104 protein-coding genes and 1 pseudogene (2 of these 105 only partly in view) are annotated in these 110,405 nt (G+C 72.8%); 54 read left to right on the forward strand and 51 right to left on the reverse strand.

From position 1 onward, the window contains the following. Together ACGH7X_RS04410 and ACGH7X_RS04415 are read right to left on the reverse strand one after the other, a co-directional pair. Nucleotides 1-307: the 5' portion of a carbohydrate ABC transporter permease gene (locus ACGH7X_RS04410; RefSeq protein ID WP_399881818.1), read on the reverse strand. It extends 650 nt beyond the left edge of the window; only the first 307 of its 957 coding nucleotides appear in the window; its start codon is at nucleotides 305-307; the stop codon falls past the left edge of the window. Between the two features lie 10 nt (nucleotides 308-317). Further along, the gene (locus ACGH7X_RS04415; RefSeq protein ID WP_399881820.1) at nucleotides 318-1,622 is read right to left on the reverse strand and encodes an ABC transporter substrate-binding protein; all 1,305 of its coding nucleotides are present in this window, start codon (nucleotides 1,620-1,622) and stop codon (nucleotides 318-320) included. Between the two features lie 138 nt (nucleotides 1,623-1,760). Here ACGH7X_RS04415 and ACGH7X_RS04420 point away from each other — a divergent pair, with 138 nt between their 5' ends. Further along, nucleotides 1,761-2,783, forward strand: coding sequence for a LacI family DNA-binding transcriptional regulator (locus ACGH7X_RS04420; RefSeq protein ID WP_399881822.1), 1,023 nt, complete (start codon nucleotides 1,761-1,763; stop codon nucleotides 2,781-2,783). A gap of 8 nt (nucleotides 2,784-2,791) precedes the next feature. Here the strand turns inward: ACGH7X_RS04420 and ACGH7X_RS04425 are convergent, their stop codons facing one another. Then, nucleotides 2,792-3,223, reverse strand: a complete 432-nt coding sequence (locus tag ACGH7X_RS04425; RefSeq protein ID WP_399881824.1) for a tautomerase family protein — start codon at nucleotides 3,221-3,223, stop codon at nucleotides 2,792-2,794. A 71-nt stretch (nucleotides 3,224-3,294) separates the two neighbouring features. On the opposite strand from ACGH7X_RS04425, the gene ACGH7X_RS04430 reads away from it, so the two are divergent. Then, nucleotides 3,295-4,212, forward strand: a complete 918-nt coding sequence (locus ACGH7X_RS04430) for a LysR family transcriptional regulator (protein WP_399881826.1) — start codon at nucleotides 3,295-3,297, stop codon at nucleotides 4,210-4,212. Nucleotides 4,213-4,218: 6 nt separating this feature from the next. On the opposite strand, the gene ACGH7X_RS04435 is transcribed toward ACGH7X_RS04430, so the two are convergent. Beyond that, nucleotides 4,219-4,590 carry a VOC family protein gene (locus ACGH7X_RS04435; RefSeq protein WP_399881828.1) on the reverse strand — a complete coding sequence of 124 codons (372 nt, stop codon included), beginning with the start codon at nucleotides 4,588-4,590 and terminating at the stop codon, nucleotides 4,219-4,221. Nucleotides 4,591-4,669: 79 nt separating this feature from the next. Between ACGH7X_RS04435 and ACGH7X_RS04440 the strand changes: the two genes are divergently transcribed. Both ACGH7X_RS04440 and ACGH7X_RS04445 read left to right on the forward strand, forming a co-directional pair. Beyond that, on the forward strand, nucleotides 4,670-5,131 hold the full coding sequence (locus tag ACGH7X_RS04440; RefSeq protein ID WP_399881830.1) for a MarR family winged helix-turn-helix transcriptional regulator: 462 nt from the start codon (nucleotides 4,670-4,672) through the stop codon (nucleotides 5,129-5,131). Nucleotides 5,132-5,202: 71 nt separating this feature from the next. Then, nucleotides 5,203-5,793 (forward strand): TetR/AcrR family transcriptional regulator, encoded by a 591-nt coding sequence (locus tag ACGH7X_RS04445; protein ID WP_399881832.1) that lies wholly within the window; start codon nucleotides 5,203-5,205, stop codon nucleotides 5,791-5,793. A 16-nt stretch (nucleotides 5,794-5,809) separates the two neighbouring features. Here ACGH7X_RS04445 and ACGH7X_RS04450 read toward each other — a convergent pair whose 3' ends face one another. Next, the gene (locus ACGH7X_RS04450) at nucleotides 5,810-6,832 is read right to left on the reverse strand and encodes an SMP-30/gluconolactonase/LRE family protein (protein WP_399881834.1); all 1,023 of its coding nucleotides are present in this window, start codon (nucleotides 6,830-6,832) and stop codon (nucleotides 5,810-5,812) included. A 173-nt stretch (nucleotides 6,833-7,005) separates the two neighbouring features. On the opposite strand from ACGH7X_RS04450, the gene ACGH7X_RS04455 reads away from it, so the two are divergent. Then, complete coding sequence (locus tag ACGH7X_RS04455; protein WP_399881836.1) at nucleotides 7,006-8,814, forward strand: flavin-containing monooxygenase; 1,809 nt, start codon at nucleotides 7,006-7,008, stop codon at nucleotides 8,812-8,814. A 53-nt stretch (nucleotides 8,815-8,867) separates the two neighbouring features. Here the strand turns inward: ACGH7X_RS04455 and ACGH7X_RS04460 are convergent, their stop codons facing one another. Genes ACGH7X_RS04460 through ACGH7X_RS04470 form a run of 3 tightly spaced genes read right to left on the reverse strand, consistent with a single transcriptional unit; the run spans nucleotide 8,868 to nucleotide 10,673 of the window. Beyond that, a complete protein-coding gene (locus ACGH7X_RS04460) occupies nucleotides 8,868-9,626 on the reverse strand; it encodes a GAF and ANTAR domain-containing protein (protein WP_399881838.1) in 759 nt (252 codons plus the stop codon). A gap of 5 nt (nucleotides 9,627-9,631) precedes the next feature. Continuing rightward, on the reverse strand, nucleotides 9,632-10,357 hold the full coding sequence (locus ACGH7X_RS04465) for a GAF and ANTAR domain-containing protein (protein WP_399881840.1): 726 nt from the start codon (nucleotides 10,355-10,357) through the stop codon (nucleotides 9,632-9,634). Beyond that, nucleotides 10,347-10,673, reverse strand: coding sequence for an STAS domain-containing protein (locus tag ACGH7X_RS04470; RefSeq protein WP_399896774.1), 327 nt, complete (start codon nucleotides 10,671-10,673; stop codon nucleotides 10,347-10,349). Before ACGH7X_RS04470 ends, ACGH7X_RS04465 begins: the two co-directional genes overlap by 11 nt. 487 nt (nucleotides 10,674-11,160) lie before the next feature. Here ACGH7X_RS04470 and ACGH7X_RS04475 point away from each other — a divergent pair, with 487 nt between their 5' ends. The 8 genes from ACGH7X_RS04475 to ACGH7X_RS04510 all read left to right on the forward strand — a co-directional run bounded on the left by ACGH7X_RS04475 (nucleotide 11,161) and on the right by ACGH7X_RS04510 (nucleotide 22,646). Next, nucleotides 11,161-12,855 (forward strand): RICIN domain-containing protein, encoded by a 1,695-nt coding sequence (locus tag ACGH7X_RS04475; RefSeq protein WP_399881842.1) that lies wholly within the window; start codon nucleotides 11,161-11,163, stop codon nucleotides 12,853-12,855. Nucleotides 12,856-13,306: 451 nt separating this feature from the next. Further along, nucleotides 13,307-14,878, forward strand: a complete 1,572-nt coding sequence (locus ACGH7X_RS04480; RefSeq protein ID WP_399881844.1) for an SDR family oxidoreductase — start codon at nucleotides 13,307-13,309, stop codon at nucleotides 14,876-14,878. Nucleotides 14,879-14,932: 54 nt separating this feature from the next. After that, nucleotides 14,933-16,306, forward strand: a complete 1,374-nt coding sequence (locus tag ACGH7X_RS04485; protein WP_399881846.1) for a cryptochrome/photolyase family protein — start codon at nucleotides 14,933-14,935, stop codon at nucleotides 16,304-16,306. Nucleotides 16,307-16,316: 10 nt separating this feature from the next. Then, nucleotides 16,317-17,816: a cryptochrome/photolyase family protein gene (locus ACGH7X_RS04490; protein WP_399881848.1), complete on the forward strand. Its 1,500-nt coding sequence runs from the start codon at nucleotides 16,317-16,319 to the stop codon at nucleotides 17,814-17,816. 136 nt (nucleotides 17,817-17,952) lie between these two features. Next, nucleotides 17,953-19,095 carry a polyprenyl synthetase family protein gene (locus tag ACGH7X_RS04495; RefSeq protein WP_399881850.1) on the forward strand — a complete coding sequence of 381 codons (1,143 nt, stop codon included), beginning with the start codon at nucleotides 17,953-17,955 and terminating at the stop codon, nucleotides 19,093-19,095. Then, nucleotides 19,092-20,660, forward strand: a complete 1,569-nt coding sequence (locus ACGH7X_RS04500) for a phytoene desaturase (protein ID WP_399881852.1) — start codon at nucleotides 19,092-19,094, stop codon at nucleotides 20,658-20,660. Before ACGH7X_RS04495 ends, ACGH7X_RS04500 begins: the two co-directional genes overlap by 4 nt. Next, nucleotides 20,647-21,642, forward strand: coding sequence for a phytoene/squalene synthase family protein (locus ACGH7X_RS04505; RefSeq protein WP_399881854.1), 996 nt, complete (start codon nucleotides 20,647-20,649; stop codon nucleotides 21,640-21,642). The genes ACGH7X_RS04500 and ACGH7X_RS04505 overlap by 14 nt, the downstream gene beginning before the upstream one ends. After that, nucleotides 21,639-22,646 carry a DUF5914 domain-containing protein gene (locus ACGH7X_RS04510; RefSeq protein WP_399881856.1) on the forward strand — a complete coding sequence of 336 codons (1,008 nt, stop codon included), beginning with the start codon at nucleotides 21,639-21,641 and terminating at the stop codon, nucleotides 22,644-22,646. The genes ACGH7X_RS04505 and ACGH7X_RS04510 overlap by 4 nt, the downstream gene beginning before the upstream one ends. Before the next feature lie 83 nt (nucleotides 22,647-22,729). Here the strand turns inward: ACGH7X_RS04510 and ACGH7X_RS04515 are convergent, their stop codons facing one another. From ACGH7X_RS04515 to ACGH7X_RS04540, 6 genes and pseudogenes are all read right to left on the reverse strand, one after another. Further along, on the reverse strand, nucleotides 22,730-24,226 hold the full coding sequence (locus ACGH7X_RS04515; RefSeq protein WP_399896777.1) for an FAD-dependent oxidoreductase: 1,497 nt from the start codon (nucleotides 24,224-24,226) through the stop codon (nucleotides 22,730-22,732). 95 nt (nucleotides 24,227-24,321) lie between these two features. Continuing rightward, a pseudogene (locus ACGH7X_RS04520) lies at nucleotides 24,322-24,723 on the reverse strand (class I SAM-dependent methyltransferase); the annotation flags it as partial. Continuing rightward, a complete protein-coding gene (locus ACGH7X_RS04525) occupies nucleotides 24,720-25,925 on the reverse strand; it encodes an FAD-dependent oxidoreductase (RefSeq protein WP_399896780.1) in 1,206 nt (401 codons plus the stop codon). The gene ACGH7X_RS04525 and the pseudogene ACGH7X_RS04520, both read right to left, overlap by 4 nt. 26 nt (nucleotides 25,926-25,951) lie before the next feature. Beyond that, nucleotides 25,952-26,662, reverse strand: coding sequence for an SDR family NAD(P)-dependent oxidoreductase (locus ACGH7X_RS04530; protein WP_399881858.1), 711 nt, complete (start codon nucleotides 26,660-26,662; stop codon nucleotides 25,952-25,954). A gap of 119 nt (nucleotides 26,663-26,781) precedes the next feature. Further along, nucleotides 26,782-28,029: an NAD(P)/FAD-dependent oxidoreductase gene (locus tag ACGH7X_RS04535; protein ID WP_399881860.1), complete on the reverse strand. Its 1,248-nt coding sequence runs from the start codon at nucleotides 28,027-28,029 to the stop codon at nucleotides 26,782-26,784. A gap of 178 nt (nucleotides 28,030-28,207) precedes the next feature. Then, entirely contained in the window at nucleotides 28,208-29,227 is a 1,020-nt protein-coding gene (locus tag ACGH7X_RS04540) for a MerR family transcriptional regulator (protein WP_399881862.1), read from the reverse strand. A 116-nt stretch (nucleotides 29,228-29,343) separates the two neighbouring features. On the opposite strand from ACGH7X_RS04540, the gene ACGH7X_RS04545 reads away from it, so the two are divergent. From ACGH7X_RS04545 to ACGH7X_RS04555, 3 genes are all read left to right on the forward strand, one after another. Then, complete coding sequence (locus ACGH7X_RS04545; RefSeq protein ID WP_399881864.1) at nucleotides 29,344-30,018, forward strand: RNA polymerase sigma factor; 675 nt, start codon at nucleotides 29,344-29,346, stop codon at nucleotides 30,016-30,018. 229 nt (nucleotides 30,019-30,247) lie between these two features. Continuing rightward, nucleotides 30,248-30,769 carry an SRPBCC family protein gene (locus tag ACGH7X_RS04550; RefSeq protein ID WP_399881866.1) on the forward strand — a complete coding sequence of 174 codons (522 nt, stop codon included), beginning with the start codon at nucleotides 30,248-30,250 and terminating at the stop codon, nucleotides 30,767-30,769. A gap of 137 nt (nucleotides 30,770-30,906) precedes the next feature. Beyond that, a complete protein-coding gene (locus ACGH7X_RS04555; protein WP_399881868.1) occupies nucleotides 30,907-32,298 on the forward strand; it encodes an MFS transporter in 1,392 nt (463 codons plus the stop codon). Between the two features lie 42 nt (nucleotides 32,299-32,340). Here the strand turns inward: ACGH7X_RS04555 and ACGH7X_RS04560 are convergent, their stop codons facing one another. The 4 genes from ACGH7X_RS04560 to lnt form a co-directional block, all read right to left on the reverse strand. Further along, entirely contained in the window at nucleotides 32,341-34,245 is a 1,905-nt protein-coding gene (locus ACGH7X_RS04560; protein WP_399881870.1) for a helix-turn-helix domain-containing protein, read from the reverse strand. Nucleotides 34,246-34,301: 56 nt separating this feature from the next. Next, a complete protein-coding gene (locus ACGH7X_RS04565) occupies nucleotides 34,302-35,102 on the reverse strand; it encodes a 3-hydroxybutyrate dehydrogenase (protein WP_399881872.1) in 801 nt (266 codons plus the stop codon). Between the two features lie 54 nt (nucleotides 35,103-35,156). Beyond that, nucleotides 35,157-35,636: an NUDIX hydrolase gene (locus ACGH7X_RS04570; protein ID WP_399881874.1), complete on the reverse strand. Its 480-nt coding sequence runs from the start codon at nucleotides 35,634-35,636 to the stop codon at nucleotides 35,157-35,159. Between the two features lie 69 nt (nucleotides 35,637-35,705). Next, the gene (gene lnt, locus ACGH7X_RS04575) at nucleotides 35,706-37,319 is read right to left on the reverse strand and encodes an apolipoprotein N-acyltransferase (protein WP_399881876.1); all 1,614 of its coding nucleotides are present in this window, start codon (nucleotides 37,317-37,319) and stop codon (nucleotides 35,706-35,708) included. A gap of 299 nt (nucleotides 37,320-37,618) precedes the next feature. On the opposite strand from lnt, the gene ACGH7X_RS04580 reads away from it, so the two are divergent. Then, complete coding sequence (locus ACGH7X_RS04580) at nucleotides 37,619-38,623, forward strand: O-antigen ligase family protein (protein WP_399881878.1); 1,005 nt, start codon at nucleotides 37,619-37,621, stop codon at nucleotides 38,621-38,623. 135 nt (nucleotides 38,624-38,758) lie between these two features. Here the strand turns inward: ACGH7X_RS04580 and ACGH7X_RS04585 are convergent, their stop codons facing one another. Together ACGH7X_RS04585 and ACGH7X_RS04590 are read right to left on the reverse strand one after the other, a co-directional pair. Then, nucleotides 38,759-39,304 (reverse strand): hypothetical protein, encoded by a 546-nt coding sequence (locus tag ACGH7X_RS04585; protein ID WP_399881880.1) that lies wholly within the window; start codon nucleotides 39,302-39,304, stop codon nucleotides 38,759-38,761. A gap of 79 nt (nucleotides 39,305-39,383) precedes the next feature. Beyond that, nucleotides 39,384-40,169, reverse strand: coding sequence for a glutamate racemase (locus ACGH7X_RS04590; RefSeq protein ID WP_399881882.1), 786 nt, complete (start codon nucleotides 40,167-40,169; stop codon nucleotides 39,384-39,386). A 39-nt stretch (nucleotides 40,170-40,208) separates the two neighbouring features. Here ACGH7X_RS04590 and ACGH7X_RS04595 point away from each other — a divergent pair, with 39 nt between their 5' ends. After that, entirely contained in the window at nucleotides 40,209-41,453 is a 1,245-nt protein-coding gene (locus ACGH7X_RS04595) for a glycosyltransferase (RefSeq protein ID WP_399881884.1), read from the forward strand. Nucleotides 41,454-41,472: 19 nt separating this feature from the next. Here the strand turns inward: ACGH7X_RS04595 and ACGH7X_RS04600 are convergent, their stop codons facing one another. Further along, the gene (locus ACGH7X_RS04600; RefSeq protein ID WP_399881886.1) at nucleotides 41,473-42,807 is read right to left on the reverse strand and encodes a TerD family protein; all 1,335 of its coding nucleotides are present in this window, start codon (nucleotides 42,805-42,807) and stop codon (nucleotides 41,473-41,475) included. Nucleotides 42,808-43,102: 295 nt separating this feature from the next. Here ACGH7X_RS04600 and ACGH7X_RS04605 point away from each other — a divergent pair, with 295 nt between their 5' ends. From ACGH7X_RS04605 to ACGH7X_RS04620, 4 genes are all read left to right on the forward strand, one after another. Next, a complete protein-coding gene (locus ACGH7X_RS04605) occupies nucleotides 43,103-43,546 on the forward strand; it encodes a DUF6643 family protein (protein WP_399881888.1) in 444 nt (147 codons plus the stop codon). Nucleotides 43,547-43,588: 42 nt separating this feature from the next. Next, entirely contained in the window at nucleotides 43,589-44,416 is an 828-nt protein-coding gene (locus ACGH7X_RS04610) for an MOSC domain-containing protein (protein WP_399881890.1), read from the forward strand. A gap of 156 nt (nucleotides 44,417-44,572) precedes the next feature. Continuing rightward, entirely contained in the window at nucleotides 44,573-45,178 is a 606-nt protein-coding gene (locus ACGH7X_RS04615; protein WP_399881892.1) for a hypothetical protein, read from the forward strand. Nucleotides 45,179-45,286: 108 nt separating this feature from the next. Next, nucleotides 45,287-47,725: a right-handed parallel beta-helix repeat-containing protein gene (locus ACGH7X_RS04620; RefSeq protein ID WP_399881893.1), complete on the forward strand. Its 2,439-nt coding sequence runs from the start codon at nucleotides 45,287-45,289 to the stop codon at nucleotides 47,723-47,725. Between the two features lie 52 nt (nucleotides 47,726-47,777). On the opposite strand, the gene ACGH7X_RS04625 is transcribed toward ACGH7X_RS04620, so the two are convergent. Further along, nucleotides 47,778-50,168 carry a hypothetical protein gene (locus tag ACGH7X_RS04625; protein WP_399881895.1) on the reverse strand — a complete coding sequence of 797 codons (2,391 nt, stop codon included), beginning with the start codon at nucleotides 50,166-50,168 and terminating at the stop codon, nucleotides 47,778-47,780. Nucleotides 50,169-50,464: 296 nt separating this feature from the next. Here ACGH7X_RS04625 and ACGH7X_RS04630 point away from each other — a divergent pair, with 296 nt between their 5' ends. After that, entirely contained in the window at nucleotides 50,465-51,289 is an 825-nt protein-coding gene (locus tag ACGH7X_RS04630; protein ID WP_399881897.1) for a DeoR/GlpR family DNA-binding transcription regulator, read from the forward strand. A 126-nt stretch (nucleotides 51,290-51,415) separates the two neighbouring features. Then, nucleotides 51,416-51,889, forward strand: a complete 474-nt coding sequence (locus ACGH7X_RS04635) for an SRPBCC family protein (RefSeq protein ID WP_399881899.1) — start codon at nucleotides 51,416-51,418, stop codon at nucleotides 51,887-51,889. A 13-nt stretch (nucleotides 51,890-51,902) separates the two neighbouring features. On the opposite strand, the gene ACGH7X_RS04640 is transcribed toward ACGH7X_RS04635, so the two are convergent. Next, nucleotides 51,903-53,027, reverse strand: coding sequence for a PLP-dependent cysteine synthase family protein (locus ACGH7X_RS04640; protein ID WP_399881900.1), 1,125 nt, complete (start codon nucleotides 53,025-53,027; stop codon nucleotides 51,903-51,905). A gap of 342 nt (nucleotides 53,028-53,369) precedes the next feature. On the opposite strand from ACGH7X_RS04640, the gene ACGH7X_RS04645 reads away from it, so the two are divergent. Together ACGH7X_RS04645 and ACGH7X_RS04650 are read left to right on the forward strand one after the other, a co-directional pair. Further along, complete coding sequence (locus ACGH7X_RS04645) at nucleotides 53,370-53,693, forward strand: hypothetical protein (RefSeq protein WP_217169435.1); 324 nt, start codon at nucleotides 53,370-53,372, stop codon at nucleotides 53,691-53,693. A 185-nt stretch (nucleotides 53,694-53,878) separates the two neighbouring features. Next, nucleotides 53,879-54,427 (forward strand): ATP-binding protein, encoded by a 549-nt coding sequence (locus ACGH7X_RS04650; protein ID WP_399881901.1) that lies wholly within the window; start codon nucleotides 53,879-53,881, stop codon nucleotides 54,425-54,427. Nucleotides 54,428-54,931: 504 nt separating this feature from the next. Here ACGH7X_RS04650 and ACGH7X_RS04655 read toward each other — a convergent pair. Genes ACGH7X_RS04655 through ACGH7X_RS04665 form a run of 3 tightly spaced genes read right to left on the reverse strand, consistent with a single transcriptional unit; the run spans nucleotide 54,932 to nucleotide 58,520 of the window. Beyond that, the gene (locus ACGH7X_RS04655; protein ID WP_399881902.1) at nucleotides 54,932-57,493 is read right to left on the reverse strand and encodes an ABC transporter permease; all 2,562 of its coding nucleotides are present in this window, start codon (nucleotides 57,491-57,493) and stop codon (nucleotides 54,932-54,934) included. Further along, on the reverse strand, nucleotides 57,490-58,239 hold the full coding sequence (locus tag ACGH7X_RS04660; RefSeq protein WP_399881903.1) for an ABC transporter ATP-binding protein: 750 nt from the start codon (nucleotides 58,237-58,239) through the stop codon (nucleotides 57,490-57,492). Before ACGH7X_RS04660 ends, ACGH7X_RS04655 begins: the two co-directional genes overlap by 4 nt. Beyond that, nucleotides 58,236-58,520: an SHOCT domain-containing protein gene (locus tag ACGH7X_RS04665; RefSeq protein WP_399881905.1), complete on the reverse strand. Its 285-nt coding sequence runs from the start codon at nucleotides 58,518-58,520 to the stop codon at nucleotides 58,236-58,238. Before ACGH7X_RS04665 ends, ACGH7X_RS04660 begins: the two co-directional genes overlap by 4 nt. A 193-nt stretch (nucleotides 58,521-58,713) precedes the next feature. Here ACGH7X_RS04665 and ACGH7X_RS04670 point away from each other — a divergent pair, with 193 nt between their 5' ends. Genes ACGH7X_RS04670 through ACGH7X_RS04695 form a run of 6 tightly spaced genes read left to right on the forward strand, consistent with a single transcriptional unit; the run spans nucleotide 58,714 to nucleotide 62,030 of the window. Continuing rightward, nucleotides 58,714-59,286 (forward strand): TetR/AcrR family transcriptional regulator, encoded by a 573-nt coding sequence (locus tag ACGH7X_RS04670; protein ID WP_254395785.1) that lies wholly within the window; start codon nucleotides 58,714-58,716, stop codon nucleotides 59,284-59,286. 14 nt (nucleotides 59,287-59,300) lie between these two features. Continuing rightward, on the forward strand, nucleotides 59,301-59,696 hold the full coding sequence (locus ACGH7X_RS04675) for a cupin domain-containing protein (protein WP_399881908.1): 396 nt from the start codon (nucleotides 59,301-59,303) through the stop codon (nucleotides 59,694-59,696). An 11-nt stretch (nucleotides 59,697-59,707) separates the two neighbouring features. After that, entirely contained in the window at nucleotides 59,708-60,295 is a 588-nt protein-coding gene (locus ACGH7X_RS04680; RefSeq protein ID WP_399881910.1) for a DUF4865 family protein, read from the forward strand. Further along, nucleotides 60,292-61,200: a phosphotriesterase gene (locus ACGH7X_RS04685; protein WP_399881912.1), complete on the forward strand. Its 909-nt coding sequence runs from the start codon at nucleotides 60,292-60,294 to the stop codon at nucleotides 61,198-61,200. The genes ACGH7X_RS04680 and ACGH7X_RS04685 overlap by 4 nt, the downstream gene beginning before the upstream one ends. A 42-nt stretch (nucleotides 61,201-61,242) precedes the next feature. Beyond that, the gene (locus ACGH7X_RS04690; protein WP_399881914.1) at nucleotides 61,243-61,638 is read left to right on the forward strand and encodes a tautomerase family protein; all 396 of its coding nucleotides are present in this window, start codon (nucleotides 61,243-61,245) and stop codon (nucleotides 61,636-61,638) included. Then, nucleotides 61,632-62,030 carry a VOC family protein gene (locus ACGH7X_RS04695; protein ID WP_217169445.1) on the forward strand — a complete coding sequence of 133 codons (399 nt, stop codon included), beginning with the start codon at nucleotides 61,632-61,634 and terminating at the stop codon, nucleotides 62,028-62,030. The genes ACGH7X_RS04690 and ACGH7X_RS04695 overlap by 7 nt, the downstream gene beginning before the upstream one ends. Before the next feature lie 30 nt (nucleotides 62,031-62,060). Here ACGH7X_RS04695 and ACGH7X_RS04700 read toward each other — a convergent pair whose 3' ends face one another. Both ACGH7X_RS04700 and ACGH7X_RS04705 read right to left on the reverse strand, forming a co-directional pair. Then, nucleotides 62,061-63,299, reverse strand: coding sequence for an ROK family protein (locus tag ACGH7X_RS04700; RefSeq protein WP_399881916.1), 1,239 nt, complete (start codon nucleotides 63,297-63,299; stop codon nucleotides 62,061-62,063). 37 nt (nucleotides 63,300-63,336) lie between these two features. Beyond that, on the reverse strand, nucleotides 63,337-63,987 hold the full coding sequence (locus ACGH7X_RS04705; RefSeq protein ID WP_399881918.1) for an alpha-ketoglutarate-dependent dioxygenase AlkB family protein: 651 nt from the start codon (nucleotides 63,985-63,987) through the stop codon (nucleotides 63,337-63,339). Between the two features lie 110 nt (nucleotides 63,988-64,097). Between ACGH7X_RS04705 and ACGH7X_RS04710 the strand changes: the two genes are divergently transcribed. After that, nucleotides 64,098-65,231, forward strand: a complete 1,134-nt coding sequence (locus tag ACGH7X_RS04710) for a methyltransferase (RefSeq protein WP_399896783.1) — start codon at nucleotides 64,098-64,100, stop codon at nucleotides 65,229-65,231. On the opposite strand, the gene ACGH7X_RS04715 is transcribed toward ACGH7X_RS04710, so the two are convergent. Continuing rightward, on the reverse strand, nucleotides 65,221-66,081 hold the full coding sequence (locus tag ACGH7X_RS04715) for a ketose-bisphosphate aldolase (RefSeq protein ID WP_399881920.1): 861 nt from the start codon (nucleotides 66,079-66,081) through the stop codon (nucleotides 65,221-65,223). The two genes, ACGH7X_RS04710 and ACGH7X_RS04715, sit on opposite strands and share 11 nt — an antisense overlap. A gap of 34 nt (nucleotides 66,082-66,115) precedes the next feature. After that, nucleotides 66,116-66,997, reverse strand: coding sequence for an SIS domain-containing protein (locus tag ACGH7X_RS04720; RefSeq protein WP_399881921.1), 882 nt, complete (start codon nucleotides 66,995-66,997; stop codon nucleotides 66,116-66,118). A 164-nt stretch (nucleotides 66,998-67,161) separates the two neighbouring features. Between ACGH7X_RS04720 and ACGH7X_RS04725 the strand changes: the two genes are divergently transcribed. Then, a complete protein-coding gene (locus ACGH7X_RS04725) occupies nucleotides 67,162-67,941 on the forward strand; it encodes a DeoR/GlpR family DNA-binding transcription regulator (protein WP_399881923.1) in 780 nt (259 codons plus the stop codon). A 44-nt stretch (nucleotides 67,942-67,985) separates the two neighbouring features. Here ACGH7X_RS04725 and ACGH7X_RS04730 read toward each other — a convergent pair whose 3' ends face one another. Then, nucleotides 67,986-68,954 (reverse strand): hypothetical protein, encoded by a 969-nt coding sequence (locus tag ACGH7X_RS04730; protein ID WP_399881925.1) that lies wholly within the window; start codon nucleotides 68,952-68,954, stop codon nucleotides 67,986-67,988. 195 nt (nucleotides 68,955-69,149) lie between these two features. On the opposite strand from ACGH7X_RS04730, the gene ACGH7X_RS04735 reads away from it, so the two are divergent. Both ACGH7X_RS04735 and ACGH7X_RS04740 read left to right on the forward strand, forming a co-directional pair. After that, on the forward strand, nucleotides 69,150-71,411 hold the full coding sequence (locus tag ACGH7X_RS04735; protein WP_399881927.1) for a heavy metal translocating P-type ATPase: 2,262 nt from the start codon (nucleotides 69,150-69,152) through the stop codon (nucleotides 71,409-71,411). Nucleotides 71,412-71,672: 261 nt separating this feature from the next. After that, entirely contained in the window at nucleotides 71,673-72,389 is a 717-nt protein-coding gene (locus ACGH7X_RS04740) for a phosphatase PAP2 family protein (protein ID WP_399881929.1), read from the forward strand. On the opposite strand, the gene ACGH7X_RS04745 is transcribed toward ACGH7X_RS04740, so the two are convergent. Continuing rightward, entirely contained in the window at nucleotides 72,362-72,814 is a 453-nt protein-coding gene (locus tag ACGH7X_RS04745) for a phospholipase (RefSeq protein WP_399881931.1), read from the reverse strand. The genes ACGH7X_RS04740 and ACGH7X_RS04745 overlap by 28 nt on opposite strands. 131 nt (nucleotides 72,815-72,945) lie before the next feature. After that, entirely contained in the window at nucleotides 72,946-74,067 is a 1,122-nt protein-coding gene (locus ACGH7X_RS04750; RefSeq protein ID WP_399881933.1) for a Gfo/Idh/MocA family protein, read from the reverse strand. A gap of 213 nt (nucleotides 74,068-74,280) precedes the next feature. On the opposite strand from ACGH7X_RS04750, the gene ACGH7X_RS04755 reads away from it, so the two are divergent. From ACGH7X_RS04755 to ACGH7X_RS04765, 3 genes are all read left to right on the forward strand, one after another. Next, the gene (locus tag ACGH7X_RS04755) at nucleotides 74,281-74,877 is read left to right on the forward strand and encodes a Dps family protein (protein WP_399881935.1); all 597 of its coding nucleotides are present in this window, start codon (nucleotides 74,281-74,283) and stop codon (nucleotides 74,875-74,877) included. Between the two features lie 11 nt (nucleotides 74,878-74,888). Then, on the forward strand, nucleotides 74,889-75,965 hold the full coding sequence (locus ACGH7X_RS04760; RefSeq protein ID WP_399881937.1) for an ABC transporter permease: 1,077 nt from the start codon (nucleotides 74,889-74,891) through the stop codon (nucleotides 75,963-75,965). 740 nt (nucleotides 75,966-76,705) lie between these two features. Further along, nucleotides 76,706-77,908: a cysteine desulfurase-like protein gene (locus tag ACGH7X_RS04765; protein ID WP_399881939.1), complete on the forward strand. Its 1,203-nt coding sequence runs from the start codon at nucleotides 76,706-76,708 to the stop codon at nucleotides 77,906-77,908. A gap of 11 nt (nucleotides 77,909-77,919) precedes the next feature. Here the strand turns inward: ACGH7X_RS04765 and yicI are convergent, their stop codons facing one another. Further along, nucleotides 77,920-80,190 carry an alpha-xylosidase gene (gene yicI / locus ACGH7X_RS04770; RefSeq protein WP_399881941.1) on the reverse strand — a complete coding sequence of 757 codons (2,271 nt, stop codon included), beginning with the start codon at nucleotides 80,188-80,190 and terminating at the stop codon, nucleotides 77,920-77,922. Nucleotides 80,191-80,473: 283 nt separating this feature from the next. On the opposite strand from yicI, the gene ACGH7X_RS04775 reads away from it, so the two are divergent. The 6 genes from ACGH7X_RS04775 (at nucleotide 80,474) to ACGH7X_RS04800 (ending at nucleotide 87,219) form a co-directional block, all read left to right on the forward strand. Beyond that, nucleotides 80,474-81,760 (forward strand): ABC transporter substrate-binding protein, encoded by a 1,287-nt coding sequence (locus ACGH7X_RS04775; protein WP_399881943.1) that lies wholly within the window; start codon nucleotides 80,474-80,476, stop codon nucleotides 81,758-81,760. Nucleotides 81,761-81,783: 23 nt separating this feature from the next. Next, nucleotides 81,784-82,737, forward strand: coding sequence for a carbohydrate ABC transporter permease (locus ACGH7X_RS04780; RefSeq protein WP_399896786.1), 954 nt, complete (start codon nucleotides 81,784-81,786; stop codon nucleotides 82,735-82,737). 5 nt (nucleotides 82,738-82,742) lie between these two features. Then, nucleotides 82,743-83,570: a carbohydrate ABC transporter permease gene (locus tag ACGH7X_RS04785; RefSeq protein ID WP_399881945.1), complete on the forward strand. Its 828-nt coding sequence runs from the start codon at nucleotides 82,743-82,745 to the stop codon at nucleotides 83,568-83,570. A 40-nt stretch (nucleotides 83,571-83,610) separates the two neighbouring features. Beyond that, nucleotides 83,611-84,990 (forward strand): GH1 family beta-glucosidase, encoded by a 1,380-nt coding sequence (locus ACGH7X_RS04790; protein ID WP_399881947.1) that lies wholly within the window; start codon nucleotides 83,611-83,613, stop codon nucleotides 84,988-84,990. Between the two features lie 257 nt (nucleotides 84,991-85,247). After that, nucleotides 85,248-86,420: an MFS transporter gene (locus tag ACGH7X_RS04795; protein ID WP_399896789.1), complete on the forward strand. Its 1,173-nt coding sequence runs from the start codon at nucleotides 85,248-85,250 to the stop codon at nucleotides 86,418-86,420. A gap of 58 nt (nucleotides 86,421-86,478) precedes the next feature. After that, a complete protein-coding gene (locus tag ACGH7X_RS04800; protein ID WP_399881949.1) occupies nucleotides 86,479-87,219 on the forward strand; it encodes a maleylpyruvate isomerase family mycothiol-dependent enzyme in 741 nt (246 codons plus the stop codon). Between the two features lie 26 nt (nucleotides 87,220-87,245). Here ACGH7X_RS04800 and ACGH7X_RS04805 read toward each other — a convergent pair whose 3' ends face one another. Next, on the reverse strand, nucleotides 87,246-87,644 hold the full coding sequence (locus ACGH7X_RS04805; RefSeq protein ID WP_399881951.1) for a MarR family winged helix-turn-helix transcriptional regulator: 399 nt from the start codon (nucleotides 87,642-87,644) through the stop codon (nucleotides 87,246-87,248). Nucleotides 87,645-87,719: 75 nt separating this feature from the next. On the opposite strand from ACGH7X_RS04805, the gene ACGH7X_RS04810 reads away from it, so the two are divergent. Continuing rightward, the gene (locus ACGH7X_RS04810) at nucleotides 87,720-88,004 is read left to right on the forward strand and encodes a DUF6332 family protein (RefSeq protein WP_399881953.1); all 285 of its coding nucleotides are present in this window, start codon (nucleotides 87,720-87,722) and stop codon (nucleotides 88,002-88,004) included. Here ACGH7X_RS04810 and ACGH7X_RS04815 read toward each other — a convergent pair. From ACGH7X_RS04815 to ACGH7X_RS04825, 3 genes are all read right to left on the reverse strand, one after another. Beyond that, nucleotides 87,965-88,630, reverse strand: a complete 666-nt coding sequence (locus ACGH7X_RS04815; RefSeq protein ID WP_399881955.1) for a response regulator — start codon at nucleotides 88,628-88,630, stop codon at nucleotides 87,965-87,967. The genes ACGH7X_RS04810 and ACGH7X_RS04815 overlap by 40 nt on opposite strands. After that, nucleotides 88,627-89,910 (reverse strand): sensor histidine kinase, encoded by a 1,284-nt coding sequence (locus ACGH7X_RS04820; RefSeq protein ID WP_399881957.1) that lies wholly within the window; start codon nucleotides 89,908-89,910, stop codon nucleotides 88,627-88,629. Before ACGH7X_RS04820 ends, ACGH7X_RS04815 begins: the two co-directional genes overlap by 4 nt. Nucleotides 89,911-90,034: 124 nt before the next feature. Continuing rightward, nucleotides 90,035-91,354 (reverse strand): geranylgeranyl reductase family protein, encoded by a 1,320-nt coding sequence (locus ACGH7X_RS04825; protein WP_399881959.1) that lies wholly within the window; start codon nucleotides 91,352-91,354, stop codon nucleotides 90,035-90,037. A gap of 144 nt (nucleotides 91,355-91,498) precedes the next feature. On the opposite strand from ACGH7X_RS04825, the gene ACGH7X_RS04830 reads away from it, so the two are divergent. Then, a complete protein-coding gene (locus ACGH7X_RS04830; RefSeq protein ID WP_399881961.1) occupies nucleotides 91,499-92,854 on the forward strand; it encodes a dipeptidase in 1,356 nt (451 codons plus the stop codon). Nucleotides 92,855-92,947: 93 nt separating this feature from the next. Beyond that, nucleotides 92,948-93,652, forward strand: a complete 705-nt coding sequence (locus ACGH7X_RS04835) for an MBL fold metallo-hydrolase (protein ID WP_399881963.1) — start codon at nucleotides 92,948-92,950, stop codon at nucleotides 93,650-93,652. A 2-nt stretch (nucleotides 93,653-93,654) separates the two neighbouring features. Here ACGH7X_RS04835 and ACGH7X_RS04840 read toward each other — a convergent pair whose 3' ends face one another. The 3 genes from ACGH7X_RS04840 to ACGH7X_RS04850 all read right to left on the reverse strand — a co-directional run bounded on the left by ACGH7X_RS04840 (nucleotide 93,655) and on the right by ACGH7X_RS04850 (nucleotide 96,057). Beyond that, on the reverse strand, nucleotides 93,655-94,698 hold the full coding sequence (locus tag ACGH7X_RS04840) for an NUDIX domain-containing protein (protein ID WP_399881965.1): 1,044 nt from the start codon (nucleotides 94,696-94,698) through the stop codon (nucleotides 93,655-93,657). Between the two features lie 139 nt (nucleotides 94,699-94,837). Further along, complete coding sequence (locus ACGH7X_RS04845) at nucleotides 94,838-95,032, reverse strand: hypothetical protein (RefSeq protein ID WP_399881967.1); 195 nt, start codon at nucleotides 95,030-95,032, stop codon at nucleotides 94,838-94,840. A gap of 71 nt (nucleotides 95,033-95,103) precedes the next feature. Continuing rightward, a complete protein-coding gene (locus ACGH7X_RS04850) occupies nucleotides 95,104-96,057 on the reverse strand; it encodes an ROK family protein (RefSeq protein WP_399881969.1) in 954 nt (317 codons plus the stop codon). Between the two features lie 214 nt (nucleotides 96,058-96,271). Here ACGH7X_RS04850 and ACGH7X_RS04855 point away from each other — a divergent pair, with 214 nt between their 5' ends. Further along, nucleotides 96,272-97,348, forward strand: coding sequence for a LacI family DNA-binding transcriptional regulator (locus tag ACGH7X_RS04855; RefSeq protein ID WP_399881971.1), 1,077 nt, complete (start codon nucleotides 96,272-96,274; stop codon nucleotides 97,346-97,348). 73 nt (nucleotides 97,349-97,421) lie between these two features. Continuing rightward, the gene (locus ACGH7X_RS04860) at nucleotides 97,422-98,282 is read left to right on the forward strand and encodes a hypothetical protein (protein ID WP_399881973.1); all 861 of its coding nucleotides are present in this window, start codon (nucleotides 97,422-97,424) and stop codon (nucleotides 98,280-98,282) included. Here the strand turns inward: ACGH7X_RS04860 and ACGH7X_RS04865 are convergent. The 5 genes from ACGH7X_RS04865 to ACGH7X_RS04885 form a co-directional block, all read right to left on the reverse strand. Then, nucleotides 98,263-99,561: a DUF6986 family protein gene (locus tag ACGH7X_RS04865; RefSeq protein ID WP_399881975.1), complete on the reverse strand. Its 1,299-nt coding sequence runs from the start codon at nucleotides 99,559-99,561 to the stop codon at nucleotides 98,263-98,265. The genes ACGH7X_RS04860 and ACGH7X_RS04865 overlap by 20 nt on opposite strands. 167 nt (nucleotides 99,562-99,728) lie before the next feature. Beyond that, nucleotides 99,729-100,691, reverse strand: a complete 963-nt coding sequence (locus tag ACGH7X_RS04870; protein WP_399881977.1) for an electron transfer flavoprotein subunit alpha/FixB family protein — start codon at nucleotides 100,689-100,691, stop codon at nucleotides 99,729-99,731. A 54-nt stretch (nucleotides 100,692-100,745) separates the two neighbouring features. Beyond that, nucleotides 100,746-101,534 (reverse strand): electron transfer flavoprotein subunit beta/FixA family protein, encoded by a 789-nt coding sequence (locus tag ACGH7X_RS04875; RefSeq protein ID WP_399881979.1) that lies wholly within the window; start codon nucleotides 101,532-101,534, stop codon nucleotides 100,746-100,748. 220 nt (nucleotides 101,535-101,754) lie between these two features. Beyond that, entirely contained in the window at nucleotides 101,755-102,264 is a 510-nt protein-coding gene (locus ACGH7X_RS04880) for a flavin reductase family protein (protein WP_399881981.1), read from the reverse strand. Between the two features lie 145 nt (nucleotides 102,265-102,409). Continuing rightward, entirely contained in the window at nucleotides 102,410-102,802 is a 393-nt protein-coding gene (locus ACGH7X_RS04885) for a TlpA family protein disulfide reductase (RefSeq protein ID WP_399896792.1), read from the reverse strand. A 249-nt stretch (nucleotides 102,803-103,051) separates the two neighbouring features. Here ACGH7X_RS04885 and ACGH7X_RS04890 point away from each other — a divergent pair, with 249 nt between their 5' ends. Further along, nucleotides 103,052-103,780 (forward strand): lysophospholipid acyltransferase family protein, encoded by a 729-nt coding sequence (locus tag ACGH7X_RS04890; protein WP_399881983.1) that lies wholly within the window; start codon nucleotides 103,052-103,054, stop codon nucleotides 103,778-103,780. Nucleotides 103,781-103,790: 10 nt separating this feature from the next. On the opposite strand, the gene ACGH7X_RS04895 is transcribed toward ACGH7X_RS04890, so the two are convergent. The 4 genes from ACGH7X_RS04895 to ACGH7X_RS04910 all read right to left on the reverse strand — a co-directional run bounded on the left by ACGH7X_RS04895 (nucleotide 103,791) and on the right by ACGH7X_RS04910 (nucleotide 107,747). Further along, complete coding sequence (locus tag ACGH7X_RS04895; RefSeq protein ID WP_399881985.1) at nucleotides 103,791-104,363, reverse strand: transglutaminase domain-containing protein; 573 nt, start codon at nucleotides 104,361-104,363, stop codon at nucleotides 103,791-103,793. 95 nt (nucleotides 104,364-104,458) lie between these two features. Next, entirely contained in the window at nucleotides 104,459-105,529 is a 1,071-nt protein-coding gene (locus ACGH7X_RS04900) for a threonine aldolase family protein (RefSeq protein WP_399881987.1), read from the reverse strand. Then, the gene (locus ACGH7X_RS04905) at nucleotides 105,526-106,272 is read right to left on the reverse strand and encodes an SDR family NAD(P)-dependent oxidoreductase (protein WP_399881989.1); all 747 of its coding nucleotides are present in this window, start codon (nucleotides 106,270-106,272) and stop codon (nucleotides 105,526-105,528) included. The genes ACGH7X_RS04900 and ACGH7X_RS04905 overlap by 4 nt, the downstream gene beginning before the upstream one ends. A gap of 71 nt (nucleotides 106,273-106,343) precedes the next feature. Continuing rightward, on the reverse strand, nucleotides 106,344-107,747 hold the full coding sequence (locus tag ACGH7X_RS04910; protein WP_399881991.1) for a DUF6421 family protein: 1,404 nt from the start codon (nucleotides 107,745-107,747) through the stop codon (nucleotides 106,344-106,346). A 228-nt stretch (nucleotides 107,748-107,975) separates the two neighbouring features. Between ACGH7X_RS04910 and ACGH7X_RS04915 the strand changes: the two genes are divergently transcribed. Next, nucleotides 107,976-108,659 (forward strand): glycerophosphodiester phosphodiesterase family protein, encoded by a 684-nt coding sequence (locus ACGH7X_RS04915; RefSeq protein ID WP_217169485.1) that lies wholly within the window; start codon nucleotides 107,976-107,978, stop codon nucleotides 108,657-108,659. A 42-nt stretch (nucleotides 108,660-108,701) separates the two neighbouring features. On the opposite strand, the gene ACGH7X_RS04920 is transcribed toward ACGH7X_RS04915, so the two are convergent. Beyond that, nucleotides 108,702-109,241, reverse strand: coding sequence for a GNAT family N-acetyltransferase (locus ACGH7X_RS04920; protein WP_399881993.1), 540 nt, complete (start codon nucleotides 109,239-109,241; stop codon nucleotides 108,702-108,704). A gap of 76 nt (nucleotides 109,242-109,317) precedes the next feature. Between ACGH7X_RS04920 and ACGH7X_RS04925 the strand changes: the two genes are divergently transcribed. Then, the gene (locus ACGH7X_RS04925) at nucleotides 109,318-109,710 is read left to right on the forward strand and encodes a VOC family protein (protein WP_399881995.1); all 393 of its coding nucleotides are present in this window, start codon (nucleotides 109,318-109,320) and stop codon (nucleotides 109,708-109,710) included. Between the two features lie 102 nt (nucleotides 109,711-109,812). Continuing rightward, on the forward strand, nucleotides 109,813-110,405 hold the 5' portion of the coding sequence (locus tag ACGH7X_RS04930) for a VOC family protein (protein WP_399881997.1). 172 nt of this gene lie beyond the right edge of the window; 593 of the gene's 765 nt are visible here — the first part of the coding sequence; it begins with the start codon at nucleotides 109,813-109,815; the stop codon falls past the right edge of the window.

Genomic DNA, 110,405 nt, shown 5'->3' on the forward strand with positions numbered 1-110,405 from the left:
CCACACCGAGCGCGGTCAGCAGCAGGGTCAGCCAGACGCTCTTGAGCATGACCGGGTCGTCGATGAGGCGCGACCAGTTGTCCGTGCCGACGAACTCGGGCGAGCTGATCCCGTCCCAGCTCATGAAGGACAGCACCGCCACCATGATCAGCGGGACGATCGCGAAGAGGGCGAAGAACACTGCGGCGGGCAGCGCCCAGGCGAAGCCGGGGCGGCCTACCTTCGTTGCGGACGAGGCGGGCGGCCGCCGCCGGGACTCCTTGCGGGGTCCGGCGGCGGGCCGGGCGCTCGTGATCTGTGTGGTCATGAGCCGTTCGTCACTCGGTCGGGAGGGCCTGCATGGCCTTGATGAAGCCGTCCGTGTCGAGCTGTCCGTTGAAGAACTGCTGGATGGCCTTGTGCATGTCCGAGCTCGCCTTCTGCGGGTACGCCTGGTCCCAGGAAAGCTGGAACGACGGGGCGTCGGCGACGAGGTCGTACTGGAAGCGCGAGTACTCGGGGGTGCCCGAGCCGTCGATGAACTTGTCGGTGTTGGTCGTGGTCGGCAGGTTGCCGATGTCCAGCTGCGCCTTGACGAACTCGTCGGAGTACATGAGCTTCAGGAACTCGGCGGCGGCCTCGGGGTGCTTGGTCTTCTTCATCACCGAGTAGTAGTTGTTGGTGTTGCCGGCGACGTTGGCCGGGTCGCCCTTGCCGCCCTCGACGGCCGGGAAGGCGGTGTAGCCGAGGTCCTTCTCGGCGAACTCCTTGTGGTCCGTCAGCTGCTGGGAGTAGTACCAGGAGCCCATCAGCTCGAAGCCGGCCTTGCCCGAGGCCACCAGCTGGACCGAGCCGCCGTTGGTGTACTTGACGGAGTCGTAGTTCTTGCCGAAGGCGCCGGCGTCGACCAGCTCCTTGATCATGTCCAGGGCCTTCTTGCTGTCCGCGCTCTCCCAGGCGCTCTTGTCGCCTCCGACGGCCTTCGCGAACAGCTCCGGTCCGGCTATGCGGTCGTAGAGGTACTGGAACCACATCTGGGTGGGCCAGACGTCGCCGCCGCCGAGCGCGATCGGCGTGACTCCCTCGTCCTTGAGCTTGCCCACCGCGTCGAGCAGCTCGTCCCAGGTCTTCGGCGGCTGGACGCCCGCCTTGTCGAGGACCGCCTTGTTGTGGAAGAGCAGGACCGGCTGGGTGCCGCGCATCGGGATGCCGTACGGCTTGCCGTCGACGACGGCGCTGTCGAACACGGACGGCAGGAACTTCTTCTCCAGGTCGGGGTTCTTCTTGATGAAGTCGTCGAGCGGCAGCAGCAGGTCGGCCTTGACGAACGGCTTGATGCTGCCGCCGCCCCAGTTGAAGAAGATGTCCGGAGCCTGGGGGGTGCTGATGATCGTCTGGAGCTTCGTCTGGTAGTCGGCACCGGGGATGGTGTCGAGGACCGCCTTGACGTCGGACGTCTTGTTGAAGGTGTCGATGATCTGCTGCTCGACCTTGTTGGTGGCGTCCCCGTAGACCAGGACATGGATCTTGCCGTCGTCCGACGACGCCCCGCCGTTCCCGTCACCGCAGGCCGACAGGCTCAGCGCCAGGGCGAGCGTCGCACCGGTGGCGACCAGTCTGGGCAAGCGCGCACGTGTCTTCATCGTTCGCCTTTCGAAAGTTTCGGCTCCGTCACCGAAAGTCCATGCTGGTCGGACAGTAAAGTGAGACGGGATTTCCGGTCAATGGCCGTGCGGCTGCCGACTCAAAACGTTATCGATCGCATGGCCTATCCTGCCTGCATGCACGATGAAGTTGAGGTGGGAGCGAGGGTGACCCTGGCCGAGGTGGCGAAAGAGGCCGGGGTCTCCCCTCCGACAGTTTCGAAGGTGCTCAACGGTCGTTCGGATGTCTCCAGCTCCACCCGGGCCAGGGTGGAGCGGCTTCTGGAGGTGAACGGCTACCGCCGCCGGAACCCGAGCCCGCCGCGCTCGCCGCTGGTCGAACTCGTCTTCCACGAGCTGGACAGCGTCTGGGCGATGGAACTCGTCCGGGGCGTGGAGAACGTCGCCAAGGCCAACCGGACCGACGTGGTGCTGACCCGCAGCGGCACCCGGCACGCGCCCGCGGCGGACTGGATCGAGGGGGTGCTGCGGCGCCGGCCGCTGGGTGTCGTGCTGGTCTTCTCGTCACTCCCGGCCGAGGTGAAGCAGCGCCTGCGGGCCTGGGACATCCCCTTCGTCATCGTCGACCCGGCCGGCGACCCCGACCCCGACGTCCCGTCCGTGGGCTCCGCCAACTGGGCCGGGGGGCTCGCGGCCACGCGTCATCTCACCGACCACGGACACGAACGCGTCGCGATCATCACCGGGTTCGAGGACATGCTGTGCTCACTGGCCCGTCTCGACGGCTACCGCTCGGCGATGACCATGGCGGGGCTGCCGATCGACCCGGCCCTGGTCCGCTACGGCGACTACCACGTGCAGAGCGGCTTCGAGCACGGCATGGACCTGCTCGCCGGTCCCGACCGGCCGACGGCGATCTTCGCGGGCAGCGACCTCCACGCACTCGGCGTGCTGGAGGCGGCCCGGCTCAGGGGCCTGCGGGTGCCCGAGGACCTCTCGGTCGTCGGCTACGACGACGTACCGCTGGCCCAGTGGTCGAGCCCTCCGCTGACCACCGTTCACCAGCCGCTGCGGCACATGGCCGAGGAGGCCACCCGCATGCTCCTGCGCCCCGACGATCCCGGCCGGGCCGGCCGGCGCATCGAACTGGCGACCCACCTCGTCGTACGCCAGAGCACGGCGCCACCGGGCGGCGCGTGACGGGGACTTCAGCCGGCGGCGGCCGGGCCGGCGGGCACCTCGGTCATGCGCTCGTCGTAGCCGGTGGCGGGGTCGACGACGCGGCCGGCGGCCCACCAGTTCTCACGGGCCGTCTCGAAGGCGACGAGCATGACGTCCTCCTCCGGGACGTCCGCGTAGAGCCGGAGGTTGTCGACGATCGACCGGAACAGTTCGGCCTTCTGCTCGGCGGGACGCTGGTTGAAGGACAGCTGGATGAACAGGGTGCGCGGGCCGCGCCGCAGGCCGAACACGACCGGCTGGATGACGAGGTTGTCGCTCGTGACCTCGTGGAAGACGTGGAACTGGTCGTCCTGGGGGATCTTCAGGACATCGACCATGGACTGGTGGACGGCCGCGGAGACGAGGCGGCGGTGTTCGGGCGTGGTTCCCTGTCGCAGGGTGATGGTGATCAGAGGCATGACCCCACGTTAGGAACCCACCGAGGCATTCTCACAACGAATGTTCCGCATGCTGGGTATGCTCATTCGTCATGGGTGTGGCGGATGTGACGCTGGTCGGGCTGCGGGTGTTGCGCGAGGTGGCGGAGCGGGGCACCTTCACGGCGGCCGCCCAGGCCCTCGGGTACACGCAGTCGGCGGTCTCCCGCCAGGTGGCCGCGCTGGAACAGGCGACCGGTGCCCGGCTCTTCGACCGCTTCCCCGGTGGCGTACGGCCGACCGGCCCCGGCCTCGCCCTGCTGCGCCACGCCGTCGCCGCCCTGGACGCCCTGGAGGCGGCCGACCGGGAACTTCGGGGCGCGCGGGACGCCACCGGCCGGGTCCGGCTGGGGTTCTTCCCCGCCGCCGGAGCGGTGATCGTGGCCGACGCGCTGGCGACGCTGCGTCAGGAACGCTCCCACCTCACGGTGACGTCGCGGGAGGGGACCACGCCCGCACTGGTACGCGCGCTGCGCAGCGGCACCCTCGACCTCGCACTGCTGACCTCACGGCCCCCGCACCGCTCGCCCGACACGGACGACCCGCCCCTGCGCGTCGAACCCCTGCTGGAAACGCGCCTGGCTCTGGCCGTGCCGACGGACAGCCCGTTCGCCGAACGAGGCACGGTCGGCGTCGAAGAGATCGCGGGTCAGGTGTGGATCGCCAGTCCCGGCAGTACGGGTGAGCCGCTGCTCGGGGTCTGGCCGGGGCTGCCCGGCCGGCCCCGGATCGCCCACACCGCCCGCGACTGGCTGACCAAGCTCCACCTGGTCGCGGCCGGGGCGGGCATCACCACGGCCTCACCGGCGCTGCTGCCCGTAGTGCCGCCCGGCGTTCGCTTCGTGGACGTCACGGGCATCGCGGAGGAGATACGCCGCGTCGACCTGGTGTCGTTGCCGGGCCCGGTCACGGCACCGGTCCAGTGCCTGGTCGACGCGCTGCGCCGACGCGCCGCAGACCTGGCCGACTGACCGGGCTCAGTCCCTCTGGTGCACCGTCAGGACGTAGCCCTCGGGCCCGACGAAGGAGAACATCGCGCCGAACGGACTGTCCGTGACCGGCGTGAGGATCTCGACGCCCGCTTCGGTGAGCCGGTCGTGCAAGGCCCGGGTGTCGGAAGTGGCGAACCACAGGGACACGCCGAGACCGGGGCGGCCGGAGTCGAGGTCGGTACCGGGCAACGGCTCGCGCACGGCCAGCGGCACGGGCTTGGTGTCGAAGACGACCGCGCCGGGGGGCGAGGCCGGGGTGCGGCGCAGGCCGAGGTTCTTCTCGCAGAACAGGGCGGCGGCCTCCAGGTCGCGGACCTGAAGGGCGATGAAGTCGGGGCCGTCGACGCTGCTGGTCATGGGTGTCTCCTCGCATCAATGTCAGGACTTTGACATCAACGACGCTAGACCTCCTCCGCGCGGGTGTCAAAATATGGACATGCAGAACAGCTCGCCCGTGGACCCGCCCCATCCGGCCGACGACGTGCTCGATCACGCGGGATACCGGCTCAAGCGCGCCCATGCCGCACTGCGCGGCGCCATGGACCAGGTGCTGCGGCGGCACGGCCTGACCGTGCCGCAGTACTCCTGCCTGGAAGTTCTCGCCGCGCGCCCCGGCCTGTCCAACGCCGAACTCGCCCGCGCCACCTTCGTCACCCGCCAGTCCATGAACGTCGTCCTGCGCGGACTTCAGAACGAGGGCCTGCTCACCCGTCCGGCGAGCGTCGACACCGGCCGGGCCCGCCCCGCCAGCCTCACCGACGAGGGCCGCCGCCGCCTCAACGCGGCGCAGGGGGACGTCTACGCCGTCGAGGCCCGCATGATCCGGGCCATCCCCGCGGACCGCCTGGCCCACCTGCTCGAAGACTTCGACCGCATGGCGCAGGCACTCGCCGACTGAGTTCTTCGGCCGGTTTCGGCCCGAGGCCCGGACCGTTCTCGGCCCGAGGCCCGGACCGTTACCCTCGCGGGGTGACGCAGCAACCCATGTCCGGTTCACGGCGGCCCGCGAGCGGCGGCCCCAAGGCTGCCGCCCGCAACCGGGCTGCTCTCGTCGCCGCGGCTCGGGAGGTGTACGCGGAGCAGGGACTGGACGCACCGCTGTCCGCGATCGCACGCCGGGCCGGGGTGGGTCAGGGCGTGCTGTACCGGCATTTCCCCGACCGGGCCGCCGTGGCGACCGCGGTCCTGGAGGAGAACGTCCGGCAAATCGAGCGCGCGGCGCGGGAGTACGCGGACCTGGCCGCGGTTCTCGGCGTCCTGACCTGGCATCTGACGGAGTCGGCGGCCTTCATCAGCGTTCTGCACGCCGACGGGGCGGGCAGTGGCTCCGCGGCCCCCGCGTACGCCGTGGCGCTTTCCCGGCGGGTCGAGCGGGCCCTGCTCAGCCATCTGCCGGAAGGGCATCCGCTCGCCGCAGGGCCCGACGACCTGATGATCGCCGTCGGCATGGTCTCCGGTGCCGTGACCGGGCCCGGTCGCGACCGCCGGGAGCGCCGGGCGCGGGCGGCCTGGCGGCTGCTCGGTGTCGAGGTGGGCCCCGTGCGGCCCTTCACGGGGTGAACGTGGACGGCCGGTGTCAGCCGCCGTTGGACTGCCGTACCCCCTTCGCGAGCGCGGTGAAGGAGTAGAGGTAGCCCCCGTCCGATCCGCTGACGGTCATGTAGGCCCGGGTTCCGCCGGGTGTGATGGCCACGTTGGTCGCCGATTCCAGCCCCTCGGCGGCGCGCGCCGGCACCTCCACGGTCGCCAGGCGCTCACCGTTCCTGCTGAACACCGCCATCGCGGGACGGCCGTGCAGCCCTTGATAGAGGTTGCCGTCCGCGTCGACCGCGATCGAGTCGGTCTGGGCGATTCCGCCGTCGACCCGGACGGCGGTGTGCCGCGAGGCCACGGCCCCGTCCGCGTCCAGGAGGAGGTAGGAGATGCGGTTCTGCGTCAGCTCGCTGACCCACAGCCCGCGATACTCCGCGTCGAAGGAGATGCCGTTCGGCGCCTCGAGTCCGTCCGCCAGGACGGCGGCCTTCTTCCCCGTGCGATCGATGCGCACCACGCGTCCCTTCGCCTCGCCCTCGGACATGCCGCGTGAGTCACTGACGTACAGGTTGCCTTCCCGGTCGAAGGCCAGGTCGTCGGGGTTCATCGGCGCGCCGTCGACCTCGCCGGAGAAGAAGGTCCGCGGGTCACCGCCGTCCGGGGCCAGGCTCACGATGTCGCCGTGGGAGAAGTCGGTCAGGTACATCCGTCCGTCGTACGGACTGAACTGGGCCGAGGTGAAGGTGCCGCGGTTGTCGGTGTAGAACCGCTGCGACGTCGCCTTCCGGACATCCACGCGCAGCACCTTCGGCTCGCCGGCCGGGGCGGTGACGTCGACGACGAGCAGCTTGCCGTCCTTGTCGAACGCAGGCCCCTCCAGCAGGGTCGCCCCGGTCTGCTCGTGCACTTCCGTCAGGCGCATGACCTGCTGCGCGCGGATGGTCCGGTCCCCTGCGGCGGCGGCCGCGTCCCCCGGCTCCCCGGCCGTCTGCGTACCGCACCCCGTCAGGCCCAGCACGGCGGTCGCGGCGAGCGGGGCGAGCGCCCGGATCGGGAGTCGTCGCATCTGAATCACTCTTTCTGTCCGAAAGTATGCGGAAGCAACCAGCACACCAACCGGACAACACTGTCCGGTGCTTGTTACGGTAGTGCATGGCTGCTCAAGTCCTCTGACTCCGTTCCCAGTTCATGGACAAGGCGGCCGTTCGACAGCGAACCGGAAGGGCCAGGTCCCCCCACATGACTCATTCACAGAAGCTGACGCCCGAGGCGCTCGCCGACCTCAGGGAGCGCTACCGGAAGGAACGGGAGCGACGCGTACGCCCCGACGGCGCCCGGCAGTACCTCGCCGCCGAGGCCGAGTTCGGCTACTACGCCGCCGACCCGTACGCGGGGGCGGCGGCCGCACGTGAGCCGGTGCGGGACAGGGTGGACGTCGCGGTCGTCGGCGGTGGATTCGGCGGAGTCCTCGCGGGGGCGCGGCTGCGCAGACTGGGGGTCGCGCGCGTCCGTGTCATCGAGAAGGGCGGGGACTTCGGGGGCACCTGGTACTGGAACCGGTACCCGGACATCCACTGCGACATCGAGTCGCACGTGTACCTGCCGATGCTCGACGAGACCGGGTACGTACCGGAGTGGAAGTACGCCCCCGGTGCGGAGATCCGCCGACACGCGGTGCGGATCGCCGAGAAGTCCGACCTCTACGCGGACGCGCTGTTCTCCACGGCGGTCACCTCGCTGTCCTGGGACGACGCGTCCGGGGCATGGCTCGTCACGACCGACCGGGGTGACGCGTTCTTGGCCACGTACGTCGTCACGGCCACCGGCACCCTGTCCGAGCTGAAGCTGCCGGGCATCCCCGGCATCGAGCGGTTCGCCGGCCACACCTTCCACACGTCGCGCTGGGACTACGCCTACACCGGCGGCACCGTGGACGGCGGCCTGACCGGCCTCGCGGACAAGCGCGTGGGCATCGTGGGCACCGGCGCCACCGGCATCCAGGTCGTCCCGAAGCTGGCCGAGGACGCCGGACACCTGTACGTCTTCCAGCGCACTCCCTCCACCGTGGACGTGCGCGCCAACCGCCGCACCACCGCTCGGGACGTCGGTGCCGACCGGCACGGCTGGGCGACCGAGCGCCGGGACAACTTCCTGCGCATCGTCTCGGGCGAGAGGGCCGAGGAAGACCTCGTCGCGGACCGGTGGACTTCGTCGGCCGCCCTCCTGGAGAAGCTGTTGCCCAGTTTCCGCCGGCCGGACGACCGGGCGGCCTTCGAAGCGGCCTACGAGGTCGCGGACGCCGCCAAGATGAACGAGATCCGCGCCCGCGTCGAGGAGATCGTCACCGACCCGGACACGGCGGAGAAGCTCAAGCCCTGGTACCGGTACGCCTGCAAGCGCCCCACCTTCTCCGACCTGTACCTCCAGGTGTTCAACCGGGACGACGTCACCCTCGTCGACACCGCCGACACCCACGGCATCGAGCGGATGACGGAGCGCGGCGTCGTGGTCGGCGACACCGAGTACGTCCTCGACTGTCTGATCTTCGCCACCGGCTTCTCCGTCGGGGTCTCCGGCATCCACTCGGGCCGGCTGCCTGTCCACGGCCGGGGCGGCACCCGGCTGCGGGACGCGTGGGCCGCGCGGGGCCCGCACACACTGCACGGCTTCACCAGCAACGGCTTCCCGAACCTGATCCAGCTGGGCGGGACGCAGAGCGCGAGCAGCGTCAACTACACGCACGTGCTGGACGAACACGCCGTCCACGCCGCGGCACTCGTCGCGGCCGCCGAGGCGACCGGCAGCCTCATAGAACCGTCCCGCGAGACCGAGGACGCCTGGATCGCCGGCCTGGCCGAGAACGCTGCCGACCACGAGTGGTTCCACGCCGAGTGCACCCCCGGCTACTACAACGCCGAGGGACGTGGCCGGCCGGGCGGCCCTACGGCCTACCCCCACGGCGCCGTCGCCTTCCACGCACTTCTGAAGCGGTGGCGTGAGGAGTCGATGCACCAGGCCCTCCGGCCCAGGGATCCCGCCCGATCCTAGAAACACCCTGCCCGGCGGACACCGGCCAAGCCGTCGCCCCGAATCGGCCGGTGTCAGGCGCCTGTTGCCCGCATACGCGCGGCGAAGGCGCGGATGGAGTCGGTGTCCTGTTTGCCCTCCGCGACGCCCCGGGCCAGGTCGGACAGCTTGCGATTGTGCGCACGGGCGTACGCGCGGAAGATGCCGAACGCCTCGTCGATGGAGGTCTGCCAGCGCTCGGCCAGGACGCCCTTGACCTGTTCGATGACGATGCGGCTGTTGAGGGCGTACTGCAGCTGGTCGCGCTCGGCCTCGCTGTGCGCAAGTGTGCGCTGCTGGAGAATCGCGATGGTGGCCACGTCCGCGAGGGCCTGGGCGAGGGAAAGGTCCTGATCGGCCAAGGGCTCGGGGACGGTCTGGAAGAGGCTCAACGCGCCGATGACCCGTCCCCGCAACCGCATCGGCAGGGCGTTGGTGACGACGAAATCGGTGTCCTGGGCACCGCGGGCGAACTGAGGCCACAGGGTGACCGCGTTCGGGTCGGTGAGGCTGACGTCGATCCGCGGCATGCCGTCGTTGTAGCAGTCGACGCACGGGCCCTCGTCGTGCTGGAGGGCGAAGAGCTCCAGGAGCCGGGTGTCTTCGTCGGAGGCGGCCAGGACGTGGAGTTTGCCGTTGTCGTCCGCGAGCAGGATGCCGACGGCGGCGACGTCCAGCAGGTCCATGCAGCGTACGGACAGCTTCTGCAGGAAGTCGATGACGTCGAAGTCGTCGGTCAGGGAATCTGCTACCTCGACGAAGACCTCGGTGAGCTGCGATTCACGGGTTGCCATGGAGATCAGTCCTCGTCTGCGTCGTCGGTATCGTTCGGCGGCTGCGGATCAGGGGCAAGCCGCAGTCGCCTGCTCACGATGTCCTGCGCCGTGTCGTTGAGGGTGCGGGTGTTGCTGTAGGCGTAGGCGCGCAGCCGCAGCAGCGCTTCGGCCAGCGGTACGGCAAGCTGGACGCTGACCATGCCGGTCGCTTGGTGGACGACCGCCTGAGGCAGGGCCAGGGCAGCCAGGTCCTGGTGCTCCGGCGACGGCAACTGAGGATCCACGAGTTCCAGGACACGTTCCGTCACGACGCCGGCGAGTACGGTGACGTCGCCGCCCTGTGCCGGCGACATGTGCCCGGCAGTGCTTCTGACCAGTGTCAGCACCCCCAGGGTGATGGCGCCGATGCGCAGGGGGAAACAGAACACCGCCTGCACGGCCAGGGCGGACGCCTCCGTCACGAGAGCGGGCCAGCGGTCCGCCCGCACCCGGGCCAGATCCGGCACACGCACCGGGATGCCGCCGGACAGACAGTCCGGTCCCGGGCCGTGCCCGAGGACGGTTTGCAGGTCCTCGAAGCCGCGCGAGGCGCCCTCCGAGGACCAGAGAATCTCCGGTTCGCCCGATCCGCTGCCCACGCTGACGGCGATCCTGTCCACGCCGAGCAGATCGGCCGCATGGGCTGCCACGTCCGGCCACGGCCCGGTCCGGAGCAGCGGCAGGACCTTCGCCATGCGGTCACTGATCATGCGGCCCCGCTGGACGGCTGGGAGGTATCGGCCGGCGGCGACTCGACGCGCAGGCGCCCGTCGGCCAGGAGGAACCCCGTACCGGTGAGCTCCAGGAGCCGTCGTACGGCCGGGGCAGGACGGTGCAGCCGCACGCCTCCCCCGCCGCGGCCAGGCGCTTGGAGGCGGCGAGGAAGACGTGCAGACCACTGGCGTCGCAGAACCCGACCGCCGCGAGGTCGACGTCGATGTCCGTCACCCCGTGGTCGTCGCACCTGCCCAGGGCGGTGCGTACGGCAGGGACCGTGGACAGGTCGATATCGCCCTCCAGGGACACGGTCAACCGGCCATTGCAGCGGTACAGCACTCTCGTAAGCGCATTCGACACGGCGCCTCGGTTCCCGGACCCGCACCGATACCACCGGCTGGGTGCATGTGCGCGGGCACGCTCGAAGGAGTGAGCGAGCAACATGTCGAGGGACCGGCGTGGCCCGCAAGGAGATCGCCCGGGCAGGCAACGGGGAAGGCGGTCCGCTCACCGGAGGCCGACGCCGCTCTCGGCATGAGGCGCCGGGGTCTGGGACTAGCCGCCAGTGTACGCGGCATGGGGGACGGCGCACAGGCTGCACGGCATCTGCGGGCGACAGCGGCGATGAATCCCCGCCCTCATCGCTCATCACCACCAGCCTCGTCAACTACCGCCGCTCAAAACGCCGTCGCCCCACCCGCCGACGGCGCGGGCCGGGCTCGCCCTCCTGTTTACATCGATGTACATCCGCCTCTACTCTGGCGCGGATTTCGTCCTCGCAGGAAGGAAGACCGTCGTGATCCTCCGCCTGTACCACTTCCTCAGACGCGCCCGCGCACGTGTCGCGCTGTGCGGTCTGACCGGCGTCCTCAGCCTGGCACTGGCCATTCCGGCCACCGCCTACGCCGTGTCGCCCCCCGATTCCCCGATTCCCGTCGCGGCGGACACCGCCGCCCTCGCTGCCACCGGAACGCCGCTGCGTGACGGCACGGGTCTGTACCCTCGAGCCGTCCGGCTCGCCCACAACGGCGCGGCCAACGGGCGCATCCTCGCGAGTGTCGTCACGTTCGACGGCAACAACGGCGTCGGCGCCATCCACGAGAGCACCGACTCGGGTGCGAGCTTCCGCGAGGTCGGCCAGGTCGTCGATCCAGAGTCCGCGGCGGGCCAGGGCCTGTGCTGCGCCACGCTGTTCGAGCTGCCCCGGCAGGTGGGCGGGCTGCGGGCCGGCACCCTGCTGTGGGCCTCGTCGGCCGGACAGGACGAGCAGAACCGCCGGATGGCGCTGCGGATCTGGCGCAGCGACGACGTGGGGCGCTCCTGGTCCCATCTCTCCTCGTGTGCCGTCGCGAGCGGCACGGGTGGCCTGTGGGAACCGGAGTTCTCGGTCGCCGGAGACGGTGCGCTGGTATGTCACTACTCCGACGAGACAGACCCCGGGCACAGCCAGAAGCTGGTCGCCGCACGCAGCTACGACGGCGTCCACTGGCAGGACCACCACGAGACCGTGGCGAGCACCCTGTCGACGGATCGGCCCGGTATGCCGGTGGTACGGAAGCTGCCGAACGGCAGCTACTTCATGAGCTACGAGATCTGCACTCCCAGCGGCCAATACCAGTGCGTGGTGCATTTCCGGACCTCGCCGGACGGGTGGGACTGGGGAGACCCCACCTTCCTCGGGTACCGGCCGCAGACCGTGGACGGCAAGTACTTCCGCGCCGCACCAACCGTTGCCTGGGCGCCCTCACCGGACGGCGCTCCGAACGGACGCCTGCTGCTGATCGGGCAGCGCCTCCTCAACAGTGACGGCACTCCCGCGGCGGACAGCGGCCGCACGATCCTGGCCAACACGGAGAACGGCAGCGGGCCGTGGTACGAGATCGAGGCGCCGGTGGCGGTGCAGGCTCCGGAGGTGAACTACTGCCAGAACTACAGCTCGCCGTTGCTTCCGACGGCGGACGGCCGGGAGGTGCTGCAGTTGGCCACGGACTTCGACGGCTCGGTGTGCAAGCCGTACTTCGCCACCGGAAGCCTCACCGGCACCGGTGACGCGGCCGGCGTCGTCGACGGCGCGCTCTACCGGCTGGTGAACGCGGGCAGCGGGCACTGTCTCGACGTCGCGGCCGACTCGCGGGAGCCCGGTGGCAACGTCCAGCAGTGGACCTGCAACAGGCTTGACCCCCAGAACTGGACGCTGCGCGCCCACGGTGGCGGCCACTTCACACTGACCGGTCGCAACAGCGGCCACTGCCTGGACGTGGAGAACGGCTCCGCCACTGCGGGCGCGAATGTCCGGCAGTGGTACTGCAACGGGCTGGCCGCGCAGGACTGGCGCCTGGACAACGTGGGCCGGGGCTACTACCGGCTGGTCGCCCGCTCCAGCGGCCAGTGCCTGGACGTCTCCGAGGGCTCACGCGAACCGGGCGCCAACGTCCAGCAGTGGACGTGCAACGGACTGCAACCGCAGATCTGGCGGATGGAGCGCGTCTGACCCCACCGGCTCACAGCGGCGAGCAGCTCGGTGTGGCAACCGACGCGGAAGGATCCGAGCACGCCGAACGATCGGCGTGCTCGGATCCTTCCGCGTCGGTGATGTGGCGCGTGGCGGCGCCCGAGCCACCCGTCGTCACCATGCTGTCGCGGCGTGAACCGTCTCGTCTCGCCGCTGCGGAGTTCTTCGAGGCCGCGGGACTGCTCGGCGCCGGCGGGCGAGCCGGCCGGGCCGCGCACCCTCCCGGTACTCCGCCCGGCTGACCCCGTCGAGACTGAGCGTCCTTCGCATCCGCGCGCCCGGCAGCGCCAGAAGTATTCGCGTGAGGGCCGGCGGTCCCGGCGTCGTCACGGACTCCGGCCGCCGCGCCGCGACAGGCGCGGTCATGGTGTTGCGGCCATGATCGGGGGACAGGGGGCGGCAACGGGACAAGTACCGGAAGGAAACGACAATGGGAACCGACGGACAGCCCGGCCCGGAGCGGTTGCGCTGCCTCGTGACCGGGGCGTCCGGCTATGTCGGCGGGCGTCTGGTCCCGGAACTGCTGGAGGCCGGCCACCGGGTCCGGTGTCTGGCCCGCTCCCCGGGCAAACTCCGCGACCATCCCTGGGCGGTGGACGCCGAGACGGTGCAGGGGGACGTCACGGACGCCGACTCGGTGGCCGCGGCGATGCGCGGGATCGACGTCGCGTACTACCTGGTGCACGCGCTCGGCACCGGTTCCGGTTTCGAGGACACCGACCGCCGGGCGGCCCGGATCTTCGCCGAGCAGGCGCACGCCGCGGGAGTGCGCAGGATCGTCTACCTGGGCGGTCTCACTCCCCGGGGCGTGCCCGAGCAGACGCTCTCCCCGCACCTGCGGTCACGGGCGGAGGTCGGGCGCGTCTTCCTCGACTCGCCGGTCCCGGCCACGGTGCTGCGGGCGGCGGTCGTCATCGGCTCGGGTTCGGCGTCGTTCGAGATGCTGCGCTACCTCACCGAACGGCTGCCGGTCATGGTCACGCCCAGTTGGGTGCACACCCGAACGCAGCCCATCGGGGTACGGGACGTGTTGCGGTACCTCGTCGGTTCGGCCGCCATGCCGGACGACGTCGACCGGACGTTCGACATCGGCGGGCCGGACGTGCTCACGTACCGGGACATGATGGACCGGTACGCCTCCGTCGCCGGACTCAGGCATCGGAAGATCGTGCCCGTACCGGTGCTCACGCCTCGTCTGTCCAGCCACTGGGTCGGGCTTGTCACCCCGGTGCCCGCCTCGCTCGCCCGGCCGCTGACGGAGTCGCTGCGTCACGAGGTGGTGTGCCACGAACACGACATCGCCCGCTATGTACCCGACCTTCCGGGCCGGCCGCTGCCCTTCGACGAGGCCCTGGCCCTTGCCGTGCGGCGGGTTCGGGAGGCGCAGGTCGCCACCCGCTGGTCGTCCGCCGGCGTGCCCGGAGCTCCCAGCGATCCCCTGCCCACGGACCCGGACTGGGCCGGCGGCAGCCTTTACGAGGACGCGCGGCAGCGGCCGGTCGACGCCTCCCGTGAGTCGCTGTGGAAGGTGATCGAGGGGATCGGCGGAGACAACGGCTGGTACTCCTTCCCGCTGGCGTGGGCGGTACGGGGCTGGCTGGACCGTTTCGTCGGCGGTGTCGGGCTGCGCCGCGGGCGACGGGACGCCGAGCACCTGCGGGTCGGCGACTCGCTGGACTTCTGGCGGGTGGAGGAGATCGAGCCGGGACACCTGCTGCGGCTGCGTGCGGAGATGCGACTGCCCGGACTCGCGTGGCTGGAGATGTTCGCGGAGACCGACGACGCGGGCCGCATCCGCTACCGGCAACGCGCCCTGTTCCATCCCAGGGGTCTGTTCGGCCACGCCTACTGGTGGGCCGTCTCCCCCTTCCACGCCGTCGTGTTCGGCGGGATGGCCCGCAACATCACCCAGGCCGCGGCCAAGGGCCTGGGCGCACGCGGAGCCACGGCGGGTGCGGGCCGCATCCGCAGGTCGCGTGCGAGGAGAAGCCCGCTCCGGTAAGGGCAGTCCAGCAGTCCCCCAGCGCCACCGGCGCCACCTGTCAGGAGTGCCACCATGACCGTCGCGGTCGTCCTGCTCACCTCGGACCTGCGCCTGCACGACCATCCGCCGCTGCGCGCCGCGCTCGCGTCCGCCGACGAGGTGGTGCCGCTGTTCGTGCGCGATCGCGGCATCCACGCGGCCGGCTTCGACGTGCCGAACCGGATGGCCTTCCTCGCCGACTGCCTCGCCGATCTCGACGCCTCGCTGCGCCGCCGCGGCGGCCGACTCGTGCTGCGCTCGGGACCGGTCGCCCGTGAGGTCGCCGCGGTCGCCGCCGAGTGTGGTGCGCAGGAGGTGCACGTGGCCGCGGGAGTCACCCGTTACGCGCATCACCGAGAGGAGCTGCTGCGCAAGGCGCTCGACGAACGCGGGGTGGCCCTGCGGGTGCACGACGCGGTGATCACCGCTCTTGTTCCCGGCCAGGTGACACCGTCGGGCGGCGACCACTACTCCGTGTTCACCCCGTACTTCCGCCGCTGGTCGGGGGAACGGCTGCGGGACGTCTGCCCCGCACCGCGAACCGTGCGCGTGCCGGACGGTGTGCGCGGCGAGCCCCTCCCCTCCCGGGAAAAGGTGACCGGCACCTCGCCGGGACTGCTCAGGGGCGGGGAGACCAGCGGACGCGACCGCTTCTCCCGCTGGGCGCGCGAGGATCTGTCCGCGTACGAGGACCGGCACGACGACCTGGCCGGTGACGCGACCTCCCGGCTCTCGCCCTACCTGCACTTCGGCGCCCTCTCACCGGTGGAGCTCGTCGAGCGCGTCCGGGGGCGCCGCGGCCCCGGGGCGGAGGCGTTCGTGCGCCAGCTGTGCTGGCGCGACTTCCACCACCAGGTCCTGGCCGCCCGGCCGCAGGCGTCCGTCCAGGACTACCGCACCCGGCACGACCGGTGGCGCGACGAGGACGAGGCGTCCGAGGACGTCGCGGCGTGGCGGGAGGGCCGTACCGGGTACCCGGTCGTGGACGCGGCGATGCGCCAGCTGCGGCACGAGGGCTGGATGCACAACCGGGCCCGTCTGCTGGTGGCGAGTTTCCTGACGAAGACGCTGTACGTGGACTGGCGGATCGGCGCCCGGTACTTCCTGGACCTGCTGGTGGACGGCGACATCACCAACAACCAGCTCAACTGGCAGTGGGTCGCGGGCACCGGCACGGACACCCGCCCCCATCGCGTCCTCAACCCGGTGGTCCAGGGCAAACGCTTCGACCCGCACGGTGATTACGTCCACCGGTGGGTTCCGGAACTGCGGCCCGTGGCCGCCTCTCGCGTGCACGAGCCGTGGCGGCTGCCCGAGGAGGAGCGGGCAGGCCTGGACTACCCGCAACCGCTGATCGACCTCGGCGACGGCTTGGCGCGCTTCAAGCACGCGCGCGGCCGGGACTGAGGCGGACGCCGTGCACTGGCTCTTCGGCGACCAGCTCGGTCCGCACTTCCTGCGCCCCTCGCAGGAGAGCGGTCTCACCCGCGACTCACCTCTGCTGATGATCGAGGCCCGGTCGGTGTTCCGTCGCCGGCGCTTCCACCGGGCCAAGGCCCACCTCGTGCTCTCGGCCATGCGCCACCGCGCGTCCGAGCTCGGCGACCGGATCACCTACGTGCGCGCGGACACCTACCGGGAGGGCCTGGACCGGGCGGCGGGCGACGACGAGGTGACGGTTCACCATCCCACCTCGTACGCCGCCGTGCGGCTGGTGCGTTCGCTGCCGACGGTCACCGTCGGGCCCGCGCGCGGCTTCCTCGTGCCCATGGCCGACTTCGCGGCGTGGGCGGACGGCCACGGCGGGCGGCGGCTTCGCCAGGAAGGCTTCTACCGCTGGGTCAGGCAGGGACACGACCTGCTGATGGACGGCGACAAGCCGGCCGGCGGCCACTGGAACTACGACCACGACAACCGGCAGCCACCGCCCCGCGACGCGTCCGCCCTCCCCGTCTCAGCGCCCTACCGGCCCCGCGAGGACGAGATCGACGAGAAGGTCCGGCACGACCTCGACCGCTGGGAGAAGGACGGCGACGTGTCCTTCGTCGGGCGGGACGGGCCGCGTCTGTTCCCCGCCTCCCGTGCCGAGGCCCGATCGGCACTGCGGCGTTTCGTCGAACACCGGCTCGGCGCGTTCGGCCCGTACGAGGATGCCATGCTCGCGGCCGACCCCGTCATGAGCCACAGCCTCCTGTCGTCCTCGCTCAACCTGGGTCTGCTCGACCCCGCCGAGTGCGTCGAGCGTGCGGAGGCGGCGTGGCGTGCCGGGCGGGCACCGCTCAACAGCGTCGAGGGGTTCGTCCGGCAGGTCGCCGGCTGGCGCGAGTACGTGTGGCAGCTGTACTGGTACTTCGGCGAGGAGTACCGCCACTCCAACGTCCTGCGCCACACCGCGCCGCTGCCCGGCTGGTGGAACGACCTGGACGCGGACGCGGTGGAAGCGCGATGCCTGCGCACTGTCCTGGCCCAGGTGCGTGACACGGGGTGGACGCACCACATCCCCCGGCTCATGGTTCTCGGGAGTCACGCACTCCAGCGGGGCTGGGATCCGGCCGCGGTCACGGACTGGTTCCACCGCTGCTTCGTGGACGGGTACGACTGGGTGATGGGGCCGAACGTCGTCGGCATGTCCCAGTACGCCGACGGCGGCCGGATGACCACCAAGCCCTACACGTCCGGTGGTTCCTACATCAACCGGATGAGCGACCTGTGCGGCCCGTGCACGTACCGGCCGGGCGACCGCACGGGCGAGCACGCCTGCCCCTACACGGCGGGCTACTGGTCGTTCATGGACCGCCACCGCGCCCGGCTGGAGCACAACCACCGCACCGCCCGCGCGGTACGGGGACTGGACCGACTCGCCGACCTCGACGAACTGCGGCGCCAGGAGCGGACGCGCGGCGACGCGCCGCCGTGAAACACACGGATGGGGCCGGTGGGATGAGCGGTCGCCGGGGAACCCGCTTATTTACGGCGGTAACCAGTGCATCCACACCCCGTGCCACAGCCGAAGCACTGGTGTGCGGGTGACGGAAAGTGAGAAGGGGCTGCGCATGCTTGGACTACGGTCGGCCGTGGCCGGCACGGACGGACCTGCCGACGACCCGCACACCGCCCTGCACGCCGTCGCGGATGTCGAGGCGGTGCTCGAACGTGTCCTGGACGCGCGACTGCTTCAGGCCCGAGCGACCGATCCGGTCTTCGCCCGCGACGTGGCCGCCCGGGTCAGCACGTTCGTCCGGCGCGGCGGCAAGCGGCTGCGCACGGCGTTCACGTGGTGCGGATGGCGGGCGGCCGGCGGCTTTGGCGATGCGACAGCGGTCCTCGGCACGGGCGCCGCCCTGGAACTGGTGCAGGCGTGCGCGCTCGTCCACGACGACGTGATGGACGGTTCACCGCTGCGCCGCGGAGCGCCCGCCCTGCACGTGGACCTGGCCCGCATGCACCGGGCCACCGGGATGAGCGGCCCTCCGGAGATGTTCGCGACCTCCGCCGCGGTACTCGCCGGAGATCTGGCGCTGGTGTGGGCGGACGACTTGCTGACGGAGACGGCGCTCGGCTCGCCGCACGGCGCGCGGCTGCACCGCGAGTGGCGGGCGATGCGGGAGGAGATGGTCGCCGGGCAGTACCGGGACATCCACGCACAGGCGACCGGTTCGTCCGGCACCGAGGAGGCCCTGGCGGTCGCCGTGCTGAAGAGCGCGCTGTACACGGTCGCGCGACCACTGACTCTGGGGGCCTCACTGGCCGGCGCCGACGAATACACCCTGGACGCCCTGCGCTGCGCCGGCCGGTCGGTCGGGCTGGCCTTCCAGCTCCGGGACGACCTCCTCGGCGCGTTCGGCGACCCGGCGGTCACCGGCAAACCAGCCGATGAGGACCTGAGTTCGCGCAAGCTCACCTACCTCCTGGCCGTCGCCCTCGAGCTCGCGGCGGCCGAGAGCGACGAGAAGGCCGCCGCCGTCCTCGCCCCCGGCTCGGGTACGCGCTCCTGCCACACCGTCGAGAGCATGAGGACCGCACTGGAGCGCACCGGAGCCCGGGCCGTGGTGGAGTCGAAGATCGCGGAACTGGCCGCCGAAGGTCTGCGGCACCACGAGCGAACCGGGGCACCCCCCGCCGTACAAAGGGAGTTCGCGGCGATGGTGGAGCGGGCGTCGGGCGTCCCCGCGGGCCGCACCGAGGAAGTCGCATGAAGACGGTGCCGGGTCGGACGGACCACGTCGTGGTGGTGGGTGCCGGACTGTCGGGCCTGGCCTGTGCCCTTCACCTGCTGGGAGCGGGCCGCCGGGTGACGGTCGTCGAACGAAACGCGGGTCCGGGCGGCCGGGCGGGCCGGATGGAGCTGTGCGGCCACCAGGTGGACACCGGCCCCACGGTGCTGACGATGCCGCACCTGGCCGACGAGGCGTTCGCGGCCGTCGGTGACAGTCTCGCCCGGCGCGTCGACCTGGTGGCCCTGCACCCGGCCTACCGGGCCGGCTTCGCGGACGGTACCTCGCTCGACGTGCACACCGACGGTGAGGCGATGGAGGCGGAGGTGCGACGATTCGCCGGACCGACGGAAGCCATGGGCTACCGCGCACTGCGGGACTGGCTGGAGCGGCTGTACCGGGCGCAGATGCGACGCTTCATCGGCTCGAACTTCGACTCCCCCCTCCAGCTCATGCACCCGGACCTGGCCCGGCTGGCGGCACTCGGTGGATTCGGTCGGCTGGACGGACGCATCGGCCGTTTCATCTCCGATCCCCGGCTGCGCCGGGTCTTCTCCTTCCAGGCCCTGTACGCCGGAGTGGCACCGGCCCGCGCACTCGCGGCCTACGCGGTGATCGCCTACATGGACACGGTGGCAGGCGTCTGGTTCCCCAAGGGCGGCATGCACGCACTCCCCCGCGGCATGGCGGACGCGGCGGCCGACGCGGGCGCGGACTTCTGCTGGAACGCCGACGTGACCGAGCTGGAGCGCTCGGCCGGCCGGGTACGCGCCGTACGGCTGGCCTCCGGTGAGCGGATCCCCTGCGATGCGGTGGTACTGACATGCGAACTGCCCACCGCATACCGGCTGTTGGGCCGTGCTCCACGGCGTCCGGTACGGCTGCGTCACTCGCCGTCCGCCGTGGTCCTGCACGCCGGGACCGACCGAACCTGGCCCGGCCTTGGCCATCACACCCTCTCCTTCGGTGCTGCCTGGGAGCAGACCTTCGACGAGTTGACCCGTACCGGGCGGCTGATGAGCGATCCGTCCTTGCTGATCACCAGGCCGACCGCACACGATCCCTCGCTGGCTCCGCCGGGCGGGCATCTGCACTACGTCCTCGCACCCTGTCCCAACACCGCGGTCGGCCCCTCCGCCGAGGACTGGCGGGACCTCGGGCCGCGCTACCGCGACAGTCTCGTCGCCGAACTGGAGCGCCGGGGGCTGGAGGGCTTCTCGGCGAGTGTCCGACAGGAGCAGCTGGTGACACCGCTGGACTGGACGGCGCAGGGGCACGCGGCCGGCAGCCCCTTCTCCGTCTCCCACACCTTCGCCCAGACCGGTCCCTTCCGCCCCCGCAATCTCGTCCGCGGCATCGAGAACGTCGTGCTGGCCGGCTGTGGCACCACTCCCGGTGTGGGGGTCCCCACGGTGCTCATCAGCGGCCGGCTCGCCGCCGACCGGATCACCGCCGGAAAACGCCGCCGATCCCCGCGCGACCGGCGGGCCTTCGCCCCCGCCGACTCGTCCGCCCCCACCGTGGCAGGTGCCCATGACCCGTCGTGAACTGGACGCCGCGGGGGTCGCCGACCCCGCCCTGCGCGCCGCCTATTCCTGCTGCCGAGAGCTCAACGCCCGGCACGGCAAGACCTACTTCCTGGCCACTCGCCTGCTGCCGGTGGAGCATCGCTCGGCCGTGCACGCCCTGTACGGCTTCGCCCGGTGGGCGGACGACATCGTGGACGACCTGGAGCGGCGCGAGGCGCCCTGCGAGCGCGACCGGCTGCTCAAGTGTCTGGAGGGCGACCTCGCGTACGCGCTGCGCAGCGGCGGCGGGGACGAGCCCGTGGTGCGGGCCGTGGCCGACACCGCCGCCCGATACGGCATCGACCACGCGCTGTTCGCCGACTTCCTGACGTCGATGCGCGACGACCTGCGCGTCACGGACTATCCGACCTACGCGGAGCTGCGGGCGTACATGCACGGCTCGGCCGCGGTGATCGGCCTGCAGATGCTGCCGGTCCTCGGCACGGTCGTCCCCCGTGAGGAAGCGGCACCACACGCGGCGGCTCTCGGGGTGGCGTTCCAGCTCACCAACTTCCTGCGGGACGTGGGCGAGGACCTGGACCGGGGCCGTGTGTACCTGCCGGCGGACCTGCTCGCCGCGCACGGCGTGGACCGGGAGCTGCTGGAGTGGAGCCGCGGCACGGGGCGGCGCGATCCGAGGATCCGCGCGGCGCTCGTCGCGGCCGAGGCCATGACGAGGGGCGTGTACCGAGAGGCGGAGCCGGGCATCGCCATGCTCGACCCTCGCGTACGCCCTTGCATCCGCACCGCGTTCACGCTCTACGGTGGCATTCTCGACGCGATCGCCGAGCAGGGGTACGCGGTGCTGCACCGCCGGGCGGTGGTGTCCCGTCGACGCCGTGCGGCCTCGGCCGCGGCCGGTGTCGTACACATCGCCGCCGCGCGGTGGCGCACACGGGAGCGACGCCGTATGCCGCACGCGGGTGGCGCGGCACTTCAGGGGAAGGGACCGGCGCAGTGACCGATCGAAAGCACCGCGGCGGCTGGACGCCGCCGCTGCGGCGACGGGGCCGGTCGGACTGGGCGACGCAGCCGCCGACCTGGCAGGAGGCGCGCCCGGCCCTGATCGCCGACGCGCTCAAGCGCGCCGCGTCCCGGCCGTCCGGCAACTGGTTCGTCGTCGGTGCCTCACGGGACGTGCGACCGGGTGGCCCGCCCCGCGGCAGGACGGTGGGCGGCGTCGAGGTCGTGCTGTGGCGCTCGGACACGGGTGAACTGCGTGCGGGGCCCGGCGTCTGCCCGCACCTCGGGGCGCCACTGCGCGACAGCCGGGTGGTGTGCGGCACGCTGGTGTGTCACTGGCACGGGCTGGCCCTGGACGGCGGTCCCCGCGCGGGCTGGGAGCCGTACCCCGTCCACGACGACGGAGTGCTGGTATGGGTCCGGCTGGACACCGTGGGCGGCGAGGAACCGCTGGCGCGACCCGTGGTGCCGCAGCGTCCGGTGCCGGGCACAGGAGTGGACGCCGTGTTCGTCGCGGTGGGACGGTGCGAGCCCCAGGACGTGGTCGCCAACCGGCTGGACCCGTGGCACGGTTCGTGGTTCCACCCGTACTCGTTCGTGGACCTGACGGTGGTCCGGACGCCCCGGGGCGAGGAGGACGACTCCTTCGTGGTCGACGTCTCGTTTCGCGTCACGGGCGGACTGGTGGTGCCGGTGCGGGCCGAGTTCACCGCTCCCGGGCCGCGCACGGTGCTCATGCGTGTCACCGAGGGCGAGGGAGTTACGTCCGTGGTGGAGACCCATGCCACACCACTGACCGGAGCAGCGGCCGAGCAGCCGCGGACCGCCGTGGTCGAGGCGGTCGTCGCCGCGTCCGGCCGGCGGGGCTTCGCACTGGCTCGGGCCGTCGCTCCGGCACTGCGCCCGCTGATGCGCCGCACGGCGGGACGGCTGTGGCGCGACGACCTGGCCTACGCGGAGCGGCGCTGGGAGCTGCGCAGCACCGGCCGGTTCCCTGGGTGAGCGTGGCGGGTGGCCGGGCGCCGCACGTGGTCGGCTCCTGCCTCTGGGATCTGGGATCCGGGACGGAGCCTGGAACAGGGGGCTCACCGTCTGCCGAGTGCGCCGAGCGTCCTGAGCGCGGCGGAACGGCCCGCACGAGGCACCGTCCACAGCACCTGCCCCCGTACGCCCCACCTGGCCAGCAGCTCACCCGCCGCCAGGAAGCCGGTGGTTGCGGCACGTTCCATCAGAGCCACGGGCAGGTCGCAGCGGATGGCGTCACCGGCCAGCGTCACCTGGGGGTGGGGCGTAGCCACGGTGGGCCGCCGGGCGTGGGAGCCGATCGGGAAGAGCGGGCAATCGGCACGCCACTCGTGCCGTGCGTCGACGATCTGTGCGTCGCCCGTCTCGGGGTAGACCCGGTGCAGGCTCTCGAGCACACGCCTTTGGACCTGCTCCCGGCCCGCGTCGGCCTCGACGGCGTACGCGTGCAGTTCCACGACCGCACCGCCGGTTCTGGCCGCCCAGCGGGCGGCCTCACCCTCGTAGCGGTCCAGGACACTGATGTTGTCGAGTCCGTCGTAGCCGCTGGTACCGAGGAAACCGGGGCGGTCGGCGCGAACGGGCCGGTCGAGCCAGAGCCGGGAAACGAGGAAGGACGGGGCGGTGCGCAGGCAGGCGACGTTCTCGCGCCAGGACGGCGTGCCCAGGTCTGGTGAGGCCGCCACGGTCTCGCGCAGTGCGCCGGGGTCGAGTGCGAGTACCGCCGCGTCGTGGCGGTGAGCGGTGGTGTCGGTCCGCACGGTCACTCCCCCGTCGTCGTCCGGGCGCACGGCACGTACGGGGCTGCCCGTGCGCACGTCCGCTCCCAGGCGCCGGAGATAGTCGCCGAGGGGTTCCCACAGGGCCTGCGGGAAGGGGTCGTCCGGCACGTCGAAGAGAAGGCCCTCGGACGAGCCCAGGAAGTAGATGTGGAACATCAGCAGGAGTTCCGCGGCGGACAGTTCACCCGGGTCGGCGAAGAAGCTGCGGGAGAACACCTCGAACGCGAGATGGTGTGCGGCCTGCGGGAAGCGTACGCGGTCCAGGAACGCCGTCGCGCCGAGCGAGTCGAAGCGGTCGTACACCTCGGGAACGCGGACGTCGAGGAGTGGCAGCGCCGCCCTGGGGTTCATGGCGGCGAGGTCGCGCGGGCCGAAGGTGGGGCTGAGGGCGACGAATCCGAGGGCGCTGAGGGGTGGCGTGCGCGGGACGCGGGCGAAGCTGTCGGTCAGTCCGCCGCTGTGCCGCAGGGGGTAGTCGGGCAGCGGGCGGAGACGGTCCAGCCCGGGGTCGGTTCGCCGCAGCAGGCCGCGCAGGTTGTAGTACTGCCGGAAGAAGGCGTGGAAGCCGCGACTCATGGTCGCCTCGGAGCCGTCGGCCAGCCGCGTGCGCCATCCGGCGAGACGGCCGCCGAGCGACTCCTCCCGCTCGTAGAGGGTCACTCGCGCGCCTCGCTCGGCCAGCAGGACGGCGGCGGCGAGACCCGCGACGCCGCCACCGGCCACGGCGACGTGCGGAGCGTCCGGGCCGTCGAACCGGCTGCGGCCGGGCGGGGGCATCAGGATCGCGGCCTTGCGGTCGCGGCCCCTCCGGGCGGCGCGGTGCGGGGCGCTCACCGGGCGTCCTCCGTGACGGCCGCGGACCCGTCGCGAGCCAGCACGTCGTCCGGGTCGGTGCCGTTGCGAAACAGGTAGGCGGCGAAGACGGCGTCGTAGAGGTCCTCCCCGGTCTCGGCCACCTCCTCGGCGGTCAGGTGGCGAAAGCTCACGCGGGCCGGCCACGGTTTGGGCAGGGCCCGCCGCAGCATGCCGGCCGAGGCGTCGACGGCAGTGATCCGGGCGCGCGGGGCGGCTCGCAGCAGCGCCCGGGTGGAGGTGGCGGTGCCGCAGCCGAGATCGAGCAGGTGCGGACCGGCTCCGCCGTCGGGCAGCCGTAGGCGTCGCGCCGAGCGCAGCAGGTCGGTGTGGTAGCCCGGGTTGGGTGCCGTGAGGCGGTCGTAGGTGTGCGGGGCGTGGTCGAAGGCCCGTGCCGGGTCGTGGTCGCGCAGCAGTGTCATCGGCTGTTCTCTCCGGTGCGGGGGACGGGCTGGGGGCGGCGGGACAGGAAGGGCAGTTCGAGGGCGGTCCGGAGCATCGGTCGGACGGGCGTACGCAGGCCGATGCCCAGTTCCTCCAAGGGCGAGGTGGCTCCGTCGAGGAAGCGCAGCAGACGTTGTGGCGGGATACGGCGGAACAGGTCGGTGAAGAAGTCGGGGCCGCTGATCCGTCCGGTGTCCAGGGCCCGGAGCAGTACCGCGTCCATGGCCAGCGCCCGCCGTCCGTGCGGTGGAGGCACGCGTGCGCGTCCCTCGTGCAGTGCGGCGGCGATGGCCCGGCTCTGCCGTTGTACGGCTGCGAAGGTGTAGCCGGTCGCGGGGCGGGTCGCGCCGCCGGCGGTCCCGGTCCGGAAGACGCCCGGCCCCATGCGTCGGGGGAAGCGCGCGTCCGTCATGGGGATGACGCCCTGCTCGGCCGACTCCACGGTGTAGGCGGGGAGTTCGAGGGTGTCGCCGCAGTAGCGGGTCAGGGCCGACTCGTAGGCCTCCGTGGTGAGCGGCGTCCGGGAGAACTCGGTGTACTCGACGAGCGCCCGGTCCGGAGCCAACGGCAGTACGTAGCCGAAGGCGAGCCCGTGGCGGGGCTGTGGCACCCGGAAGTCCATCAGGTCGGCGACCTCGGGATCGAACCGGGCCGCGTCGGTGCGCACGAACCAGCCCCGGAAGTGCTGCAGGAGCTGTGTCCGGGCCGGAGGCAGGGTACGCGACGGGCGGGAGTCGAAGACGTGCCGGGCACGCAGCGTCAGCGAGCGCCCGGCGGCCGTCGTGCACTGGACCTCCGCGCCGCCGGCCGTGGCGCATACCGTGCCCGCCGTCGCGCGCAGCAGACGCCCGCCCGGGGAATCCGCCAGTCGGGCATGGACCAACCGCTCGAACGCGGCTGAACGGATCATGCGGTAGCGAAATGGCGACGGTTCGACGGTGACGGCGTCGCCACCGGTGCCATGTACCCGCAGTCGGGACCAGGCGGCGCTCACCGCTTCGTCGAAGTCGCCGCCGCCGCGGTCCCAGAAGCACCAGGTCCGCTCCGGCGGGCGCAGCGGGCCGTCCGGTGCCTCCACCACGGTTACGTCGTGTGAGCCCGTCGCCGTCAAATGGTGCGCCAGGCTGAGACCTGATGCGCCGCCGCCGACGATGGCCACGTCGCAGGTCGCGTCGCGCATCTCGTCGTACGGGTCGCCTCCTCGGTTCACTTGGCGCGCCGTTCGACGACCGGTGTTCCGTCCGGAGCCGTCAGCAGCAGTTCGACGTCCGCCGCCATCGCGTCGGCCACGGCGGTGACGATCCGACGCGGGTCGCCTCCCTTGGGCAGTGGGGGCGCGGAGCCCGCGACAGCCCGGTCGGCGAAGCCCGTGTCGAGGTGCCCCGGCCGGACGTCCAGGACGTTGATGCCGGCGGTGCGTGCCTCGCGGCGCGCGGCGACCAGCCAGGCTCCGAGCGCGGCCTTGGAAGCGCTGTAGTCGGCCATCCCCGCCTGCGGGGATTCGGCCACCACGCCGGTGAGGCCGGCGACGAGGGAGCCGGGTGGCATGACGGACAGCGCAGCGCGGAAGAACGCGGCGGGTGCGAGGAAGTTGACCGCCATCAGGTGCTCCGCCACCTCGTCGCCGACCTCCGTCGTCCGGCCGAAGGCGACCGATCCGAAGGCGGTCACGACGGCGTCCAGCCCGCCGAGGCCGTCCGCCGCAGCGTGCACGGCGCGGGAGCAGGAATCGGGGTCGTACGCGTCGAAGAGGAGGGTCGCAGCGCCCGGGTACGGTTCGGCGGCCCGGGCGAGGCGCACCGGATCACGTCCGGCGAGCGCCGGGCGCGCGCCCCTCTCGGCCAGTTCGGCGGTGAGGGCACTGCCGAGGGCGCCGGTGGCACCGGCCACCAGCACGCGGGCGCCGTCGGGTTTCACGTCTGACTCCTTTCGCCGAGGTCGCCAGGAAGACGCACGGGTAGGCGGTCCGCCTGCGCCGCACCGTGTCTTCCGGGGGCCGGCCGTCGGTGGATGCGCCGGACCCGGTTGCCGTCGAGTCAACAGCGCGTGAGGTCGCACAGCACCTCGCGCGCCGCCCGCGTACCCGACGCCAGGGCGCCCTGCACGGAACCGGTGGCACGATGGTCCCCGCAGACAAACCTGCCCGGTTCGAACCGCGCCGTTCGGGTCAGCGGCCAGGGCGGCTCCATGGCGGGCAGGGCTCCCTCAACGGTGTACACGGCGAGCTGCCGCCAGCCGCTGGTGTCCGTGTCGTACAGCTCGGCCAGGCGCCGGCGCACCACCTCCGCCGTCCCCGGCCGGTCCGGCCCCAGTACCGAGGTCGACACCAACGCGGTGCCGGGCGGCGCGTACGTGGACGTCACCTCGCTCAGCACGCACGTGTTGAGCAGCGTCCCGCTGCCGTCCACCACGAGGGTGGGTTCAGCCAGGGGCGAGCGCGCCGCGGCATGGTAGTACGTCGTGACCGTACGGCCGTCCGGCACGTCCAGCCCCGGCAGCAGACGGCCCGCCCGGGCCGCGTCCGTCGCCACCACCACGGACGCGGCCGACAATTCGCGGCCGTCCGCCAGGAGGACCCCGGCGTCGGTGACCGCCTCGACGGGTGTCTCCAGGCGCAGCACGCCCTCGGGCAGACCATCCGCCAGCTGGGCGGGTACGGCGCCGACTCCGTCGGCGGGGAGGCACAGGGTTCCCCTGACCATGCTCCGCCAGACCAGATGGAAGAAGCGGGCAGACGTCTCCAGCCGGTCCTCCAGGAAGACGCCGGACAGGAAGGGCCGCAGGATCTCGGTGACCGTGCGGGCGGAGACCCCGGCGCGGGACAGGGCGGCGGCGGCGGACCGGTCCGGACGTCGTTTGAAGGCGCCGGCGGGCAGCAGCGCGTCCCGGGCGGTGAGGGCGGCCAGCGCGGCCAGGTCACGGGCCGGCAGCGCCCGCCCCGGCAGCAGCGCCCCCACCTCTCCCGGCAGCCGGGTCGGATCACACAGACGGACGGGGCCCGTCGACGTGTGGGCGACGATGCCCGGGGTGAACGGTCGCAGTCGCAGACTCCGCAGGTCCAGGCGCCGTTTCACCTGCGGGTAGGAGGTGTTGAACACCTGGAAGCCGCGGTCGAGCAGAAACCCGTCCACCTGGTCCGTGCGCATGCGCCCGCCCACACCGTCGGACGCCTCCAACAGCGTCACCCGTCGTCCGGCGCCGCACAGGTCCAGAGCACACGCGAGGCCCGCGAGCCCGGCACCGACGACGACGGTGTCCGGGCTACCAGCGTGCCGAGCGGTCATGTTCCTCATCCTCTGGCGTGTCGTGCCTCTCCACCTTCTCCGCCTTCTCCGCCTTCTCCACTTTCTCCATCGACGCACCCTTTCCGCCGAAACCCGGGAGGTCGGCCCGCTGCGCTCTCGTCGCTGCGTTCGCACGGACCGCGTGTCACCACGACCGGTACCCGTCGGCCGGGCTCCGTCACCCACCCACCGCCGAGACCACCGCCGTGACCGCCTCGGCCAGCCCGGGCGGGCGCGGCAGCCCGTGGGCAGTCTGCCCGGCCCAGCCCGGACCGAGCGTCAGAACCACCGGTTTCCTGCGGGCGCCGCGCACACCCCACTCGATCGCGGCCACATGCTGAGCCAGCGGCCGGCTGGCGGTGGTGCGGGACTGAGCCCACAGTCCCACCACGGCCGGCCCCGTCCTGCGGACCGTCGCGACGAGCGACTCGACGGGGAGCGCGCCTCCGAACATGCGCACGGGCAGGCCGCGTTCCGCAAGAGCGGCGGTCAGCGCCTCCAGCGGCAGCGTGTGATTCTCCGCGGGCACACAGGCGAGCACGGTGGACGCACCGGGCCGGTCGGCAACCACCGGCGGAGCGTGACGCCGCAACACGCCGGAGACGTGCCAGGACAGGAAATGCTCGACCTCCACGTACCTCTCACCCGAGCTCTCCCACTTCCGGCCGACCGCCTGGAGCGTGGGCATGATCACCTCCGTCCAGGCGGCGACCAGGCCGTGCTCCTCGACCGCCGTCTCCAGGAGCCCGTCGAGGGCGACCGCGTCGAGGCGAAGGGCCGCGCGGGCGACTCCTCTGCACTCCTGACGTACGTCACCGAGACGCAGACCGCTGCCGGCCCGGCTGCGTCCGCGGGCCGGCGTCCGGGACGGTTCGGCGGCGGCACCTCGTTCCGGCACCGGAACCGGCGACGGGGTCTCAGGCCGTCCGGGAACGTCCGGCGCGGTCTCGCCGAGCGCCAGCCGAGCGGCCTCCGCGGGCGGCAGCCCCCTGGCCGTCAGGGCGCACATCCGCTCCAGCCGCGCCACGTCCCGACGTGCCCAGCGGCGGTGCCGGCCGCCGGTGTGCCCGGTGGGGCCGAGTCCGTAGCGGCGGTCCCACGAACGGACGGTCGTGGGCGCCACCCCGAGCCGCCTCGCCACCTCGCCGGTGGTCAGCCCGCCATCGCGCCCAACCCGTGCGTCGTCGCCCTCGTTCACAGTCCCATATTACGACGCACAAACGACGCATGTTGTGTGCGTCGTAAACCCCCACAAAACTGGGTCCGCACGGAACGCACCGAACGCACGGAACGCGCGGATGGAGGAACCAGGCGATGATCACCAATTCGCTGCCGCCCGGCGTCCGCCCCCCGATCGCGAGGGAGATCCGGCACGAAGACGAGCTGGCCCGTGGCATGTGTGCCGCCGACGAACAGGCGTTCGCGGCCGTCTACCGACGATGGGGATCACTCGTCCATACGATGGCCAGCCGATCGCTCGGCGACACGCACGAGGCCGAGGACGTCACGCAGCAGGTCTTCCTCGGCGCGTGGCGCGGACGCGCCGGATTCCGTCCCGACCGGGGTCCTCTCGGCGCCTGGCTGGTGGGCATCACCCGCCGCAAGATCGCCGACGCTCTGACGGCCAGGACGAGGCGGGGCGTACTGCTCGACGCGGCGGCGTACGACGCCGACGCACGAAGCTGCGCACAGGCGACGCCGGACGACGTCCTGGACCGGGTGCTGTTGGTCGACGCCCTCTCCCGGCTGCCTCGCCGCCAGCGAGAGGTCCTCTGCCTGGCCTTCTACGAGGATCTGACGCAGCTCCAGATCGCGGAGCGCACCGGTATGCCCCTGGGCACCGTGAAAAGCCACGCGCGGCGTGGCCTGCACCGGTTGCGCGAGAGGATCGAGCAGGGCGCCACCGACGTGGCCCCGCCGACCGCTGAGAACGACCGCGCAACACTTGTGAGGCTGCGCGACATGCGGAACCTCTCGACGAACGGGTGATCCCCACAACCTCCCGAACTCCCCTCGCCCTCGCCGCCCCCGCCGGCGAGCCCATCCTCACGGCCTTCGTCAACGACGTGCCTTCTGGCGACGGTCCTGTCGCTCGACGACTACGGCGGGCACGCACACCGGGGCGGGCCGGTCCGCTCGGCTGAGAGCCCGTTCCGAGGGACGGGTGGCATGATTGCTACTGGACAGTAGCTCTCCGTTTCTCTCGGGAGGCAAGGCAGTGGCCCGTACCTTCACCGTCAGCAGCAGCATCGTCATCGGCGTCTCACCACAGGCCGCCTACCTGGCAGTCAGCCGCCCAGGCGACATGGGCCGGTGGAGCCCGGAGAACCTGGGCACGACCGACGGCCCTGGGGACGCGAGCGCCACGGTGGGTACGAGGTTCGTCGGCCGCAACAGGCGCGGAAGGTTCCGGTGGGTGACGCGGTGCACGGTCACCGCGGCCGAACCGGGTAGGCGCTTCGCCTTCCGTGTCCACGCCATCGGCCTCGAACGCCCGCGGCTGCGCGGCCCGATCGCCACCTGGGAGTACCGCCTCGAACCGGTCCCCGACGGTACGCGCGTGACGGAGAGCTGGACGGACGACCGGCGCGCGTGGCCCACCTTCGCGGCGAACGCCTTCGACCGACTCGTCACGCCGGGCAGGACGTTCGCCGAATTCCAGGTCCGCAACATCGAGACGACCCTGCGCAACCTCAAGCGTGAGCTGGAGCGGGAACGCGGCGTGCGGAGCACCGCGTAGCGCCTGAGCCAGCATGGTGGCCGCACGCATACCTGCCCCTCGAACTATGGTGCCCCGCCACATGTGCGCCTGACCTGCGTGTTCCTACGGTGTGCCGACACGTACCCGTCCCCACCGCACACGAGGAAGTGGCGCACATGGCCTCAGCAGCATCCGCTCCCCCGACACCCGGCAACCTCAAGCGCATCGTCGCCGCGTCCCTCATCGGCACGACCATCGAGTGGTACGACTTCTTCCTCTACGGTTCCGCCGCCGCGCTCGTCTTCAACAAGCTGTTCTTCCCGGACTCCGACCCGCTGGTCGGCACACTGCTGTCGTTTTTGACCTACGCCGTCGGGTTCGCCGCACGTCCGGTGGGAGCCCTGGTGTTCGGGCACTACGGTGACCGGCTCGGGCGCAAGAAGTTGCTGGTGCTGAGCCTGCTGATGATGGGCGGGGCCACCTTCGCGATCGGGCTGCTGCCCACCCACGCGACCATCGGCACGGCCGCTCCCGTGCTGCTGACCGTGCTGCGGCTCGTCCAGGGTTTCGCCCTCGGTGGTGAGTGGGGCGGGGCCGTGCTGCTGGTGTCCGAGCACGGGGACGCGCGGCGGCGCGGGTTCTGGGCGTCGTGGCCGCAGACCGGGGCGCCGGCGGGCCAACTGCTCGCGACCGGTGTGCTGTCGCTGCTGACGGCCGTGCTGTCGGACACCGCGTTCAACAGCTGGGGCTGGCGGATACCGTTCCTGCTCTCCGGGGTCCTGGTCATGGTCGGTTTGTGGATTCGTCTGTCTGTCGATGAATCGCCGGTGTTCAAGCAGGCGTTGGCGCAGGCCGAGACGCGGAAGTCACGGGCGGCCGAGCCGCTTCCGCTGGTCTCGGTGATGCGCCACCACTGGCGCGACGTCCTGATCGCCATGGGCGCGCGGATGGCGGAGAACATCAGCTACTACGTCATCACGGCCTTCATCCTCGTCTACGCCACGACCGCGGCCGACGTCTCCAAGCAGACCGCGCTCAACGCCGTACTGATCGCCTCCGCCGTGCACTTCGCGGCCATCCCGGCCTGGGGGGCGCTGTCGGACCGGGTCGGCCGGCGTCCGGTGTATCTGCTGGGCGCGGCGGGTGTCGGGCTGTGGATGTTCCCCTTCTTCATGCTGATCGACTCGGGCCACTTCGGCAGTCTGCTGCTCGCGGTGACCGTGGGACTGGTGCTGCACGGCGCCATGTACGCGCCCCAGGCGGCCTTCTTCTCGGAGATGTTCGCGACCCGGATGCGCTACTCCGGGGCGTCGATCGGCGCCCAGTTCGCCTCCGTGGCGGCCGGTGCGCCGGCGCCGCTGATCGCCACCGCGCTGCTGTCCGAGTACGACAGCTCGACGCCGATCGCGCTCTACGTGATCGCCGCGGCCGTGCTGACGCTGATCGCGGTGGGCGTGGCCAGGGAGACCCGCCACCGGGACCTGACGGACGTCATGTCCGGCTCCGGGGGCGAAGACGGGGACGGGACGGTGACCGCCTCCCCCGCGCAGGGTGCGCGCAGCGTCTGAACCGCCCCGCCGGCTGCCCCCGTACGCCCGTGCGTGCGGGGGTCAGTGCCGTACCGGGATCGACAACCGGTGGAGTCTGAGCGCCAGTTGTATCTCCAGCGCGCGGTCGGGACGTTGCCAGTCGTCGCCCAGGAGGCGGCCGACGCGCTCCAGGCGCTGGGCGACCGTGTTCACATGGACGTGCAGTTCCTCCTTGGTGCGGGCCGGGCTCATGCCGCAGGCGAAGTACGCGTCGAGGGTGCGCAGCAGTTCGGTGCCGCGGCGCTCGTCGTAGGCCACGACCTGGCCGATGGTGCGCTCGACGAACCCGGGGACGTTCTGGTCGCCGGCCAGCAGCAGGCCCAGGAACCCGAAGTCCTCGGCGGCGGCGCCGTCCCCTGAGCGGCCGAGCAGGCGCAGGGCGTCGAGGCAGCGTCCGGCCTCGGTGTAGGCGGCGGCCACGGCGTCGGGGTGGGCGGCGAGGTCCGCGACGGGGGCCGAGGCACCGACGGTGACGGCCTCGTGGACTGCCCGGCCCAGGTGCCGGGCGGTGCGGCGGGCCAGTTCGGTGGCACCGGTCCCGGCGGCCAGCGGCAGCAGCAGTACGGTGCCGCCGTCCCGGGCGGCGGCCAGGCCGTGCCGGGTCGCGGCGAGGTGGGAGGCCGCGGCCCACAGGCGTCTGCGCGCGTCCGCCTCCTGGTCGGCGTCGGGTGCGGTGGCCTCGAGGCGGGCGGCGAGTACCACGTGGGTGGCGGACAGGTCGGCGTGCAGCCGTCGGGCCCGGTCGCTCAGCAGGCGCGGGTCGCGGTCGCGGGCGTCGAGCAGGTCGTCGAGCAGCTCGCCGCGGACGCGCTGTTCGGCCTCGGCGGCGGAGCGCCGGGCGAGCAGCAGCAGGGAGGTGACCATCGCGGCGCGCTCCAGGGTGAGCTGGTCGACGGGGTCGAGGCCGGGATGGCCGCGCAGGACGAGGGCGCCGAACAGCTCGTCGCCGGCGGTGACGGCGGCGATCCAGTCGTCCTCGTGCCGCACCGCGTGTCCCTCGGCCCGGGACGCCTCCAGGGCGCGGGGCGGCGCAGCGGCGGCCTCGGTGAACTCGACGGTGCCGTCCAGTACCTGCGAGACGGCGGCGGCCACGTCGTGCACCCCGCCACCGCGCAGGACGAGTTCGGTGAGCCGGTCGTGGACGTCCGAGGCGCGCTCGATGACGCCGCTGCGGTCCCGGATGATCTCGTTGGCCCGTTCCAGCCCGGCGAGGGCCGAGCGGGTCTCGGCGAGCAGGTTCGCGGTGTCGATGGCGGCGGCCGCGAGGGCGGCGAAGGAGCCGAGCAGGGCGATCTGCTCGCGTTCGAAGACCCGGGCGCGCCGGTCCGCGGCGAAGAGCACGCCGATGACGTGGTGGCCGAGCATGAGGGGCACGCCGAGGATGGCGACGAGGCCCTCGTCGCGTACTCCCGTGTCGATGGTGCCGGTGTGCTGGAAGCGGGCGTCCTTGAAGTAGTCGTCGGTGACATAGGGGCGGGCGGTCTGGGCGACCAGGCCGCCGAGGCCCTCCCCCATGCCGAGGCGCAGTTGCTGGAAGCGGGCGGCGACCGAGCCCTCGGTGACCCGCATGTAGGTGTCGCCGCGCTCCGGGTCGTTGAGGGTGAGGTAGGTGACGTCGGTGCCGAGCAGGGAGCGGGCGCGTTGCACGATCGCCCGCAGTACCGCGTCCAGGTCGCGCAGTCCCGCGAGGTCGTGGGCCGTCTCGAACAGCGCGGACAGCTCCGCCTCCCGCCGGCGCCGGCCCTCCAGCTCCGAGCGCACCCGCAGCGCGAGGTGCTTGGCCCGCTCGAGCGCGTCGATCCGCTCGGCCGGTCCTCCCTCGGCGCGCGCCAGCAGCACGGGCTGCTCGTAGGCGTCGGCGGAGGCGCCGCGGGCGAGCAGCTCAAGGAACGACGTATCGGCGGACTGCGCGTGATCGCGGGACATGCTCACAGGATTCCCCATCTCGCGGTCGTCCCGGCAGCCCTGTGGAAAACCCCGGCTCAGTGGGCGGTCCAGCCGCCGTCCAGGACGAGCGAGGTGCCCGTGACGTAGGACGCCCGCGGTCCGCACAGGTACGCCACCGCCTCCGCGACCTCGTCCGGTTCGATCAGCCGCCGCACGGCGCTGTCCCGGAGCAGTACCTCGGAGAGCACCTGCTCCTCGGGAATCCCGTGGGCCCGGGCCTGGTCGGCGATCTGCCGCTCCACCAGCGGGGTGCGTACGTAGGCGGGGTTCACGCAGTTGGAGGTGACCCCGTGGGCGGCGCCCTCGAGGGCGGCGGTCTTGGAGAGCCCCTCCAGTCCGTGCTTGGCGGACACGTAGGCCGCCTTGTAGGCCGAGGCGCGCAGGCCGTGGACGGAGGAGATGTTGACGATGCGGCCCCAGCCCTGCCCGTACATGTGGGGCAGGGCGCCGCGGATGAGCCGGAAGGGGGCCTCCAGCATCACCGTGAGGACGGTGTGGAAGACGTCCGGCGGGAACTCCTCGATGGGCCGCACCAGCTGAAGCCCGGCGTTGTTGACGAGGACGTCGGTGCCGGCTGCGGCGCGTTCGGCCGCGTCCAGGTCGGTCAGGTCCAGGACCTGGGTCTCGACACGGCCCGCGAGGTCTCCGCAGCTCTCGGCGAGCGCGTCCAGTCCGGCGGCGTCCCGGTCGACCGCTCTGACCTCGGCACCGGCGGCGGCCAGTCGCAGTGCGCAGGCACGGCCGATGCCGCCGGCGGCGCCGGTGACGAGGGCGGTGCGGCCGTCAAGGTCGAGCGAGGAGGCGTGGGGAGCCGGAAGGACGCTGGGCGAGGTCATGTCCCGACCCTAGACAGCGTCCACCCGTCCCCCCATGTGGGCACGGCCCATACTTCAGAAGGAACCAGTGGGTTCGAACCATGTGGGGGCGTCGGACAGTGCCTGCTTGACCCTGGTCTGCCCGAACTCCTTGAGGTCCGGCAGCGCGTCCACCGCGAACCAGCCCACCTCCAGCGACTCGTCGTCGTTGACCCGGGCCTCGCCGCCGACGGCCCGGCAGCGGAAGGTGACGTCCATGAACTGGCAGACGTCACCGTTGTCGTAGGTGACCGGCGTCAGCGCCTGGACGAGGACCAGCCGCTCGACGACGCACCGGACGGCGGTCTCTTCCTCCACCTCGCGCACGGCGCAGGCGGCGGGCTGCTCCCCGGGATCCGGGATGCCTCCGATCAGCGACCAGCGCCCGTTGTCGGAACGTCGGCCGAGCAGCACTCTGCCCTCGTCGTCGAAGACGACGGCGGTGACCCCGGGGAGCCACAGCAGCTGGTGTCCGGCAGAGGCGCGCAGGTCGCGGATGAAATCGGGAGTAGCCATGCGTCCGACCCTAACCGGGCCGCCCGGACCACTCCCGACGCTGCCACGGGGCGTGCGACGGGCGTACGGCTACACGTCACGGGCGCGTCGCCCGCGCACGCCTGCGCCCACGGCCCAGCCGAGCCCGCCCGCCGCGACCAGCACCAGGGCGATCTCGGGCGCGATGCCGAGCCACGTGGCGGGCGTCTGGGAGGAGCGCAGGGGCACCTTCTGGACCAGGGAGTCCGCCACGAACATGCCGGTCTTCTGGGTGATCCTGCCGTCCGGCATGATGATCGCGCTGACACCGCTGGTCACCGGCACGGTGACGGTCCGGCTGTGCTCGACCGCGCGGATGCGGGACATGGCGAGTTGCTGGTAGGTCATCTCGCTGCGGTCGAAGGTCGCGTTGTTGCTGGGCACGGAGATCATCTGGGCGCCGTCGGTGACCTCGGAGCGCACGGCCCAGTCGAAGGCCGCCTCGTAGCAGGTCACCAGGCCGACCTCGGTGCCGGCCATGGTGAACACACCGGGCTCGGTGCCCCTGCTGAAGTCCCGGCTGACCATGGAGGTCCAGTTGTCGTTGATCGCCCCGATGAGCGAGCGCAGCGGCAGGTACTCCCCGAAGGGCTGGATCTGCCGCTTGTCGTAGGTGTCGACGGGGCCCTTGTCCGGGGCCCAGAGGATCTGCTCGTTGAGCAGCTTGCCGTCGCGTTCCACGACGCCGCCGACCGAGATGGGCGCGCCGATCGCCTTGGCGGCCCGGTCGATGACCAGGCGGGCGTCGGCGTTGGCGAAGGGGTCGATGTCCGAGGAGTTCTCCGGCCAGAGCACGAAGTCGGGCCGTTCGGCCTTGCCCGCCTCGACCTCGGCGGCCAGACGGTTCGTCTCGCGCGCGTGGTAGTCGAGTACGGCCCTGCGCTGGGCGTTGAAGTCGAGGCCCGCGCGCGGCACGTTGCCCTGGATCACGGCGACGGTCGCGGTGCCGTCCTCCGCCTTGTCGCTGACCAGCGGCCGGGCGGCCACGGCGCCCACGACGGGCACCGCCACGCCGAGGATCGCCACGGCCGCGGCGCTCCGCCGTACCGCGCCGCCCCGGCGCGCCCGGACGGCCAGGCGCACGGCCTCGTAGAGGCCGAAGCCGCACAGGACGACCGCGAAGCCCAGTACCGGCGTGCCGCCGGCCGCGGCGAGCGGCAGGAAGACACCGTCCGCCTGCCCGAACGCGACCTTGCCCCAGGGGAAGCCCTCGAAGGGCACACGCGCGCGTGCGGCCTCCCCCGCGATCCACAGCGCCGCCGCCCAGAGGGGCCATCCCGGCAGCTTCGACACCGCGGCGACGCCGGCGCCGACGGCCGCGACGAAGAGCGCCTCGATCGCGACCAGGGCGAGCCAGGGGCCCGGGCCGACCTCCACGCCGGTCCACACCAGCAGGGGCAGCAGGAAGCCGAGACCGAAGAGATAGCCGAGGCCGAGTCCCGCCTTCCAGCCGCGACCGCGCAGCACCCACCCGAACACGGCGAAGGCGGGCAGGGCCAACCACCACAGGGAGCGCGGAGGGAAGCTGACATAGAGCAGCACTCCGGAGAGCGCGGCGGCGGCGCCCGGGACGAGGCGCAGGAGCCGCGCGGTGGCCCGGGAGGCGGGCGTGGTCTGCGGCTGCGTCCGGTCCGACTCGCCGACGGAGGTTGCGGTGGCTGTCACCCCCCGGAGTGTACGGCGGGTGACCTGGCCGCGGACAGGACGGTCCGCGGACGCCGCGGGCCCCGGGCAGCCGGCGCCGCATCGTTTCGCCACAACCGGGCGCCGACCGGTCCACAATCCGCCGACCAGCCGTTACGGTGTGCCGGAGCCTCGGTCGCCGGCCCGATCCTGCCGGGCGGCGGGGGCGCGTCAGGTCGGGGGCGACGCGGGCGGGGGACACGGTGGGTTCGAGGGGGACGACGCCTGCGGCCGGTGCGGTCGCGGACGGCGAAAGACGCGGCGGCGCGGACACGGCGGGGGTGGTGATCCTCGGTGCCTGCGCCTCCTGGTCGCTGATCACCGCAGCCGCGCGCGACGGGCGCCCGGAGGGCGTGCTGCTCGCGGTGCTGGCCGTGGCCGCCGGTTACGCCGCGGGACGGATCGGCGGGGCGCTGGTGCCGGTTGCCGCCCCTTGTGCGGCCGCGTTGGCGGGGACCGTCCTGACGGTGGCCGTCCCGCATCTCGCTCCCGGGCCGCGCATCACCGCGCCGCTGGGGCACGCCGGTGCGAGTGCCGCCCTCCTGGCGCTGTCGGCGGGCGCCGCGTGCTGCGGGGCGTGGGCCAGTGAGGTGCCGGCCGTGCGGGCCGCGTTCCGGTTGCTGGCCGTCGGGATCGCCGTGATCGCGGCCGTACTGGGCTCGGCCGCCGGTTGCGCCGCCTGTGCGGTGGTGCTGCTGTGCTCGCTCGCCGCCGGCCGGGTGCGCCGCCGCGGTGGATGGATCGCCGCACTGGGGCTCGCCGCGGGCCTGGTGACGGGCCTGAGCTGGGCGGTCCTGGGCAGGTTCGTGCCCGACGGGCTCGCCGCCCTGCTGGAGGGGCAGCTGACCTCCCATCGCGTCCGGCTGTGGGCCGACGCGTGGGAACTGCTGCGTGGGGACGTGGCGTTCGGGGTCGGCCCGGGACGGTTCGGGGCGTCGAGCCCGACGGCCGCCCTGTCGCAGGTGCCGGACGGCCGACCGCACTCGGCGGTGTGGCAGCAGGCGGCCGAACAAGGGGTCGTGGGTGTGGTGCTGCTGGCCGCGGCCTACGGCTGGGTGCTGTACGCCCTGTGGCGCTCGCCGCGCCCAACGCCGGTCGTCCTCACCGCGGGTGTGGCCCTCACCGGGCTCGCGGCGATCGCCGCCGTCGGCAACGCGCTGAGCTTCACCGCGGTGCCGGTGGGCGCGGGGCTCCTCGCGGGGCTGGCCACGGCCCGGCCCTTGGCCGAGGAGCCGCCGGCGCGGGCCACAGGCGTACGACCGCGGGGCCGTCGGCCGTCCTGGTGAGGGCCGTCCCGGTGAAGGCCGTCCCGGTGAAGGCCGTCCCGGTGAAGGCCGTCCCCTTGAGGGCCGTGCGGGGTCGGCGCCGGCGCGACCGGCGGAGGGTCGGCGCGCTCGGTTCTCCCGGCGGGCGCGGCGCCGTCAGTGCGCCGGACCGGGTGCCTTCGGACGCAGCCGCTCCTTGATGACCTGGACGGCCGCCTCCGCGTCGTCCACGGTGATCGTGAAGGTGTGACCGTCCCACAGCCGCAGGATCAGCCCCTCCCCGCGCCGCACGACGACGGCGGTGCCCATCTCCGGCCGCCACCGGTAGCCCCAGCCGCCCCAGTGGCGCGGGGTGACGTGCGGAGCGAACTCGGCTCCGGCGACGTGCGAGAGGGGGATGCGGCGGCGGGGCACTCCAATGTGGCCGCAGCGTACTTCGAGGCAGTCGTCGTCGACTCTCAGCGCGACGTGCACGAAGGCGAGCGTGCCGAAGAGGACCAGCAGTCCCGCCGCGATGCAGCCGACGACCGCCATGGCCAGCGGGGCGACGCCGGACTCCCAGGCCGAGTCGACGGCCAGGGCGATGCCCAGCGCCATGCACGCGGCGCCGATGAGCGCCAGGAACCACTGGACCCGGTTGGTGGCACGGCCGGTCCAGACGTTCGGCTGTGGTGGGACGGTCTCGCCGTGGCGATGCCTCATGGCTATGAGGTTACTCATGTTTCGCTGCGCGGGTACCTCGTCGCGCAGGGTGACTGGGCCGACCGGACGGACCCGCCGGTCAGCGGGCCGGCGTGACCGCGCGCAGGAGCCTGCCCTCGTCGTAGGCCAACGCGGGCGCGGGCAGCGTGCCCTCGCGTCCGCTGAGCAGCACGGTGAGGGTGCCCTCGGCCGGGGCGCCCGGGTCGGGGCGGGCACCGATGCGGCGCAGCGCCTGGGCGGCCACCGCGCCGGCCGAGCCGTGCAGGACGAGGCGCGGGGCGCCGGGGCGCTGCACGGCGGCGCGGATGCGCTCGGCGACCAGTTCGTAATGGGTGCAGCCGAGGACGACGGTCGTCACGTCGTCGGGGGTCAGGGCGGCCGCGGCGTCGACGGCCGCGGTGATCGCCGCCTCGTCCGCGTGCTCGACGGCGTCGGCGAGCCCCGGACACGGCACTTCGGCGACCGGCGCGCCGCCGGCGAACTCCTCGATGAGACCGCGCTGGTAGGGGCTGCCGGTGGTGGCGGGCGTCGCCCAGATCGCCACGGGACCGCCGCCGGCCGCCGCGGGCTTGATCGCGGGCACGGTGCCGATGACGGGCACCCCGGGTTCGAGCAGGGCGCGCAGGGCGGGCAGCGCGTGCACGGTGGCGGTGTTGCAGCCGACGATCAGGGCGTCCGGACGGTGCGCGGCGGCGGCCTCGGCCACGGCGAGGGCACGCTCGGTCAGGTCCTCGGGGGTGCGCGGGCCCCAGGGCATGCCGTCGGGGTCCAGGGAGAGGATGAGATCGGCGTCCGGTCGCAGGCGCCGTACCGCGGCGGTGGCCGCCAGCAGACCGATTCCGGAGTCCATGAGCGCGATCTTCACCCGGCCACCATAGACGATGCACCGCGTCCGGCCGGTGTCGTGGGGCAGACTGCGCACGTGAGCGCCGATGTGTGGACGTCCGTCGTGACCGTCGTACCCGCCGTGTCCCTCGCCGCCTGGCTGTGGCTGCTGCTCGCCCGGGGCTTCTTCTGGCGTACGGACGTCAGACTTCCGGCCCGGAGGGAGCCCGCCGGCTGGCCCTCGGTGTGTGTCGTGGTCCCGGCACGTGACGAGGCGGCGGTCCTGCCCTCGAGCCTGCCGTCGCTGCTCGCCCAGGACTATCCGGGGCCGGCCGAGGTCTTCCTGATCGACGACGGCAGTACGGACGGCACGGGTGAGCTGGCGTGCGAGCTGGCCCGGCGGCACGAGGGTCTGCCGCTCACCGTGGCCTCACCCGGGGAGCCGCCCGCCGGCTGGACGGGCAAGCTGTGGGCGGTGCGGCACGGCATCGGGCTGGCACGCGCGCGTGAACCCGAGTACCTGCTGCTGACGGACGCCGACATCGCGCACGCGCCGGACAGCCTGCGCGGGTTGGTGTCGGCGGCCCACGCCGGAGGTTTCGACGTCGTCTCCCAGATGGCCCGGCTGCGCGTGGAGAGCGTGTGGGAGCGGCTGGTGGTGCCGGCCTTCGTCTACTTCTTCGCCCAGCTGTACCCGTTCCGGTGGATCGGCGGTGGCCGCACGGGGACCGGGAGGAAGAAGGGGAAGAAGGGGACACGGACGGCGGCAGCCGCGGGCGGCTGTGTACTGCTGCGTGCCGGGGCCGCCGAGCGGGCACGGATCCCGGACGCCATCCGGCACGCCGTCATCGACGACGTGGCACTCGCGCGGGCGGTCAAGGGCGGCGGCGGCCGCGTCTGGCTGGGCCTGGCGGACCGGGTGGACAGCGTGCGTCCGTATCCGCGGCTGCACGACCTGTGGCGGATGATCTCGCGCAGCGCGTACGCGCAACTGCGGCACAACCCCCTGCTGCTCGCCGGGACGGTCGTCGGGCTGGCGCTGGTCTACCTGGTGCCGCCGGCGGCCGTACTGGCCGGCGCCGCGACGGGGCATGCCGTGACGGCGGTACTCGGGGGCGCCGCCTGGCTGGTGATGGCGGGGACATACCTGCCGATGCTGCGTTACTACCGGCAGCCGCTGTGGCTCGCCCCGCTGCTGCCGCTCACCGCGTTCCTCTACCTCCTCATGACGGTCGACTCCGCGGTGCAGCACTACCGGGGGCGCGGCGCGGCCTGGAAGGGCCGCACCTACGCCCGGCCGGACGCCGTGGCCGAGGAAGGCTGAGCACCGGTCCGCGGCGGGGTCACTTCCGGCCGGGAGTCCAGTTCATGCCCCACCCGTAGGCGTGGTCGACCGTCCGCTGCGGGCTCACGCCGCGCTCGGGGACCAGGTAGCGGGCCTCTCGCTGGACGACGAGGTCGTTCCCGGTGTTGGTGATCAGCGCGAGGGCGCACACCGTCGAGGGCACGGTGCACTCGTCGAGCGAGAAGTCGATCGCGGCGCCGTACTGCGGCTGGAGGGTGACCGTCGCGTGCAGGTCGGCGAAGGAGCGGGCGCCCTCGTAGATGGTCACGAAGACGAGGACGCGGCGGAAGTGCTGCTTGTGGTCGAGGTTGATGGTGAGGTTCTCGCCGGAGGAGACGGCGCCGGTGCGGTCGTCGCCGTCGAGATGGATGAACGGCGGCTGGTGCAGCGCCCCGAAGGCGTTGCCGAGGGCCTGGACCACGCCCTTGCTGCCGTCGCTCAGTTCGTACAGGCAGCACAGGTCGAGATCGAGGTCGTCGTGCATGGCGACCGGACGGCCCAGTTTGCGGGCCCAGCCCGAGAACTGCTTGCGCACCTGCCAGTTGAGGTTGACGCGCATGGCGCCCGAGGTGCCGCCCTGCTTGGTCAGCGAGACGGAGGGCGCCGCCTTGGTGAGCGTGACCTTGGTCAGCCGGACCGGCGCGGCGGAGGGCGCCGCCGACGGGGGCGGAGGCGGGGCGGCGGCCGCCCGTGCCGCGGGCGGCGCGGGGGGTGCCGGAGGGGGCATCGTGGCCGCGGGGACGGACGGAGCCGGCGGGGCGGGTGGGACTGGCTGGGGTGCCGGGGGTGCTGGGGGTGCCGCGGGGGCTTGCTGGGGCTCGTCCACCGAGATCCCGTAGTCCGTGGCCAGTCCCTCGAGTCCGCTGTCGTAGCCCTGGCCGACGGCACGGAACTTCCAGGCGCCCTGTCGGCGGTAGAACTCGCCGAGTACGAAGGCCGTCTCCACGGTCGCGCCCGGATTGTCGAAGCGGGCCACCACGGTGTTCCGCGCGGCGTCGCGGACCTCGATGTACAGATCGGGGACCTGCCCGAACGATCCGCCGTCCGAGGAGGCGGCGAGGATCACGGTCTCGATCGCGGGCTCCACGCGCGCGAGGTCGACGAACAGGCTGTCGGTCACCCGGCCGCCGGCGTCGCGCTTGCCCTCGTGGCGGACCGCGCCTGAGGAGTGGGCAGACTGGTTGTAGAAGACGAAGTCCGCGTCGGAACGGACCTTTCCGCCCACCAGGAGGAGGGCGGAGGCGTCCGCGTCGGGCACGCCGGGGCCGGTTCGCCAGCCCAGCTCCACCCGCAGCGCCGTCGTCGGCACCGGGGTGTTCGATCCTTTCGACATTGACATGTCCGCCCCCATCACGTGTCACCGAGCCGGGCCGTGCCCCGGCGAATCGTCGAGTTGTCCGCGTCCAACCTATTCTCCCCGGCGCCCGTCCCCCGCGAGGAGTTCGGCAGGACGGCCGGTCAACCGCCGGTAACCCGCCCGGAACTCGGCCTTTACCTTAAAAACGCGCGGCATGACGCCCCATTTTGCCAAGTTCGCTCGCATTGGGGATCCCAGGTCACTGAGGACACGGAAAACAACCCTCTTATCGGTCTCCCCAACCAGCACATCGTGGGCTTAACTTATGGCCATGACCTCCCCCCGCTCCACTTATGGCGGCGGCTACTACTCCGCCTCCTTCCCGGACACCCCGATCTACGACTCGCTCGTGGCCGAACGGGGCACCCCGCAGATCGCCCCCATCCGGGTCCCCGCCGCGTACGACATGCCGAGCAGCAGCCACCTGCCCGCGCTGCCGTCCGCCCTGCCCGCCCTCCCGGCGGGCCCCTCGCAGCCCTCCTACGGCTACCCGCAGCAGGTGCCGCAGCCCGCCCCGCTGCAGCAGGCCCCCGCCGCCTACATCCCGCACCAGGCCACCGCGCCGCGCGGGTACCCCGGCCCCCAGCAGCCGCAGCAGCCCCGCCCGGCCGCGCCCGGCCCCGCGGGGTACGAGGCGATGCGCCCCGCGGCTCCCCGGCCGGCCCCCGCGCCGTACCAGGACCCGTACAACCAGCAGCAGTACCGCGGCTACTGAGCCGCCCTCCGGGTTGTCGGTGCCGCCTGGCACGATGACCTCATGGGGTACGCGCGACTGAGGTCGATCCACGTCCATCCGGTCAAGGCGTTCCGGAGCCTGTCACTCCGGGAAGCCGTCGTGGAGCCCTGGGGGCCGGCCGGTGACCGACGCTGGATGCTGATCGACGACGGGGGAAAGGTCGTCACGCAACGCCGGCAGCCGCGCCTCGCCCTGGCCGCCGCCGAGCTCGTGCCCGGCGGCGGCGTACGGCTGTCCGCGCCCGGCCTGGAGCCGCTGACCGTGCCCGTCCCGCGCCCGGGAGGCACCGTGCCGGTGCGGCTCTTCCGGGACAAGGTCGAGGCGCTCCCCGCCGAGGACGCCGCAGCGCACGCCTGGTGCAGCGCCCTTCTCGGAGCCGACGTCCGACTGGTGCACCTGGACGATCCCGCCGTCCGCCGGCCCGTGGACCCGCGGTACGCGCTGCCGGGCGAGACCGTCTCCTTCGCCGACGGCTTCCCGTTCCTGCTGACGACGACGGCGTCCCTCGACGCCCTCAACTCCCTGATCGCACAGGGCGAGCACGCGGACGAGGGCCCTCTGCCCATGAACCGCTTCCGGCCGAACCTGGTCGTCTCCGGCACCGAGGCGTGGGCCGAGGACGGCTGGTCACGCATCGCCGTCGGCGAGGTCTCCTTCCGGCTCGCCAAGCCGTGCGGGCGCTGCGTGGTGACGACCACCGACCAGGACACCTCCGAACGCGGCGCGGAGCCACTGCACAGCCTCGGCCGGCACCGCCGTGTCGATGGCGCACTGGTCTTCGGGCAGAACCTGGTCCCGCTCGGCCGCGGCACGGTCCGGGTCGGCGATCCGGTGCGGATCATCGAGTGACGTGCCGCCGTCCCACCGGCCGGGTTCCGGACAAACGGCCCGGAACCGGGAACCCCGCCCGTGGTCCGCGCGTTGGGCTTTGTGAGAGCTTCATGAGAACCCTGCGGGCCAGTGTCACCGAGCGGGGGCGGTGAGGAGCGGGAAGGGGGTGCGTGTGTGCGTGCGATCAGGGGCCTGTGGCGCTGGCGGGGCAATCCGCTGTGCCGCGCGACCGACCTGGCCGAGGCCTGGACGGCCCTGACGGCTCTGCTGCTGATCGTGTCCGTGGCGCCGCTGGTCGGCGTGCTCGTGGGCGGCGTGGCGCAGAACGCGCTGCAACGCTCGGTGCGCGAACAGCACGAGGCCCGGCACCGGGTGACGGCCACCGTGGTCCGCGCCCTGGAGCGTTCGCCCCTGACCGTCGACCCGGAGAGCTCCTCCGGCGGGGATCTGCGCACTCGGGTCCTCGCCGACTGGACCGCGCCGGACGGCTCGCGGCACGAGGGCCCCGTCATGGTGGGGATCGACGACCCGGACAGCGGCGACCGGTTCGCGATATGGACGGACGCGCGGGGCCGGGCGGTGACCCGCCCGCTGGACTCCGCGACCGCGACCACGCACGCCGTGCTCGCCGGCTTCGGCACCGCGGTGGCGGCCGCGGCCCTGGTCGAGGCCGCCCGGCGGATCGCCGTGTGCCGCATGGTCCGCCGCCGGTACGCCCGCCTGGAGCAGGAGTGGGACCGGGCAGGACCGGACTGGGGCAGGACCGGCGCGGGCAGCTGACGGGCTTGTGCCTCCGGTCAACTCACCACCTGCGCGCACGCTACGGTGGACTGGCCGAACCGAATCGGCGACGACCCGCGTACGACGAGGTGGGGGCACAGCAACGCCATGGCACAGGGCACGGTCCAGGTGACGCACACCGGCACCTCGCGGTGGCGGCGCCGCACAGGGGAGTACGCATCGCTCGCCGCCGCCCTGGAGGCCGCGGCCGACGGTGACGTCCTCACCGTCGCCCCCGGGACCTATCGGGAGAACCTCGTCGTTCAGCGGGCGGTGACCCTGCGCGGCCCCGAGGGTGCCCAGGGTTCGGTGCGGATCGCGCCCGTCGACGGCGTCCCGCTGACCGTGCGCGCCTCGGCGGTGATCCAGGACCTGCACGTCGAGGGCCAGGACGCGGCGGCGCCCGCGGTGCTCGTCGAGGACGGTACGCCGGAGCTGCTGAGCCTGCGGGTGGTGGCGCGTTCCGCCTCCGGGATAGAGGTGCGCGGCGGCGCGCGACCCACGGTGCGGCGCTGCACCGTCGACAATCCGGCCGGCGCCGGCATCGCCGTACTGGACGGCGGGGGCGGCGTGTTCGAGGAGTGCGAGGTCGTCTCGGCCGGGCAGGCGGGCGTCGCGGTGCGCTCCGGCGCCCACCCCCGGCTGGAGCGCTGCCGGGTGCATCACGCGGCGGGTTCCGGACTGACCGCGACGGGCGAGGGCTCCGCGCTGGAGGCCGTGGGCTGCGAGGTCTACGAGGTGCGGGGCAGCGGTGTGCAGATCACCGGCCGGGCCACGGCCCACCTGACCGACTGCGACGTGCACCGCACCACCGGCGACGGCGTCACGCTGGACACGGACGCGGTCCTCACGCTCGCCGACTGCCGCATCCACGACATCCCGGAGAACGCGGTCGACCTCAGGTCGCGCTCCGTCCTCACCCTGACCCGCACCAGCGTGCGGCAGTTCGGGCGCAACGGCCTGTCGGTGTGGGACCCGGGCACGCGGGTGGACGCCAACCAGTGCGAGATCTTCGACAGTACGGGCGACTATCCGGCGGTCTGGGTCAGCGACGGCGCCACCGCGGTGCTCGACTCCTGCCGGGTGCACGACGTGCCGGACGCGCTGTTCGTGCTGGACCGCGGATCGCGCGTGGACGTCGTCGACAGCGACCTCTCCCAGGTGCGCAACACCGCCGTGTCGGTGAGCGACGGCGCCACCGCGCAGCTCGACGACTGCCGCATCCGGGACGCGGCCACGGGCGCCTGGTTCCGCGACCACGGCAGCGGCGGGACCCTCAACAACTGCACGCTGGACGGCAATCGGACCGGCGTGATCGTCACCAAGGGCGCCGACCCCACCATCGAGCGCTGCACGGTCGACTCCCCCTCCGAGGCGGGCGTCTACGTGTCGGCCGGCGGCCGCGGCAGCTTCCTGAACTGCCGGGTGACCGGCAGCGCGGGCTACGGCTTCCACGTGATCGACGGCTGCCGTACGACGCTCAGGAAGTGCCGCACGGAACGCTGCGCGCGCGGCGGATACGAGTTCGCGGACGGCGGCCCCGACACGGCGTACGACTCCGGTCCGCTCGTCGAGGACTGCACCAGCGACGAGAGCGTCGGCCTGGCGGCGCCCGCCGCGCCGGAGCCGGTCGTGCAGACGGTGGCCCAGTCCCCCGGTCTGCTGGGCTCGATCCCGGGGCAGCGCACCACCGAGCAGGAGCCCCTCGTCGCGGCCGCCGCACCGCAGGAGACGGCGCGCACCTCGAAGGCCGTACTCGGTGAACTGGACGCGCTGGTCGGCCTCGACAGCGTCAAGCGCGAGGTGCGGGCCCTGACCGACATGATCGAGGTGGGCCGGCGGCGGCAGCGGGCGGGGCTGAAGGCCGCCTCGGTCAAACGGCACCTGGTCTTCACCGGCTCCCCCGGCACCGGCAAGACGACGGTCGCCCGGCTGTACGGCGAGATCCTCGCCTCGCTCGGCGTTCTGGAGAGGGGCCACCTCGTCGAGGTGTCCCGGGTCGACCTGGTGGGCGAGCACATCGGCTCCACGGCGATCCGCACCCAGGAGGCGTTCCAGCGGGCGCACGGCGGCGTGCTGTTCATCGACGAGGCGTACGCGCTCTCCCCCGAGGACGCGGGCCGCGACTTCGGCAAGGAGGCCATCGACACGCTGGTCAAGCTGATGGAGGACCAGCGGGAGTCGGTCGTCGTGATCGTCGCGGGCTACACGGCGGAGATGGAGCGCTTCCTGTCCGTCAACCCGGGGGTGGCCTCCCGCTTCTCACGGACCATCACCTTCGGCGACTACGCCCCCGAGGAGCTGTTGCGGATCGTGGAGCAGCAGGCCGACGAGCACGAGTACCGGCTGGCGCCCGGGACGGCCGAGGCGCTGACGAAGTACTTCACGGCGATTCCCAAGGGCCCGGCCTTCGGCAACGGCCGCACCGCCCGCCAGACCTTCGAGGCGATGGTGGAGCGCCACGCGAGCCGGGTCGCCCAGCTGGGTGACCCCAGCACGGACGACCTGACCCTGCTCTACGCGGACGACCTGCCGGATCTGCCGTAGCCGGGCACGCGCCCGTGCCGGAGTGGACTGCCGGAGGGGACTGCCGCAGGGGCTAACAGTCCCCGGGTCCGTCGTCCGCCGCCGGGACCGGTGCCGGGCCCTCGGTGTGGCGTGGCGCCGGTACCTGCGGGCGCAGTCGGGCCAGCAGCCGCCCGCGCTCCTCGGCGAAAACGGGGTCGGCCTGGTAGTCGGAGTGGCCGAGGATCGGCGCCGGCAGCGGGTGGAGGTCGGTCCGGCCGTACGTCAGGGGGTCCTTGAGGGGTGCGCGGTCCACCGCGGGGCCCGAGTCGCCGGGCAGCCGCATCGGGCCGCCGATGGGGTCGGTGCGCCGGTACAGGTTGCGCCAGCAGTCGACCTCCTCGTGCAGCGAGGCGAGCGCGGCCGGTCCGAAGTGGGCCGGGAACCAGCGGCCGTACAACCGCTCGAGCGGGGAGCCGTACGTGAGGAGGGCGACGCGCCTGCGGGCGGACGGCTCCAGCTGCCAGGACGCGGCGGCGGCGAGGACACTGCCCTGCGAGTGCCCGGAGATGACCAGCCGCCCGCCGGTGGCACGGGTCCAGGTCGCCATCCGCCAGGTCAGGTCGGGCACCGCGCGCTCGGCGTAGCAGGGCGGCGCGAAGGGGTGGGCGGCACGCGGCCAGAAGGTGCCGACGTCCCACAGGATGCCGATGCTGCGCCGCGCGGAGGGGTCCTTGTAGGCGCGCCTGCCCCAGGTGACGAACAGTATGAAACCGAGGCCGATGAGCCAGGATCCCAGCGCCTGGGCGGTCTGTGCGGCGCCGTGGACCACGGTGTACGTCCCGCGCGCGGCCTCGCCCGGCACCTGGTCGGTCGTCAGGGCGCCCACCAGGGCTCCGGCGCCGAGCAGCAAGGTGGCGGCGGAGGTGATGGCGACGAGGAGGGGAGCCCGGTCGGTGAGGGTGGCCATGGCGCGGGTGAGCGCGATGCGCCGGGTGCGCCCGGGGTCCCCGGCCTCCCCCGGGTGGTCGCCCTCCACGGCGTCGCGTTCCGCACGGGCCAGGCGAAGGGTGTGCCGGGCGAGCGCGGCGCACAGCAGGAGCACGACGACGAGCAGCGGCGGGATGACGGACGCCTGCCAGGTCAGCAGGACGGGCGGCCCGGCGACGCGGGTGCCCGTGCCGTCCATCCAGTCCCCCACCCGCTGCGCGACGCCGCCGGACATCACGCCGCCCAGCGCGCAGGCGAGCATGGCGACGGCGGGGCCGCCCAGGCCCCGGATCGCGGCGCGGGCGTCGGGACGGCTGCGGTGGAGCAGGTGGGCCACGACGGCGAGGGCGATGACCAGCAGTCCCTGCACCAGGGCGATGCCGCCGAAGGTCATGTCCCCGGACAGCCGGCCGCCCGACGTCCATCCCGGGCGTGCCCAGCCGCCGTACAGCAGGGCGAGGACGAACAGCACGAGGGCGGCGAGCGGCAGGCGTCGTACGAGGTGCTCGTCGAGGCGACGGTCGAGGCGGTTCTCGCTGCGGCCCCGGCGGCAGACCACCGCGACGACGGCGACCGCCCCGGCGGCCAGCGCGCCCACCAGGACCCAGCCCAGCGTGTCGAGCAGCGCGGGGCCACCCGGCCGGCGGTCGAAACGGGCCGCCGGTGTGCCGACCGCCGCGGCGACGGTCAGCAGGCCGGCAGCGGTGTGCGCGGCGCGCAGCCGGGCCACCAGGCGACGCCCGTACCAGAACCCGGGCCGGCCCAGCGCGGTGCGGCCGGGGTCCTCCTCGGCGTCGGTCTCGCGGTCCATCGGCTGCTGGGACTCGTAGGCCCGCCAGGTGCGCAGCGACAGGTACCACAGCAGCCCGGTCAGTGCGGCGGGCACCGCGGCCGCGAGGGCGAGCCTGCGACCGGGCGGGCTCCACCAGCCGCCGTCCGAGACCACCGGCGACATGAAGCCCAGCCAGGAGTGCCGCTGCGCACACGCGCGCGTGCCGGCGCACTGCCAGGCCACGAGGTCGAGCGCGACCTCGCAGGCGGCGGCGACCAGCAGCACCGTGAGCGTCAGGCCGGTCAGCCGCACCAGCAGCCCGTACAGGCGGACCGTCCGGATCCGGTCGTGGGCGGTTGGCCGCATCCAGTGGGCGAGGTTGACCACCATGAAGGGCAGGAGCAGCAGCCACAGGGCGCGGGTGCCGTTGCCGGACGTCAGGTTGCACCAGACGTAGGCCTCGGGCACCGGGCGGCCCCGGTAGTCCTCGGGCCGGGACTCGGCGTCGGCGTCCTCGGTGCGCCGGAAGACGGCCGCGATGTGGTCGCCGGTGATCCGCACGGTCCGCGGGTCGTCCAGCATCTCGGCGGGTGTCGTGCCGCCCACCCCGTGCACCAGGAGTTCCAGTGCGGTGCCGCTTCTCCCGTCCGTCCCCTCCGTACCGCCGCGCGGTCCGGGGGCGCCGTGCCCGCCCGTCCCGGCCCTTTCCTGCGCCTGTCCCACTGTCCGCACTCCCCCGTGACGCGCCGTCGGCTCTGTCCGTGCGGGCACAAGGATCTCCACTCCTCGGGCGTCGTACACCCCTCGGCACGGAATCTCCCCGATCCGTGTGACCTGTGACGGCGGGACGGGCCGGAGGGCGGTACGGGAGTGACATGTGCGCGGCGACGGGCGGTGGCGCGGCCGGTGACGTGGCGTGCGAGGATGGGACGTCCGCGCACGGGTGCGAGGAGAAGTCCTCATCAGAGCGAGTGCGTGGGCGTGTCGGAGGGTTTTGCGGCGAAAGGACCGAAGCGTACGTGAGTGAGAATCCGAACCTCCTCGCGGAGCAGCGGCGCGCCCTGATCCTCGACGAGGTGCGCCGCCGGGGCGGGGTCCGGGTCAACGAGCTGACCCGCAAGCTGGGTGTGTCGGACATGACGGTCCGCCGCGACCTCGACGCGCTGTCCCGGCAGGGTGTGCTGGAGAAGGTGCACGGCGGCGCGGTCCCGGTGGCCGAGGCGAGCACCCACGAGCCGGGATTCGAGGCCAAGTCGGGTCTGGAGCCGACCGCCAAGGAGGACATCGCGCGGGCCGCCGCGGAGCTGGTCGCGCCGGGCGCCGCGATCGCCCTGTCGGGCGGTACGACGACGTATGCGCTGGCGCACCGGCTGGTGGACGTGCCGGAGCTGACGGTGGTCACCAACTCGGTGCGGGTGGCCGACGTGTTCCACGTGGCGCAGCGCACCTCGGGGGCGCGGCAGGGAGCGGCCACGGTGGTGCTCACCGGCGGTGTGCGCACGCCCTCCGACTCGCTGGTGGGCCCGGTCGCCGACCAGGCGATCGCGACGCTCCACTTCGACGTGCTGTTCCTCGGCGTGCACGGGATATCGGCCGAGGCGGGCCTGTCCACTCCGAACCTCGCGGAGGCGGAGACCAACCGGCGTCTCGTGCAGTCGGCGCGGCGGGTCGTGGTGGTCGCCGACCACACCAAGTGGGGTGTCGTGGGCCTGAGTTCGTTCGCGACGCTGGAGCGCGTGGACACGCTGGTGACCGACTCCGGCCTGTCGGCGCAGGCCCGCGCGGAGGTCGCCGAGCACCTCGGTCTCGTCGTGGCGGGCGAGCCGGAGACCGCCACCGACTGACCTCGGCGGTACCCGGCCCCCTCCCCCGGCCCCGCTGACACCCGGCCCGCTCCCGGATATCGTGGCGCCACCCGTCCGATCCGTCCGCGTGTGCGGCTTCGTACTTCGTACAAGGGGGTTGTGGCCATGGCTCGCCGTCTGCGTCCGGTGGGTCTCGACTTCGTCGAGACGGCGCCGGTACGCCTGGTCTTCGCGCGGGAGATCGCCGCGGCTCCGGATCCGGTCTTCCGCGCGCTGGCCGAGGACGTGCCCGGCTGGACCGCGTGGTTCTCCGCGGTGACGTTCGCGCGGCCCATCGGCGAGGGCGCGGGGCGCGAGATCCGGCTCAGGGGCGGTACGCGCTTCGTGGAGACGGTGCTGGCGGCCGAGCGGCCCGAGGTGTACGCCTATCGCGTCGACGTCACCAACGCGCCGGGCGCCCGGGCCATGCTCGAACACTGGCGGCTGACGCCTGCCGGGACCGGTACGCGCGTGCAGTGGACGTTCGCGGCGGACGGTACGGCGCCGTTCCGTTTCGTGCTCGACCGGGCGCGTCCGGGGCTGGGGCGGGCCTTCCGGGGCGCGGTCACGTCGCTGGACCGGCGGCTGACGCGCCCGTAGTGCCGCGGTCGGCTCAGCCGGGCCAGGTGCCGGTGTGCAGCAGGGATTCGATGGCCGCCGTGTACGGCTCGATGTCGAGGCCCTGTTCGGCGAGCCAGGCGTCCGAGTAGTACTTGTCGAGGTACCGGTCCCCCGGATCGCACAGCAGCGTCACGACGCTGCCCCGGTCTCCGGCGGCCACCATCTCGGCGACGATCTTCAGCGCGCTCCACAGTCCGGTGCCCGTGGAGCCGCCCGCCTTGCGGCCGATGGCCCGCTCCAGCGAACGTACGGCCGCGACGCTCGCCGCGTCCGGCACCTTCATCATGCGGTCGATCGCTCCGGGCACGAAGCTCGGTTCCATCCGGGGGCGGCCGATGCCCTCGATCCGGGAGCCGCGGTCGCAGGACACGTCGGGATCGCCGGTGGTCCAGCCCTCGAAGAAGCAGGAGTTCTCCGGGTCGGCGACGCAGACGCGGGTGTCGTACTGCATGTAGTGGACGTAGCGCGCGAGGGTCGCCGAGGTCCCTCCGGTGCCGGCCGTGGCGACGATCCAGGACGGCTCGGGGTACCGTTCCAGCCGCAGTTGGCGGAAGGTCGACTCGGCGATGTTGTTGTTGCCCCGCCAGTCGGTGGCGCGTTCGGCGTAGGTGAACTGGTCCATGTAGTGGCCGCCGGTCTCCGCCGCGAGGCGGGCGGACTCCTCGTACATGCGACGGGAGTCGTCCACGAAATGACATCGGCCGCCGTGGAACTCGATCAGGCGGATCTTCTCGGTGCTGGTCGTGCGGGGCATGACGGCGATGAAGGGCACGCCGATCAGAGACGCGAAGTACGCCTCGGAGACGGCCGTCGAGCCACTGGACGCCTCGATCACCGGGCTGTCCGGCCGGATCCAGCCGTTGCACAGGCCGTAGAGGAACAGGGAGCGGGCGAGGCGGTGCTTGAGGCTGCCGGTCGGGTGGGTCGACTCGTCCTTCAGGTACAGGTCGATGCCCCAGTGCTCCGGGAGCGGGAACAGGAGCAGGTGCGTGTCGGCCGAGCGGTTGGCGTCGGCCTGGACCTTGCGGACGGCCTCTTTCAGCCAGGCGCGATAGGCGGTGTCGCTGTGGTCCACGTCGAGGGTGACGCCGGTGCCGGTGGGTCGGGCAGTGCTCACGACGGGGCTCCTTACGCTGTGCGCCGACGGCGGGCAGCGCGGCCGACGCCTCGATCATAAGCACCTTCCGCACGCTTCTCACCTGCATAAACACACCTTTGGGCGCCTCAAAGGCAGCCCTGGGGCGCGGCGGTGGAGGCGACGGGGGGCGCATTCGCGCGAGTGCTCCGGTCGCCTCCGGAAAGGGAGGGCGCGTACTGGTGCTCGGGGCGCGGTAGGGGCAGACTGCCAGCGGGCGGGACGGGGTTCCCGCCGCGGGCGCACACTGGAGCACGACACGAGCCGGTACCGAGGGCATCGCGGGCGCGGTCCGGCAACCGACGCGCACGAGGGGGCGACGGCATGGCGGAGCCGGAGTTCAGGGCCACGGGGGTGCGGATCGGCAAACGGCTGCGCTCACTCACCCGGGCCGGAACGGTCCGGATCAGCGGTGGCCGGGTCGAGTTGCTCACCAGCTACGGCAGTGAGATAGACAGCGCGCCCGTGCAGGCGGTGCGCGCCTCCCGGCCGTGGTTCGGCCCGCAGGACCGTGCGCTGGCCGACCTCAACGGCAAGCGGTACCTGCTGACCCTCGGCGAGCGGGACCCCGCCCCCGGTGAACCGGGCCCGCCCGCGGCCCGCCGTTTCATCGAGGCGGTGCGCCGGGCGGCCGGACGCCGCGCCTGAGAGATGTCCGTAAGTTGCGGTGCCTCACCCCTTGCGTCACGCTGGTCTCACGTCACTCTGGGTTTACCGGCGATAACGCTGCGAACCAGCCCGCCGGCCATGACAGCGGGCGGCGCGTGCCGCGTGCGCCCCGCTGGATCCGAACTCCGTGTTCTTCCGGACCTCTATGTCGGGGAGTCGCAGCCGTGATCAGTCACCCAAGCAGACACTGCACGGTGGAGCTCCAAGCCCTGCCGTCGCGGATCGGCCAGGTCCGCAGAATCGTATCTGCGCAATTGCGCTACTGGCATATGGACTTCCTGATCGACCGGGCGACGCTCGGCGTGACGGAGTTGTTGACCAACGTCCACCTGCATGCCCGGCCCGACAAGACGTGCACCGTGGAGATAGAGCTGCTCCTGGACCGGCTCACGGTCTCGGTGCGCGACCACGATGCGCGACTGCCCGTCGTGGACGACGCCGCGCCGCTCGCGACGTGCGGGCGCGGGCTCGCCATGGTGGCCGCGATGAGCGAGAGCTGGGGCGCCCGGCCGGACGGCGGGTCGGGCAAGGTCGTCTGGTTCACGCTCCCGACGGCTGTCACCTCCGCTCCGGTCACCGCGTCGCCCGTCTCGGCGCGCCCGCCGCGCCGTCTGATCGAGGAGGTGCCGGCCGCCGCGTTCGCGGAGGTCGACCACGCGGTCGACCTCGCGAGACCCCAACCCGCTCCCGCCCGGTCGGCCGTTGCCGGCTGACCGGGCGGTGACCCCCGGCTGCCGCGGGCCGTGCGGCGCCGTTCCGGCCGGTGTCCGGAGCGGGTCCGCACCGTCGGGTGCCGGCAACCACCGGGAGTGGCCGTGCCCCTGACGGCGCGTCGGCTCGTGCCCGCGGCGTGACGAGGCGCGGCGCCGTCCGTTGCGTGGGCGCACCTGCGGGACGGCCGGGTGCCACCGTGACGAGGGCGGGCCCAGCCCCGGGTGGGTCTCCCCGGACCAGGTGGGCTCGGGCAGCGTGACGCTTGCGCCGGGTCGGTGCACCGACGCGGGCCGTACGCGGCTGCGGTGGCGCCGCGCAAGGCCCCGGTCGGCCACTCCCGGCCCCGGGCGGCCGCCCCGCGTCCCGGCCGGACGCCCGCCACGCGCTCCGCGCTGCCGTTGCACCGGGCACCGGGGGCGCCGACAGCCGTCGGCCGGCACACCGGCCGTCGTGGGGTGGGTGTGCCGGCCGGGTTCGCCGGGGTGTGGCGGGGACGGCGGGTGCTACTCGGTGGCGACGGCGCGCAGTACGTCCAGGCGGGACGCCCGCCGGGCCGGGCGCAGGCCCGCGAGGGCACCGGCCGCGAGGCCGACCAGTGCCACCACCGCGAGCTGCACCGGCGGCACGGCGAAGGCGAACGCGCTGTCCGAGGCGCCGTCGGAGGCCGCCACGAGGACCCAGCCCAGGAAGGCGCCGAGGCCGAGCCCGCCGACCGTTCCGAAGGCCGCGACCAGGACCGACTCCCAGCGGACCATGGCCCGCAGCTGGGCCCTGGTCTGTCCCACGGCCCGCAGCAGGCCGAGTTCGCGGGTGCGCTCGTGGACCGCCAGGGTGAGGGTGTTGGCGATGCCGAGCAGGGCGATGAGCACCGCGAGGGCGAGCAGCGCGTAGACGAGGGTCAGCATCATGTCGATGCCGCCCGCGGAGGACTGCGCGTACTCGTCCCGGGTCTGCACCTCGGGGTTGCCGTACCGGTCGGCGACCTTCTGGACCGCGGCCTTGCCCGCGTCCGCGTCCACGCCGTCCTTGAAGGCGACGGCGACCAGGGTGTCGGAGTCCTGGGTGCGGTGCGGGGCCCAGGCGGCGCGGGTGATGACGTAGTCGCCGGCGAGTTCGGACTGCCCGTAGACCGCGCGGACGGTGAAGGTCTCGCTTCGGCCGTCGGTGAAGGTGAGGCGGGTCGTCTCGCCGGTGGCCAGGCCCGCCTTCTCGGCCTCGCTCTCGGTGATCGCGATGCCGTCGGTGCCGAGGGAGTCCAGCGAGCCGCGGACGGTGCCCAGGTCGAAGGTGCGGTTCAGTGCGCCGGGGTCGGTGACGGTCAACGCCCGGCCCTCGCCGTCCACTTCGGCCACTCCTCGGCCGAGTCCGACGGCGGTCTCCACCTCGGGCAGCTCCCGGACCGCGCCGGCCAGCCGCGGGCTGAGGCCGCTGCCGCCCGCTCCGAAGGACGGAGCGCTTACGGCGACGTCGCCCGCGAAGGACCGGGAGACGGTCTGGTCCATGGTCGCCTTGAGCGAGGCTCCGAAGACGGTGAACAGCGACACGACGGCCACGCCGATCATCAGCGCCCCGGCGGTGGCCGCCGTGCGCTTGGGGCTGCGCAGGGCGTTGCGCCGGGCGAGGACACCCGTGACGCCGCGCAGCCGGCCCAGCGGGGCACCGAGTACGCGTACGGCGGTGGAGGAGGCGACCGGGCCGAGCACCACGAAGGCGGCCAGGGCCAGTACGGCGCCCAGTCCCGCCAGCCACACCGACGGGGAGAGCAGGACACCGGTCAGCGTCACCGCGAGGGCGAGCGCGAGCAGCGCCGTGCCCGTGAGCGCCCGCGCGCGGGAGGCGCCGGACGTGTCCACCGCCGTCTCGCGCAGCGCGGCCAGGGGTGCGGTGCGCCCGGCCCGGGCCGCGGGCAGCAGGGCGGAGCCGAGGCAGACCACGACGCCGACGGCGAGCGGGAGCAGCATGGACAGCGTGCTGATCACCAGGGCGCCCTCGGGGAAGGGGAAGCCGATCGCCGGGAACAGCGCCTGGAGTCCGGCCGCGATGCCGATGCCGCCCGCGAGACCCGCGGCGGACGCGGTCACGGCCACGACGGCCGCCTCGACGAGGGTGGCGGCGGTGACCTGTCGGCGGGAGGCGCCGAGCGCGCGCAGCAGGGCGTTCTCGCGGGTGCGCTGGGCGACCACGATGGCGAAGGTGTTGTGGATCGAGAAGGTCGCGACCAGCAGGGCGATGCCGGAGAAGACGAGCAGGAAGGTCGTGAACAGGGTGAGGAACTGGCTGGAGATCATGTCGGTGTTCTCCGCGGCCGACTCCTGCCCGGTGATGGCCTCGACTCCCCCCGGCAGTACGGGGGTCAGCCGGTCGACGAGTTCCTGCTGGCCGACGCCCGGTCCGGCCCGCACCTGGATGCTCGCCGCCTCACCGGGACGTGCGGTGAGGTACTTCTCGGCGTCGGCCGCCGTCATGCCGGTGAAGGTCACCTGGGCCATGCCGTCCTCGCCGCCGAAGGTCGCGAGGCCGACGACGGTGACCTTCACGGGGTCGGGGGTGCGCAGCGTGGTCGTGTCGCCGATCGCGAGGCCGCCCTTCTCGGCGGCGCCCCGGTTGACGACGACCTCGCCGGACTGCTGCGGGGCGCGGCCCTCGGCGAGGCGGTACGGGTTCAGCTCCGGGTCGGTGATCCAGTTGCCCGCCAGGGTGGGCGGGCCCTGGCCTCCGACCGGGTCGCCGTTCGCGCCGACGAGCTGGCCGGCGCCCTGGATGCTGGGGGCGACGGCCGCGACGCCCGGCACCCGCTCGACGGTCCGCAGCAGGTCGGTGCCGACCGGCTGCCGTACGCCCTGGCTCTCGCCGGGTGTGGTGATGGCGTCGGCGCTGCGCACCACGGCGTCCGTGCCGCTGGTGGCGTTGCCGAACATGGTGTCGAAGCTCGCGCGGAGCGTGTCGCCCATGACCAGGGTGCCGGCCAGGAAGGCGACGCCGAGGACCACGGCGAGGAAGGTCCCGGCGAAACGCCGCTTGTGGGCCCTGAGTGAGGAGACGCTCAGGCGGACGGAGGCGTTCATGACGGCACCTCGAAGGCTTTCATCCGGTCCAGGACCTTGTCGGCGGTCGGGGCGTCCATGCGGTCGACGAGGCGTCCGTCCGCGAGGAAGACGACCTCGTCGGCGTGGGCGGCGGCGACCGGGTCGTGGGTGACCATGACGACCGTGCGACCCGTCTGCCGCACGGTGCGGCCGAGCAGGCCCAGCACCTCGCCGCCGGAGCGGGAGTCGAGGTTTCCGGTGGGCTCGTCGGCGAAGACCACGTCCGGCTGTCCGGCGAAGGCGCGGGCCACGGCGACGCGCTGCTGCTGTCCGCCGGAGAGTTCGGAGGGACGGTGGTGGAGGCGGTCGCGCAGCCCTACGACGTCGATCAGCGCGTCGACCCACTCGGTGTCGCCCCGCCGGCCGGCGAGGTCGAGGGGGAGGGTGATGTTCTCGGCGACGGTCAGTGTCGGCACGAGGTTGAAGGCCTGGAAGACGAAGCCGACCCGGTCGCGGCGCAGCAGGGTGAGCCGGCGGTCGTCGAGGGTGCTCAGGTCGGTGTCGCCGATGTGGGCGGTGCCCGAGGTGAGTGTGTCCAGGCCGGCGGCGCAGTGCATGAGGGTGGACTTGCCGGAGCCCGAGGGGCCCATGATGGCGGTGAAGCGGCCGGCCGGAAAGTCCACGCCGACCCCGTCGAGGGCGCGTACGGCGGTGTCGCCACCGCCGTACACCTTGACCGCGTCGACGACCCGGGCCGCTGCCCTGGTGGCAGTCGTCGTGGTCATGCCGCACCGCCCTTGCCCGTCCGGCCGAACTGCTCGTCCAGTACGGACAGCCGGCGCCAGTACTCGTCCTCGTCGATCTCGCCGGAGGCGAAGCGGTGGCCGAGCACCGTGATGGGCGAGTTGTCCTCGACCGTGGTCGGCCGCCCGGGGCCGCGGCGCCCGCGCCACACCGTGCGGCGCAGCAGGGTGATGCCGCCGCCGATGATCAGGACCCAGATCACCGGGAAGAGCAGGATCCACGGGCCGGGCCCGCCGTCGCCGAAGTGTGCCAGGGTCTCCATGTCGTCCAACTCCTCGGTCGGGATGTCCTTCGTGTCGCTTTCGAGCGTCGCTCCGGGAGTGGGTCCTGGTCGTCGTACGGCCAGCGGCACTGTGCGTACCCCGCGGGGAGTACTCCGGCGGTCAGCCGCTGCTTCCTGCGTCCTCGACCTCGCACCCTCGACTTCTGTAACTACTAGTATGTACAGTGCGTGCATGAGCACCTCGGAACGACTGATCGAGTCCACCCGCGAGCTGCTGTGGGAGCGCGGGTACGTGGGCACCAGCCCCAAGGCGATCCTCGAACGCGCGGAGGCCGGGCAGGGCAGCATGTACCACCACTTCAAGGGCAAGCCCGATCTCGCGCTGGCCGCGATCCGGCGCACGGCCCAGGAGATGCGGGCCACCGCCGAGGCGGTGCTCACCGGTCCGGGCACGCCGTACGAGCGCGTCGAGGCGTATCTGCTGCGCGAGCGCGACGTGTTGCGCGGGTGCCCGGTCGGGCGGCTGACCATGGACCCGGACGTGATCGCCGACGACGCCCTGCGCGCACCGGTGGACGAGACACTCGACTGGCTGCGCGAGCAGATCGCCCAGTTGGTCGAGGAGGGCCGGGAGCAGGGCGAGTTCGCGCTCTCGCTGGACGGCGAGGAGATCGCGGCGGCCGTCGTCGCCACCGTCCAGGGCGGCTATGTCCTGGCTCGCGCGTCCGGCTCGCCCGCCGCCTTCGACGCGGGCGTCCGAGGACTGCTCTCCCTGCTGTCGGCTCACAAGAGCCCCGCGTCGTAGAGGAGTTCGGATCCGTGTACATCACCCGACAGCGCCCCGGGACCCAGCGGGGCGCGACCGAGAACTTCACCGGCACGGTCTGGCTGGACGAGATCGCCGCGCCCCCGCCACCCTCCCGGCTCCGCATGTTCCACGTCCACTTCGCCCCGGGCGCGCACACCGCCTGGCACCGCCATCCGCACGGCCAGGTCCTGCACATCCTCCAGGGCGAGGGCCGGGTGCAGCGCGGGGGCGGTGAGGTGGAGGCCGTCCGAGCGGGCGACACCGTGTGGATCGAACCGGACGAGTGGCACTGGCACGGGGGCGGTCCGCACACCTTCATGAGCCATCTCGCGGTCGTCGAGGCCGCCGGGGACGGCACGACCGCCGAGTGGGGCGAACACGTCGCCCCCAAAAACCGCCGCGCCTGAGGAGCCGTCCGATGCACGCCATGCAGTACACCTTCACCCTGCCCGCCGACTACACGATGGACGTCGTCCGCGAGCGGGTGGCCCGCACCGGGCACCTGCTGGACGACTGGCCGGGCCTCGGGATCAAGGCCTATCTGATCCGGGAGCGCGGGAAGGACGGCTCGCCGGTCAACCAGTACGCGCCGTTCTACCTGTGGCGCACCGTGGAGGGCATGAACTCCTTCCTCTGGGAGGGCGCCTTCCAGCGGCCCACCGACGACTTCGGCCGGCCCGCGGTCCGGCAGTGGACGGGCCTGGCGTACGAGGAGGGCGCCGCCGCCGGCTCCCCCGCGCGGGTGGCGGTACGGCGGCGGCAGCCGGTGCCGGAAGGTGTACCGCTGACGGAGGTGGCGGCGCGGGCGGTGCGGGAGACCGGGCGGCTGGCGGCCTTGGACGGGGCGGTGCTCGCGGCGGCGGTCGTGGACACCGGCGCCTGGGAGCTGGTCCACTTCTCGCTCCACGCGCACGGCGCGCCCGACGGGGTGGAGGGCGAGGTCTTCCGGGTGCTGCGTCTCTCGGAGCCGGGGCGGGACCTGCTGCCCCAAGGGCGCCAGTGGTGAGCGCCGTCCGCACGGTCCTCGGGGACGTGCCCGCCGGGGAGTTGGGCGTGTGCGACGCGCACGACCACCTGTTCTTCGCCAGTCCCCGGCTGCCCGGCGAGGAGCTGCGCGGCGTGGCGGCGGCGCGGGCGGAGCTGGCCGCGTTCCGGGAGCTGGGCGGCGGGACGGTGGTGCAGTGGACGCCGTACGGTCTGGGCCGGCGGGCCGCCGATCTGCCGGCCCTGGCCCGGGAGACCGGCGTGCACGTGGTGGCCGCGACGGGGCTGCACCAGGACGTCCACTACGACGAGGGCACGCTCGCCGCGCTGCGGGACCGGGCCGCCGACGTCTTCGTCGCCGAACTGACCCGGGGCATCGGCACCTCGGGCGTCCGCGCGGGGCTGATCAAGGTGGCGGGCGGGTTCCACGCGCTCGACGCGCACGCGCGGTGGACCATGTCGGCGGCGGCCGAGGCGCACCACGCGACGGGGGCGCCCGTCGCCGTGCACCTGGAACTGGGCACCGGCGCCCTGGACGTACTGGAGCTGCTGTGCGGCGAGTTGGGCGTGCCGCCGCACCGGGTGGTTCTCGGTCACCTCAACCGCTCCCCCGACCCCGTGGCACACCGGCAGGCCGCCGGGTCGGGGTGCTACCTGGCCTTCGACGGGCCGTCGCGGGCCCATCACGCCACCGACTGGCGGATGCCGGACGCCGTGCGGGACCTCGCCGAGGCGGGCCACGGCGATCAGCTGCTGCTCGGCGGCGACACGACGACGGCGGCCGCGCGGTCGGTGAACGGCGGTCCGGGCATGCCGTATCTGCTGCGCCGCGTGGCACCCCGGCTGGCGCTCGCCGTGGGCGAGGAGCTGGTGCGGCGCGTCCTCACCGAGAATCCCGCGCGGGCTTTCGCCGTCCAGTGGCGCTGACGTCCGCCCGCCCCCAGACCCCGGCCCGACGGGAGACCCCTCATGCCCTTCGTCCGCATCGACGCCCACGGCACCGTCGCCGGCCGACTCGACGCGCTCGGCCGTGCCGTCCACGACGCCCTGGTGGAGACGCTCGGCATTCCGTCCGACGATCGTTTCCAGGTCCTGACCGGTCACGACGGCGTCCGCGGCGCGCTGCGGTACGACGACTACCTCGGCGTGCACCGGGACGAGGGCATCGTGTTCGTGGCGATCACGCTGCGGTCGGGGCGGGCGACCGGGCAAAAGCAGGCGCTGTACCGCCGGATCGCCGAACTCGCCGAGGCCTACGCGGGCACCGCGCCGCGCAACGTGTTCGTCACCCTGACCGAGAACACCTCCGCGGACTGGTCGCTGGGCCACGGCCTCGCCCAGTACGTAGGCTCGGGATCATGCTGAGACTCGGAATCCCCGTCATCGGCGTCACGGACGTCCCCCGCGCGGTCGCCTTCTGGACGGCAGCGCTGCCCCTGGTCGCCACGCAGGAGTGGGGGAGCGAGAGCTGGCGAACGCTCGAGCACGCGGACGGCTCCGGGCGGGCCCTCGGTCTGATGCGCAGCGACTCTCCGGCCGAGCCGCGGCCCCGGCTCCACCTCGACCTGTTCACGGACTCGGCGGAGGAACAGCGGGCGGAGGTGCGGCGGCTGATCGGTCTCGGGGCGCGGGCCGTCGAGTGGGACCACTACCCGCCCGACCCCGACTTCGTCGTCCTCGCCGACCCGGACGGCAACGTCTTCTGCGTCGTCGACCTCAGCCACGCCCCCAGCGGCGGCGAGCGGCCCGCGCCCTGAGGCGAACACCGTCCGGATTGCGACGCGTCCCTACGTCAGCGCGCCGAGGGGGTCGTCCAGGACCGGCTGCCAGGCCAACTCGGCGGCGCCGACCAGGCTGTTGTGGTCCAGGCTGCAGGGCAGGATCGGCACGCCGCCGCTCTGGCCCCACAGGCTGCGGTCGGCGACGACCGCGCGCAGCCGCTCGGGGGCCGCGTCGAGGAGTGCGCCGTGGAGTCCGCCGAGGATGATGCGGTCCGGGTTGAGGATGTTCACCAGGCCGGCCAGGCCCAGGCCGAGGCGGTCGACGAGGGTCTCGGTGGCGGTGCGGACGGCCGGGTCGGCGTAGTGCTCGCGGATCAGGTCGTAGGACTGCTGGAGCAGGGACACCTCCGGTCCCGGCTCGCGGCCGGCCGCCCTGAGGAAGGCCAGCGGGTCGGCCTCCACGTCCAGGCAGCCGCAGCCGCCGCAGTAGCAGGGGCGGCCGTCGGGGTTGACGGTGAGGTGGCCGACCTCCAGGGCGAGACCCGAACTGCCGGAGTGCAGGCGGCCGTCGAGCACCAGCGCACCGCCGACCCCGCGGTGGCCGGTGGCCACGCACAGCAGGTCGCGCGCGCCGCGTCCGGCGCCGTGGCGGTGTTCGGCGAGGGCGGCGAGGTTGACGTCGTTCGCGGCGAACGCGGGTCCCTCGATCCCGGCGGCGCGCACCTGCTCCGCGAAGATCCGCCGCACGGGCGCGCCCGCCGGCCAGGCCAGGTGCAGCGGGTTCAGGGCCAGGCCCTCCGGTTCCGCGACGGCGGACGGCACGGCGAGTCCGGCGCCCACGCAGCGCCGTCCGGTCTCCCTCAGGAGTTCGGCTCCGGTCTCGACGACGGAGGCCAGCACCTTCGTCGGGTCGGCGTCGACGACCTCGCAGCCGGGCGCGGTGGCGACGATCCGGCCGCCGAGGCCGACCAGCGCCGCGCGGAAGCCGTCGGCGTGGACCTGGGCGGCGAGGGCGACGGGCCCGTCCTCGGCGATCGAGAGGCGGTGCGAGGGGCGGCCCTGCGAACCGGCCGCCGCGCCGGGCCGGGCGTCCACCCGGATCAGGCCGAGCGCCTCCAGTTCGGCCGCGACCGCGCCGGCCGTGGCGCGGGTCACGCCCAGCTCCGCGGTGAGGACGGCGCGGGTGGGGGCGCGTTCGGTGTGGACGAGCTCCAACGCGGGTCCGAGCGCACCGCGCCCCCGGTCCAGCCGCGTCCTCGAGGTGGTCCCTTCCCCCGCCGCCCGGGGGTCCGCCTTGCCGCTCATGAGGGCGAGTCTCCCATGATCCGAAGATGTGGCGAGCCTAGAGGCCGCTGACCCTGAGCGTGATGTTCAGCCGCCCGGTGAGTCCCAACTCGGGCGGCGCGGTGCCCGCGTGCACCCTGGGCACCCCGTGGTACGCGAGCCGGGACGGGCCGCCGAAGACGAACAGGTCGCCGCTGCGCAGCTCGGTGTCGGTGCAGGGGCGGGTCCGGGTCTCCGGGTTGCCGAAGCGGAAGACGCAGGTGTCACCGAGACTGAGCGAGACCACGGGCGCGTCGGAGCGCTCGTCGGCGTCGCGGTGCATGCCCATGCGGGCGTCGGCGTCGTAGAAGTTGATCAGCGCGATGTCGTACGGCGCCCGTGCCACCGCGTCGGCGCCCAGCGCGTCGGTCACCGCGCGGCGGGCGAGGTCGTCGAGCCAGGCCGGGAAGGGCTTCACCGGCGTGCCGTCGCCGTCGACGGCGGTGTCGGCGTAGCCGTACGGGTACCAGTGCCGGCCGAGGCACACCTGCCGGGCGGTCATGGTGCCCCCGCCGGGGGTGCGCACCGTGCGCAGTCCGGCCGGCGGACGGGCCCACGCGCGGCAGGCGCGCAGCAGCTCGGCCTGCCGTCCCGCGTCCAGCCAGTCCGGCACGTGGACGGCGCCGGGCGCGGTCTCGGTACGGGTCCTGGGGAACAGCTCGGTGTCCATGTCTCCATCCTGCCCCCGCCCTGCCCCCGCGCCCCGACTCCCCGGGCGCGACCGGTGCTGAGCTGCGGCTCGGCTAGCCTGGGCACACGATGAACGACCGCAGCGACCGTATGACGACGCCATGGGGCGAGCACGTGCTGTCCCGCTTCCCCGAGGACCCGCGCGACCGGCTCCGTGCCTGGGACGCCTCCGACGAGTACCTGCTCGGGCACCTCGCGGAACGGGAGGTGCCGCTGTCCGGCACGGTCGTGGTCGTCGGTGACCGCTGGGGCGCGCTGGCGACGGCGCTGGCGGCGCACCGGCCGGTGCAGATCACCGACTCCCACCTCACGCGGGAGGCGACGCGCGCCAATCTGGAGCGGGCGGGCGCCGAACCGGGCGCGGTGGGCCTGCTCACCACGCGGGACGCGCCGCCGGACCGCGTCGACGTGCTGCTGGTGCGGGTGCCGAAGAGCCTGGCGCTGCTGGAGGACCAGTTGCTGCGGCTGGCGCCCGCGCTGCACGAGGGCACGGTCGTGGTCGGCACCGGGATGGTGAAGGAGATCCACACCTCGACGCTCCGGCTGTTCGAGCGGATCGTCGGCCCGACGCGGACCTCCCTGGCCGTGAAGAAGGCCCGGCTGATCTTCTCCACGCCCGACCCCGCGCTGAAGCGCCCCGCCAACCCCTGGCCGCTGAGCTACTCGCTCCCCGACGACGTCGGGCCGCTCTCCGGCCGGACCGTCGTCAATCACGCCGGCGTCTTCTGCGCCGACCGGCTCGACATCGGCACCCGGTTCTTCCTCCAGCACCTGCCGGACGCCGGGGGCTCTCGGCGGGTGGTGGACCTGGGCTGCGGCAACGGTGTGGTCGGCACGGCGGTGGCGCTGACCGCTCCGGACGCCGAGGTGCTGTTCACCGACGAGTCGTTCCAGGCCGTGGCGTCGGCGCGGGCGACGTACGAGGCGAACGGGGCGGCCGGGCACGCGGAGTTCCGGGTCGGCGACGGGCCGGCCGGGGTGCCGGACGGCAGTGTCGACATGGTGCTCAACAACCCGCCGTTCCACTCCCACCAGGCGACGACCGACGCCACCGCGTGGCGGATGTTCACCGGGGCACGGCGGGTGCTGCGCCCCGGCGGTGAGCTGTGGGTGGTCGGCAACAGGCACCTGGGCCACCACGTCAAGCTGCGGCGCCTGTTCGGAAACTGTCACCTGGTGGCCGGTGACCGGAAGTTCGTCGTGCTGAAGGCCGTCAGGGAGTAGCCCCGGCGACCACCTGGATGATGGTCGCCACCGCCCGGGCCATGGCTTCCCTTCCGGCGGTGAGGTAGCCGCGCGAGTCGACCGCCTCGGGACGGGCGGCGAGGTGTTCCCTGATCGCGCCGGTCATGGCGATGTTGAGCGCGGTGCCGACGTTGACCTTGGCGATGCCGCCCGCGACGGCCGCGGCAAGTTCGCCGTCCGGGACTCCGGAGGAGCCGTGCAGGACGAGGGGCACGTCCAGGGTGCCGGACAGTTCCCCCAGCAGGTCGTGGTCGAGGACGGCGGTGCGCGTGGTCATGGCGTGGGAGCTGCCGACCGCGACGGCCAGGGCGTCCACCCCGGAGTCGTCGACATAGGCGCGTGCCTCGGCGGGGTCGGTGCGGGCGCCGGGGGCGTGGGCGTCGAGCGGAGGTGCACCGTTCTTGCCGCCGACCTCCCCCAACTCGGCCTCGATCCACAGCCCCTGGGCGTGCGCCCAGTCGGCGGCGGCCCGGGTCGCCGCGAGGTTCTCCGCGTAGGGCAGCCGGGAGGCGTCGTACATCACGGAGCTGAACCCGGCGTCCCTGGCCTCGCGCAGCAGGCTGTCGCTCTGGACGTGGTCGAGGTGCAGGGCGACGGGCACGGCGGCGCCCTCGGCGGCGGCGACGGCCGCGCGGGCCAGGGGCAGCAGGCGGCCGTAGCGGTACTTCACGGCGTTCTCGCTGACCTGGAGGACGACGGGCATACGGACGGACTCGGCGCCCGCGACGACGGCCTCGACGTGTTCCAGGGTGATGACGTTGAAGGCGGCGACGGCGGAGCGCGCGGCGGCGGCACGGCCGACGAGGTCGCCGGTGGTGGCGAGGGGCACGGTGGGTTCCTTCCCGGGCGGCGGAGGGCGGGCGTCAGGGGGCGAGGATCACCGAGCGGGTGAGGTGGCGGGGGCGGTCCGGGTCGAGGCCGCGGGCATCGGCGACGGCGACGGCGAGCCGCTGGGCGCGGACCAGTTCGGCGAGCGGGTCCAGCTCACCGGGCACCCACAGCGCGCCGGTCTCGCGGACCTGGTCGGCCAGCCCCTCGGGTGCCTCGCCGAACATCCAGGTCGCCGTGCCCGCGGTGCTGATGCTGATGGGGCCGTGCCGGTACTCCATCGCCGGGTAGGCCTCGGTCCAGGACAGGGAGGCCTCGCGCATCTTCAGGCCGGCCTCGTTGGCCAGTCCGACGGTCCAGCCACGGCCGAGGAAGGTGAACTGGGTGCGTTCGACGAGCCCTTCGGGCAGCTCGGCCGCGAGGGCGGCGCGGGCGTCGGCGACGACCGCGTCGGTGTGCAGGCCCAGGTGGGCGCGGAGCAGGGTGAGGGCGGTGGTCGCGAACCGCGTCTGCACGACCGAGCGTTCGTCCGCGAAGTCGAGGACGACCACGTCGTCCGCGGCGTTCATGACCGGGGTCCGGGGGTCCGCGGTCAGCGCGACGGTACGGGTGCGGCCCTTCAACGCCGTGAGCAGCTCCAGCACTTCGGTGGTGGTGCCGGAGCGGGTGAGGGCCACGACACGGTCGTACGCGCGGCCCGTGGGGAACTCGGAGGCGGCGAAGGCGTCCGTCTCGCCCTGGCCGGCACCCTCGCGCAGCGCCGCCGCCGACTGCGCCATGAAGTACGAGGTGCCGCATCCGACGACCGCCACCCGCTCCCCCGCCGCCGGGAGCGCCGCCGTGTGCCGAGCCGCTTCTGCGGCGGCGCGCGTCCAGCACTCGGGCTGGCTGTTGAGCTCGTCCTCGACGTACGTCATGCCGCACACTCCCCGATCACTGACCCATGCCCCTCTGGGCGCGGCCCGTTGGCCTGGCTGCTTGTTCCTGCAAGATATAGCGAGCTTTTGAGCACAATCAAGCAATCCGAGGGAAGTGTGCGGTGCGCTAGGGTCGGCGGAAGATCGAGGAACGGAGGGGCCGGATGTCGCGCGACGCCCGCTGGAAGGCGCTGCTGGAACTGCTCGTCGAGCGCGGCCGGCTGGACGTCGAGGAGGCGGCCACCGAGCTGGAGGTCTCCGCCGCGACGATCCGCCGTGACTTCGACCGGCTCGCCGAACAGCAGATGCTCGTGCGCACGCGAGGCGGCGCGGTCGTGCACGGGGTGTCGTACGAACTGCCGCTGCGCTACAAGACCGCCCGCCGCGCCTCGGAGAAGCAGCGGGTCGCACAGGCGGTGGCCGCGCTGGTGGCGCCCGGCGAGGCGGTGGGTCTGACCGGGGGCACGACCACCACGGAAGTCGCGCGCGCCCTGGCCGTGCGCACCGACCTGGCCTCCGGCACCCCCGCGCTGACCGTGGTCACCAACGCGCTCAACATCGCTAACGAGCTGGCCGTCCGGCCGCAGTTCAAGATCGTGGTGACCGGTGGCGTGGCACGGGCGCAGTCGTACGAGCTGATCGGACCGCTCGCGGACGGGGTGTTGGGCCAGGTGACGCTCGACGTGGCGGTGCTGGGCGTCGTCGGCTTCGACGTCGCGCACGGTGCCGCGGCCCACGACGAGGCGGAGGCCGCGATCAACCGGATGCTGTGCGAGCGTGCCGAGCGTGTGGTGGTGGCCGCCGACTCCAGCAAGCTGGGGCGGCGGGCGTTCGCCCGGATCTGCGCGACCGAGTCGGTGGACACGCTGGTCACGGACGGTGCGGCCGACCCGGAGCTGGTGCGCCAGTTCGAGGAGGCCGGGGTCCGGGTCGTCACGGCCTGAGGTGTCCTCCGTACAGGCCCCGCGATCGTGGGCGGCCTCGGCCGTCAGTGCCCGTGCCCCTCGGTGTGCTCCGCCGTGGCGGTCGGGGCGGGCTCCCGCGCACCCGGCACCGCTCCGGCCCGTACGGTGAACGCCGCGGTGTGGACCTCGCCCTGGTGCCGGAAGTCCAGGAAGAGCCGGTAGGTGCCGTCGCTCGGCGCGGTGGCCGTGAAGGAGATCTCCGGGCCGGGCTTCGTGGTGCCGTCGCCGGGTTCGCCGTTCGGGTGGACGTGGAGGTAGGCGAGGTCGCCGGCGCGCAGGGCGACGAGGTGGCCGTAGGCGCCCAGGTAGGGCTGGAGGTCGTTGACGGGTTCGCCGCCGCGGGACACCTTCAGCTTCAGCTCGCTCGCCTTGCCGGCGCGCAGGGAGCCGGCGAGTTCGACCTGGTAGCCGTCGGTCCGGGCGGTGGGGTTGGGGGCCGGCAGCCGCGCGGGCCCGTAACGGCCCGAGGCGGCCAGGTCGGCTCCGAGGGTGAGGTTCTTCGCGCCCTTGTGCGCCGGGGTGAAGTCGGCGAAGACGCGGTAGCCGCCCGCCGCGGGCAGGTCGACGGGGGTGCTCCAGGTGCCGTCGGCGGCGCGGGTGGGATGCAGGTGGCGGAAGGTGACCAGGTCGCGTGAGGCCACGATGAGGTGGAGTTCCTTGTCGTGCTCGCGCTGGTACGCGGTGAGGGCCTCGCCGCTCGCCTCCCGGACGGTGAAGCGCAGGTCGGCACGCTGACCGGCGGTGACGCGCGGGGTGGCGAGGTCGAGGGTGTAACCGCTCTCGGAGATCTGCAGGCCGCCGGGCGGGGCGCTCTCGTGTTCCCCGTGGCCGCCGCCCTCGTCCGGCCGCGCCGACGGCTCGCCGTGCTCGTCGTGGGGCGCGGGCTCGCTCTCCGCGACGATCGGGCCGACGCCGGTGCCGACCCCGTACGCCGCCCCGAAGGACGCGGCCAGGGCCGCCGCGAACGCGGTGATCCTCAGTCCGGTGTGCATGGCGGTCGTCTCCTCGGATTCCTGGTCCCCGGCTCACTCGGAGGCCTCTTCATGCACTTCACCATACCCCTGGGGGGTACGACGTCAAGCACTGGAGACGCTTGCTTTGGATACCACCGGGGGGTATATATGGGTCCCGGCGAGGGTACCCCCTCCCCGTATTCGCGTCGTCGTCACGTCTGCCGGAGGAAAACCATGACCTCGAAGGTCGCCGCACCCGCCGAGGTGGACCTCGCCATCGGCGGCATGACCTGTGCCTCGTGTGCCGCCCGGATCGAGAAGAAGCTCAACCGGATGGACGGGGTCACCGCCACCGTCAACTACGCGACGGAGAAGGCCAAGGTCCACTACGCCGGTGGCGTGTCCGTCCCGGAGCTGATCGCCACGGTCGAGGCCACCGGCTACACCGCCCGCGTACCCGAGCCGACCCGCGCCGAGCCCGCGCCCGGCGCGGAACACGCCGACACCGCCGACGAACTGCGGCCGCTCAGGCAGCGGTTGATCACGGCCGTGGCGCTGGCGGTCCCCGTCATCGCCATGGCGATGGTGCCGGCGCTGCAGTTCGAGTACTGGCAGTGGCTGTCGCTGACCCTGGCGGCGCCCGTGGTGACGTATGCCGCCTGGCCCTTCCACAGGGCCGCCCTCACCAACGCCCGGCACGGCGCGGCCACCATGGACACCCTGATCTCGGTCGGCACGTCGGCGGCGTTCCTGTGGTCGCTGTGGGCGCTGTTTCTCGGCACCGCGGGCACGCCCGGCATGACCCACCCCTTCGAGCTGACCATCGCCCGCGGTGACGGCTCCGGGAACATCTATCTGGAGGCTGCGGCAGGGGTGACCGCCTTCATCCTCGCCGGGCGCTACTTCGAGGCCCGCTCCAAGCGCAGGGCCGGCGCCGCGCTGAAGGCCCTGCTGGAGCTGGGCGCCAAGGACGTGACCGTGCTGCGCGGTGGCCGTGAGGAGCGGATACCGGTCGGCGAACTGGCGGCCGGGGACCGCTTCCTGGTCCGCCCCGGCGAGAAGATCGCCACCGACGGTACGGTCGTCGAGGGCACCTCGGCCGTCGACGCGTCGATGCTCACCGGAGAGTCGGTGCCGGTCGAGGTCGGCGTGGGCCACGGTGTCACCGGGGCGACCCTGAACGCGGGCGGCCGGCTGGTGGTCGAGGCGACGCGGGTCGGCGCGGACACGCAACTGGCCCGGATGGCGAAGCTGGTCGAGGACGCGCAGAACGGCAAGGCCGCCGCCCAGCGGCTCGCCGACCGCGTCTCCGGCGTCTTCGTCCCCGTCGTCATCGCCCTGGCGGTGGCCACCCTCGGCTTCTGGATCGGCAACGGCTCCGGACCGACCGCCGCGTTCACCGCCGCCGTCGCCGTACTGATCATCGCCTGCCCCTGCGCCCTGGGCCTGGCCACCCCGACCGCGCTGATGGTCGGCACCGGGCGCGGCGCCCAGCTCGGCATCCTCATCAAGGGCCCCGAGGTACTGGAGTCCACCCGCAAGGTCGACACCGTCGTCCTCGACAAGACCGGCACCGTCACCACCGGCCGCATGACGCTGCTCGCCGTGCACTGCGCCGACGGCACCGAGGAGAGCGAAGTACTGCGCCTGGCCGGGGCGTTGGAGCACTCCTCGGAGCACCCGATCGCCCGGGCCGTCGCGGAGGGGGCGCTGGAGAGGCTGGGCGGCACGCTGCCCGCCCCCGAGGACTTCGCCAACGTCCCGGGGCTGGGCGTCCAGGGCGTCGTCGACGGCCACGCGGTCCTGGTCGGCCGCGAGCGGCTGCTCTCCGAGTGGGCCATGGCCCTGCCGGCGGACCTGGCCCGCGCCGGATCCGAGGCGGAGCGGGCCGGCCGGACCGCGATCGCCGTCGCCTGGGACGGCGAGGCGCGAGCGGTCCTCGAGGTCGCCGACGCGGTGAAGGAGTCCAGCCCCGAGGCGATCGCCCGGCTGCGTGCCCTGGGCCTGACCCCGGTACTGCTGACCGGTGACAACCGGGCGGTGGCCGCCTCCGTCGCCCGCGAGGTGGGCATCGACCCCGAGCACGTGATCGCCGAGGTGCTGCCGCAGGACAAGGTCGACGTCGTCAAGCGCCTCCAGGACGAGGGGCGTTCGGTCGCGATGGTCGGCGACGGCGTCAACGACGCCGCGGCCCTCGCCCAGGCCGACCTGGGACTCGCCATGGGCACCGGCACCGACGCCGCCATCGAGGCCGGCGACCTCACCCTCGTTCGCGGAGACCTGCGCGCCGCCGCCGACGCCATCCGCCTCGCCCGCAGGACACTCGGCACGATCAAGTCCAACCTGTTCTGGGCCTTCGCCTACAACATCGCCGCGCTGCCGCTCGCCGCGGCCGGACTCCTCAACCCGATGATCGCCGGAGCGGCCATGGCCTTCTCCTCCGTCTTCGTCGTCGGCAACTCCCTGCGGCTGCGGTCCTTCCGGGCGGCGGACTGACCGGACCTCGGACCGCCCGGGCGGCGAACCGACCGGGCGGCGGACCGACCGACCTCGCCGCCTCCGCCGAGCCGCCGACCGACCTGGGACGGGCCGGTCGGCGGCTCACCCGCGCGCGGCCCCGGTCGATCCGGGTCGCAGGGCGCGGACAGGGGGCGCTGTCCCCTCCCGCCGTCCCCCGGACGGGCCCCGCCCACGCGCCGCCGGGTCCGAGGGCGACCAGGATGGTCCGGGTCCCCTCTCCCCGCGGAGCAGGAGCCCATGACCGATCCGACCCACGCCCACGGCGACGCCGGCGACACCGGCGGCCCGCTCACGCCGGCTGCCGGCCCGGGGGCCGGGCGCAGGCGCGCCGTCGCCGCCGTGCTCGGGGATCTGCGTGCCGTGGACGGCGCGCTGTACGCGGCGGTGGCCGCCACGTCCACCCCCACGCTCGACCGGGCGCTGCGGCGCCTGTCCCACGCCGCGGACCATTCGAAGGTCTCGTTCGGGATCGCCGCCGCGCTCGCCCTGCGCGGTGGACGGCCGCGCCGGGCGGCCCTCGTCGGGCTGGGGGCGGTCGCCGTGGCGTCCGCCTCGACGAACCTGCTGGGCAAGCGTCTCGTGCACAGGGCGCGACCGGACCGGGAGGCGGCACGGGTGACGACGGACCGGTACGTGCCGATGCCCGCGTCGGCGTCGTTCCCGTCGGGGCACACGGCCGCCGCGGTCGCGTTCGCCACGGCCGTCGGAGTCGTCCTGCCCGAGGCCGCGGTCCCGCTCGGCGCGCTGGCGAGCGCCGTCGGCTACTCCCGGGTCCACACCGGCGTGCACTATCCAGGTGACGTGGCCGCGGGCGCCGTCCTCGGCATCGCCAGTGCGGCCGTCGCGCTGACCGCGGCGGCGGCCGCTCCCCCGCTCCGCCGGCCCGGGCACCGGCGGAGCGGCTGTCGCGAGTGGGGTCCGGCCCGTCAGCCGAACGCCTTCACGGCCTGGTAGTACGTCCACGCCGTGCTGTTGCAGGCGGCCTTGGTGGCGCCGCCGTAGCGGGCGCAGACCCGCTTGAGATCCTCGTAGAAGGCACTGTCGACACGGGACTTGTTGGCGCTGAAGGTGCCCGCCTTCTTGTAGTTGCGGTAGCCGAAGTCGTGCCGTGCGCAGGACGTGCTGAAGGGGAAGCCGAACGGGTTGTCCGGCGAGGAGGAGCAGTAGTCGGTGGTCCAGTCGAACCCGTAGGCGCTCCAGGCGGACTGGTTGGCCCGCGCGGCGGTCCAGGAGTTGTAGCTCGACGCGCTGGTCTGCGTCCAACTCGCGAGTACCTGCGCTTTGTCGGAGGGAGCGGCGTCGGCGGTCGCGGCGGTGGCGACGACGGTGGTCACGGCCATGGCCGCGGCGGTGAGTCCGGTGGCGAGTCTGCGGTGCATCCCACACCTCCATGAGGCTGCGGCCCGCCCCTCGGACCGCAGGTTCATGTCAAGATGATGCGCATCCCGACCACCTGTTCACACCTCCGGCGGCCCAACCTCCTGTGAACACTTCGGTCTTGGGCCGACTTTCAGGGTGCTGTGCGCCGGTCGGGGGCCCAGTCGGGGTGGTCGCCGTGCATGGCCGCGTGGAAGGGGTCACCGGGCGTGATCTCGCCCGCGAGCACCGGCCGTCCGGTGAACGCCGCCTTGTACAGGGCCGCCGCGAACTCGAGCGTGGCGCGGGCCTCCTGGCCGCTGCCCGGCGGGCGGACCCCGGCGTCCCAGGCGTCGAGGACGGCACCGAGCTGGGCCGTGTGGGAGCTGGGCACGTCGGCGTCGTGGATCCGCCAGGCGGCGGCGCGTCCGGGGGCGACGTGCCGGGCCGGGGTGTAGGTCCAGTCGTCGTTGCGGTGCCCGTACAGGTGGGTCAACTCCACCGTCGCGTCGGCACAGTCGACGCGGACGCGACTCATCTCGTCAGGGGAGAGCACGCTGTTGACGACGGTGGCGAGGGCACCGCTCTCGAAGCGCACCAGGGCGGTGGAGACGTCCTCGCTCTCGGTGGCGTGGACCAGGCGCGACGCCATGGCCCGTATCTCCGCCCAGGGGCCGAGCAGATGGAGCAGCAGGTCGTACTGGTGGATGCCGTGACCCATGGTGGGGCCGCCGCCCTCGGTGGACCAGCGCCCGCGCCACGGCACCGCATAGTAGGCGGCGTCGCGGTGCCAGGTCGTCTGGCAGTGGGCGACCAGCGGGGCGCCCAGCTCGCCGCTCGCGATCAGGTCGCGGGCATGCGCGGCACCGGAACCGTAACGGTGCTGGAAGACCACGGACGCGTACGCCCCGGACGCCTCCTCGGCCGCCGCGATGTCGTCGTACTCGGCGAGGGAGAGACACAGCGGCTTCTCGCACAGCACCCAGGCCCCGGCCTTGAGCGCGGCCACCGTCTGCTCCCGGTGCAGGGACGGCGGCGTACCGACCAGGACGAGGTCGGGCCGTACGGCGTCCAGCATGGCGTCCATCGACGTGTACCCGGCGACGTCGCCGCCCGCCTCGGCACGGAAGGCGTCGAGCCGCGCCCCGTCCACGTCGACGGCGGCGACCAGTTCGGTGCGGTCGGCGTGGGCGCCGAGAGCGGGCAGGTGGCCGCCGGTGACGATGGCACCGGTACCGACCACGGCGACCCGGCGGCGGGCGGGGCGTGGGGACATGCGGTCCTCCTCGGTTGCCGGCGCGCGGGCGGCGCACGCCGACTAGTAGAAAGCGCTTTCAACCAGGGCGGACGATAAGCGGGAAGCGATGGTCCGGACAACCCCCCACCGTTTGCGGGCGCGGCGCACGGCTGGTCGACTGTCGCGGGGGGAACCGAAGCCGGCGGTATCGCGCCGGCTCAGTCCTCAGTCCTCTCCAGAAGGAGTCCAGGCGTGAGTTCCCCGAAGTCCTCGTCGTCCGCGGAGCACCGGTCAGACGGCAGCCAGCCCTGGCTGCACCAGAAGGGCCGAACCATCCAGGAGTTCGGCACCGTCAAGCAGTTCCCCGTGGCGCTGACCATGGACACCCGCCTCTACTCCTGCCAGCGGCTCAACAAGGTCCTGGCGGACACCCGGATCCTGCATGATCTGTACAAGAAGTACCACTGGCTGATGCGCGGGGCGACGTTCTACCAGCTCCACCTGCTGCTGGACAAGCACGCGGGCGAGCAGCTGGAGCTGATCGACACCATCGCCGAGCGCGTCCAGACGCTCGGTGGCGTCGCGGTCGGCGATCCCCGGCACGTCGCCGAGATCACCACTGTGCCGCGTCCGCCGGACGGGGTGGAGGAGGTGCCGTCGATGCTCTCGCGGCTGCTGGAGGCGCACGAGCTGATCCTGACCGAGTGCCACGACGCGGCGGCCCGCACCCAGGAGTACGGGGACGACGGGACCAACGACCTCCTGGTCTCCGAGGTGGTGCGCACCAACGAGCTGCAGGCGTGGTTCGTGGCGGAGCACCTCGTGGACACGCCGCTGGTCCACGCCTGATCCCGGCGGACATGGCCCACATGTCCCACGGCGCGCACGGCAGGCCTGCGACGCGCGGGGAGCGGTGGTCGGCCTTCCGGCAGTCGCCGTTCTGGCCTGCCACCGTGCTGGTGCTGATCCTCGCGGCCGCGGCGGGTCTCTTCGCGGGCTCGTACACCTACTCGATGGCGAACCCGACGCCCCGGCTGATCCCCACGGCCGTGGTCGGGTCGTACCAGGAGGCCGGTGGCCGGGCCTTTCTGCGCGGTCTGGAGCAGGCGCTGGACACCTCGGTGAAGGTGCATCCCTACGAGACCCGCGCCGAGGCCCGCGAGGCGATCGAACAGCAGGAGGTCTTCGCGGTCTTCGAGCTGCGCGACGACGGGCGGAGCGCCCTTCTCGACCTGTCCGGCGCGTCGGGCGCCTCGGTCGCCGAACTGCTCGCCCAGACGGCACCGGCCGTGGGGAAGAAGCTCGGCGTCCACGTCACCGTCCGGGACGTCAACCCCCTGCAGAAGGGCGACCCGCGCGGGCTGGCCATCTTCTACATCTCCCTGGCCGCCGTGATCATCGGCTTCGTCGGGGCGATCCAGCTGAGCGTGCACGCGCGGACGCTCACCCCTGTCGAGCGCATCCTCTTCACGGCGGCCTACGCGCTGCTCGGCGGGTTCGCCATCGCCGCAACGGTGGACTGGCTGCTGGGCGCGCTGGACCTGCCGTTCGCCGAGTCGTGGCTGATCCTGGCGCTCACCATGTTCGTGTCCGGCATGGTCTTCACCATGTTCAACACCATGTTCGGCCGCTGGGCGATGCTGCCGACCTGGGGCCTGATGGTGATCATCGGCAATCCCTCGTCCGGCGGCGCGGTGTCCTGGCCGCTGCTGCCGTCCCCGCTGGGGCTGATCGGCCGGTGGCTGCCGCCCGGGGCCTCGGTCAACGCCCAGCACACCGCGGTGTACTTCCAGGGCCACCAGCACGCGTTCCCGTTCCTGGTGCTGGCCGGGTGGGCGCTCCTGTCCTGCGCGGTCTTCTGGCTCTGGCGGCACCGGCATCCCGGCGGTCGCGACAAGGACCCGGTGGCGGCGGAGGACTCCTCATCGGACTCCTGACCCGCGGCGTCGCGGCTCCGCCTGGGCTCCGCGCACGCCGCGAGCCGGGCGGGCCCGCGGCCGCCGACCGGCCGGCCCGGTCCACGAGGCACGGCCGTCCGCCTCCACCGCTGCCCGCCCAGTCCCGCCACCGCCCTCCGTCCCCGCCCTCCGTCTCCGCTCTCCGCTCTCCGTCAGAGGCGGCCGCCGCGTCCCCGGCGACCCCGCCGCCACGAGCCGCTGTGGATCCGCCGCCCGTCCCACACCCGGCGTCGCCCCGCCGCCGGTCCGACACCCGACATCGCCCCACGGCTGAACCGCCCGCACGGCCCCGCCACAATCAAGGGACGAGCAGGCGGCCCCCGCCCCGTCCACGCGACGCCGCCGTCAGCTCCCAACCGCGTCCGTCCGCCGCCCGCTAACCCGACGTAGCCCCGCCGCCCGTCCGACACCCGCCGTCGCCCCGCGTCTGTACCGCCCGCGCGGCCCGCCACAATCAAGGGACGGGCAGGCGGCCCCCCGCCCCCGTCCACGCGATGCCGACGCCCGCCCCACCCGCGTCCGTCCGCCGCCCGCTACCGCTCCACTCCGCCAAAGTGGCCGCCGGACCCCCGGCGCGCGCCCGCGACCGCGACGAGGCGTCGTGAAGCCGCCCGTCCGACACCTGCGGTCGCGCGGCCGCCGTACGACGCCCGCGTCTGTTCCGATCGCGGCCCGGCTGCGATCATGGGGCGGGATTCCCGCTTTCGGTTGGAGTGCACATGGCCCTCGACGTCGACGCGATCCGCGCGCAGATACCCGCCCTGAAGTCCGGCTCCGCCCGCTTCGACGCGCCGGGTGGCACTCAGACCCCGCAGCCCGTCATCGACGCGATCGGCGAGGCGCTGTCCCACCCGCTGGCCAACCGGGGACGGACGACCGAGGGCGAGCGCAACGCGGACGGCATCGTCGCGGACGCCCGGAGCGCGCTCGCCGACCTGCTGGGCACGGAGCCGCGGGGGATCGTCCTCGGCCGCAGCGCCACCCAGCTCGCCTACGACCTGTCCCGGACGCTCGCCAAGACGTGGGGGCCCGGGGACGAGGTGGTCGTCACCCGACTGGACCACGACTCCAACATCCGGCCCTGGATCCAGGCGGCCGAGGCGGTCGGCGCGAACGTGCGGTGGGCCGACTTCGACCCGGCCACCGGGGAGCTGCTTCCCGAGCACGTCGAGGCGGTGCTCTCCCCGCGCACCAGGCTGGTCGCCGTGACGGGCGCGTCCAACCTGATCGGCACCATGCCCGACCTGCCGGCCCTCGCCCGGCTGGCGCACGGCGTCGGCGCGCTGTTCCACGTCGACGCGGTGCACTACGCCTCGCACGCCGTCGTCGACCCGGCGGCCCTCGGTGCGGACACGCTGGTGTGCTCGCCGTACAAGTTCCTCGGCCCGCACCTGGGGGTGCTGGCGGCCCGGCCCGAGTTCCTCGAGACCCTGCGCCCGGACAAGTTGCTGCCGTCCAGCGACGTCGTCCCCGAGCGTTTCGAGCTGGGCACGCTGCCGTACGAGCTGCTGGCAGGCACCCGTGCCGCGGTGGACTTCCTCGCCGGTCTTGAGCCGGACGCGCGCGGCAGCCGACGGGACCGGATCGTCGCCTCCTTCGCGGCGCTCGAGGCCCACGAGGACGCCCTGCGCGAGCGGATCGAGCGGGGGCTGGCCGACCTCGGCGGCATCACCGTGTACTCGCGCGCCGAACGGCGCACGCCGACGCTGCTGTTCACCGTGGCGGGCCTGAGCCCGGCCGACGTCTACCGGCAGTTGGCCGAGCGCGCGGTCGACGCGCCCGCCGGAACCTTCTACGCCCTGGAGGCCGCGCGCCGGCTGGGCCTCGGCGACCAGGGCGCCGTCCGCGTCGGACTCGCGCCGTACACCAGCGCGGACGACGTGGACCGCCTCCTGACCGCGCTGGCCGGCCTCGACCGCTGACGCACGCGGCCTCACCCCAGAGGTACGGTCATCTCCCCCGCGCCCTGCGCGCTCGCGCCACCCGCGACCCGGACGGTGAAGGGACGGTCGGTGCCGTTCGCGGTGACCCTCAGGACGTCCCCGTCACGCCGCACGCGGAACGTCGCGGCCGGTGTGCCGAGCAGGTCGGGCACGGTGACCTCGGCCGCGTAGTCGGCCCCGGCGGGCGGGTGGACCAGCAGGGTCGGGGCGTCCAGCCAGTCGCCGTCGGGGCGCCCGTCGTCCGAGGCCAGCGGCAGGACGGCGCCCTCCCGGACGTACAGGGGAAGGCTGTCGTAGCCGTGCCGTTCGGTGCGCCAGGCCGGTCCCGTGACGCGCTCGCCGGACAGGAGGTGGGTCCAGGTGCCCTCGGGGAGGTAGACCTCGACCTCGCCGTCCCCGGTGAAGACCGGGGCGACCAGGAGGTCGGGGCCGAGCATGTACTGGCGGTCCAGCGGACGGCACGCCGGGTCGTGCGGGTACTCCAGGACCATCGGCCGCATCATGGGCACGCCGGTGCGGTGGGCCTCGGCCGCGACCCCGTACAGGTAGGGCATCAGGCGGTGCTTGAGGAGGGTGAAGGTGCGGGCGACGTCGACCGCCTCCTCGCCGAACTCCCACGGCACCCGGTACGACGAGGAGCCGTGCAGCCGGCTGTGCGAGGAAAGCAGGCCGAAGGCCAGCCAGCGCTTGAAGACCGCCGGATCGGGCGTGCCCTCGAAGCCGCCGATGTCGTGGCTCCAGAAGCCGAAGCCGCTCAGCGACAGGGACAGGCCGCCCCGCAGTGACTCGGACATCGCCTCGAAGGAGGACCAGCAGTCGCCGCCCCAGTGCACGGGGTACTGCTGGCCGCCGGCGGTCGCGGAGCGCGCGAAGAGGACGGCCTCGCCCTGGCCGCGCTCCTTCTCGAGGAGCTCGAAGACGGTCCGGTTGAACAGGTGGGTGTAGTAGTTGTGCATGCGCTCCGGGTCGGAGCCGTCGTGCCAGACGACGTCGGTGGGGATCCGCTCGCCGAAGTCGGTCTTGAAGCAGTCCACGCCCTGGTCCAGGAGCGGCTTGAGCTTCCCGGCGTACCAGTCGCGGGCGGCGGGGCTGGTGAAGTCGACCAGGCCCATCCCGGCCTGCCACAGGTCCCACTGCCAGATGTCGCCGTCGGCCCAGCGCACCAGGTGGCCGAGGGCGGCGGCCTCGTCGAAGAGCGGGGACTTCTGGGCGATGTAGGGGTTGATCCAGGCGCTGACCCTCAGCCCCTTGGCCTTGAGCCGGGCGAGCATGCCCTCCGGGTCGGGGAAGACGTCCGGGTCCCACTGGAAGTCGCACCACTGGTACTCGCGCATCCAGAAGCAGTCGAAGTGGAAGACCGAGAGCGGGATGCCTCGTTCGGCCATGCCGTCGACGAAGGACGTCACCGTCTTCTCGTCGTAGTCGGTGGTGAAGGACGTGGTGAGCCACAGGCCGAAGGACCAGGCGGGCGGCAGGGCGGGACGGCCGGTGAGGGCGGTGTAGCGGGTGAGGACGTCCTTGGGGGTGGGTCCGGCGACGACGTAGTACTCCAGCGTCTGGTCCTCGACGCTGAACTGCACCTGGCCGACCGACTCGGAGCCGACCTCGAAGGAGACCGCGCCGGGGTGGTTGACGAAGACTCCGTAGCCGCGGGAGGACAGGTAGAACGGGATGTTCTTGTAGGCCTGCTCGCTGCTGGTGCCGCCGTCGGCCTGCCACATGTCGACGACCTGGCCGTTCTTCACGAACGGGGTGAAGCGCTCGCCGAGGCCGTAGATCTGCTCGCCCACGCCCATGGCGAGCCGGCTCAGCATGTGGTGGGCGCCGTCGCCGGTGGTGGCGAAGGCGGTGCCCTTGGCGTTCACGTGGGTCAGCTCGCGTCCGTCCGCGTCGTGGAAGGTGAGACCCCAGGGGCCCTCACGGTCCAGGCGCAGGGTGAGCGGGCCGCTGGTCAGCTCGGTGACGGTGCCGTCCTGGCGTACCTCGCCGGTGCCCTCCGCGGCGCCCGCGAGGGCGAAGTCGGGGCCCGGCCGGCGCTTGCCTGCGTGGTGGGTGACACGGACGCCGATGACGCCCTCGGCGGGAGAGAAGCACTCGACCGTGAGGAGCGGCGCGTTGAGCGTGTCCCCCCTCCGCGTCACCTTCTTCACGGCAGCATGGGCAGTGAAGCGCTTCGATTCGGGGCGCACATCGCGTACCTCAGTGGCGTACGAGAGATGCACGCCCTCGCGGATGAGCCAGAAGCCGTCGGTGAACTTCATGATCTTCCTTGGGTGGGGCGGAGCTGTCGGGTGGGGAGCACGGAGGCCGTCTCACAGCGTTTTGATCGTACACAAAACAAATCCGGGTGCCGAGGTGTTCACGACGGTCTCAACCCTCTGAACAGGCACTATCACCCACCAGAACAACTTCCTCACCCGGCGGAGCGGAGAGAGGGAGGCCACTTTCCTCTAGCGCGGAAGCAGGTCCGTGACGTATTAGTCATCACATCAAACAAAACGGTCCGGCAGGGAAGCCGGACGGTACGACAGCAAGGGCCGCCCCATGTCGAAGCGCTTCACCTCGCTCGCCCTGACAGCACACCCCCCGGCTGCCACGCGCCGCGGACGAGGACGCTCACGCCGAGTCGTCGCCCCGTTCGCCGCCGTGTCCGTGCTGGTCGCGGGGGGCGCACTGGCCGGCTGCGGACAGCAGCGCGACGCCGACGTGTACACCGTGATGAACTCCTCGACCGACGAGTCGTACCACCGCTGGGACGCGGAGGCGATGGCCCGCTGCGGCAAGGAGCTGGGCGTCACGATCGAGCAGCAGAGCGTCCCGGCCGCGCAGGTGATGACGAAGGCCCTGCGCATGGCGTCGTCCAAGTCGCTGCCCGACATCGTGCAGTTCGACGCGTCCGAGATGCCGACGTTCGCCGACGCGGGCGGTCTGGTCGACCTCAGGACCCTCGGACTGAGCACCGACGACATCCCCGACGGCATCGTCGACTTCGGCTCGTACAAGGGGACGTACTACGGCGCGGCCCGCTCCGTGAACACGCTCGCCCTCTTCTACAACAAGGACGTCCTCGACAAGGCGGGCGTCGAGGTGCCCACCACCTGGGCCGAGTTGCGGGAGAGCGCGAAGAAGCTCACCCACGGCAAGCAGTACGGCCTGGCGCTCAGCGCGGGCGGCGCGGAGGACGGCGTCTTCCAGTTCACGCCGTTCATGTGGTCCAACGGCGGCGACGAGACGAAGCTGGACAGCCCTCAGGTCGCCGAGGCCCTCGACTACTGGAAGAGCCTGCTGAAGGACGGTTCGCTCTCGAAGTCGACGGTCAACTGGACGCAGGCGGACGTCAACGACCAGTTCATGGCGGGCAACGCGGCGATGATGATCAACGGGCCGTGGCAGGTGGAGACGCTCAACAGCGACAAGTCGCTGAACTGGGAGATCGCGCCGATCCCGGTGCCCGAGGCGGGCGACGACTCGGTGGGTCCGCTCGGCGGCGCGGTGCTCACCGTCCCCAACACCGGTGACGAGGCACGGGAGAAGACGGCCGGCAAGATCGTCGCCTGTCTGGCGAGCGAGAAGGAGCAGCTGACCTACGCGCTCAACAGCTGGATGGTCCCGGCCAACGCCGAGGCCGCCGCCGTCTGGCGCGAGAAGGTGCCCGAGCTGGACTCCCTCGCCGACCAGGTGGCCGTCGCCCGGTCCCGGACCGCGAAGCTCGGCGCCGGCTGGTCGAGCGTGTCGCTCGCCCTGCAGAGCGCCTTCCAGTCCGCCCTGACCGGCCAGTCCAGCGAGACCGCCCTGAAGCGCGCCCAGCAGCGGGCCACGAGCGGGAACTGAGGTACGCCCCCATGACCACTCCCATGCCCACGTCCGCCGTCACCGCACGGACGCCCGCCGAGGCGGCCGCGTCGCCCGCCGCGCCCGACCCCCACCGGATCGCGCGCCGGCGCAGGCTCACCCAGTGGGGTTTCGTCGCCCCCGCCGTCGTCTTCATGCTGCTGTTCTTCGGCTACCCGCTCGTCCGCAACGTCGTGATGAGCTTCCAGGACTACACGCCGAAGACCTTCTTCACCGGTGAGGCGCCGTTCAACGGCACCGACAACTGGTCCCACGTGTTCCAGGACGCCCTGTTCGGCAAGGCCCTGTGGCACACGCTCGTCTTCACGGCCGGGTCGCTGCTCGGGCAGTTCTGCATCGGCCTCGCGCTCGCGGTCTTCTTCAGCCGCCGCTTCCCGCTGAACGGGGTGCTGCGCTCACTGATCCTGCTGCCCTGGCTGGTGCCCATGGTGGTGTCCGGCATCGTCTGGCGGCGCATCCTCGACCAGGACACGGGCGTGCTCAACTCGTTCCTCGACACGCTCGGGGTGGGCGGACACACGCCCTGGCTGACCAGTCCGGAGATGGCCCTGCTGTCGGTCATCCTGGTCAACATCTGGATCGGCATCCCGTTCAACATGGTCATCCTGTACGGCGGTCTCCAGGAGATCCCGAAGGAGCTGCACGAGGCGGCCGCCCTGGACGGCGCCTCGGCCTGGCGGACCTTCCGCTCCGTCACCCTGCCGATGCTCAGGCCCGTCGTCACGGTCGTCCTCGTGCTCGGCTTCATGTCGACGGTCAAGATCCTCGACCTGATCCTCGCGCTGACCGACGGCGGACCGGCCGACGCCACCCAGACGCTCGGCACCCTGACGTACCAGAACTCGTTCGTGCAGCTGGACTTCGGCGCGGGCGCCGTCGTCGGCAACGTACTCATCCTGATCTCCGCCGTGTTCGCGGTGTTCTACCTGCGGGCCAACCGCACCGAGGGGAAGTGACGTCCATGGCCTCGCACACGCCCACCGCCTCCCGGCGCCGCTGGGGTTCCACCGTCGCCGGCGTTCTCATCCTGTGCGTGATGCTGTTCCCGCTGTACTGGATGCTCAACACCGCGCTCCAGCCCGACTCGGGGCTGCTCCAGGTCGACCCGGTGCCGGGCGGCCTGGACCTGTCCGGCTTCTCCAAGGCGATCACCGACCAGGGCGGTCACCTGCTGACCTCGCTGGCGGTCTCGCTCGGCGCGGTCGCCATCTGCCTGGCGATCTCGGCGCCGGCCGCGTACGGGCTCGCGCGGTTCGGGCTGCGCGGCTCGCGCACCATCGTGTTCGGCACGCTGATCACCCAGATGGTGCCGGGCATCGTCATCGCCAACGCGCTCTACAACTCCTACGTCGACCTGGGTCTGGTCAACTCCTACTTCGGCCTGATGCTGGCGGACGCCTCGCTGGGCATCCCGTTCTCCATCGTGCTGATGCGCTCCTTCATGGTGTCGATCCCGGGCGAGGTGATCGAGGCCGCGCAGATCGACGGTGCCGGACCGGTGCGCACCTTCGTACGCGTGGTGCTGCCGATGAGTCGCAACTCACTGATCACATCGGGGCTGTTCGCGTTCCTGTTCTCGTGGAGCGACTTCATGTTCGCGCTCACCCTGAACACGACCGACGACGTCAAGCCCATCACCTTGGGCATCTACCAGTACATCGGCGCGCACGTCGGCGACTGGGGTTCGGTGATGGCCGCGTCCGTGCTGTCCGCGGTGCCGGCCGCGATCCTCCTCGTCCTCGCCCAGAAGTACATCGCCGCCGGGATCTCCGGCGGTTCCGTCAAGTGACCGAAGTGCCCCACGCAAGCACGGAGATGAGCAGCACAGCATGAGCGACTACCCCAGTTTCCCGCCCGGCTTCGTCCTCGGCGCAGCGACCGCCTCGTACCAGATCGAGGGCGCGGCGACGGAGGACGGCCGCGGTCCGTCGATCTGGGACACCTACAGCCACACGCCAGGCCTGGTGGTGAACGGCGACAGCGGTGACGTGGCCTGCGACCACTACCACCGCTACCCCGAGGACGTGGCGCTGCTGCGCGACCTCGGCGTGGACTCCTACCGCTTCTCCATCGCCTGGCCGCGCATCGTGCCGGACGGTTCGGGCGCGGTGAACCCCAAGGGCCTCGACTTCTACTCCCGGCTGGTGGACGAGCTGCTGGCGGCGGGCATCGAACCGGCCGCCACCCTCTACCACTGGGACCTGCCGCAGGCCCTGGAGGACCGCGGCGGCTGGCGGGTGCGGGAGACCGCGGAGCGCTTCGCCGAGTACACGGCCGTCGTCGCGGAGCACCTGGGCGACCGGGTGCCGCGCTGGATCACCCTCAACGAGCCGTGGTGCAGCTCCTTCCTCGGCTACTCCATCGGCCGGCACGCCCCCGGAGCCAAGGAGGGCCGGGGTGCGCTGGCCGCCGCCCACCACCTGCTGGTCGGCCACGGACTGGCCGTCAAGGCGCTGCGCGCGGCCGGGGTGCGCGAGGTCGGCATCACGCTGAACCTGGACCGCAACCTGCCGGCCACCGACTCCCCCACCGACCTCGCGGCAGTGGCCCGCGCGGACACCCAGCACAACCTGGTGTGGACCGAGCCGATCCTCGCCGGCCGCTACCCGGACTCCGAGGAGGAGACCTGGGGCGAGCTGATCACCGGCGAGGACTTCCGCCGGGACGGCGACCTGGAGCTGATCTCCCAGCCGCTGGACTTCCTGGGCATCAACTACTACCGGCCGATCGTGGTCGCCGACGCACCGCACCGCGAGAGCGACCCGGCGCGGCGCGTGGCGACGGACAACCGCTACGAGGAGGTGCGGCTCCCCGGCGTCCGGCACACGGCGATGGGCTGGCCGGTCGTCCCGGACAGCTTCACCGACCTGCTCGTCCAGCTGAAGAAGCAGTACGGCGACGCACTGCCGCCCGTCCACATCACGGAGAACGGCTCGGCGGAGGACGACGCGCCCGCCGCCGACGGCACGGTGCACGACACCGACCGCGTCGCCTACCTGCGCGACCACCTCACCGCGCTGCGGGCGGCGATCGACGCGGGCGTGGACGTACGCGGGTACTACGTGTGGTCGCTGCTGGACAACTTCGAGTGGGCGTACGGCTACGACAAGCGGTTCGGCATCGTGCGGGTCGACTACGACACGCAGCAGCGCACGCCCAAGGACAGCTACCGCTGGTACCGGGAGCTGATCGCCGCGAACCGCGGGTGACGGCGGGCGAGGGCGGGCGACCTCGGGTGTGAAGTGGTGCCGTCCGACCGCGGTGCCGTCCGACCGTGGTCCCGTCGATCTTCGGCTCCAGGGGGCGAGGGTGTTCGTCGTGGTGATGTCGCGCGTGTGCGAAGCGGACGACTGCGACCTGCGCCCTTGTCCCCGCCGGGCTTCATGGGGTGCCTCTTGCCCGTCCGTCGCCCCGCCTCTAGCCTGACTTTGTGCCGCAAATAAACAAAGCCCGTTCGCACAACGCCGTGCCGGGCTCCCGCGACGACCTCACCCGCCTCCGTGTCGCCCTGACCGCCTTCTTCGCTCTCGACGGCTTCGTCTTCGCCGGGTGGGTGGTCCGGATTCCCGCCATCAAGGAGCAGACCGGCGCCTCCGCCAGCGCTCTGGGCCTGGCCCTGCTCGGTGTCTCGGCGGGTGCCGTCGTCACCATGACGCTCACCGGACGACTGGTCCGCCGCTACGGCAGCCACCCCGTCACCGTCGTCTGCGCGGTCCTGCTCTGTCTCAGCATCGCCCTGCCCCCGCTCACCCACTCCGCGCTCGCCCTCGGCGCCGTACTGCTGGTGTTCGGCAGCGCGTACGGCGGGATCAACGTCGCCTTCAACAGCGCCGCCGTCGACCTGGTGGCCGTGCTGAGGCGCCCGATCATGCCCAGCTTCCACGCGGCGTTCAGCCTTGGCGGGATGGTCGGCGCGGGGCTCGGCGGCCTGGTCGCCGGGTCGCTCTCGCCGACGCGGCACCTCCTGGGACTGACCCTGATCGGCCTGCTCGTCACCCTGGTCGCCGGCCGCTCCCTGCTGCGCTGCGAGCCCGCCGCGCCGCCGGAGCGCACTCGCGAGGACGGCGGCGCCCCGCGCCGGCTCGACGGCCGCGCCCGCCGCCTCGTCGTCACGTTCGGCCTGATCGCCCTGTGCTCGTCCTACGGCGAGGGCGCCATGGCCGACTGGGGCGCCCTGCACCTGAAGCAGGACCTCGACGCCTCACCGGGCTTGGCGGCGGCGGGCTACTCCTGTTTCGCACTCGCCATGACCGTGGGCCGGCTGTCCGGGACGACGCTGCTGGAGCGCCTGGGACGGACGCCCACGGTGGTCACCGGCGGCACGATCGCCGTGGCCGGCATGCTGCTCGGCTCGCTCGCCCCGTCGGTGTGGGCGGTCCTGGTCGGCTTCGCGCTCACCGGGCTCGGGCTCGCCAACATCTTCCCGGTCGCGATCGAGCGGGCCGGCGCGCTCGGTGGCCCGAGTGGCGTGGCGACCGCGTCGACCCTGGGCTACGGCGGCATGCTCCTCGGCCCGCCCGCGATCGGCTTCATGGCCGACTGGTTCTCCCTGCCGTCCGCACTCACCAGCGTGGCGGCGCTCGCGGCGGTGGCGGTGGTGATCGCGGTCGCGACGCGGCGCGCAGCGGTTCCGGGCTGAACAGTCCCGTCCGTCCGGGTCTGCCTTCGAGCCCGCTCCATGCGGCACACTCCCTGCCATGAAGACCGCCGCGTACGTCGAGATCCTGGACCGCGAGGGGGCGTTGCTGGCCGCGGCCGCCGAGGCGGCCGGCAGCGACGCCGAGGTTCCGACCTGCCCCGGCTGGCGGGTGCGGGACCTGCTGCGGCACACGGGGACGGTGCATCGCTGGGCGACCGCCTTCGTCGCCGAGGGGCACACCGGCCCCCGGCCCGACGGCGGCCTGCCCGACCTGGACGGCGCCCCGCTCCTGGCCTGGTTCCGCCAGGGGCACGGGCGCCTCGTCGACACCCTCGCGGGCGCCGCGCCCGACGTGCGGTGCTGGCACTTCCTGCCCGCTCCGTCACCGCTCGCCTTCTGGGCCCGGCGGCAGGCGCACGAGACGACCGTGCACCGCTTCGACGCCGAGTCGGCCCGCGGCGGTGAACCCACCGGCGTCGGCGTGGCCTTCGCGGTCGACGGTATCGACGAGCTGCTCTGCGCCTTCCACGCGCGCCCGAAGAGCGCCGTACGCACCGAGGAACCCCGCACGCTGCGGGTGCGGGCGACGGACGCGCCCGACGCCGTATGGACCGTACGGCTGTCCGCGCAGCCTCCCGTGACCGAGCGGAACGACGCCGGGGACGCCGACTGCGAGTTGTCCGGACCCGCCGCACGGCTCTACCCGGCGCTGTGGAACCGCCGGCCGTTCCCCGCGGTGTCCGGGGACGGGGCCCTCGCCGCACTGTGGCGCGAGAGGTCGGGCGTCACCTGGAAGTGAGGCGAGCCGCGCGGCGGCGTCGTCCGTCAGCCGGTCAGCATCCGGTGCAGCACCTCGCGCTGTACCGGGAGCGCCGCGCCGTGCCTGTCCCGGCCCTTCGAGGTGAGCGCCACCCGCACGCCCCTGCGGTCCTCGGGGCACATGGAGCGCTCGACGAGACCGTCCTTCTCCAGCCGGGCCACCAGCCGCGACAGCGCGCTCTGGCTCAGGTGGACGCGCTCGGAGATCTGCTGGACGCGGTATCCACAGGCGCCCGAACCGTCCTCGTCCCGGGTGCCGGCCAGGACGTCGAGCACCTCGAAGTCGCTTCCGCACAGGCCGTGTCCGTGCAGCGCGCGGTCGACTTCGCACTGGACACGGGCGTGGAGGGCCAGGATGTGGCGCCACTGGGTCACGAGCGCCTGTTCGGCCTTCTTCGCCGCCATCCGCGCACCGTAGCAGAGCCGGTCGCGGTCGGCGCCGTACTGCCGACAGGGCCCCGCTCCGGGAGACTTGCCGGCATGGACACCTACGGGGGACGGCGTACGCAGGGCGAGCGGGACGCCATCACGGTCGAGATCGGGTACGCCCTGTGCAGCGCGGCGTTCGCGGCGGCCGTGCTGTTCGGGACCGTGGCGGGGCCGGCGTATCTCTTCGGCCTGCCGGCCGCCGTGCGCGGGGCGCTCGTCGGGGCGGGGGTGGTGTCGGCCGTGGTGCTGTTCTTCGTCCGGGTGGTGAGCGTACTGGTCCGGTTCGCGCGCCGCGGTCAGCCGAGCCAGCCCGGGCGCACCAGCCCCGACTCGTAGGCGAGTACGACCAGTTGGGCACGGTCGCGGGCGCCCAGCTTCACCATGGTGCGGCTGACGTGGGTCTTGGCGGTCAGCGGGCTGACGACCAGTCGGCGGGCGATCTCCTCGTTGGACAGTCCGATGCCGACGAGGGCCATCACCTCGCGCTCCCGTTCGGTCAGCCGGGCCATCTCGTCGGCCGCCGCGGGCTCCTTGGATCGGGCCGCGAACTCGGCGATCAGGCGGCGGGTCACCCCCGGTGACAGCAGGGCGTCGCCGTCCACCACCGCCCGCACGGCGCGCAGGAGTTCCTCGGGTTCGGTGTCCTTGACCAGGAAGCCGGAGGCGCCGGAGCGGATTGCCTCGAAGACGTACTCGTCGAGTTCGAAGGTGGTGAGCATGACGACCTTCACGTCCCGCAGCCCGGTGTCCCGGGTCACCCGGCGGGTCGCGGCCAGGCCGTCCAGCAGGGGCATGCGGATGTCCATGAGGACGACGTCGGGGCGCAGTTCACGGATCGAGCGCACCGCCTCCTCGCCGTCCGCGGCCTCCGCGACCACCTCGATGTCCGATTGCGCGTCCAGCAGCGCCCGGAAGCCGGCCCGTACCAGGGACTGGTCGTCGGCGAGCAGTACACGGATCACCGGTCGTCCTCCTTCACGTGCGTCATGGGCTTCACCTGCGTCATGGGCTTCACCTGCGTCGTGGGTTTCACGTCGATCGGCAGGGACGCGAGCACCCGGAAGCCGCCGTCGGGTCGCGGGCCCGCCTCGATGGTGCCGCCCAGGGCCGCCGCCCGCTCCCGCATCCCGGCCAGCCCGTTGCCGCTGCCGCCCGCCTCGGCGCCCGTCGCGGGGCCGTCGTCGTCGATGCGCAGCCGCAGGGTGCGGCCCTCCCGGTCGAGGCACACGCGCGCGCGGCGCGAACCCGAGTGCCGTACGACGTTGGTGAGCGCCTCCTGCACGATGCGGAACGCGGCCAGGTCGGTGCCGGGCGACAGGCGCGGCGGCTTCCCCTCCACCTCGACGGTGAGTCCCGCGCTCGCCGCCTGCTCGACCAGTTCGGGCAGCCGGTCGAGACCGGGGGCGGGCGCGCGCGGCGCCTCTCCGGGGGTGCGCAGGGTGTCGAGCACCTGCCGGACCTCGCCGAGCGCCTCCTTGCTCTGGTCCTTGATGGTGGTGAGCGCCGTGCGTGCCTGTTCCGGGTCGGTGTCCAGGAGGGCCAGGCCGACACCCGCCTGCACGTTGATGACGGAGATGCTGTGCGCGAGTACGTCGTGCAGTTCGCGGGCGATCCGCAGCCGTTCCTCGTCCGCGCGCCGGCGCGCCGCCTGGGCCCGTTCGGCGCGCTCCCGCGCCCACTGCTCGCGGCGGGCCCGGGCCAGCTCCGACAAGGCCACGATCGCCACGACCCAGGTGGCGATGACGATTTCCTGTCCCCAGGACGCGGCCGAGTCCCCGGACGGCGGCAGCCACCGGTAGAGCCAGTGCGCGACCAGGGCGTGCCCGGCCCAGAGCGTCCCCATCGCCGCCCACGCGGCCCTGCGGTGCCCGGCCACGACGGCGCCGAAGCAGGCCACCGCGACGGCCAGGAACACCGGTCCGTAGGGGTATCCGGCGCCCAGGTAGACCAGGGTGGTGACGGCCGTGCCGAACACGACCGGCACCGGGTAACGCTGCCGCCACAGCAGGGCCGCCCCCGTGAAAAACAGCAGCGCGCGTGCGAAGGGGTCGAGGGCGGCCCGCTCCCCCTCCTGGGCGTGGGCGGCGAAGTTCGAGCCGATGAGCACGAACGCCGTGATCAGCACCGTGGAGCGCCAGGGCCACCGGGGGCGGCGCTCCTCGTCGCCCCGCCGGCTCCACCACGGGGGCCCGTGCCGCCACCACTGCGGCGGTCCGCCCCCGCGCTCACGCTGTCCGTCCATGACCGCCACGCTAGACGCCGGGCACCGCGGCGGGCGTCACCCGCGCGTGGTGATCACACGTACTCCCGGGGAAGTACGCCCTCCCCGCGTTGCGGCCGCATCCGCCCCCCGGGCGCGCCCGGGGTCAGGAACCGTCCTCGGCGTCCGCACGGCCCTCGGTGCCCGGAGCACCCGTAGGGGCCACCGCCGTGCTCGACGTGGCCGGCGTGCCGGGTGCCGGGTCCTCGCCGCCCGTGGGCCGGCGGTCCATCTTCGCCAGTGCCCGCTGCGCCAGCGGATGGCCGCGGACCAGCTCGCCCAGCGAGGTCGAGCCCTGGGTGATCTCCTTGAAGGCCTTCCAGGCCGGGCGGAAGCCGGTCAGGGCCGCGTGGAAGAGCCCGGGCCGGCGCTCGAACACGGCCATCATCCGCTTGCCGACGCTCATCTCCACGCCCAGCCCGGCCTTGATCGCGAACGCGTAGTTCAGGGCCTGCTTGCGCGCGTCCACCGCGTCGTGCGCCTCGGAGATCCGCACCGCCCACTCCCCCGCGAGCCGGCCGGACCGCAGCGCGAAGGAGATGCCCTCGCGGGTCCACGGCTCCAGGAGCCCCGCCGCGTCGCCGCAGACCAGGACCCGGCCGCGCGAGAGCGGCGAGTCGTCGGCGCGGCAGCGCGTCAGATGGCCGGAGGAGATGCTGGGCTCGAAACCGGCGAGCCCGAGCCGCGCGACGAAGTCCTCCAGGTACCGCTTGGTCGCCGCGCCCTCGCCACGCGCCGAGATCACACCGACCGTCAGCGTGTCGCCCTTGGGGAAGACCCAGCCGTAACTGCCGGGCATCGGGCCCCAGTCGATGAGCACCCGCCCCTTCCAGTCGTCGGCGACCGTCTGAGGCACCGGGATCTCCGCCTCCAGGCCGAGGTCGACCTGGTCGAGCTTCACGCCGACGTGGGCGCCTATCCGGCTGGCGCTGCCGTCCGCGCCGACGACGGCCCGGGCCAGCACCGTCTCGCCGCCCTGGAGGACGACGGCGACCGTGCGCCGGTCCGGCACCGCCGAGCCGTGCTGCTCCACCCGGGTGACCGTCGCCCCCGTACGCAGCTCGGCGCCCGCCTTCTGCGCGTGCTCGACGAGCTGCTGGTCGAACTCGGGCCGGTTGATCAGCCCGAACAGCATCTGCCGGGAGCGCCGGGTCCGGGTGAAGCGCCCGTTGTTCGAGAAGGTCACCGCGTGCACACGGTCCCGGAAGGGCAGCTCGAAGCCGGGTGGGAGGCTGTCGCGCGAGGGACCGATGATGCCGCCGCCACATGTTTTGTAGCGGGGCAGCTCCGCCTTCTCCAGCAACAGGACGCGCCGCCCCGCGACCGCCGCCGCGTAGGCGGCCGAGGCCCCCGCCGGTCCCGCGCCCACCACGACCACGTCCCAGACCTGACGCGCGTCGTCCGCCGAAGAGTTCTCGCTGCTCACGATGGTCTACTGCTCCGATCAAACCGCATGCCGCACCTGACCCCCGCATCCTACGGCGGGCATCGCCGCAGGCCACTGTGGGAGGATCGGCCCACCAATCCAAGTACTCCTTGGTACAACGTCGCACCCACAAGGAGCGTGCCCATGTCGTCGAATCCGGTCGCCGAGACCGTCTCCTCGCTCATGCCCCGGGCGAAGGAGGAACTCGCCGCGCTGGTGGCCTTCAAATCGGTGGCGGACTTCGACCAGTTCCCGCGCAGCGAGAGCGTGGGCGCCGCCAACTGGATAGCGGCGGCCCTGCGCGCCGAGGGATTCCAGGACGTGGCCCTGCTCGACACGCCGGACGGCACCCAGTCGGTGTACGGCTGTCTGCCCGGTCCCGAGGGCGCGAAGACGGTGCTGCTCTACGCCCACTACGACGTGCAGCCGCCGCTGGACGAGGCGGGCTGGGCCACTCCGCCGTTCGAGCTGACCGAGCGCGACGGCCGCTGGTACGGGCGCGGCGCGGCGGACTGCAAGGGCGGCGTGCTCATGCACCTGCTCGCGCTGCGCGCGCTGAAGGCGAACGGCGGCGTGCCGGTGCACGTCAAGGTGATCGCCGAGGGGTCGGAGGAACAGGGCACGGGCGGCCTTGAGCGGTACGCCGAGCAGCACCCCGAGCTGCTGGCCGCGGACACCGTCGTCATCGGCGACGCGGGCAACTTCCGGGTCGGGCTGCCGACGGTCACCTCGACGCTGCGCGGCATGACGCTGCTGCGCGTGAAGGTCGACACGCTCGAAGGCAACCTGCACTCCGGCCAGTTCGGCGGCGCGGCGCCCGACGCACTGGCCGCCCTGATCCGCGTACTGGACTCGCTGCGCGCCGAGGACGGCTCGACGACCGTCGACGGCCTGGCGGCGGACGACCGCTGGGAGGGCCTGGCGTACGACGAGGAGCAGTTCCGCCGGGACGCCCGGGTGCTCGACGGCGTGGAGCTGATCGGTTCCGGTTCGGTCGCCGACCGCATCTGGGCGCGGCCGGCCGTCACGGTGCTCGGCATCGACTGCCCGCCCGTCGTCGGCGCCACCCCGTCGGTGCAGGCGGGCGCCCGCGCGCTGGTGAGCCTCAGGGTGCCGCCGGGCGTGGACGCGGCCGAGGCGACCAAGCTGCTCCAGGCCCACCTGGAGGCGCGTACGCCGTGGGGAGCCCGGGTCGGCGTCGAACAGATCGGCCAGGGGCAGGCGTTCCGCGCCGACACCACCAGCCCGGCGTACCAGGCCATGGCGGACGCGATGGCGGTGGCGTACCCCGGCGAGGAGATGCAGTACGCCGGTCAGGGCGGCTCCATCCCGCTGTGCAACACCCTGGCGTCGCTGTATCCGCGGGCGGAGATCCTGCTGATCGGTCTGAGCGAGCCGGAGGCACAGATCCACGCCGTGAACGAGAGCGTGTCCCCCGAGGAGCTGGAGCGGCTGTCGGTGGCCGAGGCGCACTTCCTGCGCAACTACGCGGCGAGCTGAGCCGGGCGGCTCGCGGCCGGGCCCTCGCGGCTCGCGTTCTGCCGTCGGCAGAGGGGCCTCGCCACCCGGCGGGGCCCTGCCTACGGTCGTCCCATGGACGTCGTCGAGCTGCTGCCCCGCCTGCACCTGCTGCGCTTCCCGGTCGGCCAGGCCTACCTCTGGCGCGACGGCGACGACCTGACACTGGTCGACGCCGGTCCGGCCGGAGCCGGGGCGCGCGTCGTCGCGGCGGCCGAGTCCCTGGGGCGGGTACGGCGGGTGGTGCTCACCCACTTCCACGAGGACCACGTGGGCGGGGCGCAGGAGGTCGCCGCGCTCACCGGGGCGGAGGTGGTGGCCCATGTGCTGGAGGCGCCCGTCGTGCGCGGCGAGGTGCCGGGCCCGCCGCCCGTGGCCGAGGACTGGGAGCGTCCGCTGCACGAGAACGCCCTGCGGCTGCTCCCACCGGGCGGCTTCGACCGGCCGGCGCGGGTGACGGAGGTGCGGGACGGGGACGTAGTGGACTTCGGCGGTGGGGCCCGGGTCGTGCACGCGCCGGGCCACACGGACGGCAGCATCGGGCTGCATCTGCCGCGGCACGGCGTGCTGTTCACGGGGGACGCCGTCGCGGCGTCGCCGGTCGACGGAAGGGTGATGCTCGGCGTACTCAACACCGACCGGGACCGGGCCGTCGCCTCCTTCGGGCGGCTGGCGGCCCTCGACTCGGAGCTGGTCTGTTTCGGTCACGGGGATCCGGTGACCGTCCGGGCCGGGGCCGCGCTGCGGGAGTCGGCACGGACCTGCGGGGCGGACGTCTGACCTCAGCCGACCGGTGTGCCCGCCTCCAGGTAGAGGGCGGCGCCGCGTTCCCGTGCCCGCAGGGCCCAGCGCAGCCGTGCGTAGCGGACCGGGGGCAGCAGGCCGGCGGCCTCGTCCTCGGTGACGAAGCGCCAGTCGCGCAGTTCGGAGCGGGGCAGACGGATGCGTCCGGCGGCCGAGGAGTCGAGCCGGCCGCCGTCGAAGAGCATCCGCAGACCGCCGTGAGCGGGTGGTGCGGGCAGTTCCCAGTCGACGACCAGCAGGGCGGGTACGTCCTCGAGGCGCAGGCCGGTCTCCTCGGCGACCTCGCGCACACCGGCGCGGGCCGGTGCCTCGCCGGGTTCGACGACGCCGCCGGGGAACTCCCAGCCCGGTTTGTAGGTGGGGTCGACGAGCAGGACCCGGTCCCGCTCGTCGAAGAGCAGGACGCCGGCGGCGACGGTCTCGCCGGTGGGCTCCGGCGTCTGCACGATCCCGCAGGCCGGCACGGCGCCGGTGCCGAGAGCCTCGGCGACCCGGGCGGCGGCCTCGTACGGGGTGAGGGCGCCGGTGTCGACCGGATGGGCGTCCGCGGTGAGCCAGGAGACGAGGGCGGACCGGTAGGGCTCGATGTGGTCGTAGGACCACTGCCGTACCCGCAGCTCGCCGTCCGGCAGGTCCGCCGGTGTCTCGCGGTTCGCTATTCGCTCCCGCAGGATCGTTTCAGCCGGAGCCAGCAGGACGTGCCGGACCGCGATCCGGCGGGCGGCGAGACCGCCGAAGATCTCGTCCCGGTACTCCTGGCGCAGCAGGGTCATCGGGACCACGAGGGTCCCCCCGAGGTCGGCGAGCAGCGCGGCCGCCGTGTCGATCACCAGGCGCCGCCAGATCGGCAGGTCCTGGAAGTCACCCACCTCGGCCAGGCGTTTGGGCGGCAGCAGGTGCGCGAGTGCCCCGCCGATGACCTCGGGGTCGAAGAGCGTGCTGTTCGGGATCAGTTCGATCAGTTCCCGTGCGGTGGTGGTCTTCCCCGCACCGAACGCGCCGTTGATCCAGACGACGGTCACAGGTCCCCCTCTTCTGTTGGCCCCCTGTGGCTTGCCCGCTTCACCCTGCCACGGAAACCAGGCGCAGTTGAGGACGTACGACAGCGGCGCCGGCGCCCCCGGGAGGGGCACCGGCGCCGTGCGGTCCGGGTGGGCGGCGTCAGCCCAGCTGACCCAGGGCGTCGTCGTCGAGGGTCAGGCTCTCGGTGGCGACGGTGTCCTCCAGGGTGCTGACGGTGTCGTCCACCCCGAGGTTGAGCGGGAGGTCGCTCGGGGCGGCGTGGGACGGGCTGACGGCCGCGACGACGAAGCCGGTGGCGAGGGTCGCGAGGGCGAGCATGCTGCGCTTCTTCATGCCCCGTTCAACTACGCGGCCGCGCGGGGGTCACGGGTAAGGCCGCGGAAGCCGTCGAACCGGCCGCGCACTCAGACGTGCGCGGCGGTGACCTCCGATGTCCTCGAGAGCGCCGCCGCTGCCGCCCCGACCAGTCCGGCGTCCGTCCCCATCTGGGCGGGGACGACCGCCAGGCGCTGGACGAAGGAGAGGGTCGCGTAGTCGGTGAGGGCCTTGCGCAGGGGGGCGAAGAGGACGTCGCCCGCCTTGGCCACGCCCCCGCCGACCACCGCGATGTCGATCTCGACGAGGGTCGCGGTGGCGGCGATACCGGCGGCCAGGGCCTGCGCGGCCCGTTCGAAGGAGGCGACGGCGACGGGGTCGCCCAGGTGGGCGGCGGCGGCGACCGCGGCGGCGGAGGTGTCGCCGTCCGGCCCCGGCCGCCAGCCGGCGTCGAGGGCGCGGCGGGCGATGTTGGGGCCGCTCGCTATGCGCTCCACGCAGCCGCGCGCGCCGCACGGGCACGGATCGCCGTCCAGATCCACGCTGATGTGACCGATGTGACCGGAGTTGCCGGTCGGGCCGGGGTGCAGCCGGCCGTTCAGGACCAGACCGCCGCCGACGCCGGTCGACACCACCATGCACAGCGCGTTGTCGTGGCCACGGGCCGCGCCCTGCCAGTGTTCGGCCGCGGTGATGGCCACCCCGTCGCCGATCAGTTCCACCGGCAGATCACCGGCGGCGGCCCGGACCCGCCGGACCAGCGGGTAGTCGCGCCAGCCGGGCACGTTCACGGGGCTGACCGTGCCGGCGGAGGCGTCGACCGGGCCGGCGCTGCCGATGCCGACGGCCGTGGCCCGCCCCCACAGCGGCGACGCGGTCAGTTCCGCGAGCACGGCCTCGACGGCCCCCATCACGGTGTCACCGTCCTCCTGGGCGGGTGTCGCACGCTGTGCGCGCGCCTGGATGCGGCCGTGGCCGTCCACCAGTGCGCCGGCGATCTTGGTGCCGCCGATGTCCAGCGCTGCCACGAGGTCGGTGTGCATCAGAGTCGGATCTCCCCGTCGGACCGAAAGCGAAAAATGACGAACACGAGGCGCCCAGCGGACCGGTCCCACGGTGGGGACGAGGACCGGAGAGTGCGATGGACAGTGTCTCCCGCATCTGACAACGTTGTCCAGGCTCTATGCTCGACGCCACATCCTCATACAACCTCATGACCGACACATCCCCCCGGACAGCAGGAGCCGACGCAATCCCGTGGACGACAGGACAGGACACCGCATCGTGCCCGACACGACCCGCCGCGCAGACCGCCTCCCCGGGAACCGGTACGGCAATCGCCCGACCATGAAGGACGTCGCCGCCCGCGCCGGAGTCGGCCTCAAGACCGTCTCCCGGGTGGTCAACGCGGAGCCCGGCGTCACCCCGGAGACCGAGCGTCGCGTCCAGGAGGCCATCGACGCCCTGGGCTTTCGCCGCAACGACAGCGCCCGGGTGCTCCGCAAGGGCCGCACCGCGAGCATCGGTCTGGTCCTGGAGGATCTGGCCGACCCGTTCTACGGGCCGCTCAGCCGCGCCGTGGAGGAGGTGGCCCGCGCCCACGGCGCCCTGCTGATCAACGGGTCGAGCGCGGAGGACCCGGACCGCGAGCAGGAGCTGGTCCTTGCGCTGTGCGCGCGGCGCGTGGACGGTCTGGTGGTGATTCCCGCCGGGGACGACCACCGGTATCTGGAGCCCGAGTTGAAGGCGGGCGTCGCCACGGTGTTCGTGGACCGTCCGGCGGGCCGGATCGACGCGGACGTGGTGGTGTCGGACAACTTCGGCGGCGCCCGCGACGGCGTGGCCCACCTCATCGCGCACGGTCACCGCAGGATCGGCTTCATCGGCGACATGCCCCGCATCCACACCGCCGCCGAGCGGCTGCGCGGTTACCGGGCCGCCATGGAGGACGCCGGCATACCGGTGAAGGACTCCTGGATGTCCCTGGGCGTCACCGACCCGGAGCGGGTACGCCGGGCGGCCGAGGAGATGCTCGCCGACCCGCATCCGGTCACCGCGATCTTCACCGGCAACAACCGGGTGACGGTCACCGTGATCCGGGTCCTCGCCGAGCACACCCGGGGCGTCGCGCTCGTCGGCTTCGACGACATCGAGCTGGCCGACCTGCTCCGGCCGGGCGTCACCGTGGTCGCGCAGGACGCGGCCGCCCTCGGCCGCACCGCCGCCGAGCGGCTCTTCCGGCAGCTGGACGGCACCCTCCTCGCCCCCGACCGCATCGAACTGCCGACCAGGCTGGTCACCCGGGGCTCGGGCGAGCTGCCGCCGTCGAACTGAGCGGAGCGCGGCCGAGGACCGGACCGGACACACCGTCGCGCCCGCACACGCCACCGCCGGGAGGAATCACACCGTGTCGCAACGACTCGGCGAGGGCCGGGGACCCGCACGGCCGTCCGGCGAGGACCGGACCCTTCGGGCGCTCGGGCTGGCCGGGGTGCCGCGCGAGGAGCCGCTCCTGTACCCGGGCGCGTGGCCCACGGAGTCCGGCCTGCTGTGCGGGGACCGACTGCTGCCGCTGGACCGGGCGGTGCACGAGGACGGGGGCGACCGGGTCCCCGTGCTCGCGATCGGCTCCAACGCGAGCCCGGGCCAGCTGCGGCACAAGATGGCCGAGTTCGGCATCGGCTCGCCGATCCCGATGGTCAGGTCACGGGTCACCGGCCTGGACATCGGCGTCTCCGCCCACGTGAGCCGGATGGGCTACGTGTCCGCCTCTCCGGTGGGCGCCGCCGGCGTCGTGCGGGAGCTGTTCGTCCTGTGGCTCGACGCCGAGCAGCTCGCGGTGGTCGACGCCAGCGAGGGCGTACCGATGGCGGGCGGCAACTTCGACCGCGCCTGGCTGCCCGCACCCGACGTACGCGTGGAACCGGGGGACGGCACGGTGCTGCGCGGCGCGTACGCCTACGTCAACCGTCACGGCGTCCTGCACGACGGCACCGGTGCGCCGCGGCGGCACCCGGGAGAGCAGCGGCCCCTGATCACCGAGCTGCTGCACGGGTCGGCCCGGCTGCGGGAGCTGTTCGGGGTGACGCCCGAGGAGTTCTGCGCGCGGGCGCGGGCGCGGGCCGACCGGCGGCTGTGCGAGCGCGGGACACGGCTGTTCGCCGAGGAGGAGCGGGTGACGGCGTCCGGTCTGGAGCGGTACGTGGGCTCCGGACCGGACGATCCCTTCTCCGGGACCCGGCCCCCGTCTACTGCGCCGATGCCGTGAGGTCGCCGCGCCGCGGGGAGGAGAAGCCCTCCAGGTCGGCGCGGGTCAGGCCGGTCAGCCGGGCGACCTCGCCGATGTCGAGGGCGCCGCAGTCCAGGCCGCGCAGCAGGTAGCCGCTGAGGGCCTTGGCGGTGGCGGGCTCGTCCATGACGTCGCCGCCGGTGCGGTTCGCGTAGCGGGCGAGGCGGGCGGCGGCCTGCTCGAGGCCCTCGCGGTAGAAGGCGAAGACGGCCGCGTACCGGGTCGGGATGTGGCCGGGGTGCATGTCCCAGCCCTGGTAGTAGGCGCGGGCGAGGGCCCGGCGGGTGAGGCCGAAGTGCAGGCGCCAGGCGTCGTGGACCTTGGCGGTGGGGCCGACGGGCAGGACGTTGGTGGAGCCGTCCGAGACGCGTACGCCGGTGCCGGCGGCGGCGACCTGCATGACCGCCTTGGCGTGGTCGGCGGCAGGGTGGTCACTGGCCTGGTACGCGGCGGAGACGCCGAGGCAGGCGCTGTAGTCGAAGGTGCCGTAGTGCAGACCGGTGGCGCGGCCCCCGGCGGCCTGGATCATGCGGGCGACGGCGGCGGTGCCGTCGGCGGCCAGGATGGACTGGCTGGTCTCGATCTGGATCTCGAAGCCGATCCGGCCGGGCGTGAGGCCGCGCGCCTTCTCGAAGGCCTCCAGGAGCCGCACCATGGCGGTGACCTGCTCGGGGTAGGTCACCTTCGGCAGGGTGAGGACCAGGCCGTCGGGCAGTCCGCCGGCCTCCATGAGGCCGCTGAGGAAGACGTCGAGGGTGCGGATGCCCCGGGCGCGCACCGGAGCCTCCATGCACTTCATGCGGATGCCCATGTACGGGGCGGCCGTGCCCCGCGCGTACGCCTCGGCGATCAGCCGGGCGGCGCGGGCGGCGGCCTCGTCCTCCTCGGCGTCCGTGCGGTTGCCGTAGCCGTCCTCGAAGTCGACGCGCAGGTCCTCGATCGGCTCGCGCTCCAGCTTGGCGCGCACGCGGGCGTACACCGGCTCGGCGAGGTCGTCGGTAAGGCCGAGGACGGCGGCGAAGGACGCGGCGTCGGGGGCGTGTTCGTCGAGGGCGGCGAGCGCCCGGTCGCCCCAGGAGCGAACCGTGTCGGCGGCGAAGACGTCACCGGGGACGTAGACGGTGTGGACGGGCTGGCGGGTGCCCGGGTCTCCGGGGTAGCGGCGCTCCAGCTCCGCGTCGACCGGTGCGAGGGAGGCACTGATCTCCTCGCCGACGGCGCCCGCGAGGCTCGTTGCCACCTTCTCCTGCTGACCCATCCCACACCCTCCTGGTTTTCACTTTTCCGCTCACCGGAATCACTTATCCGTAGAGCGAAGTTATCTGTCGGCCTCGCGCCGGTCAACACCCATCCTGCGCACACGCCGAGGCCCCCGCGACCACGGACGGTCGCGGGGGCCTCGGCGTGACGTTTCGGCCGGGAGGTTCAGCCCTTGCGGGTCTTGACTTCCTCGGTGAGCTGCGGGACGACGTCGAAGAGGTCGCCGACGACGCCGTAGTCGACGAGGTCGAAGATCGGGGCCTCGGCGTCCTTGTTGATCGCCACGATCGTCTTCGAGGTCTGCATGCCCGCGCGGTGCTGGATCGCACCGGAGATGCCGGAGGCGATGTACAGCTGCGGCGAGACGGACTTGCCGGTCTGGCCGACCTGGTTGGTGTGCGGGTACCAGCCGGCGTCCACCGCGGCGCGCGAGGCGCCGACGGCCGCGCCGAGCGAGTCGGCGAGGGCCTCGATGAGTCCGAAGTTCTCCGCGCCGTTGACGCCGCGGCCGCCGGAGACGACGATCGCGGCCTCGGTCAGCTCCGGGCGGCCGGTCGACTCGCGCGGAGTGCGCGAGGTGACCTTGGTGCCGGTCGCGGCGGCGGAGAAGGTGACGGACAGGGCCTCGACCGCGCCGGCGGCCGGGGCGGCCTCGACGGCGGCGCTGTTGGGCTTGACCGTGATGACCGGGGTGCCCTTGGAGACGCGGGACTTGGTGGTGAAGGCGGCGGCGAACACCGACTGGGTGGCCACCGGACCCTCGTCGCCGGCCTCCAGGTCGACGGCGTCGGTGATGACACCGGAGCCCAGGCGCAGCGCCAGGCGGGCGGCGATCTCCTTGCCCTCGGCGGAGGAGGGGACCAGCACCGCGGCCGGGGAGACGGCCTCGTGGGCGGCCTGGAGGGCGTCCACCTTCGGCACGACCAGGTAGTCGGCGTACTCGGCGGCCTCGTGGGTGAGGACCTTCACCGCGCCGTGCTCGGCGAGCGTGGCGGCGGTGTCACCGGCACCGGCGCCCAGCGCGACGGCGACGGGCTCGCCGACGCGGCGGGCCAGGGTCAGCAGCTCCAGGGTGGGCTTGCGGACGGCACCGTCCACGTGGTCGACGTAGACGAGAACTTCAGCCATGGGACTTCTTCTCTCCTGCTTGCGAAAGATGAGGGGCGGTCAGCGGGGCCGGGTTCAGATGAACTTCTGGCCGGCCAGGAACTCGGCGAGCTGCTTGCCGCCCTCGCCCTCGTCCTTGACGATCGTGCCCGCGGTGCGCGCCGGGCGCTCGGCCGCGGAGTCGACCGTGGTGTACGCGTTCTCGAGACCGACCTCGTCCTCGTCGATCTCGAGGTCGGACAGGTCCCAGGACTGAACGGGCTTCTTCTTGGCCGCCATGATGCCCTTGAAGGAGGGGTAACGCGCCTCGCCCGACTGGTCGGTGACCGACACGACGGCCGGCAGCGACGCCTCGAGCTGCTCCGTGGCGGAGTCCCCGTCACGGCGGCCCTTCACGACACCGCCCTCGACCGAGACCTCGGACAGCAGCGTCACCTGCGGCACACCCAGGCGCTCCGCGAGCAGCGCCGGTACGACACCCATGGTGCCGTCGGTGGAGGCCATGCCGGAGACGACCAGGTCGTAGCCGGCCTTCTCGACCGCCTTGGCCAGGACCAGGGAGGTGCCGATGGCGTCGGTGCCGTGCAGGTCGTCGTCCTCGACGTGGATCGCCTTGTCCGCGCCCATGGACAGCGCCTTGCGCAGCGCGTCCTTCGCGTCCTCGGGACCCACCGTCAGCACGGTGATCTCCACGTCGTCGTCGGAATTCTCCGAGATCTGCAGCGCCTGCTCGACCGCGTACTCGTCCAGCTCGGAGAGCAGACCGTCCACGTCGTCCCGGTCGACGGTCAGGTCATCGGCGAAGTGCCGGTCGCCAGTGGCGTCGGGCACGTACTTCACAGTGACAACGATCCTCAAGCTCACGCCGGCTCTCCTACTGCGTCGACATTTCAGTGCTGCCTCTTGCAGGCAGCATAGGCGCCCCAAGCGGCCGATCCCGGTCGGGGCGACCTGCGCTCCGCCCGGAATATTACTCGTCAGTACACCCAGTTCTTTCCCGCTAAGCAAGCGCTTTGAACTGTGACCTTCGCAACGCAGCGTAACCGGAACCCGACGCCTTCGCAGCAGCCGTCCCGTTGACCGGTCAGTCGCGCAGACCCTGGTAACGCCCCTGGTGGTACAGCAGGGGCCGGCCGGCTCCCGCGGGGTCGCCGAGGAGCACCTGAGCCAGCACGATCCGGTGGTCCCCCGCGGGCACGCGGCCGACGACGCGGCACACCAGCCAGGCGAGGACGCCGTCCAGCACGGGCACTTTCTCGGGGCCCTCGCGCCAGGCGGTGGGCGCCGCGAAACGGTCGGCGCCGCTGCGGGCGAAGGTGGCCGCCAGCTCCTCCTGGTGCTCGCCGAGCAGGTGGACGCCGACGTACTCGGCCGCGGACACCGTCGGCCAGCTGGAGGAGCCGGTGCCGATGCTGAAGGACAGCAGCGCAGGCTCGGCGGAGACCGAGGTGAGGGACGTGGCCGTGAAGCCGACCGGGCCGGCGGCACCGCGCGCGGTGATCACGGCGACTCCCACCGCGTGCCGCCGGAAGACGGACCGCAGCAGGTCGTCGGCGGCGAGCCGCGTCGCGGCGAGATCGGGGGTGGCCGTCATACGGGGTGGTCCTTCTGCGGTGCGCCTCGGTTCCGGCAACGGGGCGCGGGGAACAGGGGCAGGCTGACGACGGGTGGCACACACAGTCAAGTACGTCCCGGATTCGGAAGCTGTGGAGAAGGCCTCACCACTGACGTGGCGGTGATCACACCGCCTCGCCCAGCGCGGCGATCACGTCCGCCTTGCGCGGCTGCCCCACGGCGCGCCGCACGACGCGGCCGCCCGCGTCGAGAACCAGCACGGTGGGCGTCTTGAGCACGTCCAGGGCGCGGACCAGTTCCAGGCGGGCCTCGGCGTCGATCTCGACGTGGGCGACGCCGGGGACCAGGCCCGCCACCTCGCCGAGCACCCGCCGGGTGGCCCGGCAGGGTGCGCAGAAGGCGCTGGAGAACTGTACGAGCGTCGCGCGGGCGCCGAGTTCGGCGCCCAGGTCGGCCGCGTCGAGCCGTGGGCCCGGATCCCCGGACCGCCTGCCGTCGCCCTGCCCGCGCACCCGCGCCCCCGTTCCGCCGCCACCGCGGCACTCCTGGGCGCGCATATGCCGCGCGCCACCGGTCCGGTCGTCCACGGGTGCAGCGCTCGCGCGAGGGCGGAGATTCCCGCCCACCGTCGTGTTTCGGCCACAAAAGAGCCCCGCGAGTGATGAGGATCTCGCCGCACACGGGCACCAAGGCTGGTACACCGGCCGTTCTTGGGGCACGATCTGCGACAAGCCGTAAACCTACGGCTGCGTAACTTTCGACTGGGAGTCCCCTTCCCAGGCTGACAAGGAAGGGTCCGCCGGCCCATGGCAGAACTCGTCTACCGTCCGGTCATCGGTCTCGCCCGCACCCTGTTCAAGGCGTGGGACCTCAAGATCGACTGCCAGGGTTCGGAGAACATCCCGCGCTCGGGCGGCGCCGTGCTGGTGAGCAACCACATCAGCTACCTGGACTTCGTCTTCGACGGCCTGGCGGCGCTGCCGCAGAAGCGGCTGGTGCGCTTCATGGCCAAGGAGTCGGTCTTCCGGCACCGCGTCTCCGGTCCGCTGATGCGCGGGATGAAGCACATCCCGGTGGACCGCAAGCAGGGCGAGGCGGCCTACGCACACGCCCTCGACTCGCTGAAGTCCGGCGAGATCGTCGGGGTCTTCCCGGAGGCGACGATCTCCGAGTCGTTCACGCTGAAGAGCTTCAAGTCGGGCGCCGCGCGGCTCGCGCAGGAGGCGGGCGTCCCGCTGGTCCCGATGGCACTGTGGGGCACCCAGCGCCTGTGGACCAAGGGCCACCCGCGCAACTTCAAGCGCAGCCACACCCCCGTCACCATCCGGGTCGGCGAGGCCATGGAGGCCCCGCGCGAGCAGTACGCGGGCGCCATCACCCGGCGGCTGCGCGAGCGGGTGCAGGAGCTGCTCGAGGCCGCGCAGCGCGCCTACCCGGTCCGCCCCAAGGGGGCCGACGACACCTGGTGGATGCCGGCCCATCTCGGTGGCACGGCCCCGACGCCCGAGCAGGTGCGCACGGCCCAGGCGCACTGAGCCGGGCGCGTCAGAGCGCGGTGGGAAGGATCTCCCACAGGTGCGGCCGGTCGGTGGCCGCCTTCAGGGTGTCCAGCACGACCGGATGCGGTGCGGCGTAGAGCTCCGGACAGTCCGCCTCGCCCGCCGCGTGGTCCGGTGTGAAGGCCAGTTGTTCCCTGCCCAGGGAGAACCTCGCGTTCACGCCGGGCTTGTTTCCGCGCGGGTCCTGCCGGTGCCAGGCACCGTCCAGGCGTACGGCGATCAGCCCGTGCACCACGTCGAACCGCTGGTAGCACAGCGCGGTGGGGATGTCCTCGGCCCGCAGCAGCGCGGCCAGCGCGTGGGCCTTGGCGTAGCAGATGCCGGTGCGCTGCTCCAGGACGTCGGAGGCCCGCCAGGTGACGCGCGGGTCCCCGGAATCCTGTGAGTGCGGGATGGTGTCGCGTACGAACTCGAAGGCCAGCCGCGCATAGTCATACGAGTCGTCCGCCTCTTTGGCGAGCCGCTCCGCCGCCTCACGTACACGCGGATGCTCATGGTCGATGGCCTCGTCGGCGGCCAGGTACGCAGACAGGTCAGGGTTCTTCTGGATCAGCTCCATGCCCGCAGAGCATAGGAAAGCGATCACCCGTCAGTCAATGACTTTACGGGTGATCGCATACCTATGCATACTTCGGGAAGCCATGGGAGGCCCTGTCAGCGCGCCATTTCCTCCTTGAGGGCGGCGACGAACGCGTCGATGTCATCCTCGGTCGTGTCGAAGGCGCACATCCAGCGCACGTCCCCGGCGGCCTCGTCCCAGAAGTAGAAGCGGAACCGCTTCTGCAGGCGCTCGCTCACCTCGTGCGGCAGGCGGGCGAAGACCGCGTTGGCCTGCACCGGGTAGAGGATCTCCACGCCGTGCACGGCGCGCACGCCCTCGGCCAGGCGCTGGGCCATCTCGTTGCCGTGCCGGGCGTTGCGCAGCCACAGGTCCTTGGCGAGCAGCGCCTCCAGTTGCACCGACACGAAGCGCATCTTCGAGGCCAGCTGCATGGACAGCTTGCGCAGGTGCTTCATGTGGCGCACCGCGTCCTGGTTCAGGACCACGACCGCCTCGCCGAACAGGGCGCCGTTCTTCGTGCCGCCGAGCGAGAGCAGGTCGACGCCGACCGCGTTGGTGAACGTGCGCATGGGCACGTCCAGGGAGGCGGCGGCGTTGGCTATCCGGGAGCCGTCCAGGTGCACCTTCATGCCGTGCGCGTGGGCGTGCTCGCAGATGGCACGGATCTCGTCCGGCGTGTAGAGGGTGCCCAGCTCGGTGCTCTGGGTGATCGAGACGACCTGCGGCATCGCCCGGTGCTCGTCGTCCCAGCCGTACGCCTGCCGGTCGATCAGGTCGGGCGTGAGCTTGCCGTCCGGGGTGGGGACGGTGAGCAGCTTGAGGCCGCCCATGCGCTCGGGGGCGCCGCCCTCGTCGACGTGGATGTGCGCGCTCTCGGCGCAGATCACCGCGCCCCAGCGGTCGGTGACCGCCTGGAGCGCGACGACGTTGGCGCCGGTGCCGTTGAAGACCGGGAACGCCTCGGCGCCGGAGCCGAAGTGGCTGCGGATCACCTGCTGGAGATTCTCGGTGTAGTCGTCCCCGCCGTACGCGACCTGGTGTCCGCCGTTGGCCAGCGTCAGGGCGGCGAGCACCTCCGGGTGGGCCCCGGCGTAGTTGTCACTGGCGAAACCGCGGACCTCGGGGTCGTGATGGCGACGCGCGTCGGTCTTCGGGGGGTTCACGGCTTCTCGGTCAGCCACAGACGGTTTCCGTTCACTTCCGCGGCGGGCTTGTCCCAGACTCCGGCGACGGCCTCGGCGAGGTCACGCACGTCCGTGAAGCCCGCGAACTTCGCGTTGGGGCGCTCGGCGCGCATCGCGTCGTGCACCAACGCCTTGACCACCAGGATCGCAGCCGCCGACGTCGGCCCCTGCTCGCCCCCCGCCTTGCGGAAGTAGTCCGCCATGGCCAGCGTCCACGCCTCGGCGGCGGCCTTGGCGGCCGAGTAGGCGGCGTTGCCCGCGGTGGGCCGGCTCGCGCCGGCCGCGCTGATCAGCACGTAGCGGCCGCGGTCGCTGCGCTGGAGCGGCTCGTGGAAGGCGAGGGAGGTGTGCTGGACGGTGCGGATGAGCAGCATCTCGAGGAGCTCCCAGTCCCCGAGGTCGGTCTTGGTGAAGGTCCGGCTGCCGCGCCAGCCGCCGACGAGGTGCACCACTCCGTCGACCCGGCCGAACTCCTTCTCGGTGCGGTCGGCCCAGGCCCGGGTGGAGTCCAGGTCGAGCAGGTCGACGGTCTCGCCGGTGACGGTGGCGCCGCCGTGCGCGTACCGAGCCGCGTCCACCGCCTCCGCCAGCCGCTCCGGGTCGTTGTCCGCGCCGACGACGGTCGCACCCCCCTCGGCGAGCCGCAGCAGCGCGGCCCGTCCGGCGGGCCCGCCCGCACCGGCCACCGCGATCACCGCGCCGTCGAGCGCCCCGTTCCCCATGGTCCTCGCCTCCTGTGCCTGTGCCTGTTCCTGTGCCTGCCGAACGTGTTCGCGCGCGGCTTCGCCGTCGCTCACGCGGCGGCCCGCTCGGCACCGTCCGCCGTGGCCGTGATGCCCCGGGTCGAGGCAATCACCTTCTTCAGCTTCTTGGACAGTGCCTCGTAGAACATGCTCAGCGGAAACTCGTCCGGAAGCACGTCATCGACGAGTTTGCGCGGCGGCAGGGACAGGTCCAGGGCGTCGGGGCCCTTGGCCCACTTCGAGCCCGGGTGCGGGGCGAGGTAGGTGGAGACCAGCTCGTACCCGGCGAACCAGTGGACGAGCTTGGGACGGTCGATGCCGTCGCGGTAGAGCGTCTCGATCTCGGCGCACAGCTGGTTGGTGACCTGCGGGGCGCGCTGCCAGTCGATGAAGAGCTTGTTGTCGGTCCAGCGGACCACGTCGTGCTTGTGCAGGTAGGCGAAGAGGAGCTGGCCGCCGAGGCCGTCGTAGTTGCGCGTGCGCTCACCGGTGACCGGGAAGCGGAACATGCGGTCGAAGAGCACCGCGTACTGCACGTCGCGGGCCTGCGGGACGCCGTCGGTCTCCAGCTTCACGGCCTCCCTGAAGGCGGTGAGATCGCAGCGCAGCTCCTCCAGGCCGTACATCCAGAACGGCTGGCGCTGCTTGATCATGAACGGGTCGAAAGGCAGGTCGCCGTGGCTGTGGGTGCGGTCGTGGACCATGTCCCACAGGACGAAGGCCTCCTCGCAGCGCTTCTGGTCGTGCACCATCGCGGCGACGTCCTCGGGCAGCTCCACGCCCAGGATGCCGACGGCGGCCTCGGTGACGCGGCGGAAGCGGGCGGCCTCGCGGTCGCAGAAGATGCCGCCCCAGGAGAAGCGCTCGGGCGCCTCGCGCACGGCGATGGTCTCCGGGAAGAGCACGGCCGAGTTGGTGTCGTAGCCGGCCGTGAAGTCCTCGAAGGTGATGCCGCAGAACAGCGGATTGTCGTAGCGGGTGCGCTCCAGCTCGGCCAGCCAGTCGGGCCAGACCATGCGCAGCACGACCGCCTCGAGGTTGCGGTCGGGGTTGCCGTTCTGCGTGTACATCGGGAAGACGACCAGGTGCTGGAGGCCGTCGGCGCGGTTCGCGGCGGGCTGGAAGGCCAGCAGCGAGTCGAGGAAGTCGGGCACCTCGAAGCCGCCGTCGGCCCAGCGGCCGAGGTCGGTGACCAGGGCCTCGTGGTACGCGCGGTCGTGCGGGAGGAGCGGGGACAGCTCGCGCACGGCCTCGGCGACGCGGCGCACGACGTCCTCGGCGGCGGCCCGCTCGGGGGCGCCCTCGGCGTCGAAGTCGATCGACCCGTCCCTGGACTGCCATGGACGGATTCGCTCCACCGCATCCTTGAGCACGGGCCACGCCGGGTGCTCGACCACCCTGCTCGCCGGAGGAATGTTCCCCTCCGCACCCACCTGCACAAGAATTTCCGTCATGTCCCATCCTCCACCGAAGAAGCTCGCGTCAGGACACCGTAGGCATACGAGGTTTCTCCCAGCAAGGGGAGCCCCCGCAAATTATCCTGCCCGACCCTGGTCTTCACCGCATTTTTTCCTGCGGGGTGCCGGAGTCCGGATACCAGGCGCGGCAGAGGGGAAACGGTCCCGCAGGGCCGTTAGGCTGCCGCCCTGCCAACGCCGACGTCGACGGAAGCGAGTCGAGCCTTGAACTTCCTCACCATCGGTCACCGCGGAGCCATGGGTGTCGAACCCGAGAACACCCTGCGCTCCTTCGTCGCCGCCGAGCAGGCCGGCCTCGACGTCGTCGAACTGGACCTGCATCTGAGCAAGGACGGCGCGCTGGTCGTCATGCACGACGCCGCCGTGGACCGCACCACCGACGGCACGGGCGCGATCGCCGACAAGACCCTCGAGGAACTGCGCGCCCTGGACGCCGGCCGCGGGGAGCGGATCCCGGTCTTCGAGGAGGTGCTGGACGCCGTCTCGGTGCCGTTGCAGGCCGAGATCAAGGACGCGGCGGCCGCGCGCGGCCTCGCCGAGGTCATGCTCCGCCGGGACCTGGTGGACCGGGTGGAGGTGATCTCGTTCCACGACGAGGCCATCGTCGAGATCGCCCGGCTGGTGCCGGGGGTGCGGACCGCCCTGGTCGCGCAGTACTACGGCCCCGAGGTCGTGGACCGCGCCGTCGCGGCGGGCGCCGGCACCCTCTGTCTGGACATCAACAGGGTCACGCTGGAGATCGTGCGGCGGGCCCGCAAGGCGGGGCTGCGGGTCTTCTGCTGGACCGTGAACACGCAGGATCATCTGCGGCTGGTGCGCGCCCTCGGCCTCGACGGCGCGACGACCGACTACCCGGAGATCAAACGCACCGGCCGCTTCACCGCCTGAGCCCCGGGCCGCCTGAGCCTCGGGCCGCGTGAGCCCGGGCCGTCAGACCAGCGGCTTGACCAGCAGCTCGAACTGCAGGTCGTCCCGCTGCGGAATGCCGAAGCGCTCGTCGCCGTACGGGAAGGGGGTCATCCTTCCCGTACGGCGGTAGCCGCGGCGCTCGTACCAGGCGATGAGGTCCTCGCGTACGGAGATCACGGTCATGTGCATCTCCGTCACGCCCCAGCTCTCGCGGGCCTGCCGTTCCGCCTCCGCGATGATCGTCCTGCCGAGGCCCTCGCCCTGGAGCGCCGGGCTGACGGCGAACATCCCGAAGTAGGCGTGCGCGCCGCGGTGCTCGAGCTGGCAGCAGGCCACGATCCGGCCCTCCCGCTCCACCGTCAGCAGCCGGCTGTCCGGCGACTTGACGACGTCCAGGACGCCCTGCGGGTCGGTGCGCTGTCCCTGGAGGATGTCCGCCTCGGTGGTCCACCCGGCCCGGCTGGAGTCGCCCCGGTAGGCGGACTCTATGAGCGCCACGATCGCGTCCACGTCGGCGTCGGTGGCGTCACGGTAGGTCGGTCGGCTGGCGGCGGTGTCCATGTGGGGCGTCTCCGGTTCGTTCTCGGGCGCGGCGCGGGCACCGATGAGCGTAACGCCGCCAGTAGTGTCGGGACGCATGGTGCATGTACTCAGCAGCCGGACCCTGCTCCGCCCCACCGACCCCGACCGCGCCCGGGCCTTCTACGGCGAGCAGCTCGGCCTCGCCGTCCACCGGGAGTTCGGCACCGGGCCCGAGCGGGGGACCGTGTACTTCCTCGGCGGCGGTTTCCTCGAGGTCTCCGGGCGCTCCGAGGCTCCTCCCTCCCCCGCGCTCGCGCTGTGGCTCCAGGTCGAGGACGCGGCGGCGGCCCACGACGAACTGCGCGCCAAGGGCGTCGAGATCGTGCGGCCGCCGGTCAAGGAGCCGTGGGGGCTGGTGGAGATGTGGATCGCGGACCCCGACGGCACGCGGATCGTGCTGGTGGAGGTGCCCGCGGAGCATCCGCTGCGCTACCGGCCCGGGATCTGACCCCGCGGGGCGGCAGGTGCCGGATGGCCGCGGCCCCGGCCCGGCCTTAGCGTGCTGGAGGGGGACGGACTCTTCGGCCCCGGCGGAAGGACGCCCAGCACGATGAAGCTCCACGAACCGGTGACCGGCGGGCCCTGCTGGGCGGAGCTGGCGACCACCGATCTGGCAGGAGCCAGGCGCTTCTACACCAGGCTGTTCGGCTGGCACGCCGAGACCGATGCGCGGCAGCGGGCGGGCGGCCGCACGATCGCCCGGATCGGCGACGCGGCGGTCGCCGCCCTGACGCCGCTGTACCAGCAGGGGCAGCCGGTCGCGTGGAACGTCTCGTTCGCCGTGCGCGACGCGGACGCCGCGGTACGGCAGGTGACGGCGGCGGGCGGAACGGTCCCGCAGGGCCCCACGGACGTCTTGGACGCGGGCAGGCTCGTGGTGGCCGTCGATCCCACCGGGGCGCTGTTCCAGCTGTGGCAGCCGCGCTCGTTCCCCGGTGCCGGGCTGTTCAACGCGGCCGGTTCGCTGGGCTGGGTGGAGCTGCTGACCCGGGAGCCCGACCGGGCCGCCGACTTCTACACCACGGTGTTCGGCTGGAGCGTCACCGGCTCGCGTCGCTATCCGCAGTGGGGGATCGACGGGGCGGACTTCGGCGGCATGGTCACGATGGACGACAAGTTCCCGCACGAGGTGCCGGCCCACTG

This window comes from Streptomyces sp. BBFR51 (assembly GCF_044591655.1).
In the GTDB taxonomy this organism is placed as follows: domain Bacteria; phylum Actinomycetota; class Actinomycetes; order Streptomycetales; family Streptomycetaceae; genus Streptomyces.

What these genes read in the sequence shown, in the direction of transcription:
- ACGH7X_RS04415 (WP_399881820.1), bottom strand. Translation starts at nt 1,622, where the DNA reads ATGAAGACACGTGCGCGCTTGCCCAGACTGGTCGCCACCGGTGCGACG.
- ACGH7X_RS04420 (WP_399881822.1), top strand. Translation starts at nt 1,761, where the DNA reads ATGCACGATGAAGTTGAGGTGGGAGCGAGGGTGACCCTGGCCGAGGTG.
- ACGH7X_RS04425 (WP_399881824.1), bottom strand. Translation starts at nt 3,223, where the DNA reads ATGCCTCTGATCACCATCACCCTGCGACAGGGAACCACGCCCGAACAC.
- ACGH7X_RS04430 (WP_399881826.1), top strand. Translation starts at nt 3,295, where the DNA reads ATGGGTGTGGCGGATGTGACGCTGGTCGGGCTGCGGGTGTTGCGCGAG.
- ACGH7X_RS04435 (WP_399881828.1), bottom strand. Translation starts at nt 4,590, where the DNA reads ATGACCAGCAGCGTCGACGGCCCCGACTTCATCGCCCTTCAGGTCCGC.
- ACGH7X_RS04440 (WP_399881830.1), top strand. Translation starts at nt 4,670, where the DNA reads ATGCAGAACAGCTCGCCCGTGGACCCGCCCCATCCGGCCGACGACGTG.
- ACGH7X_RS04450 (WP_399881834.1), bottom strand. Translation starts at nt 6,832, where the DNA reads ATGCGACGACTCCCGATCCGGGCGCTCGCCCCGCTCGCCGCGACCGCC.
- ACGH7X_RS04455 (WP_399881836.1), top strand. Translation starts at nt 7,006, where the DNA reads ATGACTCATTCACAGAAGCTGACGCCCGAGGCGCTCGCCGACCTCAGG.
- ACGH7X_RS04460 (WP_399881838.1), bottom strand. Translation starts at nt 9,626, where the DNA reads ATGGCAACCCGTGAATCGCAGCTCACCGAGGTCTTCGTCGAGGTAGCA.
- ACGH7X_RS04465 (WP_399881840.1), bottom strand. Translation starts at nt 10,357, where the DNA reads ATGATCAGTGACCGCATGGCGAAGGTCCTGCCGCTGCTCCGGACCGGG.
- ACGH7X_RS04480 (WP_399881844.1), top strand. Translation starts at nt 13,307, where the DNA reads ATGGGAACCGACGGACAGCCCGGCCCGGAGCGGTTGCGCTGCCTCGTG.
- ACGH7X_RS04485 (WP_399881846.1), top strand. Translation starts at nt 14,933, where the DNA reads ATGACCGTCGCGGTCGTCCTGCTCACCTCGGACCTGCGCCTGCACGAC.
- ACGH7X_RS04495 (WP_399881850.1), top strand. Translation starts at nt 17,953, where the DNA reads ATGCTTGGACTACGGTCGGCCGTGGCCGGCACGGACGGACCTGCCGAC.
- ACGH7X_RS04500 (WP_399881852.1), top strand. Translation starts at nt 19,092, where the DNA reads ATGAAGACGGTGCCGGGTCGGACGGACCACGTCGTGGTGGTGGGTGCC.
- ACGH7X_RS04505 (WP_399881854.1), top strand. Translation starts at nt 20,647, where the DNA reads ATGACCCGTCGTGAACTGGACGCCGCGGGGGTCGCCGACCCCGCCCTG.
- ACGH7X_RS04515 (WP_399896777.1), bottom strand. Translation starts at nt 24,226, where the DNA reads ATGCCCCCGCCCGGCCGCAGCCGGTTCGACGGCCCGGACGCTCCGCAC.
- ACGH7X_RS04525 (WP_399896780.1), bottom strand. Translation starts at nt 25,925, where the DNA reads ATGCGCGACGCGACCTGCGACGTGGCCATCGTCGGCGGCGGCGCATCA.
- ACGH7X_RS04535 (WP_399881860.1), bottom strand. Translation starts at nt 28,029, where the DNA reads ATGACCGCTCGGCACGCTGGTAGCCCGGACACCGTCGTCGTCGGTGCC.
- ACGH7X_RS04545 (WP_399881864.1), top strand. Translation starts at nt 29,344, where the DNA reads ATGATCACCAATTCGCTGCCGCCCGGCGTCCGCCCCCCGATCGCGAGG.
- ACGH7X_RS04555 (WP_399881868.1), top strand. Translation starts at nt 30,907, where the DNA reads ATGGCCTCAGCAGCATCCGCTCCCCCGACACCCGGCAACCTCAAGCGC.
- ACGH7X_RS04560 (WP_399881870.1), bottom strand. Translation starts at nt 34,245, where the DNA reads ATGTCCCGCGATCACGCGCAGTCCGCCGATACGTCGTTCCTTGAGCTG.
- ACGH7X_RS04565 (WP_399881872.1), bottom strand. Translation starts at nt 35,102, where the DNA reads ATGACCTCGCCCAGCGTCCTTCCGGCTCCCCACGCCTCCTCGCTCGAC.
- ACGH7X_RS04570 (WP_399881874.1), bottom strand. Translation starts at nt 35,636, where the DNA reads ATGGCTACTCCCGATTTCATCCGCGACCTGCGCGCCTCTGCCGGACAC.
- ACGH7X_RS04585 (WP_399881880.1), bottom strand. Translation starts at nt 39,304, where the DNA reads ATGAGGCATCGCCACGGCGAGACCGTCCCACCACAGCCGAACGTCTGG.
- ACGH7X_RS04600 (WP_399881886.1), bottom strand. Translation starts at nt 42,807, where the DNA reads ATGTCGAAAGGATCGAACACCCCGGTGCCGACGACGGCGCTGCGGGTG.
- ACGH7X_RS04605 (WP_399881888.1), top strand. Translation starts at nt 43,103, where the DNA reads ATGACCTCCCCCCGCTCCACTTATGGCGGCGGCTACTACTCCGCCTCC.
- ACGH7X_RS04610 (WP_399881890.1), top strand. Translation starts at nt 43,589, where the DNA reads ATGGGGTACGCGCGACTGAGGTCGATCCACGTCCATCCGGTCAAGGCG.
- ACGH7X_RS04620 (WP_399881893.1), top strand. Translation starts at nt 45,287, where the DNA reads ATGGCACAGGGCACGGTCCAGGTGACGCACACCGGCACCTCGCGGTGG.
- ACGH7X_RS04635 (WP_399881899.1), top strand. Translation starts at nt 51,416, where the DNA reads ATGGCTCGCCGTCTGCGTCCGGTGGGTCTCGACTTCGTCGAGACGGCG.
- ACGH7X_RS04645 (WP_217169435.1), top strand. Translation starts at nt 53,370, where the DNA reads ATGGCGGAGCCGGAGTTCAGGGCCACGGGGGTGCGGATCGGCAAACGG.
- ACGH7X_RS04655 (WP_399881902.1), bottom strand. Translation starts at nt 57,493, where the DNA reads ATGAACGCCTCCGTCCGCCTGAGCGTCTCCTCACTCAGGGCCCACAAG.
- ACGH7X_RS04660 (WP_399881903.1), bottom strand. Translation starts at nt 58,239, where the DNA reads ATGACCACGACGACTGCCACCAGGGCAGCGGCCCGGGTCGTCGACGCG.
- ACGH7X_RS04665 (WP_399881905.1), bottom strand. Translation starts at nt 58,520, where the DNA reads ATGGAGACCCTGGCACACTTCGGCGACGGCGGGCCCGGCCCGTGGATC.
- ACGH7X_RS04670 (WP_254395785.1), top strand. Translation starts at nt 58,714, where the DNA reads ATGAGCACCTCGGAACGACTGATCGAGTCCACCCGCGAGCTGCTGTGG.
- ACGH7X_RS04680 (WP_399881910.1), top strand. Translation starts at nt 59,708, where the DNA reads ATGCACGCCATGCAGTACACCTTCACCCTGCCCGCCGACTACACGATG.
- ACGH7X_RS04690 (WP_399881914.1), top strand. Translation starts at nt 61,243, where the DNA reads ATGCCCTTCGTCCGCATCGACGCCCACGGCACCGTCGCCGGCCGACTC.
- ACGH7X_RS04695 (WP_217169445.1), top strand. Translation starts at nt 61,632, where the DNA reads ATGCTGAGACTCGGAATCCCCGTCATCGGCGTCACGGACGTCCCCCGC.
- ACGH7X_RS04700 (WP_399881916.1), bottom strand. Translation starts at nt 63,299, where the DNA reads ATGAGCGGCAAGGCGGACCCCCGGGCGGCGGGGGAAGGGACCACCTCG.
- ACGH7X_RS04705 (WP_399881918.1), bottom strand. Translation starts at nt 63,987, where the DNA reads ATGGACACCGAGCTGTTCCCCAGGACCCGTACCGAGACCGCGCCCGGC.
- ACGH7X_RS04710 (WP_399896783.1), top strand. Translation starts at nt 64,098, where the DNA reads ATGACGACGCCATGGGGCGAGCACGTGCTGTCCCGCTTCCCCGAGGAC.
- ACGH7X_RS04720 (WP_399881921.1), bottom strand. Translation starts at nt 66,997, where the DNA reads ATGACGTACGTCGAGGACGAGCTCAACAGCCAGCCCGAGTGCTGGACG.
- ACGH7X_RS04725 (WP_399881923.1), top strand. Translation starts at nt 67,162, where the DNA reads ATGTCGCGCGACGCCCGCTGGAAGGCGCTGCTGGAACTGCTCGTCGAG.
- ACGH7X_RS04730 (WP_399881925.1), bottom strand. Translation starts at nt 68,954, where the DNA reads ATGCACACCGGACTGAGGATCACCGCGTTCGCGGCGGCCCTGGCCGCG.
- ACGH7X_RS04735 (WP_399881927.1), top strand. Translation starts at nt 69,150, where the DNA reads ATGACCTCGAAGGTCGCCGCACCCGCCGAGGTGGACCTCGCCATCGGC.
- ACGH7X_RS04740 (WP_399881929.1), top strand. Translation starts at nt 71,673, where the DNA reads ATGACCGATCCGACCCACGCCCACGGCGACGCCGGCGACACCGGCGGC.
- ACGH7X_RS04745 (WP_399881931.1), bottom strand. Translation starts at nt 72,814, where the DNA reads ATGCACCGCAGACTCGCCACCGGACTCACCGCCGCGGCCATGGCCGTG.
- ACGH7X_RS04750 (WP_399881933.1), bottom strand. Translation starts at nt 74,067, where the DNA reads ATGTCCCCACGCCCCGCCCGCCGCCGGGTCGCCGTGGTCGGTACCGGT.
- ACGH7X_RS04760 (WP_399881937.1), top strand. Translation starts at nt 74,889, where the DNA reads ATGGCCCACATGTCCCACGGCGCGCACGGCAGGCCTGCGACGCGCGGG.
- ACGH7X_RS04765 (WP_399881939.1), top strand. Translation starts at nt 76,706, where the DNA reads ATGGCCCTCGACGTCGACGCGATCCGCGCGCAGATACCCGCCCTGAAG.
- yicI (WP_399881941.1), bottom strand. Translation starts at nt 80,190, where the DNA reads ATGAAGTTCACCGACGGCTTCTGGCTCATCCGCGAGGGCGTGCATCTC.
- ACGH7X_RS04775 (WP_399881943.1), top strand. Translation starts at nt 80,474, where the DNA reads ATGTCGAAGCGCTTCACCTCGCTCGCCCTGACAGCACACCCCCCGGCT.
- ACGH7X_RS04780 (WP_399896786.1), top strand. Translation starts at nt 81,784, where the DNA reads ATGCCCACGTCCGCCGTCACCGCACGGACGCCCGCCGAGGCGGCCGCG.
- ACGH7X_RS04785 (WP_399881945.1), top strand. Translation starts at nt 82,743, where the DNA reads ATGGCCTCGCACACGCCCACCGCCTCCCGGCGCCGCTGGGGTTCCACC.
- ACGH7X_RS04790 (WP_399881947.1), top strand. Translation starts at nt 83,611, where the DNA reads ATGAGCGACTACCCCAGTTTCCCGCCCGGCTTCGTCCTCGGCGCAGCG.
- ACGH7X_RS04800 (WP_399881949.1), top strand. Translation starts at nt 86,479, where the DNA reads ATGAAGACCGCCGCGTACGTCGAGATCCTGGACCGCGAGGGGGCGTTG.
- ACGH7X_RS04805 (WP_399881951.1), bottom strand. Translation starts at nt 87,644, where the DNA reads ATGGCGGCGAAGAAGGCCGAACAGGCGCTCGTGACCCAGTGGCGCCAC.
- ACGH7X_RS04810 (WP_399881953.1), top strand. Translation starts at nt 87,720, where the DNA reads ATGGACACCTACGGGGGACGGCGTACGCAGGGCGAGCGGGACGCCATC.
- ACGH7X_RS04820 (WP_399881957.1), bottom strand. Translation starts at nt 89,910, where the DNA reads ATGGACGGACAGCGTGAGCGCGGGGGCGGACCGCCGCAGTGGTGGCGG.
- ACGH7X_RS04830 (WP_399881961.1), top strand. Translation starts at nt 91,499, where the DNA reads ATGTCGTCGAATCCGGTCGCCGAGACCGTCTCCTCGCTCATGCCCCGG.
- ACGH7X_RS04835 (WP_399881963.1), top strand. Translation starts at nt 92,948, where the DNA reads ATGGACGTCGTCGAGCTGCTGCCCCGCCTGCACCTGCTGCGCTTCCCG.
- ACGH7X_RS04845 (WP_399881967.1), bottom strand. Translation starts at nt 95,032, where the DNA reads ATGAAGAAGCGCAGCATGCTCGCCCTCGCGACCCTCGCCACCGGCTTC.
- ACGH7X_RS04850 (WP_399881969.1), bottom strand. Translation starts at nt 96,057, where the DNA reads ATGCACACCGACCTCGTGGCAGCGCTGGACATCGGCGGCACCAAGATC.
- ACGH7X_RS04865 (WP_399881975.1), bottom strand. Translation starts at nt 99,561, where the DNA reads ATGGGTCAGCAGGAGAAGGTGGCAACGAGCCTCGCGGGCGCCGTCGGC.
- ACGH7X_RS04870 (WP_399881977.1), bottom strand. Translation starts at nt 100,691, where the DNA reads ATGGCTGAAGTTCTCGTCTACGTCGACCACGTGGACGGTGCCGTCCGC.
- ACGH7X_RS04880 (WP_399881981.1), bottom strand. Translation starts at nt 102,264, where the DNA reads ATGACGGCCACCCCCGATCTCGCCGCGACGCGGCTCGCCGCCGACGAC.
- ACGH7X_RS04885 (WP_399896792.1), bottom strand. Translation starts at nt 102,802, where the DNA reads ATGCGCGCCCAGGAGTGCCGCGGTGGCGGCGGAACGGGGGCGCGGGTG.
- ACGH7X_RS04890 (WP_399881983.1), top strand. Translation starts at nt 103,052, where the DNA reads ATGGCAGAACTCGTCTACCGTCCGGTCATCGGTCTCGCCCGCACCCTG.
- ACGH7X_RS04895 (WP_399881985.1), bottom strand. Translation starts at nt 104,363, where the DNA reads ATGGAGCTGATCCAGAAGAACCCTGACCTGTCTGCGTACCTGGCCGCC.
- ACGH7X_RS04905 (WP_399881989.1), bottom strand. Translation starts at nt 106,272, where the DNA reads ATGGGGAACGGGGCGCTCGACGGCGCGGTGATCGCGGTGGCCGGTGCG.
- ACGH7X_RS04910 (WP_399881991.1), bottom strand. Translation starts at nt 107,747, where the DNA reads ATGACGGAAATTCTTGTGCAGGTGGGTGCGGAGGGGAACATTCCTCCG.
- ACGH7X_RS04920 (WP_399881993.1), bottom strand. Translation starts at nt 109,241, where the DNA reads ATGGACACCGCCGCCAGCCGACCGACCTACCGTGACGCCACCGACGCC.
- ACGH7X_RS04925 (WP_399881995.1), top strand. Translation starts at nt 109,318, where the DNA reads ATGGTGCATGTACTCAGCAGCCGGACCCTGCTCCGCCCCACCGACCCC.